Raw genomic sequence first — 115,343 nt, 5'->3', positions numbered from 1 at the left:
GCCACCCAGTGCGCTGACCAGACCCACCGCAAGTGCCAGCTTTTGCACACGCATATCCGATTCCCTTTATTTTTAGAATCACACCGGCACCTGATTATTTTTTATCCACAAACACGACTTCACAATAAGCATGCTCACGGACTTGGTCAGGCCCAGCTTGTGCTAATTTTTGCACAAAATTTATTCAACAAGAGTCGATGATCAGACACCAGACTCCACGCTTTGGCGACGATGCGCCCCCCGAAAAAGACTTAACCCTTCCGGATTCCCACTTAACCTTCCCCACAACACCCCCAAGTGTTGTGGATTCCTGAATGGCACAAAGTTAAGAAGAAACCTTCAGAAAGGCCGCTAAGTATTAAATATCAATGGGTTTTTAGCAACAAGTGGACAATTTGTACACAGTTAATTGCGACGTCTTTACGCAAATTGTCGGATGCCGCACAAAATACAACCTGTCGCGGATTGATCAAACCGGTGCGCAAGCGCCCCAATAAGGTGCTCTCACTGCCTACCGCATCCTGTGCCGACGGACGCTCTCGCATCTCCAGGCGCGCGCCGTTGGCAAGCAAGCCACGCACCGTTGCCAGTTCCTGCTGCTCTTTCAGCTGCACGCTGATGTTCGCCAGTTGGCCATGAAACACCGACGCGGTATTAATCGACGCATCCAGCGCTACTTCATCACCCAGCAAACGGCGCAATTCCAGCACCAGTGCCAACTCACTGAAACCGTGGCCACTTTCCAATTGCGCTTCGGCGGAACTCAGCATGTTGAAAGCAAGGCGCTGACCGCTGGCCTCATCCGCCTCCGGCTCCTGCCCATTGAATAAGCGCGCGGTCTGGGCAGCTGCGGCATCCACACTCGCCTTGCCGAGGGCGGACACGGGCTGATTCAGAACCACCTCAACTGATTGCAGCTGGGACTTCAGCGGAAACAGCGCTTCTGCCAGCATCGCTGCACCAGCGCCCGGCACCGCAATCACCTTGCGATCGTGTTCATCGCGCTGGTTAAGTTCTGCACTATTGAGCAACGGGTGAATAAGCGCGACGCTTTCATCACCGCGGGTAAGGCCCGCCGCATCCACCACCCAGGCGCCCGCCTGCTCGGCTTTTGCCAGCGCTGCGGTTGCCGTGTCACCGCCGGTCAGCAGCAACACCACCTGCTGCGCAGAAAATGCGAAGTCTTTCAGCGGTGTTACCGGTACGCTGCGGTTGGCAAACACCTGCGGGTCCACTTCCGACTCATCGTCGATCACCAGTTTTAGCTGGTCTGGAGTGACGGTTTTGCGCTCCTCCAGGATCTCCAGCAGCGCATCAAACGGCGCACTGCCAACACCAACGATCACCAGCTCCCGGGTGGACTCTGTCATATTTGGACCTATTTCGGTTTTACGAATTTTGAATCTGTGAAAAGCAACGGCTGCTTTTCAGGCAGGTCGACCACTAAAGCAGCAGCCTGAAATTGCGGGGGATTATACTCACGGAGAGTCAGGGGGGAAGCCGCCCCGGGATAGGGGCGGCGATTAGAACAAAAAACAACCAGAGACGCGTTACAGTTTGCCCATCAGAATGAGCAGCACGCGGCGCAGTGGCTCGGCAGCGCCCCACAACAGCTGGTCGCCCACGGTGAATGCATTCAGGTATTCACCACCCATGCTCAGCTTACGCAGACGGCCTACCGGGATATCCAGCTTGCCAGTGACCGCTGTCGGGGTCAGCTCCTGCACAGTAACTTCGCGCTCGTTGGGAACGACCTTGACCCAATCGTTGGCAGTGCCAATCAACTGTTCAATTTCCGCCAGCGGCAGGTCTTTCTTCAGCTTCACGGTAAACGCCTGGCTGTGGCAGCGCATAGCGCCAATACGCACACAGGTGCCATCCACCGGTACATCCGCGCTGGTGCCGAGGATTTTGTTGGCCTCTACCTGCGCTTTCCACTCTTCGCGGCTCTGGCCGGACTCCATCGGGGTATCGATCCACGGCAGCAGACTACCGGCGAGCGGTGCGCCAAATTCGCTGGTGGGGAATTCCGCACTGCGCATGTTTTCCGCAACCTTGCGATCAATCTCGAGAATTGCACTGGACGGATCGGCCAACTCGCTGGCGACGCCATCGCGGATACTGCCCATCTGGGAAATCAGTTCACGCATGTTCTTGGCGCCGGCGCCGCTCGCGGCCTGGTAGGTCTGGGCGGTAATCCACTCCACCAACCCCTCGCGGAACAGACCGCCCAGCGCCATCAGCATCAGGCTCACGGTGCAGTTGCCGCCAATAAAATTCTTCACGCCGGACGCAATGCCCTGGTCAATCACATCGCGGTTAACCGGGTCCAGCACGATGATCGCATCATCGTCCATACGCAGGCTGGAGGCGGCATCGATCCAGTAACCCTGCCAACCCTGTTCACGTAATTTTCCAAACACTTCCTTGGTGTAGTCACCACCCTGACAGCTGACAATCGCGTCCAGCTCGGCCAGTGCATCCAGATCGTAGGCGTTTTTGAGGGGAGCGACTTCCTTGCCAATTTCCGGTGCTTTACCACCGGCATTGGATGTGGAGAAAAATACCGGCTCAGCAATATGTGCGAAGTCGTTTTCTTCCAGCATGCGTCCCATCAAAACCGAGCCGACCATACCGCGCCAGCCTACGAAACCTACCTTGTTCATTGTTAAACCCTGAGAATCTATGTATTTCCTGATCCCGCTGCACTTGAGCCAGGCTTATCTGGCAATAAGCGCAGCGGAATCATGTCCGTTCAAGCGACGCGTTACAGCGCCGCCACTACTGCCGCACCCATTTCTGCGGTAGAGACTTTCTTCGTGCCTTCGGTGTAGATATCCCCTGTGCGCAGACCCTGATCCAGCACCTTACTTACCGCTGCTTCGATGGCATCGGCGGCTTCGCCCATGTTCAGGGAGTAGCGCAGCATCATGGCCGCAGACAGGATGGTCGCCAGCGGATTGGCAATGCCTTGTCCGGCGATATCCGGTGCGCTGCCATGACAGGGTTCGTACAGACCAAACCCGGTTTCGTTCATGGAAGCAGAAGGCAGCATGCCAATGGATCCGGTCAGCATGGCAGCGGCATCCGATAAAATATCGCCAAACATATTGCCGGTAACCATCACATCAAACTGCTTGGGCGCACGCACCAGCTGCATCGCTGCGTTGTCCACATACATGTGGGACAGCTCAACTTCTGGATATTCTGGCGCGAGGCGATCCAGCACTTCGCGCCACAGCACGGTGACTTCCAGTACGTTGGCCTTGTCCACGGAGCACAGCTTGCCACCGCGTTTTTTCGCCGCTTCAAATGCCGTACGCGCAATGCGCTCGATTTCAGACTCTTTATAGACGTAGGTGTTAAAGCCCTGCTTTTCACCATTTTCCAGAGTCTGGATACCGCGCGGCTCACCGAAATAAATACCACCGGTGAGTTCGCGTACGATCAGAATATCGAGACCAGAAACCACTTCCGGCTTCAGGGAAGATGCCTCGGCCAATTGCGGGTACAGAATGGCCGGACGCAAGTTCGCGTAGAGGCCCAGACCGCTGCGAATTTTCAGCAGGCCGCGCTCCGGGCGAATGCTGCGCTCCAGTGTGTCCCATTTGGGACCACCTACCGCACCCAGCAGCACCGCGTCGCACTCGCCCGCTTTGGCCAGCTCAGCGTCGGTCAGAGGTTCGCCGTGGGCATCGATCGAGGCACCACCAATCAAACCCTCGCTGAACTCGAGGTTGAGTGAGAATTTTTCGTCTGCGGTTTTCAGTACCGCAACTGCCTGCTCGATAATTTCCGGGCCAATACCATCGCCCGGAAGAATCATGACTTTCTTGCTCATTTATCTTCCTAAAATTCCACTTCGTCCGTTTACTTCACGGCGTCGAACAGCCACGGAGCCTGTTCACGGCGTTTGGCTTCGTATGCGCGAATATCGTCCGCATCTTCGAGCGTCAGGCCGATGTCATCGAGACCATTCAACAGGCAATGTTTGCGGAAGGCATCCACTTCAAACGCGAGGGTTTCCCCACTGGGTTTGATCACGACCTGCTCTTCCAGGTCCACGACCAGCTCATAGCCCTCTTCTGCGTACATCTCTGTAAACAGCTGATCGACAATTTCCTCTTCCAGTACGATCGGCAAGAGACCGTTCTTGAAGCAGTTGTTGAAGAAAATGTCGGCGAAGCTCGGCGCGATGATCGCGCGGAAACCATGGCCATCCAGTGCCCAGGGCGCGTGTTCACGGCTCGAGCCACAACCGAAATTCTTGCGCGCCAGCAACACCGAAGCACCCTGATAGCGCGGGTGGTTCAACGGAAAATCCGGATTAATCGGGCGCTTGCTGTGGTCCTGACCCGGCTGGCCTTCATCCAGGTAACGCAGTTCATCGAACAGGTTCGGGCCGAAACCGGAACGCTTGATCGACTTCAGGAACTGCTTCGGAATAATCAAATCCGTATCCACATTGGCGCGGTCCATCGGAGCGGCTACGCCTTTGTGCTTGGTAAATGCTCTCATTACGCGGCCTCCTGCATTTCACGTACATCGACAAAATGGCCGGCAATTGCCGCAGCCGCGGCCATGCTCGGGCTGACCAGATGGGTGCGGCCACCGTAGCCCTGGCGGCCTTCGAAGTTGCGGTTAGAAGTGGAAGCACAGTGTTCGCCCGCACCCAGCTTGTCCGCATTCATGGCCAGACACATGGAGCAGGAAGGCTCGCGCCACTCGAAGCCGGCTTCGATAAAGACCTTATCCAGCCCCTCTTTTTCCGCCTGCGCTTTTACCGCCTGAGAACCAGGAACTACCAGTACCTGCTTTACGTTGTCGGCTTTTTTGCGCCCCTTGGCCACCGCGGCGGCGGCGCGCAGGTCTTCAATACGGGAATTGGTGCAGGAACCAATAAACACACGATCCAACTCGATATCGGTAATTTTCTGGCCGGCTTCCAGCCCCATATATTCCAGCGCGCGTTCGATGCCCGCTTTTTTGGTCGCATCGTTTTCGTCTGCTGGGCTCGGCACCAAGGCACTGACCGGCACCACCATTTCCGGGGAAGTACCCCAGCTGACCTGCGGCTCGATCTCTTCGGCCTTCAGCTCGACAACCGCATCAAAGTGCGCGCCGTCATCGGAATGCAAACGGCTCCAGTTGGCCACCGCCAACTCCCACATCTCGCCTTTGGGCGCGTATGGTTTGTCTTTTACGTACTCTAGGGTGATGTCGTCCACCGCAACCATGCCCGCGCGGGCACCGGCTTCGATCGCCATATTGCACACGGTCATGCGACCCTCCATGGACAGGGAACGAATTGCGGAGCCGCCGAATTCAATCGCGTAGCCGGTGCCACCAGCGGTACCGATCTTGCCGATAATGGCCAGGACCACGTCTTTGGCGGTGACACCCGGACCGAGTTCACCGTCCACACGCACCAGCATGTTCTTCATTTTTTTCTGGATCAAACACTGGGTGGCCATTACGTGCTCCACCTCAGAGGTACCGATACCGTGTGCCAGCGCACCAAGTGCGCCGTGGGTAGAGGTGTGGGAATCGCCACACACCACGGTCATGCCCGGCAGGGTCGCGCCAGTCTCGGGACCAATCACATGCACAATGCCCTGACCGGGATCATTGATGCCGAATTCAACAATGCCGAAGTCTTCGCAGTTCTCATTCAGGGTCTTTACCTGAATACGGGAAACTTCATCGACAATGCCTTCGATACCGCCAGCGCGTTCTTCCACGTGTGACGGCACGTTGTGATCCGGGGTCGCAACCACGGAGTCGGTGCGCCAGGGCTTGCGGCCGGCAAGACGCAGGCCTTCAAACGCCTGTGGTGAAGTCACCTCGTGAATCAGGTGACGGTCGATATAAATCAGTGCGGTGCCGTCGTCGCGGCTCTTGACCAAATGGTCTTCCCAGAGCTTGTCGTACAACGTCTGTTTTTTATTCTGTGGGTGGCCCATAGCCCCATCTCCTCTATGGATAACATGCTCGAGTCTACGAGGGGCATTGAATAACATCAATTTATATTTATTATATGGCGCATTCGCTTTTGGAATATGGTGCCGATCCTATGGAAATTCAGTGGCTTAGAGCCTTTCTCGCCATCTCTGAACAGGGCTCCGTGTCGGAAGCGGCAGAGCATCTGCACCTGACCCAGCCCGCCGTGAGCAAACGACTAGCCTCGCTGGAACAACAGCTGGGTGCGCCGCTGTTCGACCGCATCGGCCGCAAATTGCAACTCACCAATGCCGGCCGTGCCCTGCTGCCACGCGCGCGCCATATTCTCAACGAGGTAAGTGATGCCGAGCGCGAGCTGCGCAGCCTGGGGGAAACCATCGGTGGCAGCCTGCGTATCGCCACCAGCCACCATGTCGGCCTGCACCACCTGCCGCCGGTACTGCGCGACTTCAGCAACCGCTACCCGGACGTCGCCCTGGATATTGATTTTGTCGATTCGGAGCAAGCCTATGAGGCCCTGATGGCGGGCGAGTATGAATTGGCGGTGGTGACCCTGGCGCTCAAGGACTACCCGAGCCTCAACGCGCAAATTATCTGGCCCGACCCCTGCGTGGTGGTGGCAGCCCCCGATCACCCGCTGGCACAGATGTCCGAGCTGAACCTGCCGGCGCTGGCCCAGTACCCGGCGATCCTCCCGGATATGAACACCTACACCGGACGCCTGATCAAAAGAGAGTTCGACGCGCACGGACTCAAGCTCACCGCCAAACTGGCCACCAATTTTCTCGAGACGATCAAGATGATGGCCGGTGTCGGTCTCGGCTGGAGCGTGCTGCCCAAAACTCTGGTGGACAGTAGCCTGGCAGAACTGCCCATGCCGCAGCTCACTATCCAGCGCAATTTGGGCATCATCTACCACCGCAACCGCACCCTGAGCAACGCCGCCAATGCATTGCAGCAGCTGCTGGTAAAGGAGGCCCGCGGGCTCTGATCGACCTAAATCGGCACCTCTGGCCCCATAAGCGCCGACCAAGAACGCCAAGTAGCCCGCAAAACCGCGGCAAACTGCACGCGCGCAGCGTCGCTTTCAGGGAAATTTCATAAAAACCCTGTAGAATCTGCCGCAGAATTCAACGGGAGCGACTAAAAAATGAAAAAAATCACCCTGGCCCTGTGCGCCGCACTGGCTTCTGCCGGCGCCAGCGCCGACACCATCCTCGGTTTTGATGCCACCGCCGGTGCCTGGAAACCCTCTTACACCGGCGCAGTTGGTGTGGACAGCTACAACGTGGATGAGTTTTCCCTGGCGGAAGACAACGCCACCTTCCTGCAGGTTGCGCTGGAACACCCAATCCCGGTGATTCCGAATGTTCTGCTCGCGCACAGCAAGATCGAAACCAGCGGCATGGCCATGCTGAGCGAAGATGTCACCTTCGCCGACGAAACCTTTACCATTGGCTCTGACGTCACCTCCGACATCAACCTGACCCACACCGATGCCACCCTGTACTACGAGATCCTCGACAACTGGGTAAACCTGGACCTGGGTCTGACCGCGCGCCAGTACAGCGGCGAGCTGACCGTAGCCACCGACGGGCTGTCTGAAAACATCGAACTGTCTGGCGTGCTGCCGATGGTTTACGGTGTTGCCCGTTTCGACCTGCCGTTTACCGGCTGGTCCATCATCGCCCAGGGTAACGGCACCAGTTACAAAGGCGACAGCCACAGCGACATCACCGCCAAGGTGCGCTGGGACTTCGTTCCCGCCATCGATTTCGCCATCGAAGCCGGCTACCGTGTGATGAGCCTGGATGTGCAGGAACTGGACGCTTTCCAGAGCGACCTGGAAATCAAAGGCCCTTACATCGGCCTGAACCTGCACCTGTAATTCCTGACAAACCGGCATTAACAGGCAGGCACAAAAAAGGCGGAGCGCTTTCGGCGCTCCGCCTTTTTTATTTATTCGATCCGGGTTTGATCAGGCAGACTCACCTGCCGGAATCGTTAGATCAAACTTCACATCGCCATTCTGAGCGCGCTGACGCAGTACATGATCCACCAGTACCAGCGCCATCATCGCTTCCGCAATGGGCGTTGCGCGAATACCAACACAGGGATCGTGACGACCTTTGGTGACCACCTCGATGGGATTGCCGTTGATGTCCAGGCTCTTGCCCGGGATGCGCAGGCTGGAAGTCGGCTTCAACGCAATGTGCGCGATCAACTCCTGACCACTGGAGATTCCCCCCAACACACCGCCGGCATGATTGGATTGGAAACCGTCCTCGGTAATTTCGTCCCGGTGCTCGGTACCCTTTTGCTCCACCGATGCAAAACCGGCTCCAATCTCGACGCCTTTGACGGCATTGATACTCATCAGCGCATGGGCCAGATCCGCATCCAGGCGATCAAAAATCGGCTCACCAAGGCCCGCGGGTACGCCGCTGGCATGTACAGAGATGCGCGCACCAATGGAGTTGCCCTCCTTGATCAACGCCTGCATGTACTCTTCCATCTCCGGCACCTTGTCGGCATCTGGGCAGAAGAACGGGTTTTCGTTCACCTGTGACCAATCGAGCTTGTCCACCTTGATCGGCCCAAGCTGCGACAGGTAACCGCGCACCTCAATGCCGAACTGCTGCTTCAGCCACTTTTTGGCGATTGCGCCCGCGGCCACTCGCATGGCGGTTTCGCGCGCGGAAGAGCGACCACCACCGCGGTAGTCGCGCAGACCAAACTTGGCCCAGTAGGTGTAATCGGCATGGGCCGGGCGAATTTGCTCGGAAATATTGGCGTAGTCCTTGGAGCGCTGGTCGGTATTTTCGATCAGCAGCCCAATCGGCGTACCGGTGGTCTTGCCCTCAAACACGCCGGAGAGGATTTTCACCTGGTCCGCTTCGCGGCGCTGGGTGGTGTAACGGGAAGTGCCAGGCTTGCGGCGGTCCAGCTCCAGCTGAATTTCTTCCGCACTGATCTCCAGTCCCGGAGGGCAGCCATCCACTATGCAGCCCAGCGCGGGGCCGTGACTCTCGCCAAAAGTGGTGACACAGAACAGCTTGCCAAATGTATTGCCCGACATACCCGGAATTCCCTACCCCAGTGATTTATTCGATGGAAGCCGCGCATTATAGAGGAATCTGTGACGCGGCGCTTTCCAGTACTGCAATTAGGCTGCTAGCAGCCTTACTCCGCCGCGCCCTCTTCGAACATCTCCCGGCACGCCAGCAGATCTTCCCGCGTCAGCACAAATACCCCATGGCCACCGTCTTCCAGTTCCGGCCAGAAGAATGGCACGCGCGGATACGCCGCTTCCAGCGCCTCCCAGCTGTTGCCTACTTCACACACCAGAATGCCCTCTGGTTGCAGGTAGTCCGGGGCCTCTAGTAGCAGGCGCCGGGTAAAATCCAGGCCATCGTCGCCGGAGCCCAGCGCCAGACCGGGTTCAGCGTGGTACTCCGCCGGCATTTCTGCCAGGTCCCGCGCATCCACATACGGCGGGTTGCTTACGATCAGGTCATAACTGCAGCCCTTCAACCCGGCAAACAGGTCCGACTGCACCGCGCGCACTTCATCATTCAGCTGGTGGCGGTTGATATTGATCTGCGCCACATCGATGGCGTCCTGCGAAATATCACTCAGATCCACTCGTGCGCCGGGAAAGGTATCCGCGCAGGCGATCCCGATGCAGCCACTGCCACAACACAAATCGAGTATCGCCAGCGGTTCCTGCTGCAACCAGGGTTCGAAGCGTTGGCGAATCAGCTCGCCAATCGGCGAGCGGGGCACCAGAACGCGCTCGTCCACGTAAAACGGCAGATCACAGAACCAGGCCTCATTGGTCAGGTAGGGCGCGGGCACGCGGGCATTGGCGCGCTTCTCCAGTACCGCCATCACCTGCTGCCGCTCTTTCATGGTCAGGCGCGCAGACAGGATTTCCGGCTTGCTATCCACCGGCAGGTGCAGGGCGTGCGTGACCAACAGGACAGCTTCATCCCAGGCATTGTCAGTTCCGTGGCCAAACCACAGCTCTGACTCATTGAAGCGACTGGCGCCCCAGCGGATAAAGTCCAGCACCGTCTGCAATTCATGCAAATCGGACTCCCGTTTCTCTATCATTAGCGATATTCCTCTATGTTTCGCGCTTTACTACCGTGTGACAAAGGCTTAGGGTAGCGCACCCCAAGGTCTCCAGAGTCAGCCTCCGGAGTCAGCCTTCGGAGAGACTACCCCACCGGCAAACCGGTGATCGAACGCCCGACTTTTTGCGTATCAAGGCGATTCGGGCGAGACGTTGGAAGCATATTGATGAAAGAACATTACGCACACATCATTGAAGCCATTGGCGAAGATCTGCAGCGCCCGGGGCTGCTCGACACCCCCAAACGCGCTGCCAAAGCCATGCAATATCTTACTCAGGGCTATCAGCAGACCGTAGAGGAGATCGTCAACGACGCGCTCTTCCCTTCAGACTGCAGCGAAATGGTGCTGGTGAAAGACATTGAGCTCTACTCTCTGTGCGAACACCACTTACTGCCGTTTATCGGCAAAGCGCACGTAGCGTACATTCCAGATGGCAAGGTGCTCGGCCTGTCTAAAGTGGCGCGCATTGTAGACATGTTTGCCCGCCGTTTGCAGATTCAGGAACAGCTGACCGTGCAAATTGCGGAAACCGTGCGCCAGGTAACCGGCGCTGCAGGCGTTGGCGTTATCGTTGAAGCCAAGCACATGTGCATGATGATGCGCGGTGTGGAAAAACAGAATTCGGTGATGAAAACTTCCGCCATGCTCGGCTCTTTCCGCAGTGAGCAGGCCACCCGCAACGAATTTCTGTCGTTGATTCGTTAATTTTCAGAGCCGTCGATTCGCAGACGAATTAGACGGTTCAGATATGACGGTTCAGATAAAGAGGAGAGCCCGGCAATGCCGCATCTAGTGATTGAATATTCGCAAAAACTGGAAGACAGCATTTCCATTCCCGCACTGGTCAGCAACGGTCAGCAGGCCATGAATGACACCGGGCTCTTCAACGCCGGCGCAATCAAAACCCGCGCCATCCCCTACCGTGAATTTGTCCTGGGGAAAAGCCACGAAGGCTCCAGCAACCTGTTTATTCACGCGGAAGTGCGCATCCTTGAGGGGCGTACCAGCGAACAGAAAGAAGCCCTGAGCGCCGCCATCTTCAACTATCTATGCGAAGCGGCACCCGAGGTTCCGGAAATTTCCGTGGAAGTGCGGGACATGCAAAAGGCGAGCTACTCCAAGCGCGTGCCTTTCTAGTCCAACCTAGCTCAACCAGTCGATCGAGCCAAGGCAGTCACCCTACCGACTACGCTCTGCGCGGGTCTTCGCCGCGAAGAAATGGCTCGAACCAGTGGGCGATCTCTTCCCCACTGCCCTCCATATGCAGGTGGTGGCCACCGGCAAACTCGCGCAGCTCAATGCTCGGCACCTGTTCTGCCAGTGGCCGAATACGCTCAAGCATTCCCTGAATCCCCTCTTTCCCCAGCGCCAGTCGGATTGGCATGGTGGCGCGCGCAAGAAAGGCGCGTACTTGCGGCTCGTTGAGCTTGGCTACCGAAGCAGCCATTAACTGCGGGTCATTACTCCAGGTATAGCCGCCCTCGCACGGGCGGATACCGCGCTCCACCAGCGCACGCGCCGCTTCGTCGCTCAACTTGAACAGGCCGTTCTTGCGCGCATGTACCGCAACATCAATGGACTCAAATACCCGACTCTTTCGGTCACGATAACGCGCGCGCTGCTCGATGCCTTTGCGCAGGGTGTCCGGGGCTTCCTCATCCGTTGTCGGCGGCGGCACCAGGCCGTCAATCAGCGCCAGGCGCCGTACCCGCTCGGGAAAAGTGGCCGCCGCAATGGTACCGATTACCGCTCCGCGGGAATGGGCCAGCATGGAGAACTTCTCCCAGCCCAACGCATCGGCAGTCGCCATTACGTCCTCAATTTCGGTCCAGATGGTGTAGTTCGCATCTTGGTGACGGTGGTAACTCTGACCGTGCCCAGCGAGATCAATGGCGACAAGATTGAGGCTGTGTAGAAAAGGCGCCATGGCGTCAAAGCTGGCGCAGTTATCCAGCCAGCCGTGCAACGCCAACACAGGTACACCCGCCGGGTTCCCCCACTGCCGGGCGGCAATGGCATTGCCCTGCACGTCCAGGACAATTTCTTTGGGCGGGGTAAAGTCGGGGGTAATTTGGGAGGATAAGGCGCTCATAAAAAACCAAAACCAGCTATCGAATGCGCCATGCTGACAGCCCGCCGCCACCATCACAATGGCAGCAGGGTTCACGAGTTATGACCGATTGCTTGTATTAAGGGGCTGGATTAGGGGCTTGGATGAAGAAACCGGCATCAGGGTTTGTGCTGCAACCACTCAAGTTCCGCACAGTCCCAGGCCCAGACATCCGCTGACAGACAGGCGAGACTCGAAGTGCCCATGGGGAGTTCTTCCGCACTACCGCAGAGCCGGTTAACCAGGGTGCCCACCAGCGGTTGGTGGCTGACCAGCAACACCGGATAGTCTTTCTCATCCACTTCTGCCAGCGCATCCAGCACCGCCTGAGCCGGGGTATCACCGGTCAACACCTCGTTGATCTCCACCGGCAAATCAAAGGTGTCCGCAACAATCTTCGCAGTCTGGCGGGTACGCACGAAGGGACTCGCCCAAATGGTCTTTACCTGCGCGAGTTCCGAGGCGCGCTCCTTGCACACCGCCGCGACCTGTTCGCGACCGTCCTCGGTGAGGGCGCGGGTTTCGTCACTTTTACTAAAGGGTTCAGCGCGACCGTGGCGCATAACAAACAACAGCACTACCTTCTCCCAATTATTTCCGGTGAGTACACCGTATACGGAGTCCTACTTTTCGTCGGCGCTGTCTTCCTTGCGATGCGCGCTCTCGGCGTCTTTGGCAGCGGTGTCGGCTGCTGAATCGCTGTCAGCCCCCAGCTGGATCACCGGCTCGTCGGCCTCTGCCACGTCGTCTTGTGACGATGCTGCGGCTTTAGCGCGTGCTTTCGGTTTCTTCGGTTTTGCCGCAGTGGCGGTGGCGGTTTTCTCGTCAGCGTCAGCAGAGGTCTCTTCACTCTCTGTGTCCGCGTCTGCCACCGAAATTACCTCGCCATCGATTTCTTCGGCACTTTCATAGGTAGAGAGATCTTCTTCCTCGGACTCCGGCCACTCCGAGAAGGGAAACGGTTTCTCTTCCGTGTTGTAGATCAGGAATTGCAGGGTCTGGTAGATATAGGAAGAAATCTGGTCACCGAGGCGACGCAGGTTGTCATTGGCTTTGCCGCTGACAATGGCAAACAGGAATTGGGCGATCACCACGGCCAGCATGACAAAGCCGGCTATTTCCAACAGTACCGCGAACAGCACCATATAGATCAGGCGCAACCACTGATTGGTGGAGGTGAGGTTTTGTTTCAGTTCTTCATTACTCATTTGGCGATCACCAGTCCTTTGTTGGGCACCAGAAATGGGATAAGCCGGCCACGGCCGGCACAAGATTCAGCGGTTGAGGTTCCGCTTTTTCCGGGCTCAGCGGTTCGAGAACCCTCAATATAGCCCGGATTTCTATCTGGGCCGCAGATCAGGACTGCGGCCACTCGGAAAACGGAAACGGCTTTTCTTCCGTGTTGTAAATCAGGAATTGCAGCGTCTGGTAGATATACGAGGCAATCTGCTCACCCATACGACGCAGATTTTCGTTCGGGCCGCCGGAAACAATGGCAAACAGGAACTGCAATACGATGGTCGCCAGCATCACCACACCGGCAATTTCCAGCAGTATCACAAACAGCACCATAAACAACAGGCGCGTCCAGTGGTCCGCAGAAGTCAAATTCTGCTTCAGTTGTTCGTTATTCATTCACCGCCCCCAATTCAAAATAGGTAAATCAGGATTTGGCCGAATAGGCCACATCAAAGGTTTGCGCCCCGGACATCAGCTCACGGATCACCGTAGGAATCGGGGTACCTTCAAATAATATGGCGTGAATTGCAGAAACCAAGGGCATGTATACCCCTAATTCGTCGGCTTTGGCCTTAATGAGACGAACGGTGTTGACCCCTTCTGCCACCTGGCCGATCTCGGTAACCGCCTCATCCAGCTTTTTACCTTTGCCCACCAGGTATCCCACACGGTAGTTGCGGCTCAGGTCCGAGGAGCAGGTGAGAATCAGGTCGCCCACTCCGGCGAGCCCAATAAAGGTCATCGGGTCGGCGCCAACCGCCTCGGCGAAGCGCATCATTTCTGCCAGTGCGCGGGTGATCAGCAAGCTGGTGGTATTTTGTCCACGCCCCAGGGCCACGGCCATACCGGTGACAATGGCATAGATATTCTTCAGTGCCCCGGCCAGTTCCACACCAAACACGTCATTACTGGAATAGACGCGGAAGGTTTCCGAGTGCAGTACTTTTTGGATGGTCGCGCACAGCGTCTCATCTTCGCTGGCAATCACCGTGGCGGTGTAATGGCCGGCGACAATCTCCTTGGCGAAGTTGGGGCCACTCAGCACCCCCACGCGCATACCCTCGGCTTCCTCTTTCAGGATATCGCTCATCAGGTGGAAGCTGTCGTGCTCCACCCCTTTGGTCAGGGAAATCAGCATGGTGCCCGAGTCGAGCATCGGTGCTGCACGGTGTACGACTTCGCGGAAGGATTTACTGGGGATGGCGACAAACACGATCTGGCAGCCGCGCACCGCCTGTTCCAGGTCGGCAGTGATCTGCAGGTCCGGGTGCAGTGCCACGCCCGGCAGATACCTTTGGTTTTCGCGCTCGGCCGTGCAGGCGGCGGCGCGCTCCGGGTCACGCATCCACTGTCGGGTGTCATGGCCATTACCGGCCACAATATTGGCCACCGCCGTGCCAAAGCTGCCACCACCGAGAATAGCGATTGGCAAACGGGATTCCGGGGCGTTCGAGGATACGTCTGTCTGGGTCATAACGCTCTGTAGTTTTTGCTATATAGCGGGGGATTATACGGAGCCGGGTGCCAGCACCCAATGGCCATTTGGGGTTTTAAGCAGTTTTGCCAAGTTCGCCGACAGATGCCGCCCATTCGCCGCCAAATCGTGCAAAAAACCAACACAAAAAATATAGCCCAGGCCGGCGGCACAGGATCGATCATCCGGCTAGAGCGAGGCATGGAACTTGGCGACGGCAGGGACAAGACACGCACAAAAAAGGCCGGCGGGGAGCACCCCGTCGGCCTTTTGGCAAGAACGATCAAGCGCCTGTTAGCGGTTGAGCTCCAGCAGCAGCGTGTTCAGGCGACGCACATAATCAGCCGGGTCCGCCAGCTGGTTACCCGCGGCCAGATTAGCCTGATCCATCAGGATATTGGTGAGGTCCGCAAAGCGATCCTCATCCTGCTCCTGGTCCAGGCGCTGCACCAGCGGATGGTTCGGATTCACCTCAAATACCGGCTTGGCATCTGGCAACGCCTGGCCGGCCTGCTCGAGGATACGGCGCATCTGCAGGCCCATATCATTGTCACTGGCCACCAGACATGCCGGAGAATCCACTAGGCGCGTAGTCGCGCGCACATCTTCCACGCGCTCTTTCAGCACATCCTTGACGCGTTCAACCAGCGCACCGGCGTCTTTCTCGGCCTTCTCGCGCTCGGCCTTGTCGTCTTCATTCTCGGCTTCGCCCAGATCCAGCGCGCCTTTGGCCACATCCTGGAACGGCTTGCCATCAAACTCCTGCATATGGCCAACGAACCACTCATCCACCTGGTCGGTCAGCAGCAGTACCTCGATGCCCTTCTTGCGGAAGACTTCCAGATAAGGGGAAGACTTGGCAGTGGCGAAATTATCCGCACATACGTAGTAGATATTCTTCTGACCATCCTGCATGCGACCCACATAGTCTTCCAGCGACTGATCCTGTTTGGGGTCATCGGTGTGGGTAGTGGAGAAGCGCAGCAGTTTGGCGATCTTCTCTTTATTGGAGAAGTCTTCCGCCGGCCCTTCCTTCATCACCGAACCAAACAGATCCCAGAACTTCTGGTACTCGTCGGCGTCTTTTTTCGACAGTTTGTCCAGCATGTCGAGTACGCGCTTGGTCAGCGCGCTCTTGATCGCATCGGTGTTCTGGTCCTTCTGCAGGATCTCACGGGATACGTTCAGCGGCAGGTCGTTGGAGTCCAGCACACCTTTTACGAAACGCAGGTACAAAGGCAGGAACTGCTCGGCGTCATCCATGATGAAGGTGCGTTGTACGTACAGCTTCAGGCCGCGAGCGGCATCGCGCTGGTACAGGTCGAAGGGCGCGCGCGCAGGGATATACAGCAGGCTAGTGTAATCCAGCTTGCCTTCCACACGGTTGTGGCTCCAGGTGAGCGGGTCGTCGAAGTCGTGGGAAATATGCTTGTAGAATTCCTTGTACTCCTCGGACTTCACCTCGGAGCGCGGACGGGTCCACAGGGCCTGGGCGGCGTTCACCGCTTCAAATTCCGGCGCCTTGTCTTCCTGCTCTTCACCCTCTGCGGCAGGTGCCTCTTCCTTCAGCATCTCTACCGGAATAGCGATGTGATCGGAGTATTTCTTGATGATGGAGCGCAGACGCCAGCCATCGGCAAATTCTTTGGCATCGTCTTTCAGGTGCAGTACCACGCGGGTACCGCGATCCGGCCACTCGACGTTCTCCACCGAGTACTCGGCCTCGCCGCTACACTCCCAGTGCACGCCCTGGCTGGCATCGGCGCCGGCGCGGCGGGTGAAGACATCCACCTTGTCGGCCACGATAAACGCGGAATAGAAGCCCACACCGAACTGACCGATCAGGTGTGCATCCTTCTTCTGGTCACCGGTCAGGTTCTGCATAAAGTTGGCAGTACCGGAGCGCGCGATGGTACCCAGGTTCTCAATCACCTCATCGCGGCTCATGCCAATGCCGTTATCGGAGATGGTCAGGGTGCCGGCGTCTTTATCGAACTCGATACGGATACGCAGGTCCGGGTCTTCCGCCAGCAATGAAGGGGTGGAGAGGGCCTCAAAACGCAGCTTGTCCGCGGCATCGGAGGCATTGGAAACCAGCTCGCGCAGGAAGATCTCCTTGTTGGAGTACAGCGAGTGGATCATCAGGTGCAGTAACTGCTTGGCTTCTGTCTGGAAACCGTGGCTCTCTTTATGCGCCGCAACAGTCATGGAACGGTTCTCCCCTTGTTCAATTCAACTACAGACAAATCGTCGTCAAGGGGAGCAATATTGGGACGGATGCGGGCAATTCAAGCGTTACCTGAACACCCGCAGCGAGAAACGTTAGCCAGGCGCCAACTGATTAATTTTTCGACGCTGCTGCAGCCGCCTGCATCAGCTTGCCGTGGCCGGTGATATCGGCAATGAAATTGGCGGTGAGATCCGAGATTACCCGGGATTCCGCGTTCATCAGGATGACGATGCCAACCTTGCGCTGTTCCGAATAGGCAATGGCGGCGCGGAAACCGGCGACCCAGCCACCATGGAATACGATTCGATCGTCGCCCACGGTATATAGGCGCCAGCCCAATCCGTAACCCGCGTGATCAATATAGTCACGCCAGATGCGGTGGCGCAGGTGGCGACGGGTCTCTACCCGCTCGGTAGTGAGATCGGCGATGACCTCGGGCGGCAAGACATCCGGGTAAGCGCCCAACTGCGCCTTAAGCCACTGCCCCATATCGCTGATGCTGGCATTTACCCCCGCTGCGGGCGCCGCCAGGTAATACTCCTTTTCCACCTTCACCGGGCGCCACCCTTTGCCGGTCTGGACATGGGGGGCGGCACGATTACTGGCCGCCATAAAGCTTTCCCAGCCCAGGGAGGCATCTTCCATCTTCAGGGGGACAAAGAACCGCTGCTTCAGCTGCCGGCCGTAGGGCACACCGGTCGCCTTGTGAATTACATCCTCGATCAGGCTGAACAGCACATTCTGGTAGCCGTAGCACTTGCCCGGGGCACAGTGCGGATCGATGGTGGAAAACATAGGCAGAATTTTCGACAGAGGACGGTTGTCCTCCAGATAGTTGTCGTAGGCGTTTGGGGTCAAGCCCGAGGAATGACTCAGCAGGTGCTGCACCTGCAACTGCATGGATAGCGCCGGGGTTTTGAAACGGAGCTCCGGCACATAGCGCACCACCTTATCGCCCCAATTGAACTTGTTCTCATGCTCGAGAAGCGCGGCCATACTGCCGGCGAAGGTCTTGGACACCGAGGCGAGCCGGAAAACCGTGTTCAAAGTGACCTGCTGGTTCTTACCTTTGACTCGAACCCCATAGGTATCCATTGCCACAATCTTGTCGTGATCCACAATCACGTAGGCGCCACCGGGGATCCCGCTCTTCTTCATCAATTGGCGGAAATAGCGATCGAACTCCCGCGCACTGGCCTCAACACTTTTCGACGAGGCGGCAGCGGACTTTGCCACCCGCCCGGGCTCGGCAAGCGCATACCCGGCAGGCGTCGCCAGCATCAATACGGCAACCAGCGAAAGCCACAGGCCCCGCGCGCCGCTCAAGATTCTGTGAAAAATGCCCTGATACACCTGAATTACACCATGTGCCGTACTGCAATCCGCAGCGATTGCTCGCTACCCGGCCATATCGACCTAGCAAGTGATTGGCCCCAAAATTTGTGGGGGTACTCGTACTAAGACTAGCAGCCCGCTAAAAAATTCTTTAACCAGAAACATTCAGTCAAAGATTCTTCACACCAAGAATGACCCGATTGACCGCTCATTCCGCAGAAGCCGGGTACCGTTAATCAAAGTGGAACAAGCGCACATGTTAGCGTTTTTTCCACCTTTATGGGCTTCACGGGAACAACGGGCATAAAAAAACCGCCTGACGGCGGTTTTTTTACCGGGAGGGGTACATGTCCCTCCCCGCGCGAACAATGACTTACAGCTTGTCAGAGTTCTCGCTCAGGTAGGCAGCAACGCCAGACGGAGACGCGTCCATACCTTTATCGCCTTCCTGCCAGCCAGCAGGACATACTTCGCCGTGCTCCTGGTGGAACGCCAGAGCGTCAACCATACGCAGCATTTCGTCTACGTTACGGCCCAGCGGCAGGTCGTTTACTACCTGGTGACGAACAACACCTTCTTCGTCGATCAGGAAAGAACCACGGAAAGCAACGCCAGCGTCAGCTTCAACGTCGTATGCCTGGCAGATTTCGTGCTTAACGTCAGCAACCAGCGCGTATTTAACCTGACCGATACCACCGTCGTTGATATCGGTGTTACGCCATGCGTTGTGAGAGAACTGGGAATCGATGGAAACACCGATTACCTCAACACCGCGCTTTTTGAACTCTTCAAAGCGGTGGTCAAAGGCGATCAGCTCGGACGGGCATACGAAGGTGAAGTCCAGCGGGTAAAAGAAGATAACCGCTTTCTTACCCTTGATGGTTTCTGCCAGGTTGAACTCGTCAACGATTTCGCCGTTGCCCAGTACTGCAGCCGCGGTGAAATCCGGAGCGGGCTTGCCTACTAATACAGCCATGAGAATCTCCTCAATGAGATAAATAATGGATTGTAGAAACGGTCACTTTATAACCAGTGACTATAAAGTGACAAAAGATCGATAGGGGGCCGCTATGATACACAGGGGCTTATGGCAGTCCCATTAATTTTTTATATGGCGGCAATAGCAGACGCCATCTATCCGTCACCAGTAAAAACACCCGCACTCACAAGTTGACTGAGAAGCCACCAACTGACCATCCAGTTCATATAACGAGCAGCTAGAATAATGATTGATCGATAGCAAAATCTTATTGACACTTATTCTCATTAACAATAAGATCTCTTTATCGATAAACAGTAGATCGAATTTGCACCAGGTTTCCCGATGTACATTTGTATTTGTAAAGGCATCACCGACAGTCAGATTAAAGACGCGGTCCACGATGGTTCCACCTCCATCAAGGCCCTGCGCCGTCAGCTGGGTGTTTCCTCCCAATGTGGACGCTGTGCGGAACTGACCAAGGAAATCATCGACGAAACCATGTCTGCGGGTATGCCCGCCGACGCGAACGGCGCACTGTTCTACTCCGCCGGCTAATCAGCTGCGCCGTCATTTGCCTGCGCGCAAGTTACAAGTCAAAGGTAACGCGCGCACGCCGGCTTCTTTGTTCCTCTCCCCTGCATTGCATCCCTACTCCACGCCACCCCACCCGCCTACCCTTACTCGCCTACCCTTAAAAGACGAGATTTCAGGCTTGGGGAAACCGCAACATCATGAAACAGCGGCTGCTATATATCGCTAGCAGACTTCGAACCAGCTTTTGGCTCATCCCCACCTTGATGATGACGGCGGCAATTTTCCTCGCCCTGTTGTTTACCGCAATCGACAATACCAATGAGGCAGGCCATTTGCCCGGGCTCAGCTGGCTTCGTCTGCATGACCCCAGCAGTGCCCGCGCATTGCTCACCGTTATCGCCACCTCTACCATTAGCGTCGCGGGTACCGTGTTCTCAATCACCATGGTCGCCCTGACCCTCGCCTCCAACCAATTTGGCCCGCGCCTGGTGCGCAATTTCATGCGCGACCGCGGCACACAGGTCTCTCTGGGTATCTTCCTCTCGACCTTCGTTTACGCACTGATGGTTATCCGGGTACTTGGTGCTGAGACCGAGCGAACCCAGCCCACCCTCTCGGTCAGTTTCGCACTGTTCCTTGCACTGGGGTGTATTGCCTATCTGATCTATTTCATTCACAACGTGGCGCAGTCGATCCAAATCGACAACATTACCTTTCACATCAACCGGGAATTTCGCTCGGCACTGGACACCATCTACCCGGCGGAAGAGTGCCGAGCCTCGGACGCCAGTCGCGAAGACCTGAGAGACCTGCCGCAGAACAAAGACAGCACCTGTGTTCGCACGGACAAGGAAGGCTATGTTCAGCTTATTGACCGGCAGGCCTTGATCGACTGGGCACGCGAGAACAATTGCTGCGTTCAGTTGCAGAGCCACCCCGGCACCTTTCTTTACCATTGGGGAGTCATGGCACAGGTTTCTGATCCGCCGCGGCATTTGGATAGTCAGGAGATCGCCAGAGCAATACAAGGGGCATTCACCCTCGGGGCACAGCCCACCGCGGGGCAAGACATAATTTTTTCTATTCGTCAGATGTCGCAGGTCGCAGTAAGGGCCTTATCCCCGGGTATTAATGATCCGTTTACGGCATACACGTGTATCGACCGCTTAATGGATGGCATCGGCTTGATTCTCCAGCGGCCCCCACTCCCCAACTGCTTTTACGATCAGGACGGTCAGCTGCGGCTCATCGTCAGCGAGCTCGATTTATCTCACGTGCTTGCCGCCGCACTCGACGAAATACTGGAATACGGACGTACCAGTGGCGTGGTGATGCGACACCTGTGCGGTGGGCTAATTGAACTTTCCGAAATTTGCTGCCGACGGGAGGATCGCCAGGCACTTTACGACCTAATGCTGCGATTAAAAGAGGATTGTGCCATCAGTCTCGAGGACAGATTCGATATCGCCGCGATACAGAAGCAACTATCAAAAATGCAAAAATTGCTGGAGTAACTCGCCCCCGTCAATATTTCGTACGGTAAGCGTGCCCAGTTCGCTTTTCTCTGTTGTCTTTTCTGCGCGGTCTCTTTTCTCACGTCAAAGCTTGCCGACTTCCCCCTTCACCTGTTCGATTTCCCGATTCAGGAAAAAACCGACGATGGTGCGGATCGCAACTAGTGCACCGAGAAACCACAGATCATCCAGCGTATGACTGACCACCGTGTGCAGCAAGTCAGAAATAATCAGCAGTTCCAGCGCAAACACCAGCTTGATACCAAGGTCACAGCGCGCCATCTGCAACGCAAACATACGTTCCGCGTGCGATCCGGTTCTGGATGCGCGCAAGACCTCATAAACCGCGACTAAAAAGCCCCACACCATGATCAATGAAGCCGTAGCTTCTATGACAAAGACAGCTCCCGCGAGAAAGGTATGGAAGTATTGCGCCATAACGTCGCTACCCTCAAAGCCCCTTTGTGCGATTAAACTAGACCAGCATCGGTTCCCAACTCTGTCATTACCGCCCCCCGCGTAAGCCAGCCAGCCAGCCAGCCAGCCAGCCAGCCAGCCAGCCAGCCAATGATGTTCGGGTTCATTTCGCGCTCATTGACTCTATTGCCCTTCGGCAGACATGTCTTTTTATGTGCACTTAGACGTCAATATGCATAGCTGAAAGTTGGTTCGTGGCGGGGGAAAATAAAATCACTGTAGTGTAGTCGATACCCTCGCACGGACTCGCAGTAGGCAGAAGCCGCTGATATTAAGTAGGAATCGTTTTCGTTTACCTTTACGGCTAAATTTGCTTTTAAGCCTTTATATATAGTCCCAGCGTAATTTCGCACTCAGCCTTGACTTGCCGCATTCTGCCCATCAAACTCGACCGCAATTCACTCGGGGTTCAATGATTTTTATCAATCCAGCACCTCGAGTGGAAATCGGGACAATAAAATTAAGTGAGGGCTCCCCTGCCCCAAGTAAACGAGTTATCGCTTGAGCAGGAAGCCGCAGGAAACAACATGGAGCTAACGCAATGAAAGGCGATCCAAAAGTCATCGAACACCTGAACAAAGCTCTCGGCAACGAGCTGATTGCGATCAATCAGTATTTCCTGCATTCCCGCATGTTCAAAGACTGGGGTCTGAAAGAGCTGGCGGATAAGGAATATCACGAATCCATCGACGAGATGAAACACGCCGACTGGCTGATCGAGCGGATTCTCTTCCTTGAAGGCATTCCCAACCTGCAACATCTGGGTAAACTGCTCATCGGTGAAAACACCGAAGAGATGCTGAAGTGTGACCTGCAGCTGGAGAAAAAAGCGATCCCAGATTTGCGTGACGGTATCGCCTACTGCGAGTCCATTCGCGACTACGGCAGCCGCGAATTGCTGCAACGCATCCTCGACTCTGAGGAGGAGCACGTGGACTGGCTGGAAACGCAGCTGAGCCTGATCGACAAGGTCGGCCTGCAAAACTACCTGCAGACTCAGATGGAAAAAGCTTCCGACGAATAAGCGTCGCTGCGCGGTTGCTGCCTACTAGTTAGTGGCTACTAAAGAGCACCGCGCCATTCCGATGTTTACGGACATAAAAAAACCGCGGTCAATGCCGCGGTTTTTTTTATGGGCCGTATGGACCGAAAAGTGCAATCACTCGCCCTGTTCGGCGCTGCCTGCGGCCTCTTCAATCAACGTCTTGAGCTCGCCGCTTTCATGCATTTCCATGATGATGTCGCAGCCGCCCACCAGCTCCTGCTTAACCCACAGCTGCGGGAAAGTCGGCCAGTTGGCGTACTTCGGCAGTTCCTGACGGATATCCGGGTTCGCCAAAATATCCACATAGGCAAAACGCTGGCCACACGCCATGATCGCCTGGGAAGCACGCATAGAGAAGCCGCACTGTGGCGCATTGGGGCTGCCCTTCATATAAAGCAGGATGTCGTTATCGGCGATCTGCTTTTTGATATTTTCCAGAGTATCCATAGTGGAAGCTAACCTCGGCTGAAAAGTCGGTTGGAAATACAAGTGACTGCGAGTGACCGCGGCTCCTGCGGTGTCGATCCGTCAACGAAAGCGCGCATTGTACCCCATTCCGATTCGATTCCCATCCGCGGCCTGCGGGAAGCCATCGGCCTCTGTTACCGGGCTCCCGCTGTGCTAGTATTGCCGGTTTCCCGGGAAAATTGCGGTCAGAAAACGCAAAAGGCGCATTTTCTGCGGTTTTCCCTTTGTTCGGGGCCGGCGGATACCGGCCCACGCTTTGAGACCCACCCACAGAGGAGATATACGGTGGCCACTCCCGCACTGATGCAAAACTACGGTAACAGAACCCTGACTCTGGTCAGAGGCGAAGGTAACTACGTGTGGGATGACAACGGCCGACGATATCTCGACGCCCTCTCCGGAATTGCCGTATGCGGTCTTGGCCACTGCCATCCGGCGGTCACCCAGGCCATTCAGGAGCAGGCCAGCACCCTGTTGCACGTTTCCAACCTGTACAACATTCCCCCACAAGAACAGCTGGCGGAAAAGCTGGTGACCCAGTCGGGCATGGACAACGTATTCTTTTCCAACTCTGGTGCCGAGGCCAACGAGGCCGCCATCAAACTGGCGCGCAAGCTGGGCAACCAGCGCGGTCTCGCCTGCCCGAAAATCGTGGTTACCGAGGGCGCTTTCCACGGCCGTACCCTTGCAACCCTGACCGCCACCGGCAACCCCAAGGTACAGGAGGGCTTTGCCCCACTGCCTGAGGGTTTCTTGCGTGTTCCTTATAATGACGTCGCCGCCATCGAGAAACTGGCCGCAGAATACGAGGATATCGTTGCGATTCTGGCAGAGCCCGTGCAGGGCGAGGGCGGTATTCGCATCCCGGATGCGGATTATCTGGCGCGCCTGCGCGCACTCTGCGATAACCAGAACTGGCTGCTGATGCTCGATGAAATCCAGACCGCCAATGGCCGCAGCGGCAAGTTGTTCGCCTACCAGCATATCGACGGTCTGCTGCCTGACGTGGTCACCACCGCCAAGGGGCTCGGTAACGGCGTCCCCATCGGTGCCTGCCTAGCCCGCGGCGAAGCCGCCGCACTCTTTAGTGCGGGCACCCATGGCTCCACCTTCGGCGGCAACCCATTGGCCTGCCGCGCCGGCCTCGCCGTACTGGAAACATTGGAAAGCGAATGGCTTATGGAGAGAGCCGCCAGCCTTGGCACCCAGATGCTGGATCAACTGAAAGCGAAACTGGCCGGCTGCGCCCACGTTGTGGATATCCGCGGCCTGGGCCTGCTGATCGGCATTGAACTGGATCGCCCCTGTGCAGAACTGGTCGATCTGGCCCGCGCACAGGGGTTGTTGATCAACGTTACCGCTGGCAATGTATTGCGCCTGCTGCCACCACTCACCCTGAGTGATGAAGAATGCAGCCAGATCGCCACCACCGTCGCCGCACTGGTGCGGGAATTCGCCCAACAGGCCGCCTGAATTCGGAGGAAACCAAACATGGCAGTCAGACATTTTCTCACCCTCCTCGACCTGAGCCAGGAAGAACTGCGCGCGGTTATCGAGCGCGCCATCGAACTGAAAGCCCTGCGCAACCAGGGTGTCAGCAGCGAACCGTTTCGCGACAAAGTGCTGGGGATGATTTTTGAAAAGTCCTCAACCCGTACCCGCGTGTCTTTTGAAGCGGGCATGGCACAGATGGGCGGTAGTGCACTGTTCCTGTCCCCGCGCGACACCCAACTGGGCCGCGGCGAACCCATTGAAGACAGCGCCCGCGTAATTTCGCGCATGGTGGACATGGTGATGATCCGCACCTTCGGCCACAACGTGCTTGAGCGCTTCGCCGAGTACAGCAAGGTACCGGTGATCAACGCCCTGTCCGACAGCTACCACCCCTGCCAGCTGCTCGCGGACCTACAAACCTATGTGGAACACCGCGGCAGCCCGGAAGGCAAGGCCGTGGCCTGGGTTGGTGACGGCAACAACATGTGCCACTCCTACATCAATGCCGCATTGATGTACGACTTTGAACTGCGCATTGCCTGCCCCGAAGGTTATGACCCGGACGAATCCATTGTCGCCCGCGCCAAAGACCGGGTAAAAATCGTGCGCACGCCGCAAGAAGCGGTGAGCGGCGCCGATTGGGTAGCCACCGACGTGTGGGCTTCCATGGGTCAGGAGACCGAACAACAGATCCGCCTGAAAGCCTTCGAAGGTTACCTGGTGGATCACGAGCTGATGAGCCACGCCAACAGCGATGCGATCTTCATGCACTGCTTGCCCGCACACCGCGGTGAAGAAGTGAGCGGCGATCTGCTGGAAGATGAAAAGATCTCGGTGGTGTGGGACGAGGCGGAAAACCGCCTGCACGCACAGAAAGCGCTGATGGAATTCCTACAGGAAAACAGCAACGGCTGATCGCGTTCGGATCCTTTGCATCCTGAACGCCGAAGGGCGCCAGAACATTCTGGCGCCCTTTTTTGTAGCGGCTCATCAAGTGAACATTTTTTGTACCCGCAGGCCCCACACACGACCCACATGAATGCGCAATTTTTATCCACAGATTACGCCACTGGCAGCAAATTACTCGAAAGGGCCAAAAGCCACGACTGGCGCAAAAATCGACCTAACAGTGTCGGTTTGATCACACAATGTGCAACCTCGCGCGGTTATTGCCGGGCTTAATTTGAGACCCGATTACTATTAAAAAATATTCTTAAAACCCCCGCCCCGCGCAATCCACTGCTCACTTTTTATACCCGGCCAGTAATGACGGGCGCTAGCGACAGGAAAAATCCACCGCCGTGCCGGCTACCCACAAATTATCCACAAGTAACTCCAGAGTTATCCGCCTTGAATTACCCCCCCAACCGCATTATCTTGTTGCTCATTCGAGGTCGAACCCCAACATATTGGGTTTAGGTGGCAAGCGAACCCCAAATTACCCTTGGGAAAACGTCGCCAGGCACTTTCCACAACCACAATATCTTGTGTTCGACCTCTTTCGCACCAACTAGTTGGCACAGCAGGTTGTCCGTTTTAGGCGCCCTCTTCTGGGCAAAAACGCGACACCCGGGCAATGCGCTCAGGCCAATCGCAGTTTCAAAGATGTACCCCACAAGAGTTACCCGAGCGAAGCCTGTACTTCGCCGCAACTACTTGTGCCTGTGGAATCGTTTTGGTTCCTCAAGAGACTGTGCTGGGCAATAAATAAGCGCCAGTTAAGTGACCGATGCAATGGCACTTAACAAATGGCACTTAACCAAGAGCTACTAACGGTTGCGTAAAGAGTTAAGGCCACAAGCCGAACTTGTATAAATCAAAGCAAAAACCAAAAGCAGTCGACCACGACACGCACGCACAATTTACGGAGAATTTCATGCACACAGAGACAGGGCGCCCCCAGTCTGAGCCAAACGGCACCACCAAGGAATCGGTAACAGACCAGGCCAGCAGCAATACCTCACTGGCTGCCACTGCCCCCGGTCAGATCCGTGTTATCAAGCGCAACGGTACTGTGGTGCCGTACGCCGACAGCAAAATCTCTGTAGCCGTCACCAAGGCGTTCCTCGCCGTGGAAGGTGGCACTGCCGCGGCCTCCAGCCGTATCCACGAGCGCGTGGCCGATCTGGTTTCCCATATCAGCGCAACCTTCAAGCGCCGTATGCCTTCCGGTGGCACCATTCATATTGAAGAAATTCAGGACCAGGTTGAGCTGGAACTGATGCGTGCCGGCGAACACAAAATCGCGCGCGACTACGTGCTGTACCGTGAAGAGCACGCGCGTCTGCGTGCTGAGAAAGAAAAAGAGAAAGCAGCGGCACCGGAAGCGGCTGCCGACATGCACCCGAGCATTCGCGTAAAAGTTGAAGACGGCAGTAAAGAAGGCAAGCTGGTACCGCTGGATATGGAGCGCCTGCGCACCATCGTTCGCGAAGCCTGCGAAGGCCTGACCGACGTCGACGGCGACCTGATCCTCGGCGAAGCACTGAAGAACCTGTACGACGGTGTTTCCGAAACCGACATCAATACCGCACTGGTAATCACCGCGCGTACCCTGGTTGAGCAAGAGCCCAACTACACCTACGCAACCGCCTTCCTGCTGCTGGACAAACTGCGCTCCGAAGCCCTGCGCTTCCTGGGCGTTGCCGAGTCCGCAACCCAGCAGGAAATGGAAACCCTGTACAAGCCGGCACTGGCGGCGTACGTGGAAAAAGGTATTGAACTGGAACTGCTGGACCCGGCACTGGCCAGCTTCGACCTGGAAAAGCTGGGTGAAGCGATCAAGCCCGAGTGCGATCACCAGTTCACCTACCTCGGCCTGCAGACCCTGTACGACCGCTACTTCATCCACAGCGATGAAATCCGCTTCGAACTGCCGCAGATTTTCTTCATGCGTGTTGCCATGGGCCTCGCCATTAATGAAGAAGACCCGAACGCCCGCGCGATCGAGTTCTACAACCTGCTGAGCTCCTTCGACTACATGAGCTCCACGCCGACACTGTTTAACGCCGGTACCCTGCGCCCGCAGCTGTCCTCCTGCTACCTGACTACCGTGCCGGACGACCTGCACGGCATCTACGGTGCTATCCAGGACAACGCCATGCTGTCCAAGTGGGCCGGCGGCCTGGGTAACGACTGGACCCCAGTGCGCTCCCTCGGTTCCTACATTAAAGGTACCAACGGCAAATCTCAGGGCGTTGTACCGTTCCTGAAGGTAGCGAACGACACCGCCGTTGCGGTAAACCAGGGTGGCAAGCGTAAGGGCGCAGTTTGTGCGTACCTGGAAACCTGGCACCTGGACATCGAAGAATTCCTCGAGCTGCGCAAGAACACCGGTGACGACCGTCGCCGTACCCACGACATGAACACCGCCAACTGGGTGCCGGACCTGTTCATGAAGCGTGTGTTTGAAGACAAAGAGTGGACCCTGTTCTCTCCGGCAGACACCCCGGACCTGCACGACCTGTTCGGTGACAAGTTTGAAGAGCGCTACAACCACTACGAGCAACTGGCCGCCGACGGCAAGCTGAAGCTGCACAAGAAAGTGCGCGCACTCGACCTGTGGCGCAAGATGCTGGGTATGCTGTTTGAAACTGGCCACCCGTGGATCACCTTCAAGGACGCCTGTAACCTGCGCAGCCCGCAGCAGCACGCCGGTGTGGTACACAGCTCCAACCTGTGCACCGAGATCACCCTGAACACCAAAGCGAACGACGAGATCGCGGTATGTAACCTGGGCTCGGTAAACCTGTCCCAGCACATTGGCGAAGACGGCAAGCTCGACATGGGCAAGCTGGAAGGCACCGTCAAAACCGCCGTGCGCATGCTCGATAACGTGATCGACATTAACTACTACTCCGTGGAAACCGCGCGTCAGTCCAACATGCGCCACCGTCCGGTGGGCCTGGGTCTGATGGGCTTCCAGGACGCGCTGTACAAAGCCGGCATCTCCTACTCCAGCGATGAAGCCGTCAAGTTCGCCGACACCACCATGGAAGCGATCAGCTACTACGCCATCTCCACCTCCAGTGATCTGGCGGCAGAACGCGGCAGCTACACCAGCTACGAAGGCTCTCTGTGGAGCCAGGGCATTCTGCCGATCGACTCCATCGAAATTCTGGCCAAGAACCGCGGCGAGCAGTTCATTGATCAGGACACCAGCAGCACCCTCGAGTGGGATGTGGTGCGCAAGAAGGTTGCCAGCCAGGGCATGCGTAACTCCAACGTCATGGCCATCGCACCGACCGCGACCATCGCCAACATCACCGGTGTTTCTCAGTCCATCGAGCCGACGTACCAGAACCTGTACGTAAAATCGAACCTGTCCGGCGAATTCACCGTGGTGAACCCGTACCTGGTACACGACCTGAAAGCCCGCGGCCTGTGGGACAAGGTGATGGTCAACGACCTCAAGTACTACGAAGGTTCCGTGCAGAAGATCGACCGTATCCCGGCGGACCTGAAAGCCAAGTACGCTACCGCGTTTGAAGTAGAACCGCGCTGGATCGTAGACGCCGCCAGCCGCCGTCAGAAGTGGATCGACCAGGCGCAGTCCCTGAACCTGTACATCGCCGGCGCCAACGGTAAGAAGCTGGACCTGACCTACCGCATGGCCTGGTACCGCGGTCTGAAGACCACCTACTACTTGCGTGCACTGGCTGCCACCACCACGGAGAAATCCACCGTGAACACCGGCTCCCTGAACGCAGTAAGTGCCGGCGGTGCACCCGCAGCCAGCGCCGCTCCGGCAGCAGAGTCCAGCACTCAGGAAATGGGCGCACCGGCTGCCGTGCCGCAGGCCTGTTCTCTGGACGATCCGGACTGTGAAGCCTGCCAGTAATTGGCCGGCCCTAAATTAAAAGACTCTCGGGGGAGAGCGACCGCAGGCACTCGTTTTAAAACGAAGCGCCTGCAACCAAGACCATAAGCGCCGCCCCGGTACCGGATCCAACAAGAGGTTCGGGCCGGGCGCCGGCCGCACACCACACACTTGCACGAGCTGTTATTCAACAGCTCGTCACCCACAGAAGGGGAAGAAGTCATGCTGAGCTGGGACGATATCGATTCCAAACCCGAACAGAAAGCGAAAGAACCGCAACCGGTGCCGGGCGCACTGCAATCCGAGCAGCAGGCAGTCACCGAACCCAGCGCTAACTACCAGGTAGAGAGCGCAAGCAGTGCCCCGGCATCGACCGCGGCCCAGGAAGAAGGCGCAACCGCGAGCAGCGCCCCGGCCTCCTCCGCCGTGGCAGCCGCCCGTGCCGCCGTAAACGATCTGGACCCGGCCCCAGGCCTCGAAGAACTGGAAATGGGCGCAGCCCGTATCCAGGTAGACGAAAAGCGCATCATCAACTGCCGCGCCGACCTCAACCAGCTGGTGCCGTTCAAATACGACTGGGCCTGGCAAAAATACCTCGACGGCTGTGCCAACCACTGGATGCCGCAAGAAGTAAACATGAACAAAGACGTGTCCATGTGGAAAGACCCCAACGGTCTGACCGAGGACGAGCGTCGCATCGTAGAGTACTCCCTGGGTTACTTCTCCACCGCAGACTCCCTGGTAGCCAACAACCTGGTACTGGCCATCTACCGCCACATCACCAACCCGGAGTGCCGCCAGTACATCCTGCGTCAGTCCTTTGAAGAAGCCATCCACACCCACGCCTACCAGTACTGTGTAGAGTCTCTGGGCATGGACGAAGGCGAAGTCTTCAACATGTACCGCGAAGTACCGAGCGTAGCCAAGAAAGCGGCGTGGAGCCTGTCCCACACCCAGTCCATCGGCGACCCCAACTTCAAAACCGGCACCCCGGAAGCGGACCAGGAACTGCTGCGCAACCTGATCGCGTTCTACGCGGTAACCGAAGGTATCTTCTTCTACTGTGGCTTCACCCAGATCCTGTCCATGGGCCGCCGCAACAAGATGACCGGTGTTGCTGAGCAGTTCCAGTACATCCTGCGCGACGAGTCCATGCACCTGAACTTCGGCATCGACGTGATCAACCAGATCAAACTGGAAAACCCGCACCTGTGGACCGAGTCGTTCCAGCAGGAAGTAACCCAGATGATTCTGGAAGGTATGGAACTGGAAGTGGCATACGCCCGCGACACCATGCCCCGCGGCGTACTCGGCATGAATGCCGCCATGATGGAAGAGTACCTGCACTTTATCGCCAACCGCCGCCTGAGCCAGCTTGGCCTGAAAGAACAATTCCCGGGCGCGCAGAACCCGTTCCCGTGGATGTCTGAAATCATGGACCTGCGCAAAGAGAAGAACTTCTTCGAAACGCGGGTTATCGAATACCAGACTGGCGGTGCGCTGCAGTGGTAGACCACTAAATGCATCTACTGTAGAAAAGGATTTACTACAAAAAAGATCGCTCACAGGACGAGAGGTATTGAAGCGGGCGAAAGCCCGCTTTTTTTATGCATTACATTGTCCGCTAGTGGATGGCCTTAAACTGTTGTGGGGAGGACTGCTGAAATAAATATTTACGCACCCCCAAAAAAAACTGCTAAAAAATACCCGTAATTCATTGATCACCCATATACAAAATATAGGAACAAGAAAAGCGATCATGGACAATCAAGACGAAACTATAATCGAAAACCTAGAAGTTGCCACGGCTCCGATTAGAAAAAAAAGAGCCCCCCAAAAAAACTTCCCGAAATTCTCACTGGAAAAATCTTTAGATATAGCACTTGCACTGAAAGAGAAAAATGCAGGTAATCCGTGGGATCCAGCATCAGTTTCCAAGGCCGTAGGGATCGGACAAAAATCAACAAACTTTCTATACTTGGTTAATTCTGCTAGAGAATATGGCCTCATAGAGGGGGCAGCCCGAGGTAAATCCATCGCCCTGACCCCACTGGGTCGCGCCTGCGTTTACCCACGTAGCCCTGAAGCAGCCTCAGAGTCGAAAAGAGAAGCGTTTCTTAACGTTCAAGTCTTCGCTGACGTTTTGCAATATTACAAAGGGAACAACCTTCCCGAAATGGAATACCTTAGTAATGTATTGCAAACACAGTTTTCCGTTTCCCATGAGCATCACCAAGATTTCGTGACCCTTTTTGACGAAAATTGCAGATATATAGGAATAGGTAAAAACTATACCCCAGGGACACCTCTTTTAAAGGGTGAGGAAAGTGGAAAATCCATAGAGGTTATTTCCAATGCCACCACGACCAGAATCCCCACCAACAAAGAAAAAGTATCTTGTTTTGTAATAATGCCATTCGTTGAGCGGGACTCCATCCATCCAGCCGGCTATTTCCAAGAAGTGCTAAACAGCCTAATCATTCCAGCAGCCGAGAAAAATGGATTTTCAGTCAGCACCGCAAATAGAGGTGGCGGTAGCGACGTCATTCAATCAACCATCGTAAATGAGCTACTCCAAGCGGATTTAGTTATAGCTGATTTAACTGAACACAACCCAAATGTTTTGTTTGAGCTTGGAATGCGAATGGCCGAAGACAGGCCAGTTGCTTTAATTAGATCGCAAGGCACGGGCAGAATATTTGATGTCGACAACATGTTAAGAGTTTATGACTACAGCCCCTGCCTCTGGCCATCAACAGTTGAAGCCGACATACCCGAAATGGCAAAACATTTTTTCGCCGCATGGAAAAACAGAGACACCGACATCTCTTATATGAAGTTACTACGACAACATGCAATCTCAGGCCAGCCAGCACTTCAGCCAGAGTAAAAAAATAGAGCAAAGGAAATTATTGGTGCCCAACGATCAGTTAATATCACTTCTCTCAGCATTCACAGCCATTTTATCGGCCATATATGCAATGAGGGGCAACCATATAGCAAAGAGAGCATTATCAATTGCAGAAGAGGAAAACCAATCAAAAAAAGAGGGGCTGAGCGCATATTTGATTGAAGGCATAAACTACGTAAACGAAGAAAACAATTACGTCTTTGCCTTCAATCTATCCATTATAAATCGAGCATCAGTTTCAAACTCAGCGCAGCGGATAGAATTAATAATTACATATATCCGACATAACAACTCGGCTGGCAACATAATTCTTCAACATGATTCGTCGCTCAGCCAATCAATACATGGGCACAAAGTTACTCCATTCGCACAAGTAGTGGAAGTCCCCGCCAAATATGCATGTACGAACTGGTGTCTATTTTCGCACCACGACACAGCCCGAAGACTTGGTCGCATCGACAAATACACCTTGCGCATAACAGATACCGCAGGTGAAGTTAATGAAATTGATTCCTACTTGATAAGGGAGTATCGCATTGCTTGATCGAATGGTTAACGTATCGACCACCCCCATAGTTGACGATGGAGTAATTATATCTCCTGAGTTTGGCAATGGGCGGCCTATTCCAGCAATAATAATTGATTCTTCTGAAAGGCCGGACATTGCCGAATATATAGATGCGCATGAAAATCAGCCACCCGGCGATGTAAATATTCAATGGGGCACAGCTTTAACGTCAAAAAAAATAGTAACACTCATCCTTAAAAGCCAAAGACCTGCGAATATTGAATTCGCCATCTCATTTAATGCAGAAAAACATTATTCTTTAGTTGATGGAATACTTTGTGCAAATGGATTTCATCTTCAAGCAGGAAAGGTTGGTGACAAAGTCAGCACACTATGGAACCAAGGGAAAATACTAATTGAGGTTGGACCCACTGGCTTTGAGTTAAAATGGGAAAAGATCCTTCGGAAAACAATAAGAAAAAAATTAAGAAAAGGAGGAGTCGAAAGAAAAAATATTACTTCCACCTCAGAAGGATACATAAAAAGCATGAGGGAATTTTGGAATAGAAGACAGAAAGGCTGACAACTTGGGAAATAAATGGGGTCAGCGCAAAGTTTTGACACATATATCGACCCAACACCATAAGAATTATGGATCTATGATGGACGAAATCAAGCAGAAGATTGCCCTTTTCATTGATGCGGACAATGCTCCGGCAGCCAAGTTCGAGGATGTCCTGAGCGAAGTCGCCAAATACGGTGTGGTCACCATTCGCAAGGCCTACGGTAACTGGAAATCACCCACGCTCAGGGGCTGGGAAGAGCTGCTGCACGAACACGCCATCCAGCCGGTGCAGCAGTATGACCTCACCAAGGGCAAGAATGCCTCCGATATCGCCTTGGTGATCGATGCAATGGATGTGATGTACACCAAAGACATCGACGTGATGTGCTTCATCTCGTCGGATTGCGACTTTACCCCGATGGTGACGCGGGCACTGGCCGAGGGCAAGGTGGTCCTCGGGTTTGGCGAGCGCAAGACACCGCCCCCCTTCGTGAATGCCTGTTCCAAGTTTCTCTTCCTCGACCAACAAGAAGCGGTCAAGGAAAAGAACGGTGAAAAGCGCAAGAACATCAAGTCGGATACAAAGCTGATCACCCTGTTACGACAAGCCATTGAGGCCACAGAGGACGATGATGGGTGGGCCGAACTCGGCCCCGTCGGTTCCAACATCTCCAACAGGGCTTCATTCGATTGCCGCAACTACGGATTCAAGAACCTGAGCAGCTTGTTCCGGGCCATCGATCTGTTCGAACTAAAAAGGGGCCAGGGCAAGTCCTATCTGGTTAGAGATGCTAGAAAAAGCAAAAAGAGTTGATGAACAGCATCTTTGCAAATCTCCAATTCATTCTAATATTGATGTTCTGTATAGCCGTTATCGGCGGGATTCTGGCCACCCTATATACACTTATATTCAGACGCAAATACAAATCAAAAACCTCTGATCAGGATATACCGTCACCGTTCTCCAAATTTTCCGGTGACACCTCCAAAAATACATCTATTGAAAGGCGAAAACAAAAATCCACCCCCGTTGATCGTCATATACCTCCATTGTCCCGCAATATTCCTGATAACACCTCCGTAGACGGGTTATTGGCCTATACAAAAGATTGGAACGGCTACCGACGCGAAGAGGCCATTCGCCGGCTCGATTCACTGGATGGCCCCGGAATACTATCCGCTCTGATTGAACGTCTGAATGACTGGGTTCCTGAAGTACGACAAGTAGCCAAGGCGGCGTTTTTCCGCCGGCTAGAATCCGCAGACTGTATGGAACTGGTAAAGGCCCTTCCAGATATTTATCGACTTGCTGAGCGTAATCGAATTAATCACCAGCCGGTTATTTGCGCTGTCGAAAACCACCTGATCAGGCCTGAGTGCAGTGCAGGTCTCATCGCCGGACTCAACAACTCCAACATTCAAGTTGCTCGCGCTTGTTACGATCTATTGCTGTCCAAGCGGGTTCTCCCTCTTCAGGAACTTCTACGGATCGGACTCGCAAGTTCTGATTGGCATATACGGAGAGGCAGCCTTGAGTATCTGAATTTGCTATCAGAGTCGGAGATACGACCAGCGCTCTCCATTGCTCTGCGCGACAAATTTCCGCCCATACGCAGGATCGCACTGAGGGTACTACTGGAGTGCTCCCCATCCGTTGTTGAGGTTGTGCCCTTCCTATTCGACCGCAATACCAGTATTCGTGAAATCGCCATTAGGCATCTAAAAGAATACGAGTTTCCAATCTACCAAGAGTATAAGGAATTATTGCAAGCACCCAACGCCCGCCAACAGGTGATCGCACTCTGGGGCGTCACCAAAACCCACCACGAGCAAGCCGTGGACATCGTAACTACGAAGCTGGATTCTCAATTTATCAGCGTACGCCGCGAAGCGCTGGAGTGCTTGGCAAAACTAGACGAAGACAAAGCCCACTCACATATTATCGCCGCATTTTTTGATGATTCTCCGGGAATAACTCGCACCGCGATAGCATTGGCCAAAAGGCTTTCGATTAGACCTCGTTCTGCCGAGCTTGACAAAATCCTCAAGCAATCATATTCATCTGAAACCCTTCAAACCTGTATTGAGCTAACGCCCATTATGGATAAATGGGAAGCTCTGGAATTCTTTTTCCTTCAGATCGGAGACGATACATCGAATTTCCAAGGCTCGACCGTGGACAAAGATAGTCTTCTGAAAAAAGCGGTGTCGACTTGGTCGGAGAAATACCATAACCTCAGCCTTTTTGCCCCCTACCCAAAACAAAGGCAAGCACTCGAAGCGGCTATTGATAGAATGCCACCACAAGCGAAAGCATTTTGGCAAGAATGGTTCGAGCAACTAATTGCGTCGACTTGATACTCATTCCGGGGGCCGACCGACCTAGATACGATCTCCGTAAAATCAAGTAGCTATAACTTCAGACCTGAAACCCACCAAGAAAAACCAATGGCTCCCATGCAACCGTTTACTACCCAATTTACGTTATCGAGAGAGTATCTTGCCGAGTGCTATGACCAGTCTTCACTCTATGGAAAAAGCGTCAAGCCGAATTATCTGTTTCCCATCTTGATGCTAGCCGCTGGTACCGGGACATTGCTTTATACCGAGCAACCCAAAGTATTGGGCTACATACTGGTTGCTTTCGCACTTCTGGAACTACTCCATATTCGATTTCGACGAGCCTGGTGGCTAGCTCGGCAGATGTTGGGCAAAAGCGCCAATAGCGAGGTGACACTGACGATCGATGACGAGCGAATAACCACGCAAAGTGACCACGCACACACAACACTGTTGTGGTCAGATATCGAACAAGTCGTTGATACCGAGTTAGGCTTGATTCTAATCACCAAGTCCAGTGGTCAGCACTACTTGTCAAAATCGTTATTTCCCGATGGTCTGGTCGAAAAGATCAAGGATCGTGCAGCAAGTGCTCGCGCTTAGGTAAAAATGCGCGAGCGCAGATTCCCGGAAGATCATGTGGTTCAGCCCAGATTCAGCTAGGGCCGGTACGATGGTGTCACCCTAAAACCAAACTCAGCCGCCGCCCGCGGGCGCGGCTTGCTGTGCTGGCACCGATGTACCCTAATGAAAAGACGACTGCTGCTGCCCTGTTCCCTCGCGATCCTGACAACGGCCGGTTGCAGTATGGCCCCGTATCAGTATTCGCCGGCAGACACCGCCGATCCCTCCAACAACCCCGCCAAAGAACATCCTCAGGCAGTAAAGCCATCCCCTTCACCTACCGAGCTCATCAAAGAAAGCCTGTACGAACAGCACCAAGAATGGAAAGGTATCCCGTATCGACTGGGAGGCATGAGCAAGCGCGGTATCGACTGCTCGGCGCTGGTCTACCTCATCTACCGCGATCACATGGGGATTGAGCTACCCCGCACCACCCAATATCAGGCGTTGGTCGGAGAGTCCATCAAGCGCGCGCAACTGCGCCCGGGAGATCTGGTCTTCTTTAAGACCGGCCGCCGCGGCCGGCACGTGGGAATCTATCTCGAAGATGGCAAGTTTCTGCACGCGTCTGTCTCCAGGGGCGTCACCATCTCTCACCTGACCGATCACTACTGGAAAAGCCGCTATTGGCGCGCACGCAGGCTGGAACTAGAGCGCAACAGCAGCCCCTGAGTGTTCTGCATGCGATCTGCACTGGGAGCCACAGTGGCAGAGCACCTTTACACTGGAATAATTAGTGGCGTCCAAGTAGAGTTTTGGTATCAGCTCAACTACCCGTTGATTGTGATCACCGCAGTTGTATCCGCGCATAAAAACACCACAACTGGAGACAACATGAAAATACTGAAAAATGCCCAAATCTTCAGGATCTTCAGGATCTTCAGTTTGATTCTCGCTTTCCTCGCCATAAACGCGCTTGCTGAGGAACGGCAGCCAGTGATCGACATGCATCTGCACGCCGGGCCCGGGAGCGAGTCATCCCGCTACTACAAGGCGAGTGAAGGCGAGACACCCGATGAAGCTCGCATGCGTACGCTCCTTCAAGATATGAAAGACAGCAATGTTGTTTACGGAGTCATCGGCGGACCAGAATCTCATATAGAGCACTTTCGCCAAGCATCCCATGTACCGCTGATTGCCGGTGTGATTCTTCCCTGCATCGAAGGCCGCAGTCCGAACTTTTTCGCTTGCTATGAAAATGACGCAAATTGGCCGGACATCGACAAACTGCAATCCGCAATCGACCAGGGCCAAATAGGCGCCATTGGCGAGCTATACAATGTGTATACAGGTATCTCCCCTCTCGATTCGAAGATGCTCCCCTACCTTCAGCTCGCCGCCGATAATGACCTGATCGTTGCGGTACACGCAGACCGGGGACCTCCCCCCCAAAGCCCTGTTCGTGCTGCGGGTTGCTGCCCGGATTTCAATGGGGATCACGGCAATCCAGCGCTCTGGAGCCCCATCATGGAGAAGCATCCCAAACTCCGTCTGGTTCTCTACCACGCATTTCGTCCCGAGTTTGTCGAAGCCGCTATCGCGCTGATGGATACCTACCCCAATGTCGTAGTAGAGACCTCGCCAATGACCCGAGTACCTTCCGAATGGGTATATGCCGCACTCCGGGCATATATCGAAGCGGGCCACGGGGATCGCATCGTATTTGGGTCCGACTATTTGGGGAGTATTGGTGGAAGCGTCACTGTAATCGAAAAGGCAGACTTCCTTAGCCAGCAGCAAAAGCGCGACATTCTGTATCACAATGCCGCAAGGTTCTTAAATCTCAGTCCCCAAGAAATTGCCAAACACCATGACGGGTAACTTGACGACTCAGTGATGAGTGCCCCATCCATGCCCACCAGTGCCAAACTTATATGCCTTACGTACTGATTACCCTGGCCATAGTCGCCCTTATCGTCGGCCCACAACTGTGGGTACGCTACGTGCTGTGGCGCCACTCGACCGAGATTGGCGATATGCCGGGGTCCGGGGCTGAACTGGCCGAGCACCTTGTTGAACGTTACGAACTCGATGGGGTAAAGGTTATCAAGGCCGGTAAAGATCAGAACTATTACTCGCCTTCGGAAAAAATCGTCGCGCTGAGTCCAGAGGTTTACCACGGCAAATCGGTCACCGCGGTGGCTGTCGCGGCCCATGAAGTTGGCCATGCGATCCAGTTTTGTCGGGAGGAGCCAGTCTCCAGGCTGCGTGACAAATATCTAGGTAAGGCCGGCCAGATCCAGAAAATCGGCGGCTACATTCTGGTTGCCGCGCCGATTCTCACCCTGCTGATCAAGTCACCGGTGATCTTCCTGTGGATCGGGATTGTGGCGGTGATCACCATGCTCGCGTCCGCGCTCATGTACGTGGCAATACTGCCGGAAGAGTACGACGCGAGCTTCAATAAGGCCCTGCCGATACTCAGAGAGGGTTACCTGCCGGAACACCTGTTAGGCTCAGCACACAGCGTTCTGAAGGCCTGTGCGCTCACCTATGTGGCGGGTGCTCTGCTGGATGTGCTGCGGCTGTGGCGCTGGATACGCTTTATCCGCTAAGCACCAGAGAGCCCCGCTTATCTACCAGTAGTCCGAGTTGGCAAATGCGGGCACGCACTCGGTTCGCCCCTGCATTACTGGAATCGAATTTCCTTCCAAGGATTGCCCCAACCAGCCAATTGGTTGGCTCAGTGGGTAAGGCGCCTGCACCAGTTCTTCACTAACTGGCACAAAACCCACCTTGGAGTAAAACGCCGGATCACCGTAGGTGAACACCAGATCAGTTTCCCGCCCGCGCAGTTGATCGAGCCCGAAACGAATTAGCCCCTGCCCTACCCCTGTGCCCTGCACCTCGCTGGCAACGGCAACGGGGGATAGAAGAAACGCCTGCTGGCCATTTGGTACCCTCAGGCGGCTGAAAAATATTGCGCCGACAATACGCTCTCCTTCTTTCGCAACACAGCCAATAAGTGCATCCGCTGGCGTGGTTGCGATCAGGCTGGAAACCAAATGTCCGATACTGCGACCTTCATCTTCGTCTTCCGATGCAGAAAAAACACGAGTAAAGAGCGCGACGACTTCGTCGGTAGCCGTTGGCGTAAATAATAAAAATTTCATAAATCAGACTTCTGCCAATTCATTCTGATAGTAGATGCCACCATGGCCGCTACAACCTGAAGTTACTGACTAAACTCCTATTTTCCGTAATGGCGCCCGGAGTGAAGCCAGGTGAGTTCCACCGACAAGCCCGCAAAGTCCACGACCAAGAAGACCCTGACAGCCACCACCCTTGGCCTGCTTACGGCCGCCACCGTGGTTACCAGCCTGCGTGGCCTGCCAATGATGGCACAGGAAGAGCTGACGATGTTTATTTACATCGGCTTCGCCACCCTGCTGTTTCTTATTCCCGCCGGACTCGTCGCCGCCGAGCTGGGAGGTGCTTTCGGCGACCGGTCTGGCGGTGTCTACACGTGGATTGGCGAAGCGTTTAGCCCTCGCCTGGGGTTTACCGCCATCTGGCTACAGTGGATTCAAAATGTCGTCTGGTACCCCACCGGCCTCAGCTTTGCCGCGGCCGGTATCGCCTATGGTATTGGCCTACCCAATCTTGCTGAAAGCAATATCTTTGTCGGCCTGTTCTGCATTCTCTCCTACTGGGCGGCGACAGCAGTGGCGCTCACCGGTACAGACCTGCTCGCCAAAGTCACCAAACTCGGATTCCTGCTCGGCACTGTATTACCCGGTCTGATCCTGATGGCACTGGCCATCGCCTGGGCTGCCGCGGGCCATGACATTGGCTGGGAGACCGCCACCAACCCCGCTGTGACTGTCGAGGAGAATGGACACCACCATCCGCGCTGGTTTCCCCATGTGGCCGGGCTGGGCTCTCTGGCCTTTCTGGGCGGCATTCTATTGAACTTCGCAGGCGTAGAAGCGCAAGCCACCCACGCCACCGAGATGCGCAACGCCAAGCGGGACTACCCCATAGCGATATTTATCGCCGCCGCGGTGTCTTTTGCCATCTTCACCGTGGGCGCGCTGGCCGTTGCCGCGATTCTCCCCTACGACAACATCAGCCTGCAGACTGGCGTATTCACCACCTTCGAGCAGGCTTTCGACAAATTGCTGGGAATAAAGTGGCCGGTACAGATACTCGCGCTGCTGGTATGTTACGGCGCTCTCGGCGGCGCACTGGCCTGGCTTGCCGGCCCCAGCCGTGGCCTGTTGGCCACCGCGCGCGATGGCACCCTGCCCCCCTGGCTGCAGAAGACCAACAAGCAGGGCATGCAGAAAAGTATCCTGCTGGTTCAGGGCATTATCGCCACGCTGATCTCCTGCATCTACTTCCTGTTTAAAGACGTAGCTACGGCTTTCTTCCTTATCTCGGCAATGACCATCACCCTCTACATCATCATGTACATGATGATGTATGCCGCTGCGATTCGTCTGCGGCATACCCGTCCAGACCTGCCACGCAGTTTTGAAATTCCCGGCGGTATGACCGGCATGTTGCTTGTCGCCGGTATCGGTTTTCTCGCGGTGGCCTTTGCCTTCGTGGTCTCCTTCTTCCCTCCAGACCAGTTACCCGTTGGCAGCCCGAGTACTTATGTGATTCTGGTAGCTGCAGGTGCAGTGGTGTTTACCGCAATCCCCCTGCTGATTTACCAGTTCCGCAAGCCAAGCTGGAAACAACAACAGCCGACTGTCGAGCAGCAATAGATCAAGGTAACGACGATGAAGACACAATCCCCATTCGACGAATTCTTTGATCAACTGAATGAAGACATCCCCGATCACACCTTCCCGCGCACCACCATGTCGGCCTTTGCCGCAGAAGCCACGGTAAACAGTGAAGCCTGGGCGGACGCCAAACCGGTGATGAACCTGTCGTCATTTGTCACCACGTTTACCGAGCCTGAAGCTTTCGAGGTCCTGAAAAAACACTACCTGAAGAACTACATCGACCACGACATGTACCCCCAGCTGTTCGAGATGGAGGGACGCATGGTGCGCTGGCTACATGACTTGTGGAATGGCCCGAAAGACGCGGAGCCGTTCGGCACTGCCACCATTGGTTCCTCGGAAGCCTGCATGCTCGCTGGGCTGGCACACAAATGGAATTGGCGTAAGGCGCGGCAAGCGGCCGGATTAGATGCGAGCCGACCCAACATCGTCACCGGCGGCAACGTCCAGATCGTGTGGAAAAAGTTCATGCGCTACTTTGATGTGGAACCGCGCATCGCCGAACTCGCCCCAAACCAGTACCGGCTCACTACCGAGCACCTGGAGCAGCTCGTTGATGAAAACACGACCGCAGTCGTCGCCATCGCCGGCCAGACCTTTACCGGTGAAGACGATGACTTCCGCGCAATCCACGATTGGCTGGATGACTACGAGCAACGCACCGGGCACAACATCCCGATGCATATCGATGGCGCGTCCGGTGGATTCGTCAATCCGTTTCTCTATCCGGACTACCAGTGGGACTTCCGCCTGTCACGTGTACAGTCGATCAACGCCTCTGGGCACAAGTTCGGGCTGGTACCACCGGGACTGGGGTGGCTCGTGTTTAAGGACCGCAAAGTGTTCGACGAGGACCTGATGTTCTACGTCAACTACCTTGGTGGAGAAATGCCAACGGCCACACTGAACTTCAGTCGCAACGCGGCGCCTGTGGCTTACCAGTACTATGTATTCCTGCGACTGGGGTTCGAGGGGTTCCGCAAAATCATGCAATGTACCCTGGACAACTCTCACTATCTGCGGCAGCGCCTGCTAGATAGTGGCTACTTCGATGTCCTGAACGCCACCCAGCGCATACCGGTGGTGGCACTCACATTGAAAGAAGAGTTCACTAACTTCAATGAGTTCGACGTATCCTTCAAAGTGCGGGAAAAAGGATGGGTGTTGTCGGCCTACTCGATGCCGCCAAAAGCCGAGAGCGTAAACTCCTTGCGCATCGTGGTGCGGCCGCACTTGAACCACAACGTAATCAAATTCCTCGCTGAGGATATCATCCACGCCTGTGACTGGCTCAAGGAACACGGAGGTAATGCAACACCGCCGAAGCTACACAATCCACACCAGAGCTCGGTGAGCAAGTGCTAAACATCAGCTGTGAATTAGCATCTACAACACCTGCAGAACAAACTTACGAGTTGAATGCGGACCGAGCAGCAATGAATACCAAGAATAATAGAGGAATATTGGACGCGACAAAGATGGCAAACCGCAATTCAATTTTGTTGCCCAGCACATGCACAAGACTGTGAATAATTCGCAGTACCACAAAAGCCCAGGCAGCATAAATAGCCAGTTCGCTTGATACGCCCATAATCGAGAGCGCGAGCACCAGCGCATAGAACAGCGTCGGCTGCTCCATCAGGTGATTGTAATTGTCCGCCTTCCAACGCACCCGCGCAGGGAGCTTTGCCATCTGCTCACCACTTGGCGCCATCGGGTCCATCTCCAACCTCATGGAGATGATCGCCGGCAGCCTGGTCGCATACATCCACAGCCACATCACCATTGACCAAATAACCAAGGCTACGAGTGGCTGGATTAACTGACTAGATACTTCCATATAGATTCTCCGATTGCTCCTTAAACCCTGTTAACAACTCTCTAAAACGTTATTCATCGCTATGACATATACGCGTCTATATATCCAAATATAACCGCAGCCTATATTTGTGCTGAATACCATCTTCTACTATTGGTTGAGAATAATGTTTAAGAAAGTAATCCTTCTCTACCGCGTATACTCTGAAGCCAAACCGTTGATAAAAGGTAAGCTGGTATCCGAATGTTCCCGTACCCAGTTCAACCTTCGAAATACTTCTATCTGCCAACTTATTCAATACAAACCCAAGAAGCTTAGAACCGACACCCTTGCGTTGATACTTTGGAGAGGTCGAAATATTAAAGATCTCGGCAATATGATTCCCAATCTTCTTTACTATACAAGCAGCAACAACTTCCCCACCTTCTTTCGCGACGAAAGACCATGAATCAGGCAAATAAGTGCTTATGGACTCAGGCGAGGGATCTGCTTCCAGCAATAGGGAGAATGGTACTTCTTGACCATCAACTACTGAAAATTTCATATCGCCTCAGTAATTAGCACCACCGGCAAGGGCAGCCCAACTTGCGCATTTTTTACGCGAAAATGGGAGCGTAGCAACCTGCATCATAGGTGCACGAGGCAAACTGTCTCGCAAAGGCCCGACGCATATTGCCTGTGACTGTTAACGCTTTGAGTAGGCACGGAATGCTTCCGCTTTCTACGCTTGCTTCCTCCAAACAGCAGCCCTAAAAAGACCAAAGTATATAGACATCACTACAACCAAGATGATCGAACTAGAGCCGATACGTCCCGACCCATCGCCTTGACGTAGCAACCAAATAATCGGAAGGGCCAGGCCGAAAAGCTCAAAGATACTGATCTTAAACGCCGCCCACTTTAGACTTTTTGCACTTCCCGGGCGTACCAACAACTCTAGAAAGAGCAATACAACAGCGAATATACCGAGTTGGATAGTTGTGATGCTATCGAACGTATTAAGCAGCTCGTTCATTTTTTGCGTTAGCGCCCGCATCAGGGACCGAAACGTAGTTGGTTGTTTTGTGCTAGCGTACGCGAAAAGCACAAAACAAACAACGCAGTGGAGGTCCACGCCGCTTGCGGCTGAACCTGAATACGCTTGTTATAATTTTTTAACTGGACCGCCAACACTTATATAAATTTCATTCGGGGTATCTGTGAATGCACCTATTGCTTGAGAATACACGTCCTCATAGATGTTACGTACGATTCTCGTTTCAACTGACTCTATAGGTATCGAAACCCACAGTATAAAATGCCCATTTGTGTGATCGAACGAAACAGATGAACCAGAGCCATACTGTTTCTGTATAGTTTTCTCCAGGTCACCATGCTCACTAAACAGCTCCTTAACATCGCTCGCAAAATCACACCCTGAAAGAATAATGGCCAATAAGACAAAGATACTTTTTTTCATAGTGATTTATAACGCCGCCGGCAGGGGCAGCTTACCTTATACGCATTTTGCGCGAAAATGGGAGCACAGCGACCTGCCCAAAAGGTGCATAAGGTAAGCTGTCCCGCGGAGGGCCGAAGGCCAGGAGCAAATTGCCCGGCCTTGTTAGAGCTCTTGAGCTCTACGCTCCTTAGCCATTTCTCGCAACTGCTCTAGACGCTCTTTTATACTGCCCTCGCTTTCTGGCTTAACCTGCTCCAACACTACATTATCTAAAATTTCATTAGCTTTTTGATAATACTTTGAATCAATCGCGGTGCTCGGATATTTCATGCGCAACTTTTTTGCTCGATACAAAAGCGTATCTAGGCTTTTTATTTTTGAGTCAGAAATTTCCAGATTTCTCAATGTTTCTACTTGGGATACGGCAAAATCTATGCGGAGGTCATAAGAATGCACAAGCTTATCCACACCGCTTCCTTTGAGTAACTCCAAATTGTTAATAGCCTTAAAAGCAGGATCTATACCAGTATCCACAACCTCATCCAGCATATTCTTACTCTCCTGCTGGCATATTTCCCCAAGAATTTCGATCTTCTGCGCATACCAGCTATCCACAAAGGCGAATATTCCTATAAGGACCGCTATATTTAATGAAATATATAATATTTTTTTCATACTTCTGCTCTAACAGTTTTATTCATTGGCTCAGGCCATTCGTTGCAAATGGCTATTGTTCCTAGATTTTAAATAGCTCGTTTGTTGTTATACATAACCATATAAATCAATAAGTCAGCCTACTCCAATCCGGGAACACAAGCCATAGGCTGCTGAACACTGTGGATTTTGGGAAACTTGTACACGAAATATACGAGGTTAGTGTTTTCTACAGGCATAAAAAAAGCCACCCGAAGGTGGCTTTTTTAGCAGAAAGAACCTTGCTGATTACCAGCCGGTTGCTTCCTTCAGTGCGTCACCGATTTGCGCCAGGGAGCGTACGGTTTTAACACCAGCGTCTTCCAGAGCAGCAAATTTCTCGTCCGCGGTACCTTTACCACCGGAAATGATCGCACCAGCGTGGCCCATGCGCTTTCCGGGAGGAGCGGTTACACCAGCGATGTAGGAAACGACCGGCTTGGTGACGTTTTCCTTGATGTAAGCTGCCGCTTCTTCTTCAGCGGAACCGCCGATTTCACCGATCATTACGATGGCTTCGGTCTGCGGGTCGTTCTGGAACATTTCCAGGATGTCGATGAAGTTGGAGCCTGGGATGGGGTCGCCACCAATACCTACACAGGTAGACTGGCCGAAACCGTGGTCAGTAGTCTGCTTTACGGCTTCATAAGTCAGGGTACCGGAGCGGGATACGATGCCCACTTTGCCTGGCTTGTGAATGTGACCAGGCATGATGCCGATCTTGCATTCACCCGGAGTGATAACACCCGGGCAGTTCGGGCCGATCAGGCGCACGCCCAGCTCGTCACACTTAACCTTGGCCTGCAGCATGTCCATGGTAGGAATGCCTTCAGTGATGCAAACGATCAGCTTGATGCCGCCGTTCGCCGCTTCAAGGATGGAATCCTTACAGAAAGGCGCAGGTACATAGATTACAGATGCTTCCGCACCGGTTGCTTCTACGGCTTCTTTTACGGTATTGAATACCGGCAGGCCCAGGTGAGTCTGGCCGCCTTTGCCCGGGGTTACACCGCCGACCATTTTTGTACCGTACTCGATCGCTTGCTCGGAGTGGAAAGTACCCTGGGAGCCAGTGAAGCCCTGACAGATTACTTTAGTGTCTTTGTTAATCAGTACTGACATGATTATTTACCCTCCGCAGCTTTAACCACTTGCTGTGCAGCATCGGTCAGGCTGGTTGCAGCGATGATGTTCAGGCCGCTGTCGCTCAGGACCTTGGCACCCAGCTCAGCGTTGTTACCTTCCAGGCGAACAACTACGGGTACTTCAACGCCCACTTCTTTAACTGCACCGATCACGCCTTCGGCGATCATGTCACAGCGTACGATACCGCCAAAGATGTTGATCAGAACGGCTTTTACGTTGTCGTCGGACAGAATAATTTTGAACGCTTCAACAACGCGCTCTTTGGTCGCGCCGCCACCAACATCCAGGAAGTTGGCCGGGCTACCGCCGTGCAGGTTTACGATGTCCATGGTACCCATGGCCAGACCAGCACCGTTCACCATGCAGCCGATGTTGCCATCCAATGCTACGTAGTTCAGGTCCCACTTGGCTGCGTGTGCTTCGCGCTCGTCTTCCTGAGAAGGGTCGTGCATTTCACGCAGGTCCGGGTGACGGTACAGAGCGTTACTATCGATAACGATCTTGGCGTCCAGGCAGTGCAGGTTCTTCTCTGGAGTGATTACCAGCGGGTTGATTTCCAGCAGGGCCAGATCTTTCTCTTCAAACATTTTCGCCAGACCCAGGAAGATCTTGGTGAACTGTTTGATCTGGTCGCCTTCGAGGCCCAGTTTGAACGCCAGCTCACGGCCCTGGTAAGGCTGTGCGCCTACCAGCGGGTCGATGATGGCTTTCAGGATTTTTTCCGGAGTCTCTTCCGCAACTTTCTCGATCTCAACACCACCTTCGGTGGAGGCCATGAAAACGATGCGACGGGTAGCACGGTCTAACACCGCACCCAGGTACAGTTCCTGGTCGATATCGGTGCAGCTTTCCACGAGGATGCGGGAAACCGGCTGGCCGTTTTCGTCTGTCTGATAAGTTACCAGGTTGTTACCCAGCCACTTTTTGGCGAATTCTTCAATTTCCGCTTTGGAGTCTACCAGCTTCACACCGCCCGCTTTACCGCGGCCGCCAGCGTGTACCTGGGCTTTAACAACCCACTTGTCGCCGCCGATTTCATCTGCTGCCGCTGCTGCCGCTGCCGGGGTTTCCGCTGCAATGCCTTTGGAAACCGGCAATCCGTATGCTGCAAACAGTTGTTTGCCCTGATACTCATGCAAGTTCATAGTCAATACCAATTCACATTTGAAATGTGTTTACCAATTGCAGATTTCTCTGCGCGTTTAAACAAGGTTCCGGCGCTGTTGTATTGCAAAGCCAGAACCCTGAAATGAATCCGGGGCGGAAAACACTTCCGCCCCGGTTTATCGGGTCACTTACTTGCGCTTTTTACGGTTGGCGATGTGGATCGCGTGGCCGTTCGCAGCAAGCGCAGCTTCTTTCACCGCTTCAGACAGGGTCGGGTGGCCGAATACGGTCATACCGATGTCTTCTGCGCTGGAGCCGAATTCCATGGCGATCGCTACTTGCTGAACCAGGTCAGCAGCAGACGGGCCAACGATGTGTGCACCCAGTACGCGGTCGGTTTCCGCGTGCGCGATGATTTTCACCATACCGTGGGTATCGTTGGCTGCCATGGCACGGCCGGAAGCAGCAAACGGGAATACGCCCACATTGTAGGGCTCGCCATCGGCTTTCACCTGTTCTTCGGTGCGGCCAACCGCAGCGATTTCCGGGTGGGTGTAAATAACATTCGGGATCACGTCGTAGTTCATCATCGGCTTCTGGCCGGCGATGCGCTCGGCAACCACCACGCCTTCTTCAGACGCTTTGTGCGCCAGCATCGGGCCGCGTACCACGTCACCGATGGCCCATACGCCCGGTGCAGAAGTCATGCACAGGTCGTTAACGTAGATGAAGCCACGCTCGTCCAGTTTTACGCCAGCGTCTTCAGACAGCAGACCTTCGGTGTACGGACGACGGCCCACACATACGATCAGCTTGTCGAAGGTTTCCTGGTGCTCTTTGCCGTCTTTGTCCTGATAGGTAACAACAACTTCTTTACCTTTCACTTCGCTGCCGGTTACACGGCAAGACAGACGGATGTCGAGACCTTGCTTCTTGAAGATCTTCTGGGATTCTTTGGCAATCTGCTGATCCATAATGGCGAGGAAGCTATCCAGGGCTTCCAGAACCACAACGTCGGAACCCAGACGGTTCCATACAGAGCCCAGCTCCAGGCCGATTACACCAGCACCGATCACACCCAGACGCTTGGGTACTTCGGTGAATTCCAGTGCACCGGTGGAATCAACGATGATCTTGTTGTCCACAGGCGCCGGCGGGATGTTCACCGGAACAGAACCGGAAGCCAGAATGATGTTTTCTGCTTCGTAGGTAGTGCTTTTGCCGTTGTGGTCGGTTACTTCAACTTTCTTGCCCGCGAGCAGCTTGCCGGTACCTTCAATAGAGGTCACCTTGTTGGCCATAAACAGGCCGGCAACACCACCGGTAAGCTTCTTAACGATGTCGTCCTTACGGCCGATCATTTTCTTAACGTCAATCTTGACCTTGGCATCGATACCGTGGACTTCGAAATCGTCTTTGGCTTCGTGGTACTTCCAGGAGCTGTCCAGCAGCGCCTTGGAAGGAATACAACCAACGTTCAGGCAGGTACCGCCATTAACGGTCTTGCCATCTTTGTTTACCCATTTTTCAACACAGGCAGTTTTCAGACCCAGCTGCGCTGCGCGAATAGCAGCAACATAACCACCGGGGCCAGAGCCGATTACGATTACGTCAAATTTTTCTGACATGGTCTGTTCCAAATTTGAGTGGATTCAACGAATGCGGATTTGTCACCGCATGCCCGGGCTTCTTCCCGGATTTCCCTGAGACGGTCTTGTTGCCGTTGATGCCAGCTCGAACGGCTGGCTCATTGTGCGGGCGACCTCTAAAGGGCCGCCCTTTCTCCAAATCTAACCTGCTTACACTTCCAGCAGGATACGCGCCGGATCTTCGATCATTTCTTTGATCGCAACCAGGAAGCCAACCGCTTCCTTGCCGTCGATCAGGCGGTGATCGTAAGACAGCGCCAGGTACATCATTGGCAGGATTTCCACCTTGCCGTTGACCGCCATCGGGCGCTCCTGAATTTTGTGCATACCGAGGATCGCGGTTTGCGGCGGGTTCAGGATCGGGGTAGACAGCAGGGAACCGAACACACCACCGTTGGTGATGGTGAAGGTGCCACCGGTCATCTCGTCAATTGACAGCTTGCCGTCACGGGCACGGACACCCAGGTCACGGATATTGTTTTCCATATCCGCCAGACCCATGTTTTCTGCATTACGCAGAATCGGTACTACCAGGCCTTTCGGGGAGGAAACCGCAACACCGATGTCCTGGTAACCGTGGTATACGATGTCGTTACCGTCGATGGACGCGTTCACCGCGGAGTAACGCTTCAGCGCTTCTACTGCCGCTTTTACAAAGAAGCCCATGAAGCCCAGGCGGGTGCCGTTGTGGGTCTTCTCGAACAGGTCTTTGTAGTTTTTACGCAGATCCATGATTGGCTTCATGTTCACTTCGTTGAAGGTAGTGAGCATGGCAGTAGACTGGGAAGCGTCGAGCAGACGCTCGGCGATGCGCTTGCGCATACGGGTCATCGGAACACGCTTCTCAACGCGCTCACCCGCAGCAACTTCCACTTGCGCAGCGGCAGCCGGTGCGGCAGCAGCCGGTGCAGTGCCCGCTTTCATCACGTCTTCTTTCAGTACGCGACCGCCTTTGCCGGTGCCTTCAACGCCAGCCAGGTCAACGCCTTTTTCCGCAGCCATTTTCTTGGCAGACGGCATGGCAATTTTTTCGCCGGCAGCAGCAGGTGCCGCAGCGGCCGGAGCTTCAGCTGCCGCAGGTACAGCTTCGGCAGAGGCGCCAGCGCCTTCTTCGAACTTGGCAATTACTTCATTGGAGAGAACGGTGTCGCCCTCGCCTTTGATAATTTCACTAATGGCGCCGTCAGCCGGTGCAACTACTTCCAGCACAACTTTGTCGGTTTCGATATCCACGATCAGTTCATCGCGGGACACAGCTTCACCCGGTTGTTTGTGCCAGGTGGCGACGGTGCCGTCCTGAACAGATTCCGGGAATGTTGGCGCTTTAATCTCGATGGTCATTGTTCCTGTTTCCTGAGATTTTCGGGGATGCGGAAAGGCGCTCGCCCTTCACAACATCCTGCTCTTTCGTTGTACTGCTGCCTTATTTGACAGTCAGCGCCTCGTTGATGAACTTATTCTGTTCTTCCAAGTGGGTGGACATGTAACCCGCCGCAGGTGCAGCGGAAGCCGCGCGGCCGACATATTCCAGTTCCAGCTTGGGATGTGCTTCTTTCAGCAGGCGACGCAAGTGGTGCTGGCTGGAGTACCAGGCGCCCTGGTTCATGGGCTCTTCCTGACACCAGGCAACGCTCTTGATGTTCTTGAACGCGGATACCGCACTCAAGAACTCGTCGTCTGGGAATGGGTACAACTGCTCCAAACGGACCAGTGCAACGTCTTCCTGTTCGCGTTCCATGCGCGCTTCCAGCAGGTGGTAGTAAACCTTACCGGAGCAGATGATCAGTCGCTTCACTTTGGCGGGATCCACACCGCCATCCTGGATGACGTTCTGGAACTGACCGGTAGCCAGTTCGTCCAGGCTGGAAGTCGCGAGCTTGTGACGCAGAATCCACTTCGGACTCATGATCACCAGCGGGCGACGCATCGGGCGCACGGCCTGACGACGCAGCAGGTGGAAGATCTGTGCCGGGGTGGTGGCATTACATACCTGGATGTTGTGCTCGGCACACAACTGCATGAAACGCTCGAGACGCGCAGAGGAGTGCTCTGGGCCCTGACCTTCATAACCGTGCGGCAGCAGCATTACCAGGCCACACATACGGCCCCACTTGTGCTCACCGGAGGTAATGAACTGGTCGATTACCACCTGGGCACCGTTGGCGAAGTCACCAAACTGCGCTTCCCAAACCACCAGGGATTTCGGAGTAGTAGTGGCATAGCCGTATTCGAACGCCAGCACCGCTTCTTCCGACAGCAGTGAGTCGTACATATCGAAACGCGGCTGACCTTCAAACATGTGCTGCAGCGGCACGTAGCTCTGGCCATCTTTCTGGCTGTGGATAACCGCGTGACGGTGAGAGAAGGTACCGCGGCCAACGTCTTCACCGGTGAAGCGGACCATGTAGCCCTCTTCCAGCAAAGTGCCGTACGCCAGGGTTTCCGCCATGCCCCAGTTCAGAGGCAGCGCACCACCGGCCATTTTACGGCGGTCGTCGTAGATCTTGGAAACCTGACGCTGCATCACGATACCGTCGGGAACGGTGGTCATGCGGGTCGCCACGTCTTTCAACTTGGTCAGCTCAAAGCTGGTATCGCCTTCGACGGTCCACTCGTGGTTCAGGTACGGGCGCCAGTCCACAAACATGGACTCGTCCGGCTCATTCACCAGGCCGGTAGCCACGTCTTCACCACGATCCAGTTTGTCGCGGTAGTCGTTGGCCAGCTTGTCGGCGGCAGCCTTGTCCAGCACACCTTCGCCAATCAGCTTCTCCGCGTACAGGGTACGGGTCGTCTTGTGCTTGCGAATGGTCTGGTACATCAGCGGCTGGGTGCCGGAGGGATCGTCGGTTTCGTTGTGACCGCGACGGCGGTAACAAACCAGATCGATCACGATGTCTTTCTTGAACTCGTAGCGGTAATCGATTGCGAGCAGGCCCGCCAATACAACCGCTTCCGGGTCGTCACCGTTTACGTGCAGTACCGGAGCGTCAATCATCTTCGCAACATCGGTACAGTATTCGGTGGAGCGCGCGTCTTCGCGCTTGCTGGTGGTGAAACCTACCTGGTTGTTCAGCACCAGATGGATGGTACCGCCAGTGTAGTAGCCGCGGGTCTGGGACATCTGCAGGGTTTCCTGCACCACGCCCTGACCGGCGAACGCCGCATCACCATGGATGTTGATCGGCAGAACTTTTTCACCGGTGCTGTCGCCACGGCGATCCTGACGGGCGCGTACGGAACCTTCTACCACCGGCGCACAGATTTCCAGGTGCGACGGGTTAAAGGCCAGTGCCAAATGCACCTCGCCACCCGGGGTCATAACGTTGGAAGAGAAGCCCTGGTGGTACTTAACGTCACCGGAGGTATCGAGGGTCTTCTTGCCTTCGAATTCTTCAAACAGGTCCGCGGGGTTTTTACCGAGAATGTTAACCAGGGTGTTCAGGCGGCCACGGTGGGCCATGCCGATCACAATCTCTTTTACCGCGTAGGTACCGGAGCGACGAATCAGCGCGTCCATCAGCGGGATCAGGCTCTCGCCCCCTTCCACACCGAAGCGCTTGGTGCCCGGGTATTTGGAATCCAGGTGACGCTCGAGGCCTTCCGCAGCAGACAGGCGCTGCAGAATTTCGACGCGAATATCTTCACCGAAAGTAGGCTTGCACTGGCTGCGCTCGAGACGCTGCTGAAACCACTGCTGCTCGTCGAGATTCGACAGATGCATGATTTCCGCGCCCAGATTTCCGCAGTAGGTATTTTCCAGGCCCTGTACGATGTCACGCAGAGTGGACTCGCCGTTACCGAAGAACAGGTCACCCGTCTGGAAGGTGGTGTCGAAGTCGCCCTCGGTGAGGCCGTGGAAGTTCAATTGCAGATCCGGCACCTGTTCGCGGGCCATGATGCCCAGCGGATCAAGGGTGGCCTTCTTGTGGCCGCGGTGACGGTAGGAATTGATCAGTTGCAGAACTTTGATCTGCTTGCGCTCGTGTTCAACATTGACAGAGCCGGCGCCGGGAGCGGCGAGAGGACGGGTACGGTTTTTCGCCAGAAGTTCGAAATGCTGGCGAATAGCAGCATGGGAGACATCGCCACCGCTTACACGCGGCAGGCTGTCAAAGTAGCTGCGCCATTCTTCCGGTACACCACTGGGGTCGTGCAGATAGGTCTCGTACAGATCTTCGACATACCCGGCGTTGCCACCAGAGATATGTGAAGTCCGCCAGAGCGCCTCCATAGAGCTTTCGTGCATTAATGCCTACCTCAATTGACGGCGCGCACCCTTGATTTTCGCGCCGCTCTTTCCTGTCTTTTCACTCACAAAAGGGGAGGTGCTGAAATAGACACCTCCCCTCTTTCGTATAGACCTGACACCTGCGCTGCTGTCGGCCTAATTGTGCTTATATTTTTGGTGGGAAACCCACTCCCCGTTACCGGGGCAACCGTTATACGGCGCGGGTTATCAACATATTGCGGATATGTCCGATTGCCCGAGTTGGATTCAGGCCCTTAGGACAAACATTGACACAGTTTTGGATACCGTGGCAGCGGAAAACGCTGAACGGATCGTCCAGTTTACCCAGGCGCTCGTCGGTCGCGGTGTCGCGGCTATCCGCCAGGAAGCGGTACGCCTGCAACAGGCCCGCCGGGCCGATGAACTTGTCCGGGTTCCACCAGAAAGAAGGACAAGACGTGGAACAACAGGCACAGAGAATACACTCGTAGAGGCCATCCAGTTTTGCACGATCTTCCGGAGACTGCAGACGCTCAATGGCCGGAGCCGGAGTGTCATTCTGCAGGTAAGGTTCGATTTTCTTGTACTGGGTGTAGAACTGCTCCATATCCACAACCAGGTCGCGGATAACCGGCAGACCCGGCAGCGGGCGCAGTACCAGCTTGCCTTTCGGCGCAGCTTCAGACAGCGGCATGATACAAGCAAGACCGTTCTTGCCCGAGATGTTCATGCCGTCGGAACCGCACACACCTTCACGGCAAGAGCGACGGAATGCCAGGGTCGCGTCCTGAGCCTTCAACAGCTCAAGTACGTCCAGCACCATCAGGTCTTTGCCCTGGGTGTCTACTTCGTAATCCTGCATGTACGGTGCAGAATCGGTTTCCGGGTTGTAACGGTAGATGCTTACTTTCAACATGGTCTTTCCGCTCCCGAATTAGTAGGTACGCGCTTTCGGTTCGAAAGCTTCTACGGTGTTGGGCGCAAAGTTAACGGCACGCTTGCCAACACGCTTCTCCGCAGGGAAGAACATGGAGTGGCACAGCCAGTTCTCGTCGTCGCGCTCTTGGAAGTCTTCGCGTGCGTGGGCACCGCGGCTTTCGGTACGAGTCTCTGCGGCAATCGCAGTCGCCTCGGCCACTTCCAGCAGGTTTTGCAGTTCCAGCGCTTCGATACGTGCGGTGTTGAACGCACGGCTCTTGTCGTCCAGGCGAACATTTTCGATACGTGCGCGCAGATCTTCCAGCTTCTTCACACCTTCGGCCATGAAGTCGCCGCGACGGAATACACCGAAGTGGTTCTGCATTACGTTCTGCAGTTCTTTACGCAGGTCGGCTGCTTTTTCGCCGTCGTTCTTGGTTTCCAGGCGGTTCAGGCGGCCCATCGCTGCTTCCAGGTCAGAGTCGCTCGCTTCGCGGTGCTCGATACCTTCACGCAGGGCTTTTTCGATGAACAGGCCAGAGGCGCGGCCGAATACCACCAGGTCCAGCAGCGAGTTGCCGCCCAGACGGTTGGCGCCGTGCACGGATACACAGGCAACTTCACCACAACCATAGATACCGTCGATCACGTGATCGTTACCGGAAGCATCCTGGGTCAGCACCTGACCGTGAATGTTGGTCGCCAGACCACCCATCATGTAGTGACAGGTCGGAACAACCGGAATCGGCACCTGAACCGGATCAGCGTGCGCGAAGGTACGGGACAGCTCGAGGATGCCCGGCAGCTTGGCGTTCAGGGTTTTCTCACCCAGGTGATCCAGCTTCAGGAATACATGGTCGCCATCCGGGCCACAGCCGCGGCCGTCGAGGATTTCCAGAACCATGGAGCGTGCAACAACGTCGCGGCCTGCCAGGTCTTTCGCGTTCGGAGCGTAACGCTCCATAAAGCGCTCGCCGTCTTTATTGACGAGGTAACCACCTTCACCACGACAACCTTCGGTCACCAGTACACCGGCACCGTGGATACCGGTCGGGTGGAACTGCCAGAATTCCATGTCCTGGACAGGAATGTCTGCACGCAGCGCCATACCGATGCCGTCACCAGTATTGATGTGTGCATTAGTAGTAGAGGCAAAGATACGGCCAGCACCACCGGTCGCGAGAACGGTCGCCTTGGACTTAACGTAAACGATCTCACCATCTTCGATGTTCATCGCGATTACGCCGACAACAGCGCCGTCCTGGTTCTTCACCAGGTCTACCGCGAACCACTCGTTGAGGAATACGGTGTTGTTCTTGATGTTGCCCTGATACAGGGTGTGCAGCAGAGCGTGGCCAGTACGGTCCGCCGCCGCACAGGTACGTGCAGCCTGGCCACCGCGACCGAAGTCTTTGGACTGACCACCGAAAGGACGCTGATAGATACGGCCTTCTTTAGTACGGGAGAACGGCAGGCCCATGTGCTCAAGTTCGAACACCGCTTCGGGGCCTACGGAACACATATATTCGATCGCGTCCTGGTCACCGATGTAGTCGGAGCCCTTGACGGTATCGAACATGTGCCAGCGCCAATCGTCATTGGGGTCGTCGCTGGCAATAGCACAGGTAATACCACCCTGAGCGGAAACCGTGTGAGAACGGGTAGGAAATACTTTAGTAATAACCGCAGTCTTGAAACCAGACTGAGCCATCTGCAGCGCAGCGCGCATGCCCGCGCCGCCGCCACCAATTACGATGCCGTCAAAGGTTATTGTTCGCATATTCGACATAACTTATACACCCCACAGAATTTCGATGCCCCACACCGCGTAGAACACGGCAACAGCACCCAACAACACTTCAACCAAAATCCGCAGGACGGTCGCTTTGCCACCCATCATACGGTTGGTGATGTAGTCAGTTACCACAGACCAGAGACCGATCCAGGCGTGAGCAATTGTGGAGATGAGAGCAACCAGGCTGAATACGCGAACCCAACGCTGTTCGAACAGCGCAGACCAGCTTTCGTAGCCAAAATCTTTGGAAAGAAAAATGAAACCCACTATAAAGAGGGTGTACGCAACCAGCACCACGGCGGTAACGCGTTGAACAAACCAGTCGTAGAGGCCGCTACGACCAAAACCAGTAACTGCCTTTACCATATCAGAACCCCCGCCAGCAGAATGAGCACAACAGAAAGCACCAGCACCAGGGTGGCACCGCGGCGACCGCCTTCGAGGCTTTCACCCACACCCAGATCCATAATCAGGTGACGCACACCTGCGATCAGGTGGTAAATAAGTGCAGCCAGTGATGCCCACAGCAAAAGCTTGGCTGGAACACTGGTAAAAAAGTCTGCTACTTTTTGGAAACCCTGCTCAGATTCCAGACTGGAGTCCAGCATGCACAACAAAAGTGCAACCACAGCGAAAAGCACCACACCGGAAATACGGTGCAGAATGGATACCAACGCTGGTACAGGGAGCTTAATAGTAGAAATGTCTAAATTGACAGGTCTGTTCTTGTTCACAGGAAAAACACCTTGTTACCCTGAAAGACGGGGCGCCCGCTAATTCTCTACATACCGGGCGAGCTTGCTGATCACTTTCCAGTCAACCTGTAGAGGTCTTGTACAAAGTGGCCTTACCAAGGCGCAAGCCGCGCGGATTATAGGCATTCGCATATCAAAACACAACGAACCGAAAGTCGGCACGGACGGCTTTGTACCAGTTGCTTTCAGCGCCACCCAGCCGACCAAAGTATGAAGCGCGCGATTCAACCGGCCGGGGTGATACCGAAATTTACATGCCATATCGCCCTTTCAGACAGGCAATTTCCCTGCCACTCCGATCTACCACGGAAGATCCTGCGGCCGCGGAACCGACTGGCCACCGCAATTTGGTTTGACAATTTGAGGCGCGACACTTAAGTTTGGCCGCGCTCAAAAGCCCGCTAGCCCCATATCCGCGTCTGGATGTAGCCAACGAAGGCCGTCCGAGCCCGCAGAATCCGGCACTTTCCGGGTTATGCCTGCGCAGCAGAAACGTCCGCGATACACAACGCTTTATAAAATGTGATCACGGAAAAGCGCGGATTTCGCCCATCTCAGGGCCGTGAATTACTGAATCCACTTCAGCAATTTGTGTGGAAATAAGAAAGCTGGCGAAAGAATAGTTTTTAGGAGTCCACAATGTCTGACAAGAAAGCTCAACTCGCGGTCGACGGTATCGACGCCCCATTCGACCTGCCAGTCTACTCTGGCACTGCCGGTCCCGACGTTGTTGACGTCAGCAGCCTGGCCAGCAAAGGCCTGTTTACCTACGACCCGGGCTTCATGTCCACCGCCTCCTGCGAATCCAAAATCACCTACATCGATGGCGCCAAGGGCGTTCTGCTGCACCGCGGCTACCCCATCGAGCAACTGGCGGACAAATCCGATTACCTGGAAACCTGCTACCTGCTGATGAATGGCGAACTGCCAAATGCAGAGCAGAAGAAAGAGTACGTTGACAGCATCATGAACCACACCATGGTTCACGAGTCTCTGGTTAACTTCTTTAAAGGCTTCCGCTACGACGCGCACCCGATGGCAATGATGTGTGGTGTTGTCGGCGCTCTGGCCTCCTTCTACCACGATTCCCTGGACATCACCGATCCGGAGCACCGCAAAATCTCTGCGGATCGCCTGATCGCCAAGATGCCAACCCTGGCCGCGATGTGCTACAAGCACAGCAAAGGCCAGCCGTTCATGTACCCGGACAACAGCCTGAGCTACTCCGAGAACTTCCTGCACATGATGTTCGGCAACCCTTGTGAGCCGAGCAAGATCGATCCGATCGTGGCAAAAGCCATGGACGTGATCTTCCTGCTGCACGCAGACCATGAACAGAACGCTTCTACCTCTACTGTACGCCTGGCTGGCTCCTCCGGTGCCAACCCGTTCGCGTGTATCTCTTCTGGTATTGCCACCCTGTGGGGCCCGGCACACGGCGGCGCCAACGAAGCCGTACTGAACATGCTGCAGGAGATCGGCGACGAGAGCCGTATCGACGAGTACGTTGCCAAGGCCAAAGACAAGAACGATCCGTTCCGCCTGATGGGCTTCGGCCACCGCGTATACAAGAACTTCGACCCACGCTCCCGCGTAATGCAGGGCATCTGTGACGAAGTTCTGGGTGCGATGGGTGCTGAGAACGATCCACTGCTGCGTATCGCCAAGAAGCTGGAAAAGATCGCACTGGAAGACGAGTACTTCGTAGAGAAGAAGCTGTACCCGAACGTAGACTTCTACTCCGGTATTATCATGAAGGCGATCGGTATCCCTACCGATATGTTCACCGTGATTTTCGCTACCGGCCGTACCGCTGGCTGGATCGCGCACTGGAACGAAATGATTTCCAACCCTTACAAGATCGGTCGTCCGCGTCAGCTGTACACTGGCTACACCGCACGCGACTACGTGGATCTCGACAAGCGTTAATTCCGAACGGAATCTCGCACAAAAAAACCCGGCAAATGCCGGGTTTTTTTGTACCCGCGTACCAAGCAGGTGCCCTCTTCGCAACCCAACCAAAACATGGATTTTCGGACCGCACAATAAGTGTGACGCACCTCACATATTGAGCAGGATAAGGAAACATTATTCTAAGAAATAAGTTTAATATTGCGCCTTGAGAATAAATTACTCCTTATATAGATGTATGGAGAATTTAATTGCTACAAGCGTACCAATTAGACAATTAGAAAGGCCTTCCCATGTTCGGACTTTTTTCCAGCAAGTCCCGCGATAATAAAGACACCGAGAAAGATGCGAGTGGTACAAGTGGCCGTCGCACGATCAAGTACGATCCTTCGCTCATCCTGTCTTTAAAAAATGACCACCATGAGCTGGTAAATATTTTCCAGCGCATCTGGTCCGAAGGTTTTGAAAAACAGAATTTTCGCCAGCTTTCCGAGTTATTGAACGTTTTCAAATCCACTTTTCAGGCACACCTGATCAAGGAAAACGTCAGTTTCTATGTGTATCTGGAACAGTCTCTCGTCAACGACAGACACACGCTCCAGATCGTCAAAGATTTCCGCACCGACATGAACGACATTGCCAATGCGGTAATCCAGTTCTGTAAACGCTACTCCCGCGGCACGCTGTCACGAGAAGAGCTCATTCGCTTCAAAAGCGACTACGAGCAAATCGGCGAGGCCCTCACCCGACGCGTGTCACTGGAAGAAAAAGAGCTCTATACGCTCTACAACCCCAGCTAACCCCCCGTAGCCAGAGCCGGCTCCTCGCGACCAACATTAGTTGAACGTGCGTCAAATGAGAACGATAAATATAAGCATAACGATATAGAAAAATAATAATCGAGCGCCCAAATGGCTCGAGAGCAACCCATACACAACCTGTGATGCGGTAGTGCGGTAGTACTCGGGAGGCAATTGTGACCGAAGCGGTTTCCGGGCTTTGTGAAAGCCAGAACCAAGAAAATACGACTGGTGCACACACCAGCGATCTGAGCTACCCGACTTTTGTTGTGGTCGGCGCGGGCCCTGTTGGCGTTCGCTGCGCACAGCGATTACTGGATTACAGTTCTGATGCGCAGGTAGTACTAGTGGGTGATGAAGAAGGCGAACCGTACAACCGGGTCCGCCTTTCTCAGTATCTTGCCGACAACCTGGAACAATCCGAACTCAACAACCCGGTTACCCACGCCCCGCACCCTCGTCTGGCGGAATTCCACAACCGCAAAATCATCGACATTGACCGCCAAAACAAGCGGATCATCGATGACCAAGGCCAGCAACTCCCCTACACCAAACTGATTCTCGCCACCGGGTCTGTCGCTGCACGCCCAGAAATACCCGGTGTGCACCTCGACAACATCATCAGCTTTCGCAGTTTGGAAGATGCACAAACCCTGATCGAACTACGGCAGACCGCCAACACCATCGTAGTGGTAGGCGCTGGCGCCCTGGGGTTGGAGACCGCCGCAGCGCTAAAAACAAGCAACAATCGCGTCGTACTGCTTGCGCGGGGCGGTTTGCTCGGCAACCGCCTCTCTGATACCGCAGAGAGCTATCTCAGTGCCGCGCTGTCAGCCCTGCAAGTAGAAGTACTCGCAGGCGCCCAGCTGGAGGAATGTTCCGGCAAGGACGCGGTAGAGCGCATTGTGCTGTCAAGTGGAGAAACCATTGATGCGGACGGTGTCGTCCTGTGTACGGGTATAAAACCTGAAACCACCCTTGCTGAAAAGTGCGGGCTCGATACCAAACGCGGTGTTTTGGTTTCCCCTTACCTACTGACCAGTGACCCCGACATCTATGCGGTCGGCGAATGCGCCGAGTACAACGAACAGCTATATCAGCTGGTACGCCCGGGTTTCGAACAGGCGGAAATCTGTAGCCGCCATGTGTGCGCAACCACGGACCAGGCGCGAGCACTGCCGCCCTATCAGGGCAGCAGTAATGACATCCAGCTCAAGATTTCCCACATTCCATGCTTCCTTATTGGTAGCACTAACAGTTCCAACGATCCGAATTTGCGCGTACTCACCTTTGAGAACCGCTTCAGGGGCCTGTGCCGGGAGCTGTATGTCCGCAAAGGCAAACTCATCGGTGCGGTCGTTGTGGGTGCATGGGAGGAATCCCATTCCCTGAAACAAGCCATTGCAGATGGCGAAGACGTGTCAGAGCTGCAACTGGAAAGCTTTTGTGAGCAGGGCAACCTCTGGCAGGAGACCCGCGAACAGACCCTCAAACAGCAACCGGACAGTTATCTGGTATGCCAGTGTAATGGCGTCAGCAAGGGTGAACTCTGTACAGCGATCGCCGGCGGCAAGCGCAATTTGCAGGACCTCGAGATAAAGACCAACGCTGGCTCTGCCTGCGGCAGCTGCCGACCGCTGATGGCAGAGCTGCTGGACATTCCTGCTCCCAATCTGGTGATGCGCCACGCCCGGGGGATTCTGGTGATTTCCATCCTGTCGCTGGTGCTTATTGCCATCGCAGCCTTCTCGCCACCCCCACCGCTTTCCGACAGTGTACAAGTGAGCTGGTATCTGAAAAAACTGTGGTACGACAATTTCTGGAAGCAGGTCAGCGGCTACACCTTGCTGGCACTCTGCGTCATGACCGCCAGTCTTTCCCTGCGCAAGCGCTGGCAAAAGATAAAAGCTGGGCACCTGGACCACTGGCGATACATCCACAGCCTGATTGGCTTTGCCGCCCTGCTGGTGCTCGTTGTGCACACGGGCTTCCGCCTGGGAGAAAACCTGAACCTTGCACTTATGCTGGTGTTTCTTGCGGCAACCTGTACCGGGTCACTGGTTGGGGTATTTATGGCCCGCAACCACCATTGGACCGACATAAAACTCCGTGAGCACCGCAAGTGGTGGTCGCGCGTGCACTACGCCCTGCTATGGGCACTCCCGGTGCTGCTCTTCTACCATATTCTTGCCGTGTACTACTTCTAAATGAAAAACTATAAATTCAAATTCTGGCATTACGGCCTGATCGTAACGCTGTTGGGCGCGGCGTTTATTACCTACAACCTGCAGGCCTCGGACAAATCCTATTTCCTGAGTGGCGATGCGACCCATGGCCACCACCAGATTGAAATGTCCTGCTCCACCTGCCATGGAGATGGGTTTGCCGGGCAAACGTTTATCCAGGGTGCCTGTGTCAATTGTCATAGTGAAGAGCTGGAAATGGCGAATGACAGCCACCCCCGCAGCAAGTTTTTAGACCCTCGCAACGCTGGGCTGCTTGCCCATTTGGATGCACGCCAGTGCATTAGCTGTCACACGGAGCACAAGCCGGAAATCACGCACGAAATGGGCGTTACTCTCGCCGGAGACTTTTGCTTTCACTGCCACAGCGACATTGCAGAAAACCGCCCCAATCACGAGGACTTCGGTTTTGAGACCTGTGCCAGTGCTGGTTGTCACAACTACCACGACAACCGCTACCTGTATGAAGAGTTCCTGGCCGAGCGGATCGATCACCCCGCACTCGTCGCGGAGGCGCAATTGCCCATGCGCTCCCTCCTCGCCAAGTGGCAACAGGAAAACCCGGAAACAAAAGCGCTCAAGCTAGCCGACGCGGACTTTAGCAAAGCCAACATTCACGACAATTCATCGATGCAGTCTGCAGCCGAAGCCTGGGCACACTCTACCCACGCCGCAACGGGTACCAACTGCAATGCCTGCCATATCAATGGTGAAGCGGAGCTAACCAGCGCAGAAGTGGTCAGCGTTTGTGGCGACTGCCACAGCCGTCAACTGAAACAGTTCAGTCAGGGCAAACACGGTATGCGCCTGTCAGCGAGTCTCTCCGTCCAGCAACCGATGTCTGCGGGGGATGCACAAATTCCCATGAAGGCAGGGGTCATTGAGATGGCCAAGGAACTCAACTGTGCCAGCTGCCACAACCCACACGACCTGGATACCCGTGTAGCAGAAGTGGATGCATGCCTGAGCTGTCATAACGACAACCACAGCCTCGCCTACCAAGATTCCGATCACTTCCGTCTATGGGACCAGCAACAACCCGCAGGTGTTAGCTGCGCCAACTGTCACCTGCCACGGGAAGAGCACAAGGGGCAGATACTGGTAAATCACAACCAGAATCACAACCTGCGCCCGAACGAAAAAATGCTGCCGGTATGCCTCAATTGTCACGGTGTTGAATTTGCCGTGGCGGCACTGGCCGACGAAGCACTCGTCGAGAATAACTTTAACCGCGCTCCAAATACGGATCACAAGACCTTTGAATTGATCCGCGAGCGAATTGCCCGAATCCAGACCACTCGATAATCCCAACAGGAGGGGAAGATGCGTAAATTAGTTTCCGTAATGATGGCCGGCGCTGTTCTAGCAGGATGCGGCGAGAAAAGTGGTGTAGCACCCGAGCGCATGGCGGATGCCATCTTCGCAGTCATTGAGGCGGACAGAGCCAGCTACACCAATTTCGTGGTCAACCGGCTGGCCAACGAAGAACAGGTGATCAAAGCTGACGAACACTGGAAAGACAGCAAGGCCCTGCCCCTACCCGCGCAAATGATGCGTATGGGTGCCGAGCGCGTTGCCGAAATGGACTCCGGCTTTAACTATGCCCTGCTCTCCCAGTGGGCCATAAACAAACAAAACAAGCCCCGCACCGATCTCGAAAAAGAAGGTCTGCAATTTATCAACGACAACCCCGGGCAAAACTTCTACGGTACCGAAACCCTGGGTGATACCGAATACTTTACCGCGGTATACCCGGACGTCGCAGTATCTCCCGCATGTGTCAGCTGCCACAACGAACATGTGGATAGCCCGCGTACCGATTTCGAGCTGGGTGAAACCATGGGCGGCGTGGTGATCCGCTTCCCGCTGTAACGCCCTCATCGCACGTAGCTCACAGAGCTATGGCCTACACCCAATAAAAAAGCCCCGGTAAATACCGGGGCTTTTCCTTTACTGCTCAATCATTTCGCATTAACGCGAAACCTCTTGATCAATTGCAGCTCGCATCGCCGATCTCTTCCCAGTCGGAAGAAGTGCTCGGATCCTGGCCCTGCGTCCACCACTTGGCACGGTAACGCTTGCCTTCGTGGTTTACTTCGTCACCGCCGTTATAGGCCGTGCTGGCGTTCCAGGGTACTTCAATGTCACTGACCAGCTGCCAGTCGGCGGAGCTGAAACCGGGCTCCTGCTGAGTCCAGTACTTGGCCTGCCATACCAGCTGCTCGTGACTCACCTGATCGCCACCCAAATAAGTGCTGCCAGATTGCCAGGCAGGAACGTTACCCGCGTTCGGATCGGTAGAGCTACAGCCACCATCCACAATCACATTGGTAACGGTCACGGTGACGTCCGCACTCGCAGAGGCAATACCATCACTCACGGTAACGGTCAGGGTGAAGTTGGTATCCGCTTCTACCTGCGGAGCAGTAACGGTGATGGTGTCACCGGAACCGCTGGCCATACCGCTCCAGGTGTAGGTCAGTGCATCGCCGTCGGCGTCGCTGCCGGTTGCGGTGATGGAATCACTGGCGCCTTCCTGAATGGTCACCTGCGCCGGGGCAGAAACTTGCGGCGGCGTGTTGGCATCGGCTGGCAACAAGAAGATGCTCACCTGATCCGGGGTTGCGTCACTGAGGCTGCCGTCGTTCACATTCAGCTCAAACACCAGCTCCTGTTCCGCGCTGACTTCTGCCGCGGAGAAGGTCGGTGTTGCGCTGGAAGCGTCGCTCAGGGTTACGCTGCTACCGGCAACCTGTACCCAGCTGTAGGTCAGTGCATCACCATCCGGGTCGCTGGAGGCGCTGCCGTTCAGAGTAACGGTAGCCGGAGTGGTTACCATCTGGTCCGCGCCTGCATCGGCACTGGGTGCCTGATTCGGTTGGTCCGCAACAACGGTCACCGAAACCTGATCGGAATCAGAAGCCTCACCATCGGAAACGGTCAACGAGAACACCAGCTCTTCGTCGGAACTTACCGCAGGAGCGGTAAAGCTCGCAGAAGCGCTGCTGGCATTTTGCAGGGTTACGCTGGTACCGGAAACCTGTACCCAGCTATACGTTAGCGAGTCGTTATCCAGGTCACTGGAAGTGCTGCCATCCAGGGTTACGCTTGCACCACTGTCCACACTCTGGTCGACGCCGGCACGCGCAACCGGAGCGCGATTACCGAAGCCATCACCGTGGCCCAAGCTCTCGTGCATGGCGTTCATGATGTCGCCATTGTCCGCATCGATTTCCCAGGAGAACAGACCAGCCAGGTTATTGGACTGAACGTAGGCACCTTTCGCCATTACCGAGCGATGGTTATCGTAGGTAATCAGGTCACCGGTACTCGGCTTGAAGATATAAGGCGCTTCAGCGGTGGTATCGTAGTACTCCTCCCACTCACCGGTGGCGATGCGAGAAACGATATCGCGGTAATCCACAACGCCGTCTTCCCAAGTACCATTCACCATACCAGTGGCGGTGCCGGTCATATGGTCGTTACCGTTCCAGCCAGAAACACCGGTCCAGCCACGGCCATACATCGCCGCACCAACAACCAGCTTACCGGGGTCAACACCCAGGCCCAGCAGGTTCTGGATACCGTTGTGGGTGTTGTAAGCGTCGTCGGAGCGCCAGGTTGGCGCATACAGTGCAGTCTGGTGACCCAGTACTTCGTTGCTCCAACCACCGTAGAAGTCGTAAGTCATCACGAAGAAGTAATCCATGTACTGCTGTACAGCGAGATAATCCACATCTTCAACTTTGTCGTAACCCGCACCAATTGCAGAGGTCAGCTCGTAGGTACGACCAGTTTCCTGCTCAAGGTTATCGAGCATGGCACGCAGGTCACGCATCAGCAGGCGATAGGTTTCACCATCGATGGCGGGGTCACCCAGAGTCGGGTTCGCGCCCTGGCCACCTGGGTATTCCCAGTCGATATCCACACCATCGAAGAATTTCCAGGTGCGGATAAATTCCTCAACGGAATCCACAAAGGTTTTACGCTTGGCGGCATCATTGAAGAAATAGAAGGGGTCAGACAGGGTCCAGCCACCAATGGACGGCAAGATTTTCAGATCCGGGTAAGCCTGCTTCAGCGCCATCAGCTGGCCGAAGTTGCCTTTGTACGGATCGGAGAAAGTCTGGTCCGCCTGAGATTTTTGCAGCGCGGCAAAAGGATCGTGCAGGGAAACCTTGAAGTCTTCACGGCCGGAGCAAGAACGCTGCAACGCTTGGAACGAACCTTCAATTTCTTTCAGGCTGTCGTTGATGCCGTCGCCACCACAAATGGGGATAAAACCGTAAATGAGATGGGTCAGGTTGTAGGAAGGCATCATGTCTACGGAGAACTTGCGTCCGTAAACGCCCCACTCCACAAAGTAAGTTCCCACAACGGAGTTAGTGGAGTTGGTGTAAGGCTGGTTGTTCTCACCCGCCGTAACGGTAATCGGGTCGAGGTGGCTACCGTCTGTATCGGCAACCACAATGTCGGTCGCTGCGGAAGTTGCACAGCCATCGTCGTTACACAGCGCGACTTGCAGAGAGTATTGACCACCTTCGGCCACTTGCAGAGTTGCAGTGCCGGTCTGGGTGTCGCCACCACTGACGCTTTGCTCCAGAACAACCTGTCCATTGAGCAGGTACTGCGCGGTGGTCGCGGGATCACCCGACCACTTGGACCAGGCTACCGGTACTTCGGCGTAGTCGTTGATGGTTACCAGTTGCTCATAGGCGGTCGCGGCTTCATCCACTTCAATAATGGCGAAGCTGGTTTCCATCCAGTCAATGGTGGGAGCGCCGGGCGCGGCGATTGCAGAAGAGCTGGCGAGACCAAATGCAAGCATTGCACGGCGCCAGTGGCTTGGGGTTAGCCCTTTCATCGATATTCACCTTGTCGTTATTTTATGGGTAAGGATCTATCAACCAGGGCAGCGAAAGGCTGTTTCCGTTAAACCGCAACGGGCATCGCTGCCCTTGGTGGAACGGCATTCAACAGCAATGCCGGTACTTCTAACTTGTTCGTTATTCAATAACTTCTTGAACAGGTACCTCGTATGTGTGCGGTCTGCAGCCCACACAATGACATCGCTGTCATTTTATCCAGAAAAAATGACAGCGATGTCATTACTTTTTTACCATACCCCGTTTTTGGCGCATGTGGCCAGCGCGTTAAGTCACCAGTGGGAGATATGTCACAACTTCGCCACCGCTAATGGCGTAAAAATCGACCTTTGAAATGGCTAACAGAAGAATTTATTTCTAAAAAAGAAAGGTGTGCCACTAAAATGTAGAGAAGGAGAAGCCCGCGCTACCTCGCCGTACTTCGACAGTATTTGGCTACCGCCACAACGGAAAAGCGGCCGAACTCTGTCGACCGCCTTGCCCCATTTTCCCAATCAAGCTGACTGAAACTTCCCGCTCTTACTCTCGCTGAAATCAATGTTTCAAACCAGTGGTCACCCGCTGTGGGCGTATTTCCGGTCATGTCCAGTCTTCGTTACGGACCGCTTTTTCTTGGCACTCCACCTCGTCTCGCGATGGGGGAGTCTTCCCGGGACTGATACCAGTTTAGGATCGCCAAAAGAGCCCCCACACTTTTTTCTCATTTTTATCCCGACGTGTAATTTTCCCTTGCGGCGTCATTGGGAGCGGCTAGTGCGGACCATACACTCCCCGAGCGATGTCCGAGCAATTGCAAGCGGAGTATTTATGCAGTTACAGATGTTAAGACGTGCCGGCGTGGCTTCCGCCCTGGCACTGACTTTGACGACCGCTGGCTGCGCCAGCATGAGTGATACCGATCGCCGCGTGGGCACCGGTATTGGGGTTGGCGCAGTAACCGGTGCCCTCATCACGGGTGATGCCGGTGGTGCAGCGGTGGGCGCTGCGATCGGCGGTGCCGGTGGTTGGTTGTACGACCGCCAGAAAAAAAGACGCTATTACTATGACCGCTACGGTCGTCGGGTTTATCGCTAACCGCATGCAATACTAAGCGAATCCAAATAATGAGTTCCCGCGGGTATACCTGCTGGAACTCATTGTCTTTTCAGGGGTTTCACCAGACCTTCCAGCCCTTCAATTTTTATTTCCAGCGTCAACGCCATCAGCTGTCCGAGACGTCCATTGGGAAACTCTTTCTTCGCGAACCAGAGCAAATATTCCTCAGGTAGATCAATTAACAACCTTCCCGCATATTTCCCGAACGGCATCTCGGTACGGGCAATATCGATCAGATCCTGCTTCTCAAGCATCACGTCCCCTATTTCACACAACTTCTTTTCCCGTGGATTCTACACTGTCTGAGACCTGCCCCGGTGGAACCTCCTTTGATCGCAGGAAGCTTTTTGCCGCCGCAGTTATGTGACAACATCAAGGCGCGGCCGACTATTCGGCCAATGCGCGTGCATCCAGGAAGATCCCCGGTACACGTTTGCAGCAGCCCTTAAAAATTTTTTGAAGGAATAACAGTGAAAATAAACGCGTCCACACAAAAATTTGGACTGGCGCTTACCATCGCCCTGCTTACCGCCTGCGGCAAACCCGCAGATGACACCAACACGGAAGCCAGCACCCAAGCTGCCGTCAAAAAGCCTGCCGCCACTACTGAGGCGCAGCCGGCCAGCAGCACCGCAGCGGTTTCAACCGAGGGCATGTGGATGCCCCGCCAGTTGCCTGAACTGGGCAACAAGCTGGAAGAACTGGGACTGGAGCTGGACCCTAGCACCATGACCGACCTGACCAAGTTCCCGATGAATGCTGTGGTCAGCCTCGGCGGCTGCTCCGCCTCGTTCGTGTCCCCCCAAGGGCTGGTAGCAACCAACCATCACTGCGCCTACGGCTCCATTTCCTACAACTCCACCGAAGACAATGATCTTCTGGCCAACGGCTTCCTGGCCAAGAGCCTGGAAGAAGAAGTCCCTGCGGCACCGGGTTCGCGCATCTACGTTACCGTGGAAATGGACGACGTTACCGACAAGATCAAGAGCAAGCTCGACGACACCATGGACGGCGCCACCCGCTTCAAAGCCATTGAAGATGCGGAAAAAGCACTGGTTGCCGCGTGCGAATCCGACCCCGGCCACCGCTGTGAGGTTTACAGCTACTACGGCGGTGCCAGCTACTACCTGATCAAGCAGCTGGCCATCCGCGATGTACGCCTGGTACACGCCCCAGCCTCTTCCATCGGTAAATTCGGCGGTGATATCGATAACTGGATGTGGCCGCGCCACACCGGCGATTACGCATTCCTGCGCGCTTACGTCGGCCCCGATGGCAAGCCAGCGGACTTCTCCAAAGACAATGTGCCGTTTAAGCCCAAGCACCACCTGACCGTGGCGACCGAAGGGCCTCAGGAAGGCGATTTCGTGATGGTTGCCGGCTACCCCGGCCGCACCAACCGCTACCGCACCGCCGAAGAAGTGAGCAATAACTTCACCTGGTACTACCCCACCATGCAGAAGGTACTGGCAGAGTGGTCTGAAGTGATCGGTAACGCGACCGAAAACAACAAAGACGCTGCGTTGAAATACGCAAGCCTGGTTGCCGGCCTGAACAACTACTCCAAGAACTTCACCGGCATGATGGAAGGCTACAACCGCAGCGACCTGCTGACGCGCAAGCAAAAGCTGGAGAAGGACCTGCAGAACTGGATCGGTGAAAAGCCCGAAGAGCGCAAGCAGTACGCTTCGGTAATCAACGATCTGAACAACCTGATCACCGAAAAGCAGTCCACCCAAGAGCGCGACCTGCTGCTCAACTACATGAACCGCTCCGCAATGCTGAGCAGTGCGCAGCGCCTTTACCGCCTGAGCCAGGAAAAGCAAAAAGCGGACGCAGATCGTGAACCGGGCTACCAGGAACGTGACATGACCCGCTTTGGCGAGAGCATGAAGCGTATCGAGCGCAACTTCGAGCCGTCGGTAGACCAAGCCGTATGGACCTACTTCCTCGAGCGCTACAACGCGCTGCCGCAAGATCAGCGTATCGAGAGCTTTGATACCTTCTTCGGTGGTGAGCTGAGCGGCGAAGCGTTGCAGAACAAACTGTCTGCCATGTATGAAAAAACCGGCCTCACCGACACCGATACCCGTCTGGCCTGGATGGATAAATCGCCGGAAGAGTTCCGCGCAAGTGACGATCCGTTTATTCAGCTGGCCGTCGCTACCTTCGATGACCGCATGGCGCTAGAGAAAAAGAACAAAGCACTGACCGGCGCCTTTGCCAAGATTCGCCCGCAGTTTATGGACCTGCTGATTTCCTACTATCAGGAACAGGGCAAGCCGGTATACCCGGATGCGAATAGCTCACTGCGCCTGACCTACGGTCTGGTGAAAGGCTACACGCCGCCCGCCGGAACCGTGAAAGGCGCGGCCGATGGCAACGATGGCAAAGACGGCTTTGTGCCCTTCACCACCCTGCGCGGTATCGAAGCCAAGTACACCGGCGAAGATCCGTTTGATTCTCCGCAGGCACTGCTGGATGCCATCAAAAACAAGGACTACGGTGACTACCACGATGAAAACCTCGATTCCGTGCCGGTGAACTTCCTCACCACCGTGGACATCACCGGCGGCAACTCCGGTTCTGCCACCATGAACGGCAAAGGCGAATTCATCGGCCTGGTATTTGACGGAACCTACGACAGCATCAACGCCGACTGGGACTTCAACGACAATACCCGCGCAATCCACGTCGACGTGGAATACATGCTGTGGGTGATGGACAAGGTCGACAACGCCCATAACCTGCTTGAGGAAATGGGGGTTAAGGAAGCTCAACAGTAACTTCCTATACCCAACTTCCAAGCACAAAAAAGCCGGCGTTTATCGCCGGCTTTTTTATGACTCTACTATGTGGTTACTAAATATTTTGGAGCACAATACGATTTTCTTGATCAGCAGCGCTTGAAAATTTTACCCACATAATCTTGTTTTCTTTATCGTAGAGCCAACCCCGCGGATTTTCTGAGTCAATATCAACCAGCGCAGGCAACGAATCTCCATTCAACTCTGGCGGCTGGAAGTCACGCTCTATCAGATTAAGTTTCACCCTATAGTTATGTTTTTTTGGCTTGCCGGCGTATCCCCCCTTATGCGCCCCGACCACGATTTCCAACTGTTTATCACTGGAGACTACTGAAATCCGTGAAAAGCTTTGCTCGCCCCTTTGATACCCCAGGGTTTCACCGTCATCATCGTACAGAGTAAATGAAGATTCCCCCCGTTCTTTGGGGTAAATGTCCAACGTAATCGGATCCGCATGCACCGCTGGATCAATATGGAAAATTTCCGGCCCCATCGGAATAATAGCCCCGCGCTTTACAAATAATGGGATATTCGGGTGAATATCCATACTGGCATCAACCTGAATCGTTTGCCCGCCTTCGTACACTTGATGGGTCCAGTAATCCACCCACTGTGATCCATTGCCCTTCGGAAGATAAACATCCATTTTCTCCCCAGGAAAAGAAACAGCGGACTTGTACACCGGCGCCACCAGGATCTCCTCGCCAAAAAGATACACATAGCGGTTTTCGTCGGCTTCCCCGGGGTAAGCCAGGCGCAGTGGCCGTGTCAATGGCATGGCGTCTTGCCATATATGCCAGCTGTAGGTGTAAATGTAGGGCAACAAGCGGTAACGCAGCATGCGCGACTGATAACTCAGTTTTTCTACCTGATCGCCCCAAGACCATACATCTCGCGCGGTAGTACCATGATTGCGTGTAGACGTAGTGAAGTCGGAAAACTGCATCCAACGCAACGCGAGTTCGGGGTCTTCTCCCTTGGTATGCCCCGGTGTATCTGCATGCAAATAAGACCAGCCGCCCGGCGCACCATCATCGCTATGAACAATGGCCTCAATCGTTTCAGCAAAGCCTTTCCAGTCCCCCAGCACGTCGCCGGTCCAGTGGATGGGCATGGCTTTTTCCAGGGATTCCTCATTAGGTGTACGCATATAGTCGCCACCTAGAATCGATTCCTGATTGTGGTGATTCGGCCGCGCGTAGTGGCGGGCCATAAACATGATGCGCTTGTCTTCTCCGTGATGATTGCGCAATAACTCCCACACGCGCTTTTCATACTGAGAATCGGCTCGCCAAAAATCCAGCCAGACAATATCCACACCATAGTCAAGATCACGCTGGAGCTGCGCCAACCACTCTTCCCCGAATCCGCCCTCGTGATAGTTCATCATGAGCTTAAAATTCATTTCGTGAAGCGAGTCAATCAGGCCCTCAGGATCGGGAAACTTGTTTAAGTCCCACGTCATATTTCCGGGCCAGCTCCATTCCTTGCCGGTCCAATACATGTCCAGCACCATGACATCTGCGGGGTAGCGGTGACTCCCGTAGCGATTTTCGATCCCCCTCAATGCGCGAGCATGGTCAAGAAATCCTTCCTGGCTGTCATAACCAAAATCCTCTTCGCCCCATCCTGACTGCATATAACCAAACCCCCACTTGGGAATCATTGGCTCGGTATGCGGCGCGTTTAGAGCAATTTCATCGCTATAGTCATCCAACATCTCGGTGACACCGACAACTGCACAGCCCTGGACATCGACACTCCGCCCAATGGGCGACGCTGGGCAACGGTCATCTTTGTTTGGGATACCGTCGCGGTCGTCATCCGCACTGGGATCCGGTTTCGAACTAGCATCCTTAGGGTCTGTCTCGGCGATAATCTCATGCTCATTGATAAAGCCATCGCCATCGATGTCGATATCACATATATCCCCCTGCCCATCACCATCCATGTCCTCCTGACTGGCGTTGGCTTCATATGGGCAGTTGTCACGGGGATCCTTTCGGCCGTCTCCATCGCTGTCTTTTGCGGACACTACGACGCTTACAACGCTAACAAGGGCAATTACCACAGCTCCAATAAATAAGCTGCGTGCTGTATTTTTGTTCATCGATTCATTACACATTCAAAAGCTGGAAACGCGAAGCAACACTATTTATGGTCAAACTTTATCCACCTGAAGAAGGCGGTTTTGGCTCGTTCCAAGTTGCGCGACACCAATATTGAACAGGACTGTAATGGGTGCGCCGATTGACGAATAGCTGGGAGGGAGAAGATTACGCTAAGGCGGGACAATATTGCGATAAAGGAGATTGGGCACATAAGCTCGGCCACAGACACATGCACCGAGAGATTTGCTCGCAACAGCCCTCAATGAATGACTCACGCATACTGGCAGGTCACATACACCCGAATCCTGGCGATCAGAATTTCGCCAAACTAGGGGTGACTTATACCCGGCACCGCGGGCTCAAAGAGTGGCGCACTTGTTGCCGCTTCCGCAGTTACCGCACCTAATAAGACCGCCATGGTACACAGTACAGCAGCGACATCCACCGCAACTCGAACCGGGCGCGACTGAGTTTCGAGCCAACGCCCGCGAATACCTTTCATCATCCTTATCGCCTCGACGGTTATTTTTCTTCGAATAGTCGGGACAATCTAATGAGAAAGCGGAGAAAGTGCGTACCAAGACTAGGTAAATCGGAAGTTGGGACCTCTTTCTAGGGACTGCCGCGCAAAAATCACCCAGCGCGGCAGTGAGTCCTTACATTTAAAATTCGTATTGAAAAATGGGTCAGGACGCAACTTGGGGCGAGGGCTCCTCTTTTCGATATTGCGTTGGCGTCATCCCTGTATCTATTTTGAACAGCCGGTTAAAGGTCGTTTTACTGTTGTAACCTGCACGCATCGCAAGATCCATTACGGACCGATCTTGTAACGAGGGATCGGATAGAAACTGCTTAACCTCGGTAATCCTGTAGCGATTGATAAACTCAAAGAAATTGCACTCGAATTCTCGGTTTATCAGGTTAGACAGCAGCTTGGGCGAGAGCGATACCTGACTCGCCAGATCCTCAAGTTTGAGATTGCTATTCAGGTACGGTCGTGCAGACTTCATATGCCGAGTGACGCGCTGAACTTGCTCCCGTGTATAAGGTGTTCGCTCGTCCTTATCCCCGTCACTTACCGGATGCTCAGCAACCTCATCCAATACTTCCTGGGTGACTTTTTGTACACCGTTGGCAACGCCAAATCCGTAGTACAGTAATCCCGATATCAGCAGTAACTGGCCATAATTGGACGCAATCCCAACACCATCCAGATCGCTTTTCTGGATAGCACCTTCTCCCAGCACAAAATTGAAACTCGTATATATGCTGAGGTACAGAATATTCCACAGCCTCAGCGCTATAAACCCGATCACCAGAACTTTTAACCACCGGTAGCTCAGGTGATCCACATTGGAATAGACATTGGACATCCTTGGCTCATAGCTTTTGATCGTCCAAAAAGCCCAAACACCAAATCCAGCCCGGGTCAGATTTCGGCAGTGCTCATAGAATTGAACAGAATCCGAGCGCAAAAACTGAAGTACCGGGGAGCCCTGGCTCGCGCCATAATAAAGAAGCGCGCCAATATAAAAGACTGCATACAAGCACAGTGGGAATAGCAGGACCAAATCTTTACGCCGGAAACTGGACTGACTAAAAAGCACACTCCTCGTATAAAGCAGTAAAAGCGGACCTTCGATCCAGAGGGACGCCTCGGAAACCGCGAATACCCAAGGGGTATGTGCTACCACCCAAACGTGGAACGCCTCTCCCCATAGGGCCAGTACATGCAAGGCAACCAAGGCTTGAGAGAGCAGGAATGCTCCCAACCACACATTTCCCCAACCGTAGCTGCGGCGGCCGATCGTGGCAATCAGGGCAAATAATAGACATAGATAGACTGTCAAAAAAAGCACAATGTCATGTGCGTTAAACAGAACTAATTTCATCGCTTACTCCGCCCAAGATCCCGGTCACAAAAAACATTATCTTTGTTTTACGACCTGATACACCCGTTTAACGGCCGCACCAACGCTAAATCGACCCTTCTTATCGCAACCGGAAAAGCCGGTTCTCACGGCGTGTTAGAAATAATGTGCCAATTAGATTGTGCGCCGCCTCAAAAATACGGGTACTGATTGGTCGTTTTGCGCTCACGATTTACCATTAACAGAAAGCAAACGCGCGCGCCTAATAAATATCGACAAAAATGAGGCAAGTGATGAGTATGACAGGGTCCAATCCGGATACAACCACATCCAACACCGTTTTCAAACGCAGTTTGCTCGCAATCTGCGTCGCAGCCGCCAGTAATGCTGCATTTGCTGAAGAAGAAATACCCAGCCATGAGGCACTGGAAGAAGTCGTCGTACAGGGGGTACGCGGCTCCCTGATGAACGCACAAGACATGAAGCGTGATGCATCAACAGTTGCCGATGCGATTTCAGCCTCTGATATCAACGCACTCCCCGACAAAAGCGTTCTGGAAGCCCTACAGCGAGTTCCGGGCGTATCCATCGAGCGCTTTGCCGCTGCAGAGGACCCGGATCACTTCTCCATCGAGGGTAGTGGCGCGACCCTGCGCGGCATGGTGCAAAGCCGCAGTGAATTCAACGGTCGCGATAGCTTTTCCGCAAACAACGGCAGTGGCCTGAATTTCCAGGATGTACCGCCAGAGCTGATGGGCGCGGTGATTGTGTACAAAAACCAGACCGCCGACATGATCGAAGGCGGTATTGCCGGCACCATCAACCTGGAAACCCGCAAACCCTTCGATAGTGACGGGCAAACAATCGCGTTCAACACTGCGGTGAACTACACCGATATGCGCGAAGCCGCGACGCCGGATTTTTCCGGCCTGTATAGCAACACCTGGTCAACCGAAGCAGGTGAATTCGGTTTTCTAATCAGCGCCGCCAATTCCAATCTAGAGGTCAGCAATAACTCCATCCAGCAGGGCGTACCTGAACTGAAAAACATCTCAGGCGTAGGTGAGCGCTGGGTACCGATCAATGTCGGCGCACGCCTGGTGGATCAGGACCGCGAGCGGACCGGTGGCAGCATGGTATTTCAGTGGGCCGACAATGATGGCACCAAGCTGTTTACCGCGGAGTACGTACGCTCGGATGCAGACCAATCCTGGCTGGAGCATGCTTTCCAATCCGACAATACCGTTGGCGAACCATCCGCAGACAGCACATACAACGACCTTCGCTTTATAAGTGGTACTCTGGAAGGTGCCACCGGTTATAACAGCTATACCCGCCAGTCCCACTCAAACACTCTGGTGGAAGACTTCTCGTTGAATCTTGAGCTGAACCCGACCGACCGTCTGCAAGTGACTCTCGATGCGCAGTATGTCGATGCCAGCACCAAAGTCGTCGACCTCTCGGTGTTCGGCCACACTGCAGCAGATGTCTATGCGAACTTTGGTGGCGGTACACCTGATGTAGCCTTCCTTGCCCCGTCCTCATCGTCGCAAACGAGCGAAGAGTATTTCACCGACCCGGCGAATTACTTCTATCTGGCGGAAATGGACCATATTGAAGACAACGATGGTAAGGAAGCGGCCTACACTCTGGACGTTGAATATCAGTTGGATAAAGGCTGGTTTCGTAGTGTGAAAAGTGGCCTGCGCGCTTCCCAGCGAGAACAGACTACCCGCTGGTCTACCTATCAGTGGGGTGTGGTTTCCGCAGACTGGGCAGGCGGTCAAAAATTCTTCAACGGCGTGCACGATGTTGACCCCTGGGATGGTCTCCCTGGTACCGCGACATACCCGGCTCCAGAATACGGCACCGCCAACTTTAACGATTTCTTCCGAGGCAAAACCACGGGTATCACTGGTGGAACCTTGCTCGTACCAAGCCCAGATCTGGTACAAAGCTTCTCCCGCTACCGCGAGCAGCTCGGCGAAATTTCTCCGGACTTCTTTACCTCCATTGCCGATCGCGATGGTGTAACCAACGGTCCGTTTGTGCCCGACGAAATAAACCCCATTACCGAAGACCGTTTCGCGGGCTATGTAATGGCCGAATTCGCCAATGCTGACGACACCTTGACCGGTAACTTTGGTTTGCGCTACGTCGACCTGAGCTATGAAACAACGGGTGGGTCCTCGTTTGCCTACCTTGATGATCGCCTGCCACTGCCCGCCGATGATCTTGCGTTCTTTAATGGAGAAACCACATCTTTTGTCGATAACGTAAGTGATCAACATTTCCTCCCTAGCTTTAACCTGAAGTACGAGCTTCAGGAAGATTTACTGGTTCGCTTCGGTGCCTCGCAAGCCATTGCGTTCCCGGATATGGGGATGCTGCGCAGCTACCTCGGCGTATATGCCATTATTGAAGGGGTTGATACCGATGGCGACGAAGTAGAGGACACCGGAGTAGTAACCGACTACCGTGCGGGCACCGGCAACTCACGACTCAAGCCCATGCAGGCCAATAACTTCGATCTTGCATTGGAATGGTACTTCAGTGATGTGGGCGCCGTTTCCGGAACCCTGTTCCACAAGGATATTTCCGACTTCTTTACCAGCGGAACCTTCCCTCGGGAAATCACTAACAACGGGGTTACCCGCACTGTTCAGGTAGAGGGACCGGTTAACTTCGGCGATGGCAAAGTCACCGGCTTGGAACTCGCTTACCAGCAATTCTTCGATACTCTGCCCGGTGCGTGGAGCGGTCTGGGCCTTCAGGCCAACTACACTTACGTAGACAATAAGAGTATTCCTAACCAAAACCTCGACTCGCAAGAAGGTGGTAACGTCGAGGTTGCATTTGACAGCCTGCCACTGGCGGGCATGTCCGAGCACACGTACAACCTGGTAGGCCTGTACGAATACGAAGATATTTCCGCTCGACTGGCCTGGAACTGGCGTTCGGAGTACCTGCTGACAACCCGCGATGTAATCACCAAGTTGCCGATTTACAACGGAGAGGGCGGGCAGCTGGACGGCTCTATCTTCTACAACGTGAACGACAACATGAAAGTTGGACTGGAAGCGACTAACATTCTCGACCAGATCACCAAAACAAGCATGCAGGTGAACGAAGAAGGCCAGAAGTTGGACCGTTCCTGGTTTATTAATGACCGGAGAATCGCCGCTGTTGTGCGTATAAACTTCTAATCACTCTGATCCCCGGAGGAGGAAATACCCTCCTCCGGTTTTTTCAGAGAAAGTTTAAGCTGTTATCAAAAGAACCGAATGAAAAAAATAATAATACTCGGTGGTGGCACTGCCGGCTGGATGGCCGCAGCGGCCATGGCGCGTTTCGTACTCCCCAGGGGTATCGAAGTCACCCTCGTAGAGTCAGATCAAATCGGCACTGTCGGAGTAGGCGAAGCAACGCTCCCTCACCTGCGCTCCTTTAATGAATTACTGGGTATCGACGAAAACGTATTCGTGCGTGAAACCCAGGCCACTTACAAATTAGGTATTGAGTTCGCCAACTGGGCAAGACAGGGTGATTCCTACATTCACCCCTTCGGCGAATACGGCCGGGACCTTAACGGTATTCCATTCCATCACTTGTGGTTAAAAGCTCGCGCTGACAACAACGCAGAAGCGCTGGAGAACTACTCACTGCCCGTAATCGCTGCACTTAAGAATCGCTTTGAATTCCCCAGCGAAGACCTGAGGTCCATCCTCGCCACTTATTCCTATGCATTTCATATTGATGCTGGCCTGTATGCACGTTACTTACGAAAGTTTGCCTGTGAGCTCGGAGTCAAGCGAATAGAAGGTAAGGTCGATCGCGTGGAGCATCATGCAGATGGCGATATTGCAGCGTTACACCTGGAAAATGGTCAGAGCCTTGCAGGAGACTTCTTTGTCGACTGTAGCGGTTTCCGCTCTCTACTAATCGGCGAGCAACTGGATTCGCCGTTTATCGACTGGAGCCACTGGCTCCCCTGTGACAGCGCTATCGCCGTGCCTTCTGAAGCCCCCGCAGGCGAGCTGAGACCTTATACCCGCGCCGAGGCCCATACCGCAGGCTGGCGCTGGCAAATTCCGTTGCAGCACCGAATGGGCAACGGCATCGTCTATGCACAGCGCTATATGCAAGATGACGAGGCGCAAAACCTATTAATGCAGGGCCTCCCGGGTGCTACGACGAACGAGCCGCGCCAGCTGAGGTTCCAGGCCGGGCGCAGGCAGGAGTCCTGGCGAAAAAACTGCCTCGCTGTTGGGCTTTCTAGCGGCTTCCTCGAACCACTGGAAAGTACCAGTATCTACCTGATTCAAATCGCCATCACCAAATTTATTGGCCTGCTGCCCGCTAATCACGTTGCCAGCCAACGTCCGCAACGCAACGAATTCAACCGGCAGATGGCCCTGGAATACGAACGTATTCGGGATTTTCTTATTCTCCATTATTGCGCCACAGAGCGCGATGACAGCCCCTTCTGGCGTTATTGCCGGGAGATGGAGCTGCCTGAATCCCTACAGAACAAAATGGCGCTGTATCGGGAAAGCGGCCATATAGCGGACTATAAGAATGGGCTCTTTTTGGAACCGAGTTGGCTGGCGGTTTACCAGGGGCAACGTATCACGCCGAGGCAGTACTCCCCCCGAGCAGACGCAATCAAGAGTGATGAACTCGCAGCACTACTGAAAAACTACACGGAACTGGTACGCCGCGCCACATCGGATATGCCCCTACACAGCGATGTTGTCGACCGACAATGTGGCCCTCGCCCTACGCGAGTACCTTCCACTTCCATGAGTCTCTACCGGAGTGTGGGTAAATGAAGAGTAATCCGCTGAACATAGCCGTAGTGGGCAACAATCCGAGCGCCTGGTACACACTCCTATTCCTGACACAGCAACTACCCACGCAGGCATGTAAAGTCACCCTGGTAGCGCCTCCCAATTCAAGCAATACCCCCCTTCTTCTCACCGAGGATGCGGCTCTGGCGCACGGCAACATCGGGATTGACCCCGTCGAGTTCATCGCTGCGGATATGGCAGACATATTACTGGCATGTGCGGTAACACCACCGGGAAGCTCCCATATGCATGAGCCATTGTGGCTGGCAAGTGGCGGCTACGGATTCGAACACCACAGGCAAGCTTTTTTCCTGTGGTGGCAACGATCACAGAGGCTCGGAATGAAGGTGGAGGCTAGCCAGTTCAATATTGCCTGCCTCATGGCGCAGAAAGATCGTTACCTGCTCGCAGACCACAACAGCGCAGATGTCTATCAAACTACCCAAGCTGGCCTGCAGTGCACCAGTAAAGAGTATTGCGAATTCCTATCCCGAATAGCCAGCGTCCGCCGGCTCAACGTCATCGAACAAAATGTTCAGCTCTTTCAGGAAGCTGACAACACACGCACCAACTCTCTGCAACTGGAAGACGGTCGTATTCTAAAATGCGACCTGATAGTCGACTGCGACGGCCAATTGATGCACCAGTTGGCCGACGACCATCGGCATGGGGATCAGCACTACCAGCCCTGCCCCGGTATTCCCATGTATCGCCAGATCAATGCATCACAGATCCCTGGAGCGAAAGAAGCCGGTCGTAAAACCTTTGCACAATTACATCTTGAACGGACATCCTGGCAACTCAAAGTACGTGGTCAGCGGTTCGAGTACCAGATCCAGGCAGAGCTACTGCCACAATTTCAGAATGCATGGGTACAAAATATACTTGCCATGGGCCCAGCCTGGGCGGATCCCGGTTACAGTACGAATCCGTTAGCCGTGACCCAGTTCCAGCTCCAACAGCTCCTACCACTTCTTAACGAGACCCAAGGCTGGCAACCCCAACAGAAACAGTTCAACATTGAATCTGCTCTTTATCGCGATGAAGTGAACGACCTGCAGAATCTATGCAAGTGGCTCGCAGGACAGACAGGTTTCCTTACCCGCACGAATAGGCACCGTTTGGCACTACTACGCGCCTGCGGTCAAACTCCGCAAACTGATCACGAAGTTGTGGACAAATCTCTCTGGCAAATACTGCCCACTTTGGCGGGTGTCTGGCCACGCAAAGGCAGTATTCCCGAGCCCGGAAACGATAAAGATTATGCAAACTGGCTCAACGCCTTGCGGCCGCACTATCAACAGGCCGCGCAAAGAGCCCCTGCGTATACTGACTACCTTGCAACGCTGCCGAATACCATTAAAAGAGGAGCGCGCTTGTGACTAACCCTTCCCCCGTAAAACGCGTCGTTATTGTCGGTGGTGGTACTGCCGGCTGGATGACCGCCGCCGCCCTCGCAAAAGTTACCCAAGGGACCGACAGCAAGATTCAATTGATCGAGTCTGAGTCTATTGGAACCGTAGGAGTGGGCGAAGCAAGTATCCCAAGCCTCATCACCTTCAACAAAATGCTGGGTATAGACGAAAACCAGTTTATGGCCGAGACCAAGGGTACCTTCAAGCTAGGGATCGATTTTGTGGGCTGGGGTGCTGAAGGTGAGCGGTACTTCCATCCGTTCGGTACTTATGGCCGAGGTATCGACAGCATAGATTTCCAACACTGGTGGCTACAGCGCTACAACCAGGGCAACTCGCCCGATCTTGAAGAGTACTCATTGGCTGCCCAATCTGCATTCGCCGGCAAGTTCACCAGAATGCAGCCCATGCCCGACGCGCCGTTTGATGCCCTGGCATATGCGTTTCAGTTCGACGCAGGTCTCTATGCACAGTTCTTGCGTAAATTCTCAGAAGACCTTGACGTCGAGCGTATTGAAGGAGTGATAGAGGACAGTCAGGAAAGCCCAGAATCAGGCTACATCGAAAGTGTCCGGCTGACGTCGGGTGAGCGAATTCACGGCGATCTATTCATCGACTGCTCAGGTTTTCGCTCCCTGTTAATGCGACAAGCCCTTGGGACAAAATTTGTCGACTGGAGCAACTGGCTTCCATGCAACCGAGCAGTAGCAGTCGCCTGCGAACGTAGCGGTGCACCGGAGCCGTTCACGCGCTCCACTGCCCGCTCAGCAGGCTGGCAATGGCGAATCCCACTGCAGCACCGAAATGGCAACGGTTATGTCTACTGTAGCGATTACATCAGTGATGATGAGGCGACCGCTACATTGCTCGAAAATCTGGATGGCGCCGCAGAGGGAAATCCGCGCCAGCTAAAATTTACCACCGGACATCTAGAGTCCTTCTGGGAAAAAAACTGTATCGCGATTGGGCTTTCTGCCGGATTCCTGGAGCCTCTCGAGAGCACCAGTATTCACCTAATTCAAAGTGCGATTCAAAAACTAATAGCGCTCTATCCCAGCCAAAACTTTGAAGAAGATAAACGCCGTATTTTTAATGAGCGTACTAGCCTGGAATATCAGCGAATCCGTGATTTTCTTATCTTGCACTACCGAGCCAACCGCCGACCAGAGCCCTTCTGGCGCGCACTCGCCGCAATGGAGGCACCTCCTCACCTTGCTCGCAAGCTGACAAGCTACCAGCAAACGGGCAATATATTTCGTGAAGATGACGAACTGTTCAGTGTACCCAGCTGGCTTGCTGTGATGCATGGACAAGGAATTCGCACGGAGTCTTGTCACCCATTAACGAGCAAAATGGACACGTCATTTGTCAAGGATAGACTGCAAGAGGTTCGCGACGGGATTCAATATGTTGTAGGTGCCATGCCGCCCCACGGAGAGTATCTCGACCGCTACTGCAAGGTTAAATAATCACCGGTAGCATACAATAAAAAGCGGGGTTCAAGCCCCGCTTTTTATTTCACATCATTAATAACTCAGACCGAATCCATAAGGAAACAGCGGATCATAATCCTCATCACCGAGGTTGATAGGGATCTGAGCCAGATTGCGAGGCCAGGTCACGGGCAACTTTCCTGTTGGCGCATATTCGCCAAACAATACATCGGCCACACCAGCGCCCTCGGTACCAGGGAGCCATGCGGCAACAACAGATTGCCAATCGGATATCTGGTCGGAAACCATTAATGGACGACCGGAAATAATCACAACTACCGTCGGTACGCCACTATCGGTCACACGATCCAGCAACTGACGCTGTTCGGCCGATAGACTCATTGGCTTACATTTTTCACATGGCGCTGGACGATAGTCCCCCCAACCTTCCGCGTATGGGTCTTCGCCGACCACGACAATCGCCACATCATGGCCTTCGACGCCTTTGCCGTCTTCACCGTAGGTAACCGTGGATGCCGCTGCCTGGATACCTTCAAGAATCGTCGTGCCCTGCGTTTCAATTCCTGATTTACCCTGCCATTCAAGCGTCCACCCACCTGACTGGAATCCAATATCGTTGGCATGTACGCCGGCAACAAATATTTTGGACTTTTTATCAATTGGTAACAGCGACTTTTCATTCTTCAGTAACACCATCGACTCGCGTACCGCCTGACGCGCGAGCGCACGGTGCTCATCATTACCGAGGACACTATCGCCCTGTGCACTGAGCGCCAAAGGTGATACCGGATTTTCGAGCAGCCCTGAACGCGCCTTAACCAGAAGAATACGTCTCACTGCCTCGTCAATGCGCTCCATCGGTACTTCACCAGCCTTGACTGCCGCAGTCAGGTCGGTAATGAATTCCTGCCATTTCTCTGGCTCCATGATCATATCAAGGCCGGCGTTAATGGAGCGGACCACACGCTCACGATTTGTTTCTGCTGGAATTTCGCCCAATGCAGACCAATCGGAAATTGTAAAGCCAACAAATCCCAGCTCGTCTTTGAGGAGATCGTTCACCAATCCCTTGTGTTCATGCATCTTTTTCCCATTCACACTACTGTAGGAAACCATTACCGAGCCTACATCCGACGACAAAGCTGGCAGGTAGGGAGAAATATGCAGTCGCTCCAATTCTTCATCCGTCAGCTGCGTGTCGCCACGGTCGATCGCATAACCCTCATCACCGGTTCCATAGGTGGTGCCGCCATCAGCTACCCAGTGCTTCGCCGTCGCAATTACGCGGTTTTCGCCAATGGTATTGCCATTCAATGTGTCCCCCTGCAAACCTTTTACGAAGGGCTCCGCAAACTCTGCGACTAGGGCCGGATCCTCACCAAAGCACTCATAGGCGCGCCCCCAACGATCATCGCGGGCGACACACAGGGTCGGAGCGAAGGTCCAGTGGATTCCCGTGGCAGCGACTTCTTTTGCGGTAGCAAGACCGATGGAATACGCCAGTTCTGGATTACGCGTCGCACCCAGACCAACGTTATGAGGAAAAATCGTCGCATTCTTTACATTGCTGTGGCCATGAACTGCGTCAGTGCCATATAAAATGGGAATACCAAGTCGGGTTGACTGCGCGGCGCCCTGGTAGTCGCTAATCATGCCGACCCAGTCGCTTCTCTTGTTTTCACCGGGTACAGAGCCACCACCGTTGAGAATGGACCCAATAAAATAGGTTTTTACATCCTCCGGACTCGCATGAGATCGCTCGGCCTGGGTCATTTGCCCAATTTTTTCAGCCAACGACATTCGCTCCAGGAGCGCCTCAACCCGTTCATCAACGTCCTGTGCAGCAAAACTGGCTCCGCTCAACAGCAGTATCGACAGTGCCCCCAGGCAAGATATCCACTTCATATTCTTTCTCCATTATTTTGCGCGTCTCTCCCGTCGATATGCTTTCTTAATCACCGTCGAGAAAGTGACAAGTAACCCAGACATAAAAAAAGCCGGAGCAGATGCAACCGGCCACAATTTCGACGAGAAAAAACATCGAAAGCACAACGGTCGTCATGACCAAGAGAGATGCTTTACAGATGAACCACCATGCGCGAGGTTCAGCGCTTAATGTAGCATGTGAAACTTTGTCTGGAAGGCGTTCACGACAAGGAGGTCTTTGGATGAGACGATTCGGACAAGCGTATAAACAAGAGGAATTCAATGCGCCGCCTTATTGCAACTAGGGGTTCATTGTAATTACGCAATACACTGGGAAAAAGGAGAGTACTACTTCCGGTTACGTAAAAACGGGGAAAATGCACCGTAGTAGACGATGTAGCAATAGCAAATCAGGGGCACAACAAATGAAAGCCGGATACCTGCGCTATCCGCAGTAATCCCCTGAAAAAGAGGCACTATTGCACCGCCTACAATAGCCATACATAACACCCCAGATCCCTGACTGGTAAATTGACGCAAGCCGCCGAGAGCAAGACTGAAAATAGTGGGAAACATGATCGAGTTACACAGGCCGACCGCCACAATAGTCCAAACAGCCAGCTGGCCCTCTGATGTAATCGAGAGCGAAATCAACACCACTGCGGAAAAACCACAGATGGCGAGCAAGGCTCCGGGGCGCACAAACTTCAATACTCCCGCTCCGATAAAGCGCCCAATCATCGCACCGGCCCAGTAGAGCGACACATAACGCGCAGCCTCGCCGACCCCCATGTTGCCAACCGATTTCTCGCTGACATAGCTGACCAAAAAACTACCAATGGCAACTTCGGCGCCCACATAAAAGAAAATGGCCACGGCGCCCAACGCCAATCGCGGAAACCGGAAAAACTCGAAGATACCGAGCGCCCGGGCTTTTGGCTCTTTCTGAGTATCTTCTTCCTCCTTTATCGATGGGAGGCTAACCCAGGAAAAGAACGCCACGAGCACGAGCAACACGACAGCAAGCCAGAAATAGGGAATTTCGACAGAGGCCGCTTCACTGGCAGAGTAACTGATTTCAGGTTGCACTGCGGGAAAACTTACAACACCTGCGCCTGCTGAGAAAATAACAAGCGCACCAAAAATAGGCGCAAGGGATGTTCCAAGAGAGTTAAAAGCCTGGGTTAAATTCAGCCTGCTCGGGGCACTTTCTGGACGGCCAAGCGCAATCACATAGGGATTCGCTGAAACCTGCAAAATTGCGATGCCGCTCGCTAGCACAAACAATCCCAGAAGAAACATCATGTATACATGCATGCGTGCGGCGGGAATGAACAGCAAACACCCCGCACAGGCAATAAGTAAGCCGAGCACGATGCCCAATTGATATCCGACCCGACGAATCAACATTCCTGCAGGCAGGGACACAAGAAAATAGGCCGCAAAGAAACTGAATTGAACAAGGATCGCCTTGGTATAACTCAGATCGAACGCGCTTTTCAGATGTGGAACCAAGATATCATTCAGACTGGTAATAAAGCCCCACACAAAAAACAGGACTGTCAGCACAAACAGTCCCGCACGCTTACCGACGGTGTATGTGCCTACATCAGGCGCGGCGCCACTGGAAACTCGGGCACGCTCAGGCACTAATTCATTCATGTACTTTCCGCCATTCTGGCAAACAGGCCAAACACAGTATCCTTTCCTGACTTACATCCACTTCACCAAAATACTCACCCTGCGAGGCACGATATCGGTTAACAATGAAGCTACCACAAACTGATATTAAATAGGTTTCCGTCAAGCATTCCCACGACTGAGCGGACTGAAATCAAGACCAAGTGGACCCCGGAGGCTTCCTATATATTCGATTTCAGGTAAGGCGGCCCAAAAGCAAGGCAAAGCGGACGGTTCGCTCGCCTAGAGAATAGCCCGCCCCTCTATAAATGTGTATTCTTTTCTAGGTGCCGACGCTGTGCGGACGGTGCCTACCGATGGTGCAATAATTGACAATAACATGAGCTCTCTCGCCCCTCCGCAGAAACAGGCTGAGCCTTCGGCAATTCAGTCCCAACACTGGTTTATCAAGCTTCAGCTTGTGAGCTGGTCTGGCATCCTTGTCATTACCTTTTTATCTGTGAGCGCATGGAGCTCCGCCGATAGCGGCGCTGCGGCCGAGCCCCTCAACACCCTGTTTCAATGCGGTATAGGCGTGCTGCTTTCTCTGTTCTTAAAGCCTATATTTGATGTCGCTTGGTATACACCAATAGCACTGCGCACCTTTTTCTACCTGCTCGCGATCGCGGTTATTGCGGGAATATGGACTGTGGTACGCATGGAAACCAACCAGTACTTTTTGGGTGGAAGCTCGCTCTGGCCAGAATTTGGTGGCTGGTATTACGCTTCCTTATTTACGTTTTTGTTCTGGAGTGCGCTGTATTGTGGGGTAAAATATTTTCTCCTACTGCAGGAAGAGCACAAACTTGTACTAAAGGTCGCCGCGATTCACGAACAAGAGCAGCTAAAGCGCGTACATGCGGAGTCTATTGCCAAGGAAGCGCAGTTGAAGATGCTGCGTTACCAGTTAAACCCTCACTTTTTGTTCAACACCCTCAACTCCATCAACGCGCTGATTCGTATCAAACATGAGAAGCAGGCGCAAGATATGGTGCTTCGCTTAAGCCAGTTTCTGCGCCTTTCTCTGACTGAAGCGCCGCTGAAGAAAGTTTCCCTTAGCCAAGAAATTAAAGCGGTCCAGTTGTACCTGGATATCGAACGTACTCGGTTCGCCGACCGGCTCCGCGTAGAGGTGGACATCGAAATGAATGCATCGGAAAGCCTGGTGCCCAGTATGCTTCTACAGCCCATCGCGGAGAATGCCATCAAGTACGCCATAGCACAGAGTGTGTCTGGCGGAACCATTGCAATACGTGCAAAAGTCGACCAAAACCGCTTACACATCGAAGTGTGCGACACGGGCACAAGTAGCGGAGATGTCTCAGATGAAGAGTGTGATATTGAGTCCACCGGCGTGGGCCTATCGAACGTTCAGGATCGTCTGACAACCCTCTATGGCAATGATTTCTATTTTACCCAGTCCCAGAAGCCCTCAGGTGGACTCATCGTTACGCTTAACCTACCTAACGAGACCGCCGAGGAAACACAACCGGAGGTGGTCTCATGGTCCCATTGAAAACGGTGTTAGTCGATGACGAACCCCTGGCACTGCAGTTACTCCAATCGCTCCTGGAAGACATCCCAGATATAGAGGTGATTACGACCTGCCGCAATGGGCGTGAAGCGCTTAATGCGGTCGCGACACATCTACCCGACTTGCTGTTTCTGGATATACAGATGCCCGGCATGAATGGATTTGATGTAATCGGCCGGCTACAAGGTGACATCATTCCACAGGTAATCTTCGCCACCGCCTACGATCACTATGCTGTTGAAGCTTTCGATGTAAACGCAGTGGACTACGTGCTTAAGCCCATGGAGCCCGAGCGGCTGGCGCTGGCTGTTGACCGTGCTCGAGCACGGCTGCGCCAACAAGGGCAGCAACAAGATCACAGCCAAGCCGACGAAAAGGGCCGATTACTTTCCTCGCTTACCTCAACTTCGTCACAGACGCAGGCAGTGAATAGCCCTGTCGATACACCAGGGAAGCTTGCGATCAAGGACGGAGGCCGAATCATTCTGGCGAATCAGTCTGATATCCAGTGGATCGACGCCGCCGGAGACTATATGTGCGTCCACACAAATGGCGAGACGCACATCATGCGCAGTACACTTAAAGAGTTACAACAACAGTTGTGCCCCAATACATTCAAGCGCGTACATCGCTCGACTCTCGTAAATCTGAACTACATCCAGGAAATTCAGGTGCTAACCAAGGGAGAGTACTTACTCACTCTGGCTAGCTCTGAAAAGATCAAGGTCAGCCGTAATTATCGACAGTCGATAAAGGAATACTTGGAGCAGAACCAAACGAAAACCGCTGTTTGAGCTAAAAAAAATGCCCGGGATTATCCGGGCATTTTTTAGCTTCATCTAAGCTCACAAATCATGCTTCGCGAACAAAGTGTCCTTTTAATCCGTAGTACATGATATAGACATAACAGGCGATGGGTAGCGCAAACGCCATCTGGATGCCAATGCTGTCGGCCAGTGCACCCTGTGCGAGCGGTACCAGCGCGCCACCGACAATCGCCAGGCACAGGAAGCCGGAACCCTGACTGGTCAACGGCCCCAAACGCGCCAACGCAAGGCTGAAGATAGCCGGGAACATTACCGAGTTACACAGGCCAATAGAGAGTACGCTCCACATTGCCAGCTGACCCGAACCGAAAATCGTCAGCAGCAACAGAATCACCGCCCCGACAGAACATACAGCAAGTACTTTACCCGCGGAGACATATTGCATCACCGCGGCCCCGATAAAGCGCCCAACCATCGCACCACCCCAGAAGAGAGATACGTAGAAGCCGGCCTCATGTTCGGTGATACCGGCAATATTACTCTCGGACAGGAAGTTAACCAGGAAGCTGCCAATAGACACTTCGGCACCCACATACAAAAAGATCGCCACAACACCCAGCGCAAGATGGCGATGCTTTAACGCCTCCCAGCGACCAACCTTCTCGGCGGCCTGATCTGCGCCCATATGGCTCTCAATTTTAGGGAGTTTCAAAAAGCGAAAGGTAAACGCCAACACGGCCAGGCTCGCAGCCAAGATCATATAGGGTAGCTCTACTGCCGATGCGCCCTCGACACCTGAAATATCCGAAGCTGCAACACCGGCAACCGAAAGGATTAACGCGGTGCCGAAGAACGGTGCCACAGTGGTACCGAGTGAGTTGAAAGCCTGGGTGAGCGTTAGTCGGCTTGCAGCAGTTTCTTCTGCACCAAGAGCCGTAACATACGGGTTAGCGGATACCTGCAATACGGTAATACCCGCCGCCAATACAAACAACGCGAACAAAAACAGACTGTACACCTGAATGCGCGCAGCTGGGATAAACAGGGCACAACCAATAACCGCGATCCCCAACCCAATGACGATGCCATTTTGATAGCCGACTCGCTCTACCAGCTTACCTGCGGGTAAAGACACAAGGAAATAAGCCCCAAAGAAACAAAACTGAACCAGCATCGCTTGGGTATAGCTAAGGTCAAAGACCCCTTTCAAGTGCGGAATCAGAATGTCATTCAGACAAGTAATGAAACCCCACATAAAAAATAGTGACGTCAAAGCAATCAACGCAAACTGCTGGTTTGATGCACCTTCATCGACACGACTAATGCTAGCCTGCCCTATATCTGGTCCGATAGCTGCCATTTAAGTACCCCAAAATGTTATTAATGCGACGGGCACAAAGGTGCCCATAAGCCGATTGATCCACACATAAGAGGTTGTAACACGCCCCAAACAATGGTTTTGGGGTTTTCGACAAGGTGGTAAGAATTGGAGACAACAGGGAAAGTTTGGGAGGGGAAACAAAAAGGGGCCGTAATGCGGCCCCTTGCAGTCATTACTGACAGCTACCAATCAGAGTCCAGGTATTGTCGCTACCCGGCACGCTATTGGTGTACCAGTTGGCCTGATACAGATTGCCTTGATAGGTCATTTGGTCGCCGCCCAGCAAATGGGTATTAGGACCACCGTCATAGTCCGCATGCAGCCAGTTCGGGTACTCAGTCACACCGCTACACTGACCCGTGGTGACAGCACAGCCACTGCTGTCGACCGTCACACCGGGTTGAGTGGCCGGACACTGGTCCGCAGAATTCACTACACCGTCGTTGTCGTCATCCAGACAGCTGGGATCATTGTTGCACCCGGAGTCTCCGACCGCCTTGATCTCAATCCAGTTGATATTCCAACCACCAGTGACCGCAGCGATAGCGAGTTCGGTGGTGCCAGCAGGCAGACTAACGGTGTGAGAAACGGTGGTCCAGCTCTGCCAACCTCCGGTGCCTCCAAAGCTTACGCTGCCGTACTCCACAGAACCACCCGGCTGCTCCAGCTTCAGGCTGCCGCCGCTTTCGGATGCCACGCGATAGCTCACCTCGTAGTTACCGGTGCTGCTTGCAGGCAGGGTAACGTTGTAAGTCATCCAGTCACCGGCATCGATCCAGCCCACATTTTGGCCACCACCGACGTCGGTAGTTGCCTCTACTTGGACGTCGCCTGCATCACGCCAGTTTTCCGCTTCAACACGCACAACTTCTCCACCAGGATTGCAGTCTGTAGTGCACGGTTCGACATCAACTCGCAACCAGTTCAGGTTCCAGCCGCCAACTTCAGCGGCAACACCAAGGATCTGCTGACCAGCCGGAAGCTGTACCTGATGGGAAATATCCATCCAGCCCTGCCAGTCACCGGTATTTGGTACATCGACAACACCGTAGGTGTTCTCACCACCACCCTGCTCCAGCTTAATGCGGCCACCGTCCACGCCGGAAGCAACGCGGTAGGTCACGGTTGCGGTGCCTGCCTGCGGCAAATTCACGTCAAAGGTCAGCCAATCGCCATCGTCAATCCAACCGGCATTTTCGCCGCCACCAAAATCAATGGTGGTTTCGAACTCAACACCTTTTGCCTGACAGAAGCTCTCTGCTTCAATCTGGGTACCGTTGCCACCCGCATCACAAGGACCATCAATGATGGTTTCGGTTGGCTCACGGCCACCAAGAATTTCCTTGATGAAATTACCGGACTCTTTAAGAGTACCGTCAGACCAGAAGTAGGAGCTGGTTTCCACCTCCCCCAAATGGTTGAAATCTTTGTCATTGTAGGCCCAGCCTGCATGGCTGATGCCGTTATTGCGCATAAAATCGATCCACGCCCAGGTTTCATCGTAATTTACTGGACCGGCACCGTTAGCGTTCACCATGCCCCACTCGGTAGCGAACAGAGCAATGCCATTATTCATGGCGGTCTGCGCCTTGTCGCGCAGCCAGCCACCATGGGAATTCGCATAGAAGTGAATGGTGTAAGCCAGGTTGGATACATTGGCCGGGTTAGTGGACGCAACGTCTACGTCTTGTGACCACTTCGGGGTACCCATAATAATCAGGTTATCCGGGTCGATGTTGCGAATGGTCTGGCCCACATGCTCTGCATAGGGCTTCAGGTCTGCATGCCAATCCGTGTAGGGGCCATCGTGCCCGTTCCAGAACATCGGCTCGTTGTAGATCTCGTAGATCACATTGTCGTACTGGCCCCACTTCTGCGCGACCTCTTTGAAGAAATCATCTGCGGCCTCCCAGTTCTGGTGGGCAATATGGCTATGATAATCAATGATCACATACATATCGTTATCGATTGCCGCCTGTACGACTGTATCCAGGCGCTGCATATTCGAAGCCCAATCATCCTGCACGCCACCGGGCTCACCGTGACCGATAGCCGCACGAACGATATTTGCACCAAATTCATTTTTGATGCGGGCTACTTCAGCGGCGGTGTAGTACTTCTCTCCGCCCCAGTTGTTATTACTCCAAAACAGAGAAATACCTTCGAGGCTCTTTACCTGACCACCCACCAGTACCTTATTGCCTTCCACACGCAATGGCTCTACTGCCGCCGCACTACCTGCTGCGACCATAAGGCCGAACGCCGAACACACTGCGGCGACTTTTTTTCCGGCCCGACCGAGAATGGACCTACGTCTACTTTTTTGAATCATTATTCTCACCATCTAAGAGTTATTGTTGGGACGGCAAAATCTAGAGACGAAGAAACCAAAAGTCGTACCAATACCAGTATTAAACGAACTTGGGACGACAACTGGCACGCGAGAACCATATGGAAAGGGAATCAGTACGAAAAAATATTTTTTGTCTCTATACACGACACAAAGAAAAGAAATAAGCAAAAACGATGAAGCGGATTAATACATAGATAAAATTTTGAGGGAAAAAACTCTCCAGTGGCAAAAGAGAAGAAGAAATTTCAGGCATTCGCTCTTCGCCCAAAACGCTGCTTGGCTACAGTCAACCACCCCGATCCTCAGAAGCATGTGTTAGATGTCATCGCACTACAATGGCATTCCACAAGGGTGCAAAAAGACGTATAAAGGTAGAAAATTCATAATAATCATATAGGTGGACTCCCGATGCACTTCACCCGCACGCTCCTCATAGCCATTCTTACTCTGGCTTGTAGCAACATCCAGGCCGCTACGCTTATCCACAATATTGCTGGCTATCACACGACATCTGATGGCCATGAGTCATTTGAGGCGCTGGTCTTTGACGATGGCAAGGTCTTGGCAACCGGCAAGCTGGCAGATTTGAGGGAGAAATTCCCCGAAGCAAACGTACGGGATGCTGGAGGCAGGACGCTATTACCTGGGCTGATAGACGCACATGGTCACGTCCTCGCACTAGGACGCCTAAGGCAGGAATTAGATGTAAGGGACCTTTCTTTGGAACAAACCCTCGGCGCCACAAAAACATTCGCCAAAGATAAAGCTGCGAATGAATGGGTTTTGGGACGCGGCTGGAACCAGGTACTCTGGTCGGGCAAGCAATTCCCCACAAAAACAGCACTCGACAAGCTCGACATCCCCAATCCCGTCTGGCTACGCCGGGTTGATGGCCATGCAGGTTGGGCCAACTCTGCTGCCTTGCGGCTCGCCGGCATCGACCGAGAAACGGAAAATCCGGAGGGTGGTGAGATCATCAAAGACCGATTGGGTGAGCCGAGCGGGATCCTGATAGACAACGCCATGCTGCTACTGGAGCGCGCCATTCCTCAGGCGGGGCTGCAGCAGGATAAAGCCTCGTTAAAGGCCGCATTCAAAAGCGCCCTGTCACTGGGCCTGACCGGTATTCACGACGCCGGGGTGGACAGTAATACCCTACAGGCCTACCGTGAACTCGCCGCCGAGGGCGCCATTCCACTGCGCATTTACCCGATGATTGCCATCGAGGATGAAAACCTAACAACACTCCTCAAAGCCGGCCCCATCGGCGCGCCCGACCAGCGACTCTACGTGCGCAGTATCAAACTCTCGGCCGACGGAGCACTTGGCAGCCGTGGCGCAGCGCTACTCGCCCCGTATCAGGACAAGCCCGATGAACGCGGCCTCCTGCTCCACCCGGAAGATGAAATCCTCTCGCTACTACGGCTTGCAACCGAGCACGACTTCCAGGTCAACGTACATGCCATTGGCGATCGTGCTAATCACATCGTACTTAACCATTTGTACACCCTGCACAAAGACAACGACCAGAAACCGTACCGCCACAGGGTTGAGCATGCGCAAGTCATGCTGAAAAGCGATATACCACGATTCCCATCACTTGGCCTGATCGCATCAATGCAGCCCACCCACGCCACCAGCGATAAAAACATGGCTGGTGACCGACTGGGAGAAGAACGCCTCGAAGGCGCCTACGCATGGCGCACCTTTCTCGACCAAGGCACCAAGATCGCGGGTGGGTCCGACTTCCCGGTAGAGCCCGCCAACCCGTTGTTTGGACTACATGCCGCGGTTACCCGGCAAGATCGTGCCGATAAGCCGCAAGGCGGTTGGCGGTCAGAGCAAGCCATGACACTCACTGAGGCGTTACGGGCATTCACCCTGGATGCAGCCTATGCAAGCCACCAGGAAAACCTGATCGGCAACCTGGAACCCGGGAAGTTCGCGGACTTTATCCTACTGGAGAAAAATATATTTGCGATTGCCCCGGAAGATATTTGGCAGGTGGAAGTTGCCGAAACCTGGGTTGAAGGCGAGCGCGTTTACACGAAGGCCGATTGAATCAAAAAACTCTTTTCCCGGGAATCCACGCCCGGGAATTAAAAGGCATTCAAAGATCTAAAGCCTCATGGAGTTTGGCAATGGCACAAAACCCACTTTTCCAAAAAATCCGCGCAGCGACAGCCTATACGACCGGAATTCTAGTTTTGGTCAGCAGTATTAGTGGACCATCGTCTTTCGCCGCCAGTCCGGCAATAAGTGTCACCACGTACGGCACTCTTCCGCTCACCCGTACGCAGTACCAGAACAAGCTACGCGGCTTCTGGTTGGGACAAAGTCTTGCCAATTGGACGGGGCTGGTCACTGAAATGGACAAAATCGGTGGCCCGGGCCCGCACGGTGTCTTCTACACCCGGGACGACTGGGGGGAACCAGATCAGCCCAGTATTTGGGGGCAAGGTGTGCCCAGTGACTTGTCCGCAACCATCGACTGGGTCCTGCGCCGGCCAGGGGAAGTGTGGGGAGCGGATGACGACACCGATATCGAATACATATATCAGCACCTACTGGATCAACACCAGACTACAGTGCTCACCCCCGAGCAAATTCGCGACGGCTGGCTCACGCATATCTATTCGGACGAAAACACCCCTTTCACCACTGCCGATGGAAAAGCGGAAAACTTTCTCTGGGTATCCAACCAACGGGCACACGACTTAATGCGTGAGCAATCTCTACTGCCACCGGAGACCAGCGAACCCAACCACAACCCCCACTTCGACATGATCGATGCGCAACTGACCACGGAGATATTCGGCCTGTTTGCGCCCGGAAGGCCGGACATTGCCCTCGCCATGGCCCACCTTCCCATCCGCACCACCGCACGTGAAAACGCCGCCTGGGCGGCCGAATTCTATGTTGTGATGCACGCTCTCGCTTCGGGCATTGATTCCACGCTCCCCGTCAAGCCACAACTCTTCGCCATCGCCGAACGCGCGCGCCAACAGCTCCCGCTAGGAAGCTACAGTGCGGACATGTACGACTTTGTACAAGAGCAGTACCAACAGAAGGTACCCTGGGAAAAAGTGCGCGATAGGCTGCATAAAAAGTATCAAATCAACGGCGAAGCTGGATACGACCTCAGTACACGTAACCTCTATTGCAACGGCTGCTTCGCCGCCGGCATCAATTTCGGCGCAAGCTTAATCAGCCTGTTCTACGGTGAAGGAGACTACCGAAAAACCGTAAAGTTGGCGGTGTTAATGGGTTGGGATTCCGACAACCCGGCCGCCACCTGGGGCGGATTACTGGGTTTTATCTACGGACATGAAAAGCTCACTAAGTGGTTTGGCCCACTATCTGATGAATTCGACATTCATCGTACCCGTGGCGGGTTTGCCAATAGCGGTAAAGATACCTTTTCTGACATGGCGCGAGTGGGCGTGAGTATCGTAGATCGAGTAGTTAAAGACCAACTGGGAGGTTCGATAGATACAAAAAGCGACTACTGGCACACCCCATACTTTGAGGAAAATTCATTATTCGAACTACCTGAAGAGTTACCCGAAGAGGAACCCGATAACCAAAACCCTGAGACATCACGCAATGATACCCAGCCCCTCACGGTTCTATCCCTGAATGTTTACGGTCATGCCACTATGCCGGCGGCCGCGACCAGGTATGCGCAGCTCGTTACCGACCACAATGTAGATCTGCTCGCAGTGCAGGAGGGTGTCGACGATTGGCAGATTCAAGGCCTGCCCACCGATTACCGCCGTGCAGAGGCTCTGGCCAGTGCTTTAGGCAACTGTTGGGTGCGCCGCTATCAAGTTTTTGCCAACCGCTGTAGGGGGCTGGAATTCGAGCACAATGAACGCTTTGATATGACTGATGGACCAAATGCAGTACGCACAGGTGAATTGGTTGTCGTTCGACGTGGTGCCGATCGTTTCGGCCTGATTGACGTACACTGGGATCACGAAAGCGAACGGGTGCGTCACGCCAATAGTCGAGAAACCAACGCCGCTGCAACCTCCCCGCACTTACGTGGAATCCCGCTACTGGTGGTGGGCGATTTCAATACAGCCTGTGATAGTGCGACAACCCAGGCACTCGCCTCCGGTACAGACCTGTCGCTTCTTTATGGAGATGGTATTGACTGCGGCTTTGCACGAGACGTTAAAGGCAGCGGAAAAAGTATTGACGCCGCCCCATCAGACCATCCCGGTATTTTACTAAAAGTAACTGCTTTGCAACCCTGAGTTCCGCGTAGATTCGATTCTCTGGATACTATTCCATTAATCCAGTCCATCCCACTGCAACTACAATTCGACCGATAATAATCACCGAGGTCAGACACCACGCCCTTACGTGCCGGTTTCTGCACTGTATTACGAAGGGCCGCTATGCGGCCCCACTTAAATTACTGGCAGCTACCAATCAACGTCCAGGAGTTATCACTTCCAGGCTCGCTATTGGTGTACCAGTTTGCCTGATACAAATTCCCCTGATAGGTCATTTGATCTCCGCCAAGAAGGTGGGTGTTGGGACCGCCCGCATAGTCGGCGTGGAGCCAGTTGGGATAAGCGGCAATGCCATCACACTGGTTGGTAGTCACGCTACATCCTTTGCTGTCGACGGTGACACCGGGTGCCGTTGCAGGGCACTGATCTGCTGAATTAACAACACCATCATTGTCGTCGTCCAGACAACTTGGATCGTTATTGCAACTGGAATCTGTAACCGGTTTAATTTCAAACCAGTTAATATTCCAACCGCCACTTAAGGCAGCAATCGCAAGTTCTGAGGTATTTGCAGGTAGGGAAACTGTGTGGGATACAGTGGCCCAATTCTGCCAGCCTCCCGTAGCGCCGAAATTGAGGGTTCCGTATTCCACGGAGCCTCCGGGTTGCTCCAGCGTTAAACTTCCGCCGATACTCGCGGACGCTACTCGGTAGCTCACCTCATAGCGACCGCTACTGCTGGCGGGCAAGTGGATGCTGTAAGTCATCCAATCGCCGGCGTCAATCCAGCCTACATTGTCTCCACCATCGATATCGGACGTTGGCTCAACTTGAACCTCCCCAGCCTCGCGCCAGTGTTCTGCCTGAATACGCACGGAATCACTTTCAATTGGGCAGCCACTGTTGGTTGCAGAGCCGACGGTCTGCGGACAGACGTCGAAGGGGTTGCGCACCCCGTCGTTGTCATCATCCAACAGCGAACAACCGTCACTATCCACCGGTGCAGCGAGCGGTGTTTGCGGACACAAATCGACTTCGTTACTCACGCCATCTTCGTCATCATCGCCGGGAACGGGACAGCCTAGGCTATCTACTTCTACACCTGCGGGCGTGCCCGGGCACTGGTCGAGCTGGTCCGGCACGGTGTCCCCGTCCTCATCCGCCACCGGCACATCTGGCTGCCAGCGAAAGGTTACCGCGGTACGCGGAGCGATAGTATGCTCGAACGCCGAGTCCTCCCATGCAACCGAAACCATCTGATCACTATTCGACTTGTTGTACACCAGAGCCACCAAAGTGCCATCTGGATTTTTCAGCGCAACGTTTACGATGCTTTCAGAGAAGTCTGTGGACGCAACTCGGCGCGCACCAGGCTGCATAAAGCGGGAGAGTTGCGAAATAATGTAATAAGACACATGACGCGTAAGCCCCTGCCCCCCCTCTTCTACGGTGATCGCGCCCAGGCACGCAGTACAACCGGTTGGGGTGGTAGGCGGTGAGGTTACGAGGTTCCATTCGAGTACTGTGCGCGCATGGTTCCTGAGGGAACCCATTACCACCGTTTCCATGTGCCAGGCGAGGTCGCCATCAAACGCCGCAGCCCATCCCGCGGGCGTATCGTCTTCCGGTCTACCTGTCCATTGCTCGGTAAAGTAAACGTCTTTACCACTCGCGTGATAAACATCACTCATGGTACTTATTGCACCGGCGTACAGGTGGAACGCGGAACCATCAATGTACTGGCTCTGGGCTACGCGGATGGGAAACTCCGGGTGATCCAGATTGTGATCAAAGCCGAGTAATTTGACATGGCCAAGACCGGCTTGCTGCAAGGCCGGGCCGACATAGTTTTCTATCAGGTCGTACTGCTGCTCGGCATTCATCAGCATACTGGGTTCATTCCAGGGGTTTTCTGGCTCGTTTTGCGGCGTCATCCCCCAGATCGTAATACCTTCAGCAGCCATGGCCTGAATATATTGCACAAAATAGTTAGCCAAATCGCCGTAGTGCTCGAATTTGAGCGCTCCGCCGACCCAGTCATTGTTGGTTTTCATCCACAATGGTGCAGTCCACGGCGTGGCGAGGACTTTGATCTCTGGGTTGATGGTGAGGATTTTCTTTAGCACAGGGAGCAAGGTCTGCGTGTCAGGCCCCTGCAGGGAGAAGCTGCGGTCGCTGCCTACCTCAGTAAAGGTAAAAGATTCCCAGGTGCCGGCAGATTGGTCGTTATCTACCATGCGAACCAGGAGATTGTCATCAATATGCAGCCGGTCGTGATTGCCGAACCCTTTTAGCGGCAGTGATAGGAAGTAGGCGCCATGCCCTTCGCCGGGTGTCAGCTCCCATTTTTCCCACCAGCCGTCAGAGGAAGTTTCCTGCATGTCCGCCATATTGGTATCGTCGGTGCGTAACCGAGGCACGCTGCCACCGGCAGCGCGATCAATAAAGAACAATCCATCGCCCGCAGGGAAAAATTTCCACTCGAAGTCCGGCCCGTGCGGTGAGTCAGGCGCTGTGTAAGGATCTTCGTCAAAGCCACTGGCACCCAGGCGCACATCGTGGGCGGGCATGTCGATGTAGTAGGTCTTATCCGGATCCGGAACAAAGTTTTCCTGGCTGCGAATTTCGTCACTGTAGGTGTACAGTGACGTAGAGAGATCGGATGCGCCGATGCTGATTCGTACCATGGAGACGTTGTTTCCCACCTGCGGATGGAACATCTCGTTTAGAAACGCATTCTGTTCGGCTTCTGGTAGCGAAAGGATGGCCGCTGCACTGGCTTGCGTGAGTGCATAGCCGAGGCCAGTTACGGATTGAAACGTTTGCGAAGGGTCAATTTCAATCGCAAACCCGTTTGTGGCGGCGGGCTGGGTAAACGGGAGGTCAAGAACCTGTTCATGTAGCAGTTTGCCTCCGTCGCCTTGGGTAGTGAGGACACTAACCTCCTCCGCCAGTGACAAGCTGGCAAATGCCAGCGCGGACAGGGTCAGCACCGTCAGCGATGCTCTTCCGTTCTTCTTCATTATTCTCACCATCGAATTTTTTCATTATTGAGGGAGTGAAAAATACGGAGATTCTTGGGGAGCGTCGTATCAATAAGAGAGTTTTCTTAATTTCGTACGGGTTCGCATGACCCGACGCCAGCCGAACGCGCAGATTTGGACTTATCCACTGAGTTTAGGAAAGCACAGGGTCAAAAACGATAACGTGCAGGCAGGTGTATAAGTACAAAAAGCCCGCGCTAGCGCGGGCTTTTCATATGGTATGGATATCCGTGATCCCCTATAGCGGCAATCGTTAAGCCGCCTAGAAAATCAAGAATCAATCGAGCTTGGTCAAACTAAACCAGTTCAGGTTCCAGCCACCAATCGGAACGCCGATACCAAAATCCTGAGAACCTGCGTCCAGATAAACATCCATGCTGATCGTGGTCCAGTTCTGCCAGTCGCCAGTGGCGGGCACGTTCAGGGTACCGTATAGCGGACTACCGCCCGCTCGTTCGAAGCTCAGCTGACCACCGCCTTGAGAGGCCACACGGAATTCCGCGCGATAATTACCGGCACTCGGCACGTTTACACCGTGATATGCCATCCAGTCGCCGTCATCGAGGTAACCCACATTCTGACCGCCGCCTACATCAGAGGTAGCTTCAACCTGAACGCCCTCCATGAAGGTGTAATTTTCGGCTTCAACCTTGATGGTCTCATTGCCCGAATCAGTAGATTGAATATCCAACCAGTTAATATTCCAGCCGGGTCCCACCGCAGCGACCGCTACCTGTTGATCACCGGCCGGCAGGCTCACGGTATGAGAAATGGTGGTCCAGGACTGCCAATCCCCGGTATTCGGCACGTCCAGCTGGCCATAAACTGGGGAGCCGCCCTTGCCTTCGAACTGCAAGACACCGCCGGCACCATTTGCTGCTACACGATAAGAAATCTCGTAGTTACCGGCCGCCGGTACATTGATGCGATAGGCCATCCAATCGTCGATATCGATATAACCAACGTTTTCGCCGCCGCCGGTATCGCTGGTGGTTTCGGTTTGCACCCCATCGGCACCACAAAACGCTTCGGCTTCGATGCGCCCGGGTACATTCACCGCAGTTGCAGAATCGCAGTCATCGCCTCCTGCCGGGCCACCCCAGTTGAGAATAATGTCGCGGACTTTGTTGCCCGATGCCGTTAACTGGGCGGGCGCCCAATTACCAGTGGCACTTGCACCCGGTACCAGCGCAGAGGCACCTTCGGGCTTATCGTTGATCGACCAGTTGGCATGACTGATATTGTTGTTCTTAAGAAACTCCATCCACGCATCGGTCTCACCGTAGTTAACGCCGCCGTTACCATCAGCATTTACGGTGCCCCACTCGGTCACAAACAACGCGATACCGTTATTCAACGCGGTCTGCGCCTTGTCACGTAGCCATTGGCCGTGGGAACCGGAGTAGAAGTGCAGGCCGTAGGCAATGTTGGCGTGGCCCTGGATGGGGTCAAAGGAAGCGTCATCCACGTCCTGAGACCAATTCGGAGTGCCGACAATAATCAGGTTGTCCGGGTCAATCGAACGGATTGATGAGATAACGGATTCTGCGTATGGCTTAACGCCACTGGACCAGGAGACCTGCTTCGGCTCGTTAAAAATCTCGTAAATAACATTGTTGGTATGACCATAATCGGCGGCCATGCGCGAGAAGAAATTGACGGCCCGGCTCCAGTCATGTTCATTCGCGTAATGTGAGTGCCAATCGATAATCACATACATATCGTTGGCAATGGCTGCATCTACAATGGCCCGGACTTTGGCTTCGTTCCCTGCAGGATCATCAAAGTAGCCACCGGGATCTTCCACGCCCATGGCAGCACGTACCACGCCGGACTTCCAATCGGACTTCAACCAGCTGACGATACTTGAGTTATAAAACTTCTCGCCCCCCCAGCCATTATTGCTCCAGAAGAAACTGTTGCCTGCCACACTGCCTGGCTGGCCACCAACCAATACCTGGTTACCATTGACAGACAGTGGTTCAACCGCAAGTGCACTACTGGACATCAGCGCCAGTGCGGCCAAAAGCATGGTTTTACGCACTTTGCCTGCAGGATATGAATACCCGCTTTCATTCTTCATCAGATAATCGCTCCGTTTCATTACTATTGTTATTTGTGATTTAACGGCTAAAACACGTTATCCGGACAACGGTTCAACAACTTGTCGCTCGGATAAACGGGGCTCAATATGTCACTGAATGAAGTAAGTAAACGCGCTGATGAGGTAAAGCGGGACAGAAAACAGTTATTCCGGACAGCCAATAAAAAACCGGCCATATAGCCGGTTTACATTCAAATCCGATGAAACTCTGAAAAATTACAGCAACTCGGTCTTTACTTTTCCGCATCGTTGACAGCGTGATTCCGTGACCAGCTTCCCTTTCTTCACGTCAAATTTCCGCTCGGCCACCACCTTCCATTTGTGAAAGCCGTCACGACATAAGCTACTACCCTTATGCTTTTCCCAAGCCGTCTTCCGCTTGAATTGAATGACATCTCCCACCGTTATCTCCACTTAAAGCGCTTCTTTAATGTCTTGTTACGCAGAATATCTCTATTCGGATGATTTTGCGCCACACGGCGCATATTGTGCTTTTTATGCAGGATATACAACGCGCTGCACTGACGGAATGCCATTGTAAATAATCACACTCAGCTTACGAGGAATTCCCCAAAAACATCCAAATAAATGCAAAACGCATCAATTTCTACCGATAGAAGGAAATGGCGAATTTAAGTCCAATTTACCGGGCAAACCGGTTTGACGGGGCTATAAGTCGCGCCTAATTTGAAGCGTATCACCCGATGTAAAAGCCATGGATGGGCGCCGCCGATGAGTCAATTTCTCGACCGTCTCACGTTCTTTCGTAAAAAAACAGAAAAATTCTCCGCCGGCCACGGCATCACCACCGAAGATCCGAGGGACTGGGAAGATGCCTATCGCAAGCGCTGGGCCGCCGACAAGATCGTGCGTTCCACCCATGGCGTGAACTGCACCGGTTCCTGTTCCTGGAAAATCTACGTAAAGGGCGGCATCGTTACCTGGGAAACCCAGCAGACCGACTACCCGCGCACCCGTCCCGACCTTCCCAACCATGAGCCGCGCGGTTGCCCGCGCGGTGCCAGTTACAGCTGGTACCTTTATTCCGGTACCCGCGTGCGCTATCCACTGGTTCGCGGCAGGTTGGTAGAAGCCTGGCGCGCGGCCCGGGTCAGTAAGTCGCCGGTAGAAGCCTGGCGCTCTATTGTCGAAGACGCTCCCACGCGGGAAAGCTGGGTATCCCGCCGTGGCCGCGGCGGATTCGTACGTATTGGCTGGGATGAAGTAGCGGAGATTGTCGCCGCGGCAAATGCCTATACCGTACATAAGCACGGCCCCGACCGGGTTGTGGGATTCTCCCCCATTCCCGCCATGTCCATGGTGTCTTACGCCGCTGGCGGCCGCTACCTTTCGCTGATTGGCGGCACCCTGCTCAGCTTTTACGACTGGTATTGCGACCTTCCGCCCTCCTCCCCCCAGACCTGGGGCGAACAGACCGACGTCCCGGAGAGTGCCGACTGGTATAACTCCAACTATCTGCTGGTGTGGGGATCCAATATTCCACAGACGCGCTCACCCGACGCACACTTCTACAGCGAGGTGCGCTACAAGGGCACCAAGAGCGTCGTGGTCTCGCCGGACTACAGCGAAGCCTGTAAGTTTGCCGACCTGTGGCTGCACCCCAAGCAGGGCACCGACGCGGCTCTCGCGCTGGCACTCGGGCACGTGGTGCTCACCGAATTCTACGTTAAACGTCAGGTACCCTATTTTATCGATTACGCACGGCGCTACTCCGACCTGCCCTTCCTGGTAAAACTGGTTGAGCGCGATGGGAAACTGGTGCCGGATCGTTTATTGCGCGCAGCAGACTTCACCGACGCCCTCGGTGAATCCAACAACCCGGACTGGAAGCCCGTCGCCTACGACGAAAACAGTGGCGACATTGTGTGCCCCGCCGGCTCCGTCGGCTTCCGCTGGGGCGAACAGGGCAAGTGGAACCTGGAAGAAAAAGACGGCCAGGGGCGTGATACCAAACTACGCCTCAGCCTTGAAGACATCGCGGAAAGTCGCGAGGCAGTCTCCTTCCCCTACTTTGGCAGCGACGCCCCCGAAACCTTTGTCGCCACCAATCACGATTCCGTACTCGAACGCAATGTGCCGGTGGCCACCCTACAACTGAAGGACGGTACCTGCCGTGTAGCCTCCACCTTCGACCTGTTTATGGCCAACTACGGTGTCGACCGCGGCTACGGCGGCGACAACGTCGCCACCAGTTTTGATGACGATGTGCCCTTCACGCCCGCCTGGGCGGAGACCGTGTGTGGTGTAAAACGCAATGCCATCATTCAGGTTGCCCGCGAGTTTGCCGGTAACGCCGAGCAAACCGAAGGTCGCTCCATGGTGATCGTCGGTGCCGGACTGAATCACTGGTACCACATGGACATGAATTACCGCAGCATCATCGCGCTGCTGGTGATGTGCGGTTGCTGCGGTAAGTCTGGTGGTGGTTGGGCCCACTACGTGGGGCAGGAAAAGCTGCGCCCGCAGACCGGCTGGCTGCCGGTGGCCTTCGGTCTCGACTGGACCCGCCCGCCGCGGCATATGAACGGTACCTCGTTCTTCTACGCCCACACCGATCAATGGCGTTACGACTCCATGACCGTGTCGGACATCCTCTCCCCCACCGCTCCGGAGGGGGACTGGGATCACGCGATGATCGACTACAACGTGCGCGCGGAGCGCATGGGTTGGTTGCCATCCGCACCCCAGTTGCAACAGAACCCGTTGCAGGTTGCAAAGACGATCTTCGAGTCCGACACAAACCCGGACACTGCTGTGCCGGAAATGCTGAAGTCCGGCGCGCTGAAGTTTGCCTGTGAAGACCCAGATAACCCGGATAACTGGCCGCGCAACATGTTTTTCTGGCGCTCGAATGTGCTGGGCGCCAGCGGCAAGGGCCATGAGTATTTCCTCAAGCACTTTGTCGGTTCACAGCACGGCGTAGTGGGCACGGAAGACAGCAACCCGATCAAGCGCCCCTCTGAAGTCGTCTGGCACGATGAGGCGCCCCAGGGCAAACTGGATTTGATGGTCAACATCGACTTCCGCATGTCGACCACCAGTCTCTACTGCGACATCGTGTTGCCCACCGCCACCTGGTATGAAAAGCATGACCTGAATACCTCGGACATGCACCCCTTCATCCACCCATTAACCGCGGCAGTCGATCCGGTTTGGGAATGTCGCAGCGACTGGGAAATTTTCAAAACCATCGCAAAAAAATTCTCCGAAGTGTGCCCGGAAGTACTTGGCGTTGAGAAAGACCTTGTGCTGACCCCGATTCAGCACGACGCTCCCGGTGAAATCGCCCAGCCCTATGAACCAAAAGACTGGAAGCGCGGCGAGTGTGAGCCGGTACCCGGAAAAACCATGGCGTCGGTTGCAGTGGTGGAGCGGGATTACCCGGCAACCTACCAGCGCTTTATTTCACTCGGCCCGGCGCTTGAGGAAAAAGGCAACGGCGGCAAGGGACTTAACTGGAACACCGAAACCGAAGTCAAAAACCTCGCCAGCCTGAACGGTACCCATCAAGACGGTGACTGTGCCGGGCGGCCAAAAATCGAAACCGATATTCAGGCCTGTGAAGCCATCCTGATGCTGGCGCCGGAAACCAACGGTGAGGTCGCAGTAAAAGCCTGGGAAGCACTGGGTAAAGCCACCGGCCGCGATCACGGGCACCTAGCGGAAGGCAAGGAAGAAGAGAAAATTCGTTTCCGCGATGTGGTCTCGCAGCCGCGCAAAATTATCTCCTCACCCACATGGTCCGGGATCGAGAGCGAGCATGTGTCCTACACCTCGAACTGGACCAACGTGCACGAGTTGATCCCGTGGCGCACCATCACCGGCCGCCAGCACCTGTATCAAGATCACCTATGGATGCGCGCGTTCGGCGAGGGCTTCGTAACCTGGCGCCCGCCCATCGATACCCGCTCGGTGAAACAGGTACTCGGCAAGATCCCCAATGGCAACCCGGAGATCCAGCTGAATATTCTCACCCCGCACCAGAAGTGGGGTATCCATTCCACCTACACGGAAAACCTGATCCTGCTGAGCTTGAACCGCGGTGGGCCGGTGGTATGGATCAGTGAAGTGGATGCGAAGCAGGCGGGTATTGAAGACAACGACTGGATCGAAGCCTTCAATATCAACGGCGCTCTCACCGCGCGCGCAGTGGTCTCGCAACGGGTAATGGCGGGCACCGCCATCATGTACCACGCCCAGGAAAAGATCGTGAATACCGTGGGCTCGGAAATCACCAACCAGCGCGGTGGTATCCACAACTCGGTGACACGTATCAACGTGAAGCCCACCCATATGATCGGCGGCTACAGCCAGCTCGCTTATGGGTTCAATTACTACGGCACCGTCGGCGCCAACCGCGATCAGTTCGTCGTCGTTCGCAAGATGAACGAAGTGAACTGGTTCGACAAAGAAGTACACACCTGACAAATGACCGTCAGGAAATCGCAGTATTCGCACCAATAAGACGCTGGTGCATACAGGCAGTAATTTTTTCGGATTAACGCCGAAGCAGCACAGGGAATTGTGATGAAAGTCCGCGCGCAGATCGGGATGGTGTTGAACCTCGACAAATGCATTGGGTGTCACACCTGTTCCATTACCTGTAAAAATGTATGGACCAGCCGCGAGGGCGTTGAGTACGCCTGGTTCAATAACGTTGAATCCAAACCCGGCATTGGCTACCCCAAGGACTGGGAAAACCAGGAACGCTGGAAAGGCGGCTGGATCCGCAAGAAAAACGGTAAGCTACAGCCCAAGGCCGGCTCCAAATGGCGCATTCTTGCGAACATCTTCGCCAACCCCGACCTGCCGGAAATTGACGACTTCTACGAGCCCTATACCTTCGAGTACGAGTGGCTGCAGAAGGCACCGGAGCTGCAGGCCCAGCCCTCGGCCAAACCGCGCTCCATGGTTACCGGCCAGGCACTCACCAAGATCGAATGGAGTGGCAACTGGGAAGACGATCTGAGTGGTGAGTTCAGCAAGCGCTCAGTGGATTACAACTTCTCCGGTATCGAGAAAGAAATCTACGGTCAGTTCGAACAGACCTTTCTCATGTACCTGCCGCGCCTGTGTGAGCACTGCCTGAACCCATCCTGTGTGGCCTCCTGCCCTTCCGGTGCCATCTACAAACGCGAAGAAGACGGCATTGTGCTGATCGACCAGGACAAATGCCGTGGTTGGCGTATGTGCGTTTCCGGCTGCCCCTACAAAAAGATTTATTACAACTGGTCCTCCGGTAAATCGGAGAAGTGCATCTTCTGCTACCCGCGTATTGAAGCGGGTATGCCCACCGTCTGCTCCGAAACCTGTGTTGGGCGCATCCGCTATCTGGGCGTCATGCTGTACGACGCTGACCGCATCGAGGAAGCCGCAGCGGTCGAGAATGAAAAAGACCTGTATGAAGCGCAGCGCTCGATCTTCCTCGATCCCAACGATCCGGAAGTACGCGCCCAGGCGCGCAGGGACGAAGTGCCGGAAGCCTGGCTGGAGGCGGCAAAGAATTCGCCCGTCTACAAGATGGCCATGGAGTGGGATGTCGCCTTCCCGCTGCACCCGGAATATCGCACCCTGCCCATGGTCTGGTATATCCCGCCGCTGTCGCCCATCCAGTCCGCTGCAGAGGCCGGCAAGATCTCCACCAACAATGGCATGCCGGATGTGAAGTCCCTGCGGATTCCCATGCGTTATTTAGCCAACATGCTCACCGCCGGTGACGAGGCGCCAGTAGCGACCGCGCTCGAACGCATGCTCGCCATGCGGGCCTATATGCGAGCCAAGAGCGTCGACGGCGTTACCGACAACTCAATCCCCGAGAGCGTGGGCCTCGATGCACAAACCATCGAGGAAATGTATCGCTACATGGCACTGGCCGCCTATGAAGATCGCTATGTAATCCCGACCAATCATCGGGAGAAAAACGAAAACACCTATCACCTTCGCGGCAATATCGGTTTCGGCTTTACCGAGCCACACAACGGGCGCACCAAAAACAAGGATGTATTTGGTGGACCCAAGAAAATGCCGCGTAAACCTTTTACGGATTCTCCCTGATGACACGCACACTACGCGCTCTGGCGCTACTGCTGGACTACCCCAGCGAATCGCTCAAGACGCACTTTGCCGAAGTACGCGAAGCGCTGGAAACCGAGGGTTTTCTGAAGCCAGAAATCTTGGCCAAGCTGCAGCAGTTGATGGATAACTTTGAAGTACTGCCACTGCTTGAACTGCAGATGAACTACTCCGAGTTATTCGATAACTCCCGTGCCCTTTCGCTGCATTTCTTTGAGCACATTCACGGTGAAAGCCGTGATCGTGGCCAGGCCATGCTCGACCTGGGTGAGGAGTATGTAGAACGTGGCTTCTATATCGAGCGGGATGAACTTCCAGACTTTATCCCCATGTTTCTCGAGTTTACCTCCTGCCTAACGATCGACGAGGCGCGCGACTGGCTATCCCAGCCATCCCATGTATTCGCGGCGCTGAAAGAGCGGCTTGAAGAAAGGGATTCGGAATACGCCGGAATCTTCGACGCGTTGCTCACACTAGCTCAGGAAAAACCCGACCCGGAAGCGGTACGCGAACTGGTAGAGCGTGCCAAGGCTTCAGAGAAGACTTCAATTGATGAGGTTTGGGAGGAAGAACAGGTGACGTTTATGGCTTCTCAACCGCACAAACCGGTGAACAAGGTTGTCGAACGCCTGAAGGCGGCCGGTAAATTAATCATGTCTTCCAGCGACACCTGAAAAAGGCAGACGAGGCATAGTCATGCACGACTTTATCAATTACCTGTTATTCGGCTGGTATCCCTACGTCGCCCTGACGATCATGATACTCGGCAGTATCATCCGCTTCGATAAGGGGCAGTATGGTTGGCGATCTCAGTCCTCCCAGTTTCTGCGTCGCAAACAAATGATGTGGGGTTCCAACCTCTTCCACCTTGGCATCCTCGTGTTGCTGTTCGGTCATTTTGTTGGGCTGCTCACCCCAATCGGTGTCTTCGACGCGCTGGGTATCAGCCACAGCTTCAAACAGTGGATGGCACTCAGCGTCGGTGGTATCGCTGGCATCCTGGGCTTTATCGGTTGCACCCTGCTTCTGCATCGCCGCCTGTACTATCCGCGCATTCGCAAGAGCTCATCCAAGGGCGACATTCTCGTACTGCTGTTCCTGTGGTTACAGCTACTGCTGGGGATCGCCACCATCTTCTGGACCATTGACCATATGGATGGCAGCGCCATGGTGCTGTTTATGGGCTGGGCGCAAGGGGTAGTTACCTTCAATCCAGAGGCCGCCAACCTGATTATCGATGCACACCTGGTATACAAGCTGCACATCATCCTCGGGCTGACCCTACTGGCCATCACGCCATTCACGCGGCTAGTGCATGTGTTCAGTGCACCTTTCGCCTACGTATTGCGCCCGGGCTACCAGATCGTGCGCTCGCGGCGACTCGCCCGCAGGACCAACACCCCGCCGCCGAGCTCGGCACCATCCTCCGTCCCCTCCAGAGAATCCTGAGCAAGTAGCAATCTATGAGCAGCGACAACAAAGACAGCGCCGTACAGTATATGGAGATTCCGGCGGTGGAGATCCCGGCAGTGGATGTCACCGATGCACATCCAGAACCACAAATGCCATCGGCCTGCGAAACCGGTGGTTGCGGTTGCGCCACCGGTGCCAGTGAGCCCTTGCCCACATTCTCATTCGGCGAGGTTAAGGTAAATGGGGTGTCGATCGGCGAGGATGTCATCTCACGGGAAATGCAGCATCACCGCGCCGAGAGCGCCGAAGCGGCCTGGCAAGCGGCTGCCCGCGCACTGGTGATCAAAACACTACTGTTGCAAGAAGCCAACGATCGCAATATAGCCGCGCAAGCCGAAAGCGATACCGCGCAAGAAGCGGATGATCACAGCGAAACCGATGATGACACCCGGGTGCGCACACTGCTGGCGCAGGTACTAACACCGGAAAAAGTACGCGAAGAAGAGTGTCGCCGCTATTACGATACGCAAACCCATCGCTTCCGCACCCCTGACCTGTTTGAAGCGGCACATATCCTGATTGAACCGAATGAGCAAAGCGAATCAGCCTGGCAGGAGGCCGAACAGTCAGCACGCAGCCTCATTGAGCAGCTAGGTGATGATGCGCAGGCATTTTCCGAAGCTGCCGAACAATATTCCGGTTGCCCCACCGCCCACCAGGGCGGCTCGCTTGGACAAATTCGCCGTGGCGAACTGGAGCCGGCACTGCACGATGTGCTGGAAACACTGGCAGAGGGAACACTAAACCGTAAACCCGTGCGCAGCCGCTTCGGCTGGCACCTACTCCGCCTGCATCGAAAGATAGATGGGCGGACCTTACCTTTCGATATGGCGCGGGAAAAGATTCTCGACATGCTGGAAGCCCGTGCCTGGGTGAATTCCGCCTCCCACTACATTGCCGAACTGGCCCAAAGGGCCGATATCGAAGGTGTGGAAATTGATTCTGCAGCGGACGCTGTTGCCAATGTGAGTACAGAACATGAGTGATCGCAAACCACCAAAAGACTCCGATCTCAATCCGGACCTGAGAGCGAAAACCGATGAGACCTACGGGCCAGACCAACAGGGACGAGATCCCATGGAGACCATATCCTCCACGGGTAAGGAAGGTCGCGAGTGGCCCGTGGTATGGATTGTGGTCGCAATAATTTGCGTATTGATTTCGCTCTTTATCTTTATCGCATAACAGTCTTAGACAGCAATATCGTGTAAGCCTATTGAACTGGCTGGTTAACGCAGGGAAAACTTACCATGGATGCCCCGTCTGCCGTCTCAAAGTCTGATCAGAATCGTGCGCTCGCGCTGAGTACGATCGCCTTCACCGTATGTTTTGCGGTGTGGACAATCTTCTCGATCATCGGTATTGCCATCCAGGAAGAGTTGCAACTCAGCGAATCCCAGTTAGGCATCCTCATCGCCACACCCATTCTCACCGGCTCGCTGACTCGGTTAATTCTCGGTGTATGGACCGAGCGTTATGGCGGCCGTTTGGTGTTTTCCATACAAATGCTGCTCACCGCCATCGCCACCTGCCTGCTTGCCGTGGCCTCTACATACCCGATGTACCTGCTCGCAGCTCTGTTTATCGGCTTGGCAGGTGGCTCCTTTATTATTGGCGTTACCTATGTTTCGAGCTGGTTTGAGGCAGAACGCCAGGGCACGGCACTGGGCATCTTCGGTGCGGGTAATGTGGGTGCGGCGGTCACAAAATTTCTAGCGCCTTTCATTCTGGTTGCCTTTGGCTGGCATGCTGTAGCGTATGTTTGGGCCGGCGCACTCGCCCTGATGGCGGTGATTTTTTATCTTTTCGCCAAAGATGAGCCACAGCTGGTGGCGCGAAGAGCTGCGGGTACCAAACCAATCTCGCTTTCAGAGCAATTTGAGCCGCTCGAAGATATTCGGGTGTGGCGCTTCTCGCTGTATTACTTCTTTGTATTTGGCGGCTTTGTTGCGCTGGCACTGTGGATGCCGCACTACCTGATCGACGTTTACAAGGTGGACCTGAAAACCGCTGGCATGTGTGCCGCGGCCTTTTCCCTATCCGCATCGCTGTTTCGCGCCTATGGCGGGCACCTGTCTGATCGCTATGGCGCACGCTCGGTTATGTACTGGACCTTCGGGTTTTCGCTGTTTCTGCTGTTTATGCTGTCGTACCCGCCAACCCAGTACATCATCCAGACCAAAAATGGCCCACTCACCTTCTCCACAGAAATGGGATTGTGGCCGTTTGTGGTCACCCTATTCATTCTCGGCTTCTTTATGAGCCTGGGTAAGGCCGCCGTTTTCAAGCATATCCCCGTGTATTACCCCCACCATGTGGGCTCCGTTGGCGGGCTGGTTGGCATGATTGGCGGGCTGGGTGGATTTATCCTCCCTATAATTTTTGGTATGGCATTGGATCTTACGGGCATCTATACCAGCTGCTTTGCGATTCTGTTTGCCATCGTCGTGTTCTCGCTGATCTGGATGCACCTCGCGATTCAGGCCGAGGATCACCACAGCGCACACGAAACAGAATTCCGGACAGAAACCGATAGTGAACGAGTATCCACCGCAGTAACCGAGCAGAAGGCACAGGAACTGCTCAACAAAGGGGAAAGTACCATGAAGGAAACGGTGCTCAAGGAATGGCACCCAGACGACGAAGAGTTCTGGGAAACCAAGGGGCGCGCCATCGCCCGGCGCAATCTGTGGATATCCATCCCCGCCCTGCTGCTGGCATTCGCGGTGTGGATGGTTTGGTCTGTAGTCGTCGCCAAACTCCCCGCGATCGGGTTTAACTTCACGTCTTCGCAACTATTCTGGCTGGCCGCGCTGCCGGGGCTTTCCGGCGCCACGCTGCGTATATTTTACAGCTTTATGGTGCCGATCTTTGGCGGGCGATTGTGGACAACATTATCCACAGCATCGCTGTTACTCCCCGCCATTGGTATGGGCTATGCGGTACAGAACCCCGACACCCCCTTCCTTATCTTCCTGATCCTGGCGCTGCTTTGTGGCTTCGGTGGCGGTAACTTTGCTTCATCCATGGCGAACATCGCCTTCTTCTTCCCAGACAAGGAGAAAGGTAACGCGCTGGCACTGAATGCGGGGCTTGGTAACCTCGGTGTATCGTTGATGCAGTTCCTGGTGCCGATTGTGATTACCATCAGCGTGTTTGGCGTGCTCGGCGGCGAGCCGCAGTCCACCAGTGAAGGCACCAAGGTATGGATGCAGAATGCCGGGTTTATCTGGGTGCCGATGATTATCCTGTCGACCATCGCCGCCTGGGTGGGCATGAATGATATTGCCGATGCCCGCTCCAGCTTCAGCGACCAGGCCATCATCTTCAAACGCAAGCACAACTGGCTGATGTGTATTCTGTACACCGGCACTTTCGGTAGCTTTATCGGTTATTCTGCCGGCTTCCCGTTACTGGCCAAGCTGGAATTCCCGGATGTGAATACACTACATCTGGTATTCCTCGGACCATTTATTGGTGCACTGAGTCGTGCTGGCAGCGGCTGGCTCGCGGATAAGTATGGTGGTGCCCGGGTAACCTTCTGGACCTTCGCGCTGATGATCGTGGCTACCCTTGGGGTGATCTACTTCCTCACCAACAATGAAATGTCCGGCGCCTTCTGGGGCTTCTTCGGCTGCTTCCTTGCCCTGTTCTTCCTCACCGGTATCGGCAATGCCTCCACTTTCCAGATGATTCCGGTGATCATGGGTAAAGAGATTCCGCGGCTAATGCCACAGTTGAAGGGAGAAGACCTGAACAAACAGGTAGATCGCGAGAGTGCGGCGATTATTGCCTTTACCAGCGCCATCGCCGCCTACGGCGCCTTCTTTATACCGAAAGCCTACGGTACTTCAATCAATATGACCGGAGGGCCGATGGCCGCACTCTGGGCATTCTTGATTTTTTACGTACTCTGCCTGTTCCTGACCTGGCACTTCTACTCATCTCGCCGCGGTATGCTGTACGAGATTGAGCATAGTAAGAACAAGGGGTAGCTGGTTCGAAGGGAAAAAGCTTCCCTATAGGGAGAGTACCGGACCAGTATCAGCACAATGATCTCTTACCAGGCAGTCTCATCTGAGACCGCCTGGTGCCCTCCCCAAGTGCGATATCAAACCTAAGGCATCGTCAATTTTCTGAATCGTCGTCTCTACCTGAACTTAGAATAAGATTAACAACAATACCCAGAGATACTCCAACACCCGCACCAATCGACATACCAAGGCTAACCCCAAGCCCCACATCTCCGGACACCTTACCAAATGCTGCCCCCAAACTAATACCTGAACCAGAACCTAAAGCGACACCAACACCCAAACAAAGGGCAAGAATTTTTTCCTTTTTATTTTTATCTTCGCTCACTCGATACTTCCCTATATGTAGATTTACCTAGAACTCTAATTTATTGAAAATCAAGTCGAGCAAGCAACTAAAAAGTTAATGATAAATTTAGGCCCCACCCTCAATTCACTTATTATCAACTGACTGAAACCAATCATTTCCGCACCAAACGCACATCCTAGCCACTGGCGTTCTCACCACCTTCTGACAACGCGAGCACCGGTTTATATGAATCTCTTCCTCTTTTTCCTTAAGCAGTTTTACACGCAGCGAGTGCCTCACAGCAAAGAACTCCGCCCGCTTTTCACTCCGAACCAGTTCCTGCTCAGATATCGAATCCGGCCTCTCGCGACCGTGGAATGGAGACTTGGCTACAGAAAGTGATCTCTGAAGAAGATCGTGGTCTTTATCAGACAGTAGGTAATTAAAATGATTTATAACGTAGACATCCAAAACAAATTCTTCATCATATTTCATTATTGAATCAACTCCGAAGGATGGTAACGTCGCCGGAATGTGCACAAGGTAGGCTGTCCCGTGGTGGAGGATCGAAGACCTGGAGTAGATTGTCTGACCTGATTGTGACTGATGTAGCGCACGCCAAATTCAGTGCGTATTTGATACGACATACACCGAACTATCAGAACATCGTGCGGCGTATTTATACAAACGCCCCTATAGCTCTACCTACTGAAATCCCTAGCACGAAGATGAAGATACCGAGAGAAATAATCCCCAACATGATTAAGCCTTTTTTCTCATGTAGCTCAGCCGTAGACCAACAATTCTTGAACGACTCCTTCATAACCGATCCTTTTTAACCGAATTGCCGTAAGCCATAACGCCGCTAGCACGGGCAGCCGGAGCGCAGCGTAGGCTGTCCAGCCCGGGGCCCCGCAGGGGCCTTGGGCGATCTTGCCTAGCCTGGTTATTGCGGCCGCACTCTGAACCAGCTACTAGCACTATGCCAGCCACGGCTTGGCTGGCCACTGCCTAAATTTACGAGGAAAGAATACCGCACTTTCCCCAACTATTTTCCATCTTACTGGCACTCCGAAAGATAACTCCGGACTGCCCTCTTCTACTGAAACAGACCGAACACTCTAGGAACGGAACTGATTGAATAGCAACCGGCCAAAACGGCTCAATATTGGAAGCTATTTAGTGGCACTGAAATTTCAGCAACCACGAAAAACAAAAAAATACCGATCGGCACCAATAACGCCGCCAGCAGGGGCAGCTTACCTTGTGCGCCTTTTGCGCGAAAATGGGAGCGCAGCGACCTGCGCAAAGTGTGCACAAGGTAAGCTGTCCCGCGGAGGACCGAAGGCCCGGAGCATCCTGCCTAGCTTTGTTAACTGCGGTGTAGAAGGTAGTAACCGAGCGCCCATAAAAGTGCCAGATTTAGAATACCAATTACATAGCCAAAGACCCGAACATTCTTCTCTTTCATACAGCTTTGAAAATAGCCTACGGTAAAACCCAGATAAATTATTGGGATCGCTATGGCCATAATGATCCATACAATTTTGTATGTGTTGTAATCAAATCCATCGAGAATCTCCCTAATTTTTGGAAATCTCGCTCTCCCCTCCTCGGAATCTAGGATTGCAGGAAAGAGACTGCCGTAGCCCAGAAAAAATAATAAAGGCCACAATGTAAACATTAATACTATCGATAGTTCCTTCATGGCCATTGCAGTTAACGCCTCAATAACCGGCTTGATCTGCTACCACTTTCGTGGACACTTTATGCCGCCAGTTTTTCATACTCTGAAGGCGATTGATAGCCGAGACTGGAGTGAAGCCGTTCTCGGTTGTAGAACTCAATGTATTCGATGATATGAGCTACCGCATCGATTTCGTTTTCGAACATCCTCTGATGAACAAGCTCTGTC

Annotated in this window: 89 protein-coding genes (1 of these 89 running past the window's edge); 44 read left to right on the top strand and 45 right to left on the bottom strand. The window is 54.2% G+C overall.

Annotation, left to right across the window (positions count from 1 at the left end; all coding sequences use genetic code 11):
* The 6 genes from KUV22_RS16035 to leuC all read right to left on the bottom strand — a co-directional run.
* Positions 1–54: the beginning of a FimV/HubP family polar landmark protein gene (locus tag KUV22_RS16035; protein ID WP_222232781.1), read on the bottom strand. Its footprint begins 3,048 nt before the window's first position; 54 of the gene's 3,102 nt are visible here — the first part of the coding sequence; it begins with the start codon at positions 52–54; the stop codon falls past the left edge of the window.
* A gap of 311 nt (positions 55–365) precedes the next feature.
* Entirely contained in the window at positions 366–1,370 is a 1,005-nt protein-coding gene (locus tag KUV22_RS16030; protein WP_222232779.1) for an aspartate-semialdehyde dehydrogenase, read from the bottom strand.
* Positions 1,371–1,550: 180 nt separating this feature from the next.
* Positions 1,551–2,666: an aspartate-semialdehyde dehydrogenase gene (asd, locus tag KUV22_RS16025; RefSeq protein ID WP_222232777.1), complete on the bottom strand. Its 1,116-nt coding sequence runs from the start codon at positions 2,664–2,666 to the stop codon at positions 1,551–1,553.
* Positions 2,667–2,767: 101 nt separating this feature from the next.
* Entirely contained in the window at positions 2,768–3,841 is a 1,074-nt protein-coding gene (gene leuB, locus KUV22_RS16020) for a 3-isopropylmalate dehydrogenase (protein ID WP_222232775.1), read from the bottom strand.
* Between the two features lie 29 nt (positions 3,842–3,870).
* Positions 3,871–4,518: a 3-isopropylmalate dehydratase small subunit gene (leuD, locus tag KUV22_RS16015; protein WP_222232773.1), complete on the bottom strand. Its 648-nt coding sequence runs from the start codon at positions 4,516–4,518 to the stop codon at positions 3,871–3,873.
* Complete coding sequence (gene leuC / locus KUV22_RS16010) at positions 4,518–5,963, bottom strand: 3-isopropylmalate dehydratase large subunit (RefSeq protein ID WP_222232771.1); 1,446 nt, start codon at positions 5,961–5,963, stop codon at positions 4,518–4,520. The genes leuD and leuC overlap by 1 nt, the downstream gene beginning before the upstream one ends.
* 110 nt (positions 5,964–6,073) lie before the next feature.
* On the opposite strand from leuC, the gene KUV22_RS16005 reads away from it, so the two are divergent.
* Positions 6,074–6,952: a LysR family transcriptional regulator gene (locus KUV22_RS16005; protein ID WP_222232769.1), complete on the top strand. Its 879-nt coding sequence runs from the start codon at positions 6,074–6,076 to the stop codon at positions 6,950–6,952.
* A 159-nt stretch (positions 6,953–7,111) separates the two neighbouring features.
* Positions 7,112–7,849, top strand: a complete 738-nt coding sequence (locus KUV22_RS16000) for a TIGR04219 family outer membrane beta-barrel protein (protein WP_222232767.1) — start codon at positions 7,112–7,114, stop codon at positions 7,847–7,849.
* Between the two features lie 90 nt (positions 7,850–7,939).
* On the opposite strand, the gene aroC is transcribed toward KUV22_RS16000, so the two are convergent.
* A complete protein-coding gene (aroC, locus tag KUV22_RS15995; protein ID WP_222232765.1) occupies positions 7,940–9,040 on the bottom strand; it encodes a chorismate synthase in 1,101 nt (366 codons plus the stop codon).
* Positions 9,041–9,144: 104 nt separating this feature from the next.
* The gene (gene prmB / locus KUV22_RS15990; RefSeq protein WP_222232763.1) at positions 9,145–10,077 is read right to left on the bottom strand and encodes a 50S ribosomal protein L3 N(5)-glutamine methyltransferase; all 933 of its coding nucleotides are present in this window, start codon (positions 10,075–10,077) and stop codon (positions 9,145–9,147) included.
* 189 nt (positions 10,078–10,266) lie between these two features.
* Here prmB and folE point away from each other — a divergent pair, with 189 nt between their 5' ends.
* Positions 10,267–10,806: a GTP cyclohydrolase I FolE gene (gene folE, locus KUV22_RS15985; RefSeq protein ID WP_222232761.1), complete on the top strand. Its 540-nt coding sequence runs from the start codon at positions 10,267–10,269 to the stop codon at positions 10,804–10,806.
* A gap of 75 nt (positions 10,807–10,881) precedes the next feature.
* Complete coding sequence (locus tag KUV22_RS15980; protein WP_222232759.1) at positions 10,882–11,238, top strand: 5-carboxymethyl-2-hydroxymuconate Delta-isomerase; 357 nt, start codon at positions 10,882–10,884, stop codon at positions 11,236–11,238.
* Between the two features lie 49 nt (positions 11,239–11,287).
* Here KUV22_RS15980 and KUV22_RS15975 read toward each other — a convergent pair whose 3' ends face one another.
* The 8 genes from KUV22_RS15975 to KUV22_RS15940 form a co-directional block, all read right to left on the bottom strand.
* On the bottom strand, positions 11,288–12,193 hold the full coding sequence (locus KUV22_RS15975) for an alpha/beta fold hydrolase (protein WP_261319629.1): 906 nt from the start codon (positions 12,191–12,193) through the stop codon (positions 11,288–11,290).
* Between the two features lie 137 nt (positions 12,194–12,330).
* The gene (sixA, locus tag KUV22_RS15970) at positions 12,331–12,789 is read right to left on the bottom strand and encodes a phosphohistidine phosphatase SixA (RefSeq protein WP_222232756.1); all 459 of its coding nucleotides are present in this window, start codon (positions 12,787–12,789) and stop codon (positions 12,331–12,333) included.
* Positions 12,790–12,834: 45 nt separating this feature from the next.
* A complete protein-coding gene (locus KUV22_RS15965) occupies positions 12,835–13,419 on the bottom strand; it encodes a DUF4389 domain-containing protein (protein WP_222232754.1) in 585 nt (194 codons plus the stop codon).
* A gap of 148 nt (positions 13,420–13,567) precedes the next feature.
* Complete coding sequence (locus KUV22_RS15960) at positions 13,568–13,846, bottom strand: DUF4389 domain-containing protein (RefSeq protein WP_077405105.1); 279 nt, start codon at positions 13,844–13,846, stop codon at positions 13,568–13,570.
* 28 nt (positions 13,847–13,874) lie between these two features.
* Positions 13,875–14,924: an NAD(P)H-dependent glycerol-3-phosphate dehydrogenase gene (locus KUV22_RS15955; RefSeq protein ID WP_222232752.1), complete on the bottom strand. Its 1,050-nt coding sequence runs from the start codon at positions 14,922–14,924 to the stop codon at positions 13,875–13,877.
* A 294-nt stretch (positions 14,925–15,218) separates the two neighbouring features.
* Positions 15,219–17,132, bottom strand: a complete 1,914-nt coding sequence (gene htpG / locus KUV22_RS15950; RefSeq protein WP_222232750.1) for a molecular chaperone HtpG — start codon at positions 17,130–17,132, stop codon at positions 15,219–15,221.
* 133 nt (positions 17,133–17,265) lie between these two features.
* Positions 17,266–18,507: a serine hydrolase domain-containing protein gene (locus KUV22_RS15945; RefSeq protein ID WP_315856968.1), complete on the bottom strand. Its 1,242-nt coding sequence runs from the start codon at positions 18,505–18,507 to the stop codon at positions 17,266–17,268.
* Between the two features lie 355 nt (positions 18,508–18,862).
* Complete coding sequence (locus KUV22_RS15940; RefSeq protein ID WP_077405119.1) at positions 18,863–19,465, bottom strand: peroxiredoxin; 603 nt, start codon at positions 19,463–19,465, stop codon at positions 18,863–18,865.
* A 348-nt stretch (positions 19,466–19,813) separates the two neighbouring features.
* On the opposite strand from KUV22_RS15940, the gene KUV22_RS15935 reads away from it, so the two are divergent.
* Together KUV22_RS15935 and KUV22_RS15930 are read left to right on the top strand one after the other, a co-directional pair.
* Positions 19,814–20,026 (top strand): bacterioferritin-associated ferredoxin, encoded by a 213-nt coding sequence (locus KUV22_RS15935; protein ID WP_222232748.1) that lies wholly within the window; start codon positions 19,814–19,816, stop codon positions 20,024–20,026.
* Positions 20,027–20,202: 176 nt separating this feature from the next.
* Positions 20,203–21,519, top strand: a complete 1,317-nt coding sequence (locus tag KUV22_RS15930) for a DUF2254 domain-containing protein (protein WP_222232747.1) — start codon at positions 20,203–20,205, stop codon at positions 21,517–21,519.
* A gap of 84 nt (positions 21,520–21,603) precedes the next feature.
* On the opposite strand, the gene KUV22_RS15925 is transcribed toward KUV22_RS15930, so the two are convergent.
* A complete protein-coding gene (locus KUV22_RS15925; RefSeq protein WP_222232745.1) occupies positions 21,604–21,957 on the bottom strand; it encodes a DUF1622 domain-containing protein in 354 nt (117 codons plus the stop codon).
* Between the two features lie 580 nt (positions 21,958–22,537).
* Here KUV22_RS15925 and bfr point away from each other — a divergent pair.
* Positions 22,538–23,020, top strand: a complete 483-nt coding sequence (bfr, locus tag KUV22_RS15920) for a bacterioferritin (RefSeq protein WP_010133094.1) — start codon at positions 22,538–22,540, stop codon at positions 23,018–23,020.
* 135 nt (positions 23,021–23,155) lie between these two features.
* On the opposite strand, the gene grxD is transcribed toward bfr, so the two are convergent.
* Positions 23,156–23,488 (bottom strand): Grx4 family monothiol glutaredoxin, encoded by a 333-nt coding sequence (gene grxD, locus KUV22_RS15915; RefSeq protein ID WP_010133096.1) that lies wholly within the window; start codon positions 23,486–23,488, stop codon positions 23,156–23,158.
* Positions 23,489–23,794: 306 nt separating this feature from the next.
* Between grxD and KUV22_RS15910 the strand changes: the two genes are divergently transcribed.
* The 13 genes from KUV22_RS15910 to KUV22_RS15850 all read left to right on the top strand — a co-directional run bounded on the left by KUV22_RS15910 (position 23,795) and on the right by KUV22_RS15850 (position 39,325).
* A complete protein-coding gene (locus tag KUV22_RS15910) occupies positions 23,795–24,982 on the top strand; it encodes an aspartate aminotransferase family protein (RefSeq protein WP_222232744.1) in 1,188 nt (395 codons plus the stop codon).
* Between the two features lie 18 nt (positions 24,983–25,000).
* Positions 25,001–25,918: an ornithine carbamoyltransferase gene (gene argF, locus KUV22_RS15905; protein ID WP_222232743.1), complete on the top strand. Its 918-nt coding sequence runs from the start codon at positions 25,001–25,003 to the stop codon at positions 25,916–25,918.
* Between the two features lie 961 nt (positions 25,919–26,879).
* On the top strand, positions 26,880–29,843 hold the full coding sequence (locus KUV22_RS15900; RefSeq protein ID WP_222232742.1) for a ribonucleoside-diphosphate reductase subunit alpha: 2,964 nt from the start codon (positions 26,880–26,882) through the stop codon (positions 29,841–29,843).
* A 201-nt stretch (positions 29,844–30,044) separates the two neighbouring features.
* Entirely contained in the window at positions 30,045–31,334 is a 1,290-nt protein-coding gene (locus KUV22_RS15895) for a ribonucleotide-diphosphate reductase subunit beta (protein WP_222232741.1), read from the top strand.
* Between the two features lie 247 nt (positions 31,335–31,581).
* On the top strand, positions 31,582–32,712 hold the full coding sequence (locus KUV22_RS15890) for a hypothetical protein (RefSeq protein ID WP_222232740.1): 1,131 nt from the start codon (positions 31,582–31,584) through the stop codon (positions 32,710–32,712).
* A gap of 25 nt (positions 32,713–32,737) precedes the next feature.
* Positions 32,738–33,277, top strand: a complete 540-nt coding sequence (locus KUV22_RS15885) for a hypothetical protein (protein WP_222232739.1) — start codon at positions 32,738–32,740, stop codon at positions 33,275–33,277.
* The gene (locus KUV22_RS15880) at positions 33,270–33,824 is read left to right on the top strand and encodes a hypothetical protein (protein WP_222232738.1); all 555 of its coding nucleotides are present in this window, start codon (positions 33,270–33,272) and stop codon (positions 33,822–33,824) included. Before KUV22_RS15885 ends, KUV22_RS15880 begins: the two co-directional genes overlap by 8 nt.
* A gap of 76 nt (positions 33,825–33,900) precedes the next feature.
* On the top strand, positions 33,901–34,620 hold the full coding sequence (locus tag KUV22_RS15875; RefSeq protein WP_261319627.1) for an NYN domain-containing protein: 720 nt from the start codon (positions 33,901–33,903) through the stop codon (positions 34,618–34,620).
* Complete coding sequence (locus tag KUV22_RS15870) at positions 34,620–36,164, top strand: HEAT repeat domain-containing protein (RefSeq protein ID WP_222232737.1); 1,545 nt, start codon at positions 34,620–34,622, stop codon at positions 36,162–36,164. The genes KUV22_RS15875 and KUV22_RS15870 overlap by 1 nt, the downstream gene beginning before the upstream one ends.
* A 90-nt stretch (positions 36,165–36,254) precedes the next feature.
* Complete coding sequence (locus KUV22_RS15865) at positions 36,255–36,749, top strand: YcxB family protein (protein WP_261319626.1); 495 nt, start codon at positions 36,255–36,257, stop codon at positions 36,747–36,749.
* A gap of 144 nt (positions 36,750–36,893) precedes the next feature.
* Positions 36,894–37,442 carry an NlpC/P60 family protein gene (locus KUV22_RS15860; protein WP_222232735.1) on the top strand — a complete coding sequence of 183 codons (549 nt, stop codon included), beginning with the start codon at positions 36,894–36,896 and terminating at the stop codon, positions 37,440–37,442.
* A 33-nt stretch (positions 37,443–37,475) separates the two neighbouring features.
* Positions 37,476–38,591 (top strand): amidohydrolase family protein, encoded by a 1,116-nt coding sequence (locus tag KUV22_RS15855; protein WP_222232733.1) that lies wholly within the window; start codon positions 37,476–37,478, stop codon positions 38,589–38,591.
* Between the two features lie 53 nt (positions 38,592–38,644).
* Positions 38,645–39,325, top strand: coding sequence for a zinc metallopeptidase (locus KUV22_RS15850; protein ID WP_222232731.1), 681 nt, complete (start codon positions 38,645–38,647; stop codon positions 39,323–39,325).
* Positions 39,326–39,346: 21 nt separating this feature from the next.
* Here the strand turns inward: KUV22_RS15850 and KUV22_RS15845 are convergent, their stop codons facing one another.
* Positions 39,347–39,883: a GNAT family N-acetyltransferase gene (locus KUV22_RS15845; protein WP_222232729.1), complete on the bottom strand. Its 537-nt coding sequence runs from the start codon at positions 39,881–39,883 to the stop codon at positions 39,347–39,349.
* Positions 39,884–39,994: 111 nt separating this feature from the next.
* On the opposite strand from KUV22_RS15845, the gene KUV22_RS15840 reads away from it, so the two are divergent.
* Together KUV22_RS15840 and KUV22_RS15835 are read left to right on the top strand one after the other, a co-directional pair.
* On the top strand, positions 39,995–41,485 hold the full coding sequence (locus KUV22_RS15840; RefSeq protein WP_222232727.1) for an amino acid permease: 1,491 nt from the start codon (positions 39,995–39,997) through the stop codon (positions 41,483–41,485).
* 15 nt (positions 41,486–41,500) lie between these two features.
* A complete protein-coding gene (locus KUV22_RS15835) occupies positions 41,501–42,874 on the top strand; it encodes a glutamate decarboxylase (RefSeq protein ID WP_222232725.1) in 1,374 nt (457 codons plus the stop codon).
* Between the two features lie 43 nt (positions 42,875–42,917).
* Here the strand turns inward: KUV22_RS15835 and KUV22_RS15830 are convergent, their stop codons facing one another.
* The 13 genes from KUV22_RS15830 to sdhC form a co-directional block, all read right to left on the bottom strand.
* Positions 42,918–43,349 carry an MAPEG family protein gene (locus KUV22_RS15830; protein ID WP_222232723.1) on the bottom strand — a complete coding sequence of 144 codons (432 nt, stop codon included), beginning with the start codon at positions 43,347–43,349 and terminating at the stop codon, positions 42,918–42,920.
* 76 nt (positions 43,350–43,425) lie between these two features.
* Positions 43,426–43,872, bottom strand: coding sequence for a GNAT family N-acetyltransferase (locus KUV22_RS15825; RefSeq protein WP_222232721.1), 447 nt, complete (start codon positions 43,870–43,872; stop codon positions 43,426–43,428).
* 600 nt (positions 43,873–44,472) lie between these two features.
* Positions 44,473–44,787: a hypothetical protein gene (locus KUV22_RS15820; protein ID WP_222232719.1), complete on the bottom strand. Its 315-nt coding sequence runs from the start codon at positions 44,785–44,787 to the stop codon at positions 44,473–44,475.
* A gap of 144 nt (positions 44,788–44,931) precedes the next feature.
* Positions 44,932–45,444, bottom strand: coding sequence for a hypothetical protein (locus KUV22_RS15815; RefSeq protein ID WP_222232717.1), 513 nt, complete (start codon positions 45,442–45,444; stop codon positions 44,932–44,934).
* A 267-nt stretch (positions 45,445–45,711) separates the two neighbouring features.
* Entirely contained in the window at positions 45,712–46,584 is an 873-nt protein-coding gene (gene sucD, locus KUV22_RS15810) for a succinate--CoA ligase subunit alpha (RefSeq protein WP_222232715.1), read from the bottom strand.
* 2 nt (positions 46,585–46,586) lie between these two features.
* Complete coding sequence (gene sucC, locus KUV22_RS15805) at positions 46,587–47,753, bottom strand: ADP-forming succinate--CoA ligase subunit beta (protein WP_077401725.1); 1,167 nt, start codon at positions 47,751–47,753, stop codon at positions 46,587–46,589.
* Between the two features lie 150 nt (positions 47,754–47,903).
* A complete protein-coding gene (gene lpdA, locus KUV22_RS15800; protein ID WP_222232713.1) occupies positions 47,904–49,343 on the bottom strand; it encodes a dihydrolipoyl dehydrogenase in 1,440 nt (479 codons plus the stop codon).
* 171 nt (positions 49,344–49,514) lie between these two features.
* Positions 49,515–50,705 (bottom strand): 2-oxoglutarate dehydrogenase complex dihydrolipoyllysine-residue succinyltransferase, encoded by a 1,191-nt coding sequence (odhB, locus tag KUV22_RS15795; RefSeq protein ID WP_222232712.1) that lies wholly within the window; start codon positions 50,703–50,705, stop codon positions 49,515–49,517.
* Positions 50,706–50,787: 82 nt separating this feature from the next.
* Positions 50,788–53,613: a 2-oxoglutarate dehydrogenase E1 component gene (locus KUV22_RS15790; RefSeq protein WP_222232711.1), complete on the bottom strand. Its 2,826-nt coding sequence runs from the start codon at positions 53,611–53,613 to the stop codon at positions 50,788–50,790.
* Between the two features lie 193 nt (positions 53,614–53,806).
* A complete protein-coding gene (locus KUV22_RS15785; RefSeq protein ID WP_010131890.1) occupies positions 53,807–54,511 on the bottom strand; it encodes a succinate dehydrogenase iron-sulfur subunit in 705 nt (234 codons plus the stop codon).
* An 18-nt stretch (positions 54,512–54,529) separates the two neighbouring features.
* A complete protein-coding gene (gene sdhA, locus KUV22_RS15780) occupies positions 54,530–56,302 on the bottom strand; it encodes a succinate dehydrogenase flavoprotein subunit (protein WP_222232710.1) in 1,773 nt (590 codons plus the stop codon).
* 3 nt (positions 56,303–56,305) lie between these two features.
* Positions 56,306–56,674, bottom strand: a complete 369-nt coding sequence (gene sdhD, locus KUV22_RS15775; protein WP_010131892.1) for a succinate dehydrogenase, hydrophobic membrane anchor protein — start codon at positions 56,672–56,674, stop codon at positions 56,306–56,308.
* Positions 56,668–57,042 (bottom strand): succinate dehydrogenase, cytochrome b556 subunit, encoded by a 375-nt coding sequence (gene sdhC / locus KUV22_RS15770; RefSeq protein ID WP_222232709.1) that lies wholly within the window; start codon positions 57,040–57,042, stop codon positions 56,668–56,670. Before sdhC ends, sdhD begins: the two co-directional genes overlap by 7 nt.
* Before the next feature lie 660 nt (positions 57,043–57,702).
* Here sdhC and gltA point away from each other — a divergent pair.
* The 5 genes from gltA to KUV22_RS15745 all read left to right on the top strand — a co-directional run bounded on the left by gltA (position 57,703) and on the right by KUV22_RS15745 (position 63,889).
* Complete coding sequence (gene gltA, locus KUV22_RS15765; protein WP_222232708.1) at positions 57,703–58,992, top strand: citrate synthase; 1,290 nt, start codon at positions 57,703–57,705, stop codon at positions 58,990–58,992.
* 275 nt (positions 58,993–59,267) lie between these two features.
* Positions 59,268–59,774 (top strand): hemerythrin domain-containing protein, encoded by a 507-nt coding sequence (locus tag KUV22_RS15760; protein ID WP_222232707.1) that lies wholly within the window; start codon positions 59,268–59,270, stop codon positions 59,772–59,774.
* 176 nt (positions 59,775–59,950) lie between these two features.
* Entirely contained in the window at positions 59,951–61,981 is a 2,031-nt protein-coding gene (locus tag KUV22_RS15755) for an FAD-dependent oxidoreductase (protein WP_222232706.1), read from the top strand.
* Complete coding sequence (locus KUV22_RS15750; RefSeq protein WP_222232705.1) at positions 61,982–63,322, top strand: cytochrome c3 family protein; 1,341 nt, start codon at positions 61,982–61,984, stop codon at positions 63,320–63,322.
* 18 nt (positions 63,323–63,340) lie between these two features.
* Positions 63,341–63,889: a Tll0287-like domain-containing protein gene (locus tag KUV22_RS15745; protein WP_222232703.1), complete on the top strand. Its 549-nt coding sequence runs from the start codon at positions 63,341–63,343 to the stop codon at positions 63,887–63,889.
* Between the two features lie 118 nt (positions 63,890–64,007).
* Here the strand turns inward: KUV22_RS15745 and KUV22_RS15740 are convergent, their stop codons facing one another.
* Entirely contained in the window at positions 64,008–66,881 is a 2,874-nt protein-coding gene (locus tag KUV22_RS15740; protein ID WP_261319625.1) for a glycosyl hydrolase family 18 protein, read from the bottom strand.
* A gap of 829 nt (positions 66,882–67,710) precedes the next feature.
* Between KUV22_RS15740 and KUV22_RS15735 the strand changes: the two genes are divergently transcribed.
* Positions 67,711–67,977, top strand: a complete 267-nt coding sequence (locus KUV22_RS15735; protein ID WP_222232701.1) for a glycine zipper domain-containing protein — start codon at positions 67,711–67,713, stop codon at positions 67,975–67,977.
* A gap of 59 nt (positions 67,978–68,036) precedes the next feature.
* Here the strand turns inward: KUV22_RS15735 and KUV22_RS15730 are convergent, their stop codons facing one another.
* On the bottom strand, positions 68,037–68,252 hold the full coding sequence (locus KUV22_RS15730) for a DUF3820 family protein (protein WP_222232699.1): 216 nt from the start codon (positions 68,250–68,252) through the stop codon (positions 68,037–68,039).
* A gap of 216 nt (positions 68,253–68,468) precedes the next feature.
* Here KUV22_RS15730 and KUV22_RS15725 point away from each other — a divergent pair, with 216 nt between their 5' ends.
* The gene (locus KUV22_RS15725) at positions 68,469–70,784 is read left to right on the top strand and encodes a S46 family peptidase (protein ID WP_222232697.1); all 2,316 of its coding nucleotides are present in this window, start codon (positions 68,469–68,471) and stop codon (positions 70,782–70,784) included.
* A 76-nt stretch (positions 70,785–70,860) separates the two neighbouring features.
* Here KUV22_RS15725 and KUV22_RS15720 read toward each other — a convergent pair whose 3' ends face one another.
* Both KUV22_RS15720 and KUV22_RS15715 read right to left on the bottom strand, forming a co-directional pair.
* Positions 70,861–72,915 (bottom strand): TIM-barrel domain-containing protein, encoded by a 2,055-nt coding sequence (locus KUV22_RS15720; RefSeq protein WP_222232695.1) that lies wholly within the window; start codon positions 72,913–72,915, stop codon positions 70,861–70,863.
* A gap of 687 nt (positions 72,916–73,602) precedes the next feature.
* On the bottom strand, positions 73,603–74,808 hold the full coding sequence (locus KUV22_RS15715) for a helix-turn-helix domain-containing protein (protein WP_222232693.1): 1,206 nt from the start codon (positions 74,806–74,808) through the stop codon (positions 73,603–73,605).
* A gap of 278 nt (positions 74,809–75,086) precedes the next feature.
* Between KUV22_RS15715 and KUV22_RS15710 the strand changes: the two genes are divergently transcribed.
* From KUV22_RS15710 to KUV22_RS15695, 4 genes are all read left to right on the top strand, one after another.
* The gene (locus tag KUV22_RS15710; protein ID WP_222232691.1) at positions 75,087–77,993 is read left to right on the top strand and encodes a TonB-dependent receptor; all 2,907 of its coding nucleotides are present in this window, start codon (positions 75,087–75,089) and stop codon (positions 77,991–77,993) included.
* Positions 77,994–78,071: 78 nt separating this feature from the next.
* Entirely contained in the window at positions 78,072–79,619 is a 1,548-nt protein-coding gene (locus tag KUV22_RS15705; protein ID WP_222232689.1) for a tryptophan halogenase family protein, read from the top strand.
* Positions 79,616–81,019 carry a tryptophan 7-halogenase gene (locus tag KUV22_RS15700; RefSeq protein ID WP_222232687.1) on the top strand — a complete coding sequence of 468 codons (1,404 nt, stop codon included), beginning with the start codon at positions 79,616–79,618 and terminating at the stop codon, positions 81,017–81,019. The genes KUV22_RS15705 and KUV22_RS15700 overlap by 4 nt, the downstream gene beginning before the upstream one ends.
* Positions 81,016–82,521 carry a tryptophan halogenase family protein gene (locus KUV22_RS15695; protein ID WP_222232685.1) on the top strand — a complete coding sequence of 502 codons (1,506 nt, stop codon included), beginning with the start codon at positions 81,016–81,018 and terminating at the stop codon, positions 82,519–82,521. Before KUV22_RS15700 ends, KUV22_RS15695 begins: the two co-directional genes overlap by 4 nt.
* A 57-nt stretch (positions 82,522–82,578) precedes the next feature.
* On the opposite strand, the gene KUV22_RS15690 is transcribed toward KUV22_RS15695, so the two are convergent.
* Positions 82,579–84,411 (bottom strand): glycoside hydrolase family 3 protein, encoded by a 1,833-nt coding sequence (locus KUV22_RS15690; RefSeq protein WP_222232683.1) that lies wholly within the window; start codon positions 84,409–84,411, stop codon positions 82,579–82,581.
* Between the two features lie 369 nt (positions 84,412–84,780).
* Positions 84,781–86,094 carry a sugar MFS transporter gene (locus KUV22_RS15685; RefSeq protein ID WP_222232681.1) on the bottom strand — a complete coding sequence of 438 codons (1,314 nt, stop codon included), beginning with the start codon at positions 86,092–86,094 and terminating at the stop codon, positions 84,781–84,783.
* Between the two features lie 358 nt (positions 86,095–86,452).
* Between KUV22_RS15685 and KUV22_RS15680 the strand changes: the two genes are divergently transcribed.
* Positions 86,453–87,628: a sensor histidine kinase gene (locus KUV22_RS15680; protein WP_222232679.1), complete on the top strand. Its 1,176-nt coding sequence runs from the start codon at positions 86,453–86,455 to the stop codon at positions 87,626–87,628.
* On the top strand, positions 87,616–88,440 hold the full coding sequence (locus tag KUV22_RS15675) for a LytR/AlgR family response regulator transcription factor (RefSeq protein ID WP_222232677.1): 825 nt from the start codon (positions 87,616–87,618) through the stop codon (positions 88,438–88,440). The genes KUV22_RS15680 and KUV22_RS15675 overlap by 13 nt, the downstream gene beginning before the upstream one ends.
* A gap of 58 nt (positions 88,441–88,498) precedes the next feature.
* Here the strand turns inward: KUV22_RS15675 and KUV22_RS15670 are convergent, their stop codons facing one another.
* Together KUV22_RS15670 and KUV22_RS15665 are read right to left on the bottom strand one after the other, a co-directional pair.
* Positions 88,499–89,773, bottom strand: a complete 1,275-nt coding sequence (locus KUV22_RS15670; RefSeq protein WP_222232675.1) for a sugar MFS transporter — start codon at positions 89,771–89,773, stop codon at positions 88,499–88,501.
* Between the two features lie 193 nt (positions 89,774–89,966).
* Entirely contained in the window at positions 89,967–92,045 is a 2,079-nt protein-coding gene (locus tag KUV22_RS15665; RefSeq protein WP_224917172.1) for a cellulase family glycosylhydrolase, read from the bottom strand.
* 510 nt (positions 92,046–92,555) lie between these two features.
* Here KUV22_RS15665 and KUV22_RS15660 point away from each other — a divergent pair.
* Together KUV22_RS15660 and KUV22_RS15655 are read left to right on the top strand one after the other, a co-directional pair.
* Positions 92,556–94,208: an amidohydrolase gene (locus KUV22_RS15660; protein WP_222232673.1), complete on the top strand. Its 1,653-nt coding sequence runs from the start codon at positions 92,556–92,558 to the stop codon at positions 94,206–94,208.
* Positions 94,205–96,409, top strand: a complete 2,205-nt coding sequence (locus KUV22_RS15655) for an ADP-ribosylglycohydrolase family protein (protein WP_222232671.1) — start codon at positions 94,205–94,207, stop codon at positions 96,407–96,409. Before KUV22_RS15660 ends, KUV22_RS15655 begins: the two co-directional genes overlap by 4 nt.
* A 161-nt stretch (positions 96,410–96,570) precedes the next feature.
* Here the strand turns inward: KUV22_RS15655 and KUV22_RS15650 are convergent, their stop codons facing one another.
* The 3 genes from KUV22_RS15650 to KUV22_RS17425 all read right to left on the bottom strand — a co-directional run bounded on the left by KUV22_RS15650 (position 96,571) and on the right by KUV22_RS17425 (position 101,941).
* On the bottom strand, positions 96,571–99,414 hold the full coding sequence (locus tag KUV22_RS15650) for a carbohydrate-binding protein (RefSeq protein WP_222232669.1): 2,844 nt from the start codon (positions 99,412–99,414) through the stop codon (positions 96,571–96,573).
* 298 nt (positions 99,415–99,712) lie between these two features.
* A complete protein-coding gene (locus KUV22_RS15645; RefSeq protein WP_261319623.1) occupies positions 99,713–101,518 on the bottom strand; it encodes a carbohydrate-binding protein in 1,806 nt (601 codons plus the stop codon).
* A gap of 237 nt (positions 101,519–101,755) precedes the next feature.
* Complete coding sequence (locus KUV22_RS17425; protein WP_224917182.1) at positions 101,756–101,941, bottom strand: hypothetical protein; 186 nt, start codon at positions 101,939–101,941, stop codon at positions 101,756–101,758.
* Between the two features lie 330 nt (positions 101,942–102,271).
* Between KUV22_RS17425 and KUV22_RS15640 the strand changes: the two genes are divergently transcribed.
* The 7 genes from KUV22_RS15640 to KUV22_RS15610 all read left to right on the top strand — a co-directional run bounded on the left by KUV22_RS15640 (position 102,272) and on the right by KUV22_RS15610 (position 113,100).
* A complete protein-coding gene (locus KUV22_RS15640; RefSeq protein WP_222232667.1) occupies positions 102,272–105,985 on the top strand; it encodes a nitrate reductase subunit alpha in 3,714 nt (1,237 codons plus the stop codon).
* A gap of 102 nt (positions 105,986–106,087) precedes the next feature.
* Positions 106,088–107,614, top strand: a complete 1,527-nt coding sequence (gene narH, locus KUV22_RS15635) for a nitrate reductase subunit beta (protein ID WP_222232665.1) — start codon at positions 106,088–106,090, stop codon at positions 107,612–107,614.
* Entirely contained in the window at positions 107,614–108,306 is a 693-nt protein-coding gene (gene narJ / locus KUV22_RS15630) for a nitrate reductase molybdenum cofactor assembly chaperone (protein ID WP_222232663.1), read from the top strand. The genes narH and narJ overlap by 1 nt, the downstream gene beginning before the upstream one ends.
* 22 nt (positions 108,307–108,328) lie before the next feature.
* A complete protein-coding gene (narI, locus tag KUV22_RS15625) occupies positions 108,329–109,081 on the top strand; it encodes a respiratory nitrate reductase subunit gamma (RefSeq protein WP_222232661.1) in 753 nt (250 codons plus the stop codon).
* Positions 109,082–109,095: 14 nt separating this feature from the next.
* Positions 109,096–110,091: a peptidylprolyl isomerase gene (locus tag KUV22_RS15620; RefSeq protein WP_222232659.1), complete on the top strand. Its 996-nt coding sequence runs from the start codon at positions 109,096–109,098 to the stop codon at positions 110,089–110,091.
* On the top strand, positions 110,084–110,290 hold the full coding sequence (locus KUV22_RS15615) for a hypothetical protein (RefSeq protein ID WP_222232657.1): 207 nt from the start codon (positions 110,084–110,086) through the stop codon (positions 110,288–110,290). The genes KUV22_RS15620 and KUV22_RS15615 overlap by 8 nt, the downstream gene beginning before the upstream one ends.
* Positions 110,291–110,355: 65 nt before the next feature.
* Positions 110,356–113,100, top strand: coding sequence for a nitrate/nitrite transporter (locus KUV22_RS15610; protein ID WP_222232654.1), 2,745 nt, complete (start codon positions 110,356–110,358; stop codon positions 113,098–113,100).
* Between the two features lie 133 nt (positions 113,101–113,233).
* On the opposite strand, the gene KUV22_RS15605 is transcribed toward KUV22_RS15610, so the two are convergent.
* Both KUV22_RS15605 and KUV22_RS15600 read right to left on the bottom strand, forming a co-directional pair.
* The gene (locus KUV22_RS15605; protein WP_222232652.1) at positions 113,234–113,467 is read right to left on the bottom strand and encodes a hypothetical protein; all 234 of its coding nucleotides are present in this window, start codon (positions 113,465–113,467) and stop codon (positions 113,234–113,236) included.
* A 1,728-nt stretch (positions 113,468–115,195) separates the two neighbouring features.
* Positions 115,196–115,343, bottom strand: a 148-nt coding sequence (locus KUV22_RS15600; RefSeq protein WP_222228683.1) for an IS3 family transposase, incomplete at its 5' end; no start/stop codon positions are given.

The organism is Microbulbifer agarilyticus (genome assembly GCF_019800665.1).
GTDB lineage: Bacteria > Pseudomonadota > Gammaproteobacteria > Pseudomonadales > Cellvibrionaceae > Microbulbifer > Microbulbifer agarilyticus_C.
The sequence above is the reverse complement of the archived record's forward strand: the minus strand, read 5'-3'. Positions and strand labels throughout refer to the sequence as shown.

Coding starts and splice junctions, on each gene's coding strand:
- KUV22_RS16030 (WP_222232779.1), bottom strand. CDS start 1,370: ATGACAGAGTCCACCCGGGAGCTGGTGATCGTTGGTGTTGGCAGTGCG.
- asd (WP_222232777.1), bottom strand. CDS start 2,666: ATGAACAAGGTAGGTTTCGTAGGCTGGCGCGGTATGGTCGGCTCGGTT.
- leuB (WP_222232775.1), bottom strand. CDS start 3,841: ATGAGCAAGAAAGTCATGATTCTTCCGGGCGATGGTATTGGCCCGGAA.
- leuD (WP_222232773.1), bottom strand. CDS start 4,518: ATGAGAGCATTTACCAAGCACAAAGGCGTAGCCGCTCCGATGGACCGC.
- leuC (WP_222232771.1), bottom strand. CDS start 5,963: ATGGGCCACCCACAGAATAAAAAACAGACGTTGTACGACAAGCTCTGG.
- KUV22_RS16005 (WP_222232769.1), top strand. CDS start 6,074: ATGGAAATTCAGTGGCTTAGAGCCTTTCTCGCCATCTCTGAACAGGGC.
- KUV22_RS16000 (WP_222232767.1), top strand. CDS start 7,112: ATGAAAAAAATCACCCTGGCCCTGTGCGCCGCACTGGCTTCTGCCGGC.
- aroC (WP_222232765.1), bottom strand. CDS start 9,040: ATGTCGGGCAATACATTTGGCAAGCTGTTCTGTGTCACCACTTTTGGC.
- prmB (WP_222232763.1), bottom strand. CDS start 10,077: ATGATAGAGAAACGGGAGTCCGATTTGCATGAATTGCAGACGGTGCTG.
- folE (WP_222232761.1), top strand. CDS start 10,267: ATGAAAGAACATTACGCACACATCATTGAAGCCATTGGCGAAGATCTG.
- KUV22_RS15980 (WP_222232759.1), top strand. CDS start 10,882: ATGCCGCATCTAGTGATTGAATATTCGCAAAAACTGGAAGACAGCATT.
- KUV22_RS15975 (WP_261319629.1), bottom strand. CDS start 12,193: ATGAGCGCCTTATCCTCCCAAATTACCCCCGACTTTACCCCGCCCAAA.
- KUV22_RS15965 (WP_222232754.1), bottom strand. CDS start 13,419: ATGAGTAATGAAGAACTGAAACAAAACCTCACCTCCACCAATCAGTGG.
- KUV22_RS15960 (WP_077405105.1), bottom strand. CDS start 13,846: ATGAATAACGAACAACTGAAGCAGAATTTGACTTCTGCGGACCACTGG.
- KUV22_RS15955 (WP_222232752.1), bottom strand. CDS start 14,924: ATGACCCAGACAGACGTATCCTCGAACGCCCCGGAATCCCGTTTGCCA.
- htpG (WP_222232750.1), bottom strand. CDS start 17,132: ATGACTGTTGCGGCGCATAAAGAGAGCCACGGTTTCCAGACAGAAGCC.
- KUV22_RS15940 (WP_077405119.1), bottom strand. CDS start 19,465: ATGGCTGTATTAGTAGGCAAGCCCGCTCCGGATTTCACCGCGGCTGCA.
- KUV22_RS15935 (WP_222232748.1), top strand. CDS start 19,814: ATGTACATTTGTATTTGTAAAGGCATCACCGACAGTCAGATTAAAGAC.
- KUV22_RS15930 (WP_222232747.1), top strand. CDS start 20,203: ATGAAACAGCGGCTGCTATATATCGCTAGCAGACTTCGAACCAGCTTT.
- KUV22_RS15925 (WP_222232745.1), bottom strand. CDS start 21,957: ATGGCGCAATACTTCCATACCTTTCTCGCGGGAGCTGTCTTTGTCATA.
- bfr (WP_010133094.1), top strand. CDS start 22,538: ATGAAAGGCGATCCAAAAGTCATCGAACACCTGAACAAAGCTCTCGGC.
- grxD (WP_010133096.1), bottom strand. CDS start 23,488: ATGGATACTCTGGAAAATATCAAAAAGCAGATCGCCGATAACGACATC.
- argF (WP_222232743.1), top strand. CDS start 25,001: ATGGCAGTCAGACATTTTCTCACCCTCCTCGACCTGAGCCAGGAAGAA.
- KUV22_RS15900 (WP_222232742.1), top strand. CDS start 26,880: ATGCACACAGAGACAGGGCGCCCCCAGTCTGAGCCAAACGGCACCACC.
- KUV22_RS15895 (WP_222232741.1), top strand. CDS start 30,045: ATGCTGAGCTGGGACGATATCGATTCCAAACCCGAACAGAAAGCGAAA.
- KUV22_RS15890 (WP_222232740.1), top strand. CDS start 31,582: ATGGACAATCAAGACGAAACTATAATCGAAAACCTAGAAGTTGCCACG.
- KUV22_RS15875 (WP_261319627.1), top strand. CDS start 33,901: ATGATGGACGAAATCAAGCAGAAGATTGCCCTTTTCATTGATGCGGAC.
- KUV22_RS15870 (WP_222232737.1), top strand. CDS start 34,620: ATGAACAGCATCTTTGCAAATCTCCAATTCATTCTAATATTGATGTTC.
- KUV22_RS15865 (WP_261319626.1), top strand. CDS start 36,255: ATGGCTCCCATGCAACCGTTTACTACCCAATTTACGTTATCGAGAGAG.
- KUV22_RS15860 (WP_222232735.1), top strand. CDS start 36,894: ATGAAAAGACGACTGCTGCTGCCCTGTTCCCTCGCGATCCTGACAACG.
- KUV22_RS15850 (WP_222232731.1), top strand. CDS start 38,645: ATGCCTTACGTACTGATTACCCTGGCCATAGTCGCCCTTATCGTCGGC.
- KUV22_RS15845 (WP_222232729.1), bottom strand. CDS start 39,883: ATGAAATTTTTATTATTTACGCCAACGGCTACCGACGAAGTCGTCGCG.
- KUV22_RS15835 (WP_222232725.1), top strand. CDS start 41,501: ATGAAGACACAATCCCCATTCGACGAATTCTTTGATCAACTGAATGAA.
- KUV22_RS15830 (WP_222232723.1), bottom strand. CDS start 43,349: ATGGAAGTATCTAGTCAGTTAATCCAGCCACTCGTAGCCTTGGTTATT.
- KUV22_RS15825 (WP_222232721.1), bottom strand. CDS start 43,872: ATGAAATTTTCAGTAGTTGATGGTCAAGAAGTACCATTCTCCCTATTG.
- KUV22_RS15820 (WP_222232719.1), bottom strand. CDS start 44,787: ATGAAAAAAAGTATCTTTGTCTTATTGGCCATTATTCTTTCAGGGTGT.
- KUV22_RS15815 (WP_222232717.1), bottom strand. CDS start 45,444: ATGAAAAAAATATTATATATTTCATTAAATATAGCGGTCCTTATAGGA.
- sucD (WP_222232715.1), bottom strand. CDS start 46,584: ATGTCAGTACTGATTAACAAAGACACTAAAGTAATCTGTCAGGGCTTC.
- sucC (WP_077401725.1), bottom strand. CDS start 47,753: ATGAACTTGCATGAGTATCAGGGCAAACAACTGTTTGCAGCATACGGA.
- lpdA (WP_222232713.1), bottom strand. CDS start 49,343: ATGTCAGAAAAATTTGACGTAATCGTAATCGGCTCTGGCCCCGGTGGT.
- odhB (WP_222232712.1), bottom strand. CDS start 50,705: ATGACCATCGAGATTAAAGCGCCAACATTCCCGGAATCTGTTCAGGAC.
- KUV22_RS15790 (WP_222232711.1), bottom strand. CDS start 53,613: ATGCACGAAAGCTCTATGGAGGCGCTCTGGCGGACTTCACATATCTCT.
- KUV22_RS15785 (WP_010131890.1), bottom strand. CDS start 54,511: ATGTTGAAAGTAAGCATCTACCGTTACAACCCGGAAACCGATTCTGCA.
- sdhA (WP_222232710.1), bottom strand. CDS start 56,302: ATGTCGAATATGCGAACAATAACCTTTGACGGCATCGTAATTGGTGGC.
- sdhD (WP_010131892.1), bottom strand. CDS start 56,674: ATGGTAAAGGCAGTTACTGGTTTTGGTCGTAGCGGCCTCTACGACTGG.
- gltA (WP_222232708.1), top strand. CDS start 57,703: ATGTCTGACAAGAAAGCTCAACTCGCGGTCGACGGTATCGACGCCCCA.
- KUV22_RS15760 (WP_222232707.1), top strand. CDS start 59,268: ATGTTCGGACTTTTTTCCAGCAAGTCCCGCGATAATAAAGACACCGAG.
- KUV22_RS15750 (WP_222232705.1), top strand. CDS start 61,982: ATGAAAAACTATAAATTCAAATTCTGGCATTACGGCCTGATCGTAACG.
- KUV22_RS15745 (WP_222232703.1), top strand. CDS start 63,341: ATGCGTAAATTAGTTTCCGTAATGATGGCCGGCGCTGTTCTAGCAGGA.
- KUV22_RS15740 (WP_261319625.1), bottom strand. CDS start 66,881: ATGAAAGGGCTAACCCCAAGCCACTGGCGCCGTGCAATGCTTGCATTT.
- KUV22_RS15735 (WP_222232701.1), top strand. CDS start 67,711: ATGCAGTTACAGATGTTAAGACGTGCCGGCGTGGCTTCCGCCCTGGCA.
- KUV22_RS15730 (WP_222232699.1), bottom strand. CDS start 68,252: ATGCTTGAGAAGCAGGATCTGATCGATATTGCCCGTACCGAGATGCCG.
- KUV22_RS15720 (WP_222232695.1), bottom strand. CDS start 72,915: ATGAACAAAAATACAGCACGCAGCTTATTTATTGGAGCTGTGGTAATT.
- KUV22_RS15715 (WP_222232693.1), bottom strand. CDS start 74,808: ATGAAATTAGTTCTGTTTAACGCACATGACATTGTGCTTTTTTTGACA.
- KUV22_RS15710 (WP_222232691.1), top strand. CDS start 75,087: ATGACAGGGTCCAATCCGGATACAACCACATCCAACACCGTTTTCAAA.
- KUV22_RS15705 (WP_222232689.1), top strand. CDS start 78,072: ATGAAAAAAATAATAATACTCGGTGGTGGCACTGCCGGCTGGATGGCC.
- KUV22_RS15700 (WP_222232687.1), top strand. CDS start 79,616: ATGAAGAGTAATCCGCTGAACATAGCCGTAGTGGGCAACAATCCGAGC.
- KUV22_RS15690 (WP_222232683.1), bottom strand. CDS start 84,411: ATGAAGTGGATATCTTGCCTGGGGGCACTGTCGATACTGCTGTTGAGC.
- KUV22_RS15685 (WP_222232681.1), bottom strand. CDS start 86,094: ATGAATGAATTAGTGCCTGAGCGTGCCCGAGTTTCCAGTGGCGCCGCG.
- KUV22_RS15680 (WP_222232679.1), top strand. CDS start 86,453: ATGAGCTCTCTCGCCCCTCCGCAGAAACAGGCTGAGCCTTCGGCAATT.
- KUV22_RS15675 (WP_222232677.1), top strand. CDS start 87,616: ATGGTCCCATTGAAAACGGTGTTAGTCGATGACGAACCCCTGGCACTG.
- KUV22_RS15670 (WP_222232675.1), bottom strand. CDS start 89,773: ATGGCAGCTATCGGACCAGATATAGGGCAGGCTAGCATTAGTCGTGTC.
- KUV22_RS15665 (WP_224917172.1), bottom strand. CDS start 92,045: ATGGTCGCAGCAGGTAGTGCGGCGGCAGTAGAGCCATTGCGTGTGGAA.
- KUV22_RS15660 (WP_222232673.1), top strand. CDS start 92,556: ATGCACTTCACCCGCACGCTCCTCATAGCCATTCTTACTCTGGCTTGT.
- KUV22_RS15650 (WP_222232669.1), bottom strand. CDS start 99,414: ATGAAGAAGAACGGAAGAGCATCGCTGACGGTGCTGACCCTGTCCGCG.
- KUV22_RS15645 (WP_261319623.1), bottom strand. CDS start 101,518: ATGAAGAATGAAAGCGGGTATTCATATCCTGCAGGCAAAGTGCGTAAA.
- KUV22_RS15640 (WP_222232667.1), top strand. CDS start 102,272: ATGAGTCAATTTCTCGACCGTCTCACGTTCTTTCGTAAAAAAACAGAA.
- narH (WP_222232665.1), top strand. CDS start 106,088: ATGAAAGTCCGCGCGCAGATCGGGATGGTGTTGAACCTCGACAAATGC.
- narJ (WP_222232663.1), top strand. CDS start 107,614: ATGACACGCACACTACGCGCTCTGGCGCTACTGCTGGACTACCCCAGC.
- narI (WP_222232661.1), top strand. CDS start 108,329: ATGCACGACTTTATCAATTACCTGTTATTCGGCTGGTATCCCTACGTC.
- KUV22_RS15620 (WP_222232659.1), top strand. CDS start 109,096: ATGAGCAGCGACAACAAAGACAGCGCCGTACAGTATATGGAGATTCCG.
- KUV22_RS15615 (WP_222232657.1), top strand. CDS start 110,084: ATGAGTGATCGCAAACCACCAAAAGACTCCGATCTCAATCCGGACCTG.
- KUV22_RS15610 (WP_222232654.1), top strand. CDS start 110,356: ATGGATGCCCCGTCTGCCGTCTCAAAGTCTGATCAGAATCGTGCGCTC.